Genomic DNA, 115343 nt, shown 5'->3' with positions numbered 1-115343 from the left:
GATCCTTGGAATGAAGAAATCGAAATAGAAGGTCGAAGTCTTCCTGATTCCGAATTAAAGGTATCAGGAATTTTACCCTTCCCAGGGATCTAAGATCTCCGCCTTCCAAATATTTTATTATGTTAGCTGTAGTTTCCATATCCCCAAATTTATGAACACAACATTCCACCATCTACCACATGGGTGGTGCCGGTAATGAACTTACTCTCATCCGAGGCCAAGAAAAGAGCCATCTCAGCAATTTCTTTGGATTCCGCATAACGGCCTAAAGGTACGGCCGACTCAAAGCCCTTCATAACCTCATCGGGACTACTGGGCGACATATCCACTTCTATACGCCTCATCATATTATTGTTTACCGGGCCCGGATGAATTGTATTTACCCGAATTTTACGCTTTGCATTTTCTTGGGCTGCTACCCTCATTAATCCTACCACGGCATGTTTGCTGGCCACATAGGCACCTAGTCCTGCAAAACCTTTTAAACCCGCAACCGACGAGGTAATAATTACACTACCACCATTCTTCATTTTTGGGATCACATATTTACATCCCAGCCAAACTCCTTTTAGGTTCACTCCTATGACCTTTTCGAAAATCTCGTCCGGATAATCCGTAATGGGCTTTGAAGTACCTTCAATTCCTGCATTTGCAAAGAATATGTCGATCTTTCCATGAACCTCCAGACAATTTTCCACAAACTTCTCAGTGTCCTTAACTTTTGAAACATCGGCCACACAATATGACAGGTTCTTATGATCTAACCCATAGCTCGCCTTTTCCAGAACTTCCTTACTTATGTCCACGATGACCACCTTGGCACCCTCTTCCAAAAAGAGTTTTGCTGTGGCCAGTCCAATTCCACCTGCACCTCCTGTAATTACCGCTACTTTATCTTTTAATCGTCCCATTCCTAATTATTTAAAGTTAACTTTCTGATTTCCCAACCTTGATTCTTAGCATGTACCGCAACAAGACCTTTCGACAATCTCTTTACCCCTATTGTAGGCCTCTGATATCTTTTTTTCGTCATTTGAATATTATACCTTCTATTGAAAAATTCAAGGATTTCCCCAGAAGTGTCCAGCATAACATCGTGAAATTTAAAATCGTAAATATTTAGATTAAATTCGTTTTTTCCCTTCATGGTCTTCTCAAATAGAACCGCTGTGGTATAGCCATCCTTAAAGGGATATACATTTAACAGTTGAGGTTCTAGTACTACATTGCCTTTTGTATCTATAAATCCAAAAACCGGAACACCCTCTTCTACATTTTTCGTTATTAAACACCTGCCCTCATTGAACATTGGAAATCGGACTCCAGAAATATCATCTTTTGAGGTATCGGCATCCTGGTTCCAATAAATATCGTTCCGAAAATTGATGACCATAGTCCCCTCTTCATTAATAAATCCCCATTGATTTCCTTGTCTAACAGCAGCCAATCCCTCGCTAAAGGGAGCTATTTCATCAATATTCTTAATGGTTTGGGAATAAAATACGTTGGTAAACATCAGCATTGCGAATACTGTTATAATATATATTTTCATGGCTTTGAATTTTAGTGTCCACTAATGTACCTTATAGAATAGCCATAAAAAATGACCCATGTCAGTTGCACTCAAATAAATAGTGCCAATTTATGTTTTACCAGTTCCCTTGTTGAAAATGAACAATTGAATTTTAAAATTGAAATTAAGCACTCCTATACATTATAGATTCATTTAGTGGCCGTAAACAAAAAACAGGACTAGTGACCAATATCATTTTAGTTGACCTTTATACTCTTTATTTTTGTCCCATTACTTAATAGTACAATGGGAATGGAGATCCAACGAACTAAAGTTTTGAAAAAACAACCCTTGACAACTTTATTCAACCTAAAAACCTTCTAAAAGAAAATTACCCAAACATTAAAAATAGTCTAAGATGAAACACATTTTGGTACCCGTAGATTTTTCCGCACATTCCTCCTATGCGCTGGAGGTTGCGGCCAGCATTGCAAGACAGCAGGATGCCACTATTACCGTTATTCATATGATGGGAATTTCAGAGGCGGTCATTGCCGAAGAGGAATTTTTAGAATACGAAGAAGCCAAATACTTTATGGGACTGGCCAAAAAAAGATTTGATATTTTCTTGGACAAGCCCTATTTAAAAGGTATTACAATACATAAAATAGTGCAAAACTATAAGGTGTTTAGTGAACTTAACAATGTTGCCAAGGAACAAAATATAGATTTAATTGTAATGGGCTCACACGGTAGCACGGGTTTCAACGAGATTTTTATAGGTTCCAATGCACAAAAGGTTGTGCGCACTTCCGATATCCCCGTTTTGATCATAAAGCAGCAAAATTCAAATTTTAGGATTAAGAAGATCCTATTTGGATGTAGTTTTACGGAGGAAATGGTTTTGGCCTATAAGAATGTTAGGTCCCTAGCTCAAAAATTTTCGGCCAGACTTAAATTGGTATATATCAATACCCCCTTTGAGGATTTTTTAAGTACCCCTGAAGCTGATAAACGTATGGCAGATTTTATGTTGAAGGCCCAGGAGAACCACTATAAAGTGGAAATTTACAATGATTATAGTGTTGAAAAAGGTTTACTGAATTTCACTAAGACCGAAAAATTTGATATAATGGCCCTACCTACACATGGTAGAAAAGGTCCTGCACATTTCCTGCTCGGTAGTATTGCCGAAGATATTGCCAACCATGCCAGGTTACCGGTGTTGACATTTAAGATCTGATTAGGTTTTTGAAAATTGGCCCAGGTACTCCGTAATATTACTTTAATAATAATTCCAGTTTTCCCAACAAAACCAATTCAGCTTTATTCTTTCCAGCAAAACTATTGGATATGGCATTGGCCGTATCTAAAATCAATACCTTTATGAACGGGTTAAATATGCCGGCATGGTCCTGGTAATACTCCCTAAATTCATCGAAGCATTCATCACCCGCTTTTTCATTATCCACCAACCAATCGAATACCGATTCTATCTGAAAGGCGGCGTCGGTACCGTATTCATCCTCCAATTCATCTACCTCCAACCAATATTTTCGAATAAACGTCCTTAGCTTGTCTATTTCCTGCCTATGTATTCGGGAATCTGCCACAGCTACAGCGTAGAACAATTTTCCTAAATTCTCGTAGAAATTCTTACCAACTTTCTTTGTGTTTTCCATTTTTAAATGCTTGAAGTGAATAAATTAAAAATAGAAAATGACGTAGTTATATTCTATGATAATAATCAGTTATAAAATTTTATCTTTGGATGATGCAGGCCTTTCAAAAAAACAGTGAAATATTCAATCTTCTTTCCGAAGGTGTATCCGAAGGGATTATAGTTGTCAATACCAAACAGCTAATAGTCGCCACCAATTCCTCTGCCGGGCAAATGTTTGGTTACAAAAAGGGAGAACTTCTGGGAAAACCATTGGAGACCTTGATACCGCAAAGGTACCATCATAACCATGGTCAACACGTGGACCACTTTATTGATAAAAGTCAACGCCGGCAAATGGGCCAGGGAAGAGATTTACATGGAGTACGTAAAAATGGGGAGGAATTTCCGGTAGAAGCAGGGCTTAATCCTTTTAAACTATATGACGAAACCTATGTAATGGCCTTAGTTATTGATATTACAGAACGTAAAATCAAGGAAAAGGAACTTAGCCATTGGGCCAGGATATTTGATGAATCATTGAACGAAATCTATGTGTTCAATTCTATCTCATTACATTTTGTAAATGTCAATAAAGAAGCTCAGCGCAATATGGGTTATGATCTGGAAGATTTTAAGTCCATGACTCCATTGGATATTAAACCCAATATGGATGCCCCACAATTTCAACTACTTATAGACCCCTTGCTGAAGGGAGAAAGGGATAAAGTTAAGTTTGAAACGGAACACCAAAGAAAGGACGGATCGATTTATCCCGTAGAGGTGCAAATTCAATTATCAATTCTTGGAGAAGAGCAGGTTTTTGTTGCCATTATTCTCGATATAACGGAACGAAAAAATTACACGGAAAAACTGGAGAAAACGGTTCAGGAGCGCACCAAACAACTTACGGAAGCCCTGGCGAAGGAGAAAGAACTGAACGAATTAAAAACACGTTTTCTTTCCTTGGTTTCCCATGAATTTAAGACCCCTCTGAGCAGTATTCTTACCTCTATAACCTTATTGGCCAAATACACTGAGGGCCACCAACAGGAAAAACGGGACAAACATGTAGAAACCATAAAAAACAAAGTACGTTATCTTGATACCATTCTAACGGATTTTCTTTCGGTGGAGCGTTTGGATTCCGGAAAGGTAAATTATAAGATAGAAAACTTCCCCCTAAGCAAGGTCATAAATGAAGTGGTTTATGGTGCCAATATGTTGCTTAAATCCGGACAGCAAATCACTTACCCTGAGGACATCGATGATATTTTTATCAAATTTGATGAAAAAACGTTGGAACTCGCCTTGTCCAACTTAATTCACAACGCCATAAAATATTCCCCGGAGGACACGACCATAGATCTAGTGGTGATCAATGGAGCCGACATTATTCTAATACAGGTCATCGATAGTGGTATTGGGATTCCTGCCGAGGATCAAAAACATATTTTCAATCGTTATTTCAGGGCGGAAAATGCCTTGTTGAACCAAGGTACGGGCATTGGCCTTAACATTGCCAAACAGCATTTGGAGAATCTTGGTTCCACTATTGAATTTAGCAGTGAATTAAACAAGGGATCTATTTTTACAATAGTTATCCCAATGGAAAACATAAATTAGGAGCACAATGAAGACTATTTTATTGATCGAAGACGATAGGGCATTACGCGAGAACACCGAAGAACTTTTGGAACTTTCAGGTTATTCCGTGACAACGGCGCCCAACGGAAAAATTGGCATTCAAATGGCCAAGGAAATATTACCGGATATCATAGTCTGTGACATTATGATGCCAGAGGTAGATGGCTATGGGGTTTTAAAAGATCTATCTTCCGATGAAAAGACCATGCATATTCCCTTTATATTTCTATCTGCCAAAACGGAACACAAAGAAATACGAAGGGGAATGGATCTTGGTGCGGACGACTACCTTACCAAGCCTTTTGAAGAAGAAGATTTAATAAGCGCCATCGAAAGCCGTTTGGCGAAAGTGGAACTTTTGGGGCGGATGTCTCAAGAGGGCGCATCAAATTCACAAGCTTCCAGCGATCAAATACGCACATTAAACGAGTTGAAGAATTTTTTTGACGATAATGGTGAACCTGTAAATATTGCGCAGGGCGGTACCGTATATAAGGAAGGTTCATATTGCCATAAGGTATACCTTATTCTAAAAGGAGTGGTAAAATGCCATACCATGGACGAGGATGGGAAGGAACTGATTACCTCGCTTTATAGAGCGGACGACTTTTTGGGATTAACTTCCTTTATAGATGGTATTCCGTATCAGGAATCTGCAACAGCCATTGAAGATTTGGAATTGGCTGGCATTTCCAAAGAAAATTTAAAGCAGGTATTGGAAAGGAATCACAATATATCCTTGGAACTAATGGAACTTCTCACTGGAAATATAAAGGATATAAAACAGCAATTATTATCAATGGCATATAGTTCGGTTAGAAAAAAAACGGCCCAAACCTTATTGCAATTTGCGGAAATCATGAACAATAAAACCGAGGATCCCATCAAAATTTCCCGAAATGATCTGGCCAGTGTGGCCGGTATTGCCACGGAAAGCCTTATACGTACACTATCTGGGTTTAAAAAGGAAGGCTTGATCGATATTGAAGGTAGAAATATACGTATCAAAGAATTAAAGGCCTTGCAGTTTATTAATTAGCATAAATTTTTGACCCGTATAGTCTCTTTTTTGCACAAAATGACCAATGTCATATTTCAACTATGGGTATAACCCTAATTTTGAACCTATGTTGATAATTGAATGAATGAAAAACATACTGTTCCCAACCGACTTTTCCAATAACTCTTGGAACGCCATTGAATATGCCATTAAACTGTTTAAGGACGTTCCCTATAATTTCTACGTTCTCCATGTAGACCGTTTAAGTCAATCCAGCGTGGAGAGCAATTCATTTATCATGCCCTACAAGGCTTCCAATATATCCGTTAATGATAATCTAACGAACATTTTTGCCCGTATTCAGAACACTGCATCCAACAAGGAACATCATTTTATTGCACTTCATGATTACGGAAATCTTGTAGATATTATTCGCAAGACCGTAATGGACAAAAAGATAGATCTTATTCTCATGGGAACCAAGGGGTCTTCAGGTATAAAAGAAACCATATTGGGCAGCAATACGGAGAATGTAATGACCAAGGTTCACTGTAATTTATTGGTAATACCTGAAAATGCAGAACCATCCTTGCCAAAGGAAATTGCCTTTCCTACAGATTACAATATTTTCTATTCCCACTCCATATTGGAGGCCATTTCAAAAATGATGCGTATCACCAATGCCAATTTAAAGGTGGTAAATATCACCAAACCCAATGTAAAATTAAATCTGCCACAAAAACAGAACATGATTTATTTACAGGACTATTTATCGGAACTTCATGAAAATTCGTATAGTATACACAACTTAGAACACGAAAGGTCAAAAAATGCCATCGAGGGATTTGTAATCAAAAAAAAAATAGATATGGTCATCATGGTGGCCAAGAACCTGAATTTTCTTCAACAATTGTTTCTAAACAGTACTATTAAAAAAATTAGCTTTCAAACCAGAGTTCCTTTGCTGGTGTTGCACGAGTAGACTACCTATAAAATCTTGGTCAATAGCTACTGATAAATATCATAGGTTTTATATGCCGCTACCAATAACTTTGGTAGGCATACAAAAGAAAACCTATGAAAACCGTTTTGATTCCTACCGATTTTTCAAGCAGTGCAATGCATGCTATTGATTATGCCTTGAATCTGTATAAATGCGAACGTACCAATTTTTGCTTCCTTCATGCCTATGCCGACGATGTCTATGGCCCGTTTAAGTCCAATGGAGAAACCACTTTTGAACAGCAAAAGGAAGCCGTTAAAATTTTTACGGATAAATCCTTGGAAGATCTAACCCAAAAACTTGCCGATAGGGAGCATAATCCAAAACACAGCTTTAAAACAATTTCTGCATTCGACACTTTGGTAGATGCAGTGAACGATTGTGTGAACCAAATAAATGTGGACCTGGTGGTTATGGGAACAAAGGGTCAAACGGCCGATAAAAAAATTACTTTTGGCAGCCATACGGTACAGGTTTTCAAATATGTGCAATGCCCTGTATTGGCAGTTCCCAGTGATTACAAGTACCATCAACCAAAGAAAATTCTGTTTCCCACAGACTACATGCTCCCGTACAAGCGTAGGGAATTAAAGCTATTGGACACCTTGGCATCCGAATATAAATCGGAGATATATTGCCTCTACTTTTCAGATTTTGAAGAATTGAGCCATAGACAGGTAGACAACCAGCGTTTTCTGAAGGAATCCCTGTCCAACGCCTACCTTTTTTTTGAAAGACAACCCTCTAAGAATAAGGCTGGGGCCATTATGGAATACATCAAAAAAAATAATATCGACCTATTGGTTATGGTAAACTCCCGTCATTCATTCCTAGAGGACATGCTTTACCGATCTACCGTAGATGAAATTGGGCTACGGCTGAAACTTCCTTTTTTGGTAATGCAAAATCTACCCCGATAAACTTAAAAGATGTAATGATGAAGAAAATATTATTACCCACCGATTTTTCCAAAAATGCTTGGAACGCCATTGATTATACCCTCAACTATTTTAAGAATGAAAAGTGCCTTTTCTATATATTGCACACCTATACCCCCACCTTCTATAGAGTAGATTATATGATGGGCGGTCCCGTAAACAGTGCCATTCCCGATAAGGACGTAGAGCTGGCACAAGAAGGATTGGAAAAAACATTGGCGGATATCAAAAATAACTATCCCAATAAAAACCACAAGTATAAGACGCTCTCCTCCTTTAACATTCTAACCGACGAGATTCGAGAGGTGACCGAACGGGAAGGAATAGACATTATTGCCATGGGAACCCAAGGGGCTACCGGAGCCAAAGAGATCTTTTTAGGAACCCGTACCGTCCATGTCATCAAAAAAGCAAGTATTCCGGTATTGGCCATACCTAGTGACTACACTTTTAAGGTGATAAATACCATTGTATTTCCCACGGATTATAGCACACCCTATGATGTTAAGTCCTTGGGTTTTCTCGTAAATATGTCCATGTTGTTAAAGGCCAAATTGATTGTCCTGAATGTTAAGGACGAATATTCATTGAATGAGCAACAAAATGCCAATAAAAAAACGTTGGATGTACTCCTTAAACCAATAGACCATTCCTTTCAACAAGTCAAGGGCGAATTTATGCCGAATGCTATACACGAATTTGTGGAAAAACATAGAATAGGGATTTTGGCCATAATGAATAGGAAGCATTCATTTTTGGAAAGATTGATTACAAAATCTACCGTAGACTCGATAGGCTACCACTCGAGGATTCCCTTTTTGGTAATACCAGAGACTTGGAAAGACCTCCCTAAAAAAGCCAAAACATGAAAAAGATCCTATTACCTACCGATTTTTCCGATAATGCTCGGAATGCCATTTTTACAGCATTAAAAATCTATGCCCAGGTGAAGTGTGAATTTATCATTTTACATGCTTTCGAACCAAAGGCCTTGAATATGTTAGGGCAAAAAAGTCAACAACGATTAGGTGTCATTTATGACTCCCTGGAAAAGTATTCGGCCCAGGAACTTGATAAGATATTGGACTACCTTAATAAAAACCATAAGAACCCAAACCATAGTTTTAAAACCATTTCCAAGTCGGCCATCCTAGAGGATTCCATCAAGGAATTAGTTTCAGCTGGGGATGTTGACCTAATAGTTATGGGTACCCAAGGTGCTACCGGCACCAAAGAAATATTTTTGGGCAGTAATACGGTGAAAGTGCTAAAGCAATTAAAGAATAATTCTGTATTGGTGGTTCCCAAAGACTATAACTTCCAGCAGTTGAAGACAGTGGTCTTTCCTACGGATTATACTAGAATGTACAAAAAATTTGAGCTATTGCCTATGACAGAAATGGCTAGACTTTGGAACGCTACTATAAAGGTAATACACATAGGAGTTGAATTTATACTAAGCGATGTCCAAAAAACTAACATGAAAATTTTGCAAGAACGGCTAGCGGGTTCTGAATATTCCCTACACCAGATATCTTTTGAGGCCAACGTAGAACACAGTGTGGAACAGTTTGTAACGGAAAACCATGCCGACTTACTAAGCATATTAAGGCACCAGCACAGCTTTTGGGAAAGAGTTATTGGAGAGCCTGTTATTAAAAAAATAGCTTTCCATTCAAAGGTAGCGGTTTTGTTCCTTCCAGAGCAAACCATGCCCATCTAGAACAAATGTTATTTTAAAAGATGTAGAAAGATGAAAACAGTATATATTCTATTGCCCACAGACTTTTCGGCCAATGCCCGTAACGCCATAGATTATGCCATCTACCTTTTTGAAAAAGTGGAATGCGTTTTCCATATTCTGCATGCGTTTGAGGTAGGGCCATCCAATTTGAGCAGCAACATGGGAAAAGCCAAGGATACACGCCTGTTCAGGGCAATAAAGGACGAATCGGAACGAGATGTAAAATCAATTATCAGCGAATTGGAGTCTGTCAACAATAATAAATTGCACACTTTCAAGGGATTAAGTATTGCCGATTCTTTGGTAAATGCCATAGGGAGAACTACTGTAGATAATGGAATACATTACATTTTTATGGGAACCAAAGGTTCCTCAGCGCTGAAAGAAGTTTTTATGGGCAGTAGCACGGTAAAGGTTATTCAAAAAATCCACTTCTGCCCTATTATCGCCGTCCCCGGGAATTTTGACTTTGACATTCCAGATGAAATAGCCTTTGCAACAAATTTTGAACATATTTACAGTGAGGTAGAACTGCTACCACTGATAAAATTGGCAAAATTATGGAACTCCAAAATTGCCATTGTACATGTAGATACGGGCAAGGAACTGCTGGCACATCAAAAAACAGCTCGCGATCTCCTAACGGAAAGGTTTCATGGAATTAAATACAGTTTTGAAGAAGTGAACAGACATTCCAATATTTCCGCAGCAATTAATAGCTATGCCCGTAATAATGAAAATATAGGCATGATCGCCATGGTTAATTATTGGCATAGTTTTTTTGAAAAGCTTACAAAAGAAAACGTAATCAAGCAGGTCGCCTTTAACACAGAAGTACCTTTATTGATATTTCCCCTAATTGAACCCTAGACCCAGAATAGCATTTTACCCAATTGGGACCAACATGATATTTGTCATTTGTTAAGTGCCGCAGAGAAATTATTTTTAACCAATTGTATTGAACCAACAATAAACCATCATGAAGAATATATTGATACCCACGGACTTTTCTGACAATGCGTGGAACGCCATAAAATACGGCACGGCGTTGTACCATAAAACCAGTTGCACTTTTCATATAATTCATGTCAATCCTATTTCCTACAATTCCGGAGGAGAAGCTGCCATGTACGTTTCACCAGAATTACTGGAGGAAACCATTTTAAAGGAAAGCAATGAGAAATTGGATCACTTACTTAAAGATATTGAGCGCTTGCCCCTTAACACCAAACATACGTTTCGTACAACAGCCCTCTACGGATTTTTTACGGATCATATAAAGCAGGAGGTAAAGGATAAAAATATCGACCTGATTATTATGGGAACCAAAGGAGCCACCGGCCTTAAAGCTGTTTCCTTGGGAAGCAACACAGGCAACGTGCTTACCAAGGTAAGATGTGCCGTTCTAGCTGTTCCAGAAGATGCCGAGTACAATACCCCAAGGGAAATAGGATTTCCAACAGATTTTCAATTAAGCTATGACATAAAGGTCCTTGACCATATTAAGGAACTTACCTTAATGCATAAATCCGCATTGCGGTTCCTATATGTCGCTAAAAAAGGGGAAGACCTTAGTGAAATACAGATGAATAACAAGACATTTTTAAAAAACTATTTCAGGGAAAACGAACATTCTTTTTATACCCTAACAGAAAAAAAACTGGATGATGCCGTTCAGGCCTTTGTAGAAAGTAGGGAACTGGATATGTTGGTGATGGTGGCCAAAAACCTGAACTTTCTAGAGCGTATCCTCTTTAAACCAGCGGTAGAGAAAATAAGTTACCATACCAAGATCCCATTTCTAATAGTACACCAATAAAGATAATTCTGGGAGATCCCAAAATTAAATATGTTGTCGAACAACGCTAACTATGTCGTTTTTTTGTAACACTCCAGACTGACGCCATACCTGTTTCCCGTTCTTAAAAAGCACCATGGTAGGAACTCCCTTAACCTGATAAGTACTTGCCAAGGATTGATTCTTGTCAACATCAATCTTTACGATTTTAATGGCGTTGCCCATTTCGTCCTTAACCTGTTTCAAAATAGGTGCCAGCATTTTACACGGCCCACACCAATCGGCATGAAAATCGACTAAAACTGGTGTATCAGAATTGATGATATTACTAAAACTACTCTTCATAATTTATTTTTTCACCAAGTAAAATTACCAAAACAATGAAGATATTGAACTGACCAATATCATGGTTTTCAAAATTATTCCGATCTAGTTTTACAACACTAAAATTATAAAATATAATGAAACGAATTCTGCTTCCAACCGATTTCTCAGACTATTCCTATGAGGCCATAAGTTACGCTTTAGGCATTTTCAAAAATGTAAGTTGTAAGTTTTACCTCATGCATACCTACATGCCTCCAGTGTATAACGCCGAATATTTAGTTGGTAGTCCAGGACTGATTGGTCTGGGTGATGTAATGCAGGAAACATCCATGACACAACTGGAAAAACTAAAAAATAGTTTAATAAAGAAATACAATAATCCCAAGCACAGTTTTACAGTACACACGGCCTTTAACACCCTCTTGAACGAGGTTATGGAAACCGTTGAATCCGAAAAAATAGATTTAGTGGTTATGGGAACCACAGGTGCTACAGGAGCCAAGGAAATCCTTTTTGGGACAAATACCGTACACATTATTAAAAAAGCCAATTGCCCCGTTCTCGTTATACCCCCCAATTTTAAGTACGAGAATCCTTTCGAAATTCTATTTCCAACAGATTTTGAAATAGGGTACAACAAGGAATTACTTGCACCCCTTTTAAACATCGCAGAGGAGCATGGATCACGAATTAATGTACTGCATGTATCCACGGAACATGAGCTTACTGCAGATCAACAAAAACAAAAGAAAGAACTGGAAAATGTTTTAGCGAAAAAGGCACTGTTCCACGATGTGCCCAGCAATGACATTATAAATGCCATCAATGCCTTCCAAGCCAAAGAAAAAGTCAACCTTTTGGTCATGGTACAGAACAAACATACTTTTTTTGAGCGCCTATTTATTGAACCTGTCATTAAAAAAATTGGCTTTCATGTCTCCATACCCTTTATGGTAATTCCACAATTAAAATAAAAGAGAATGAAAAATATACTTGTAGCGACCGATTTTTCCAATAATGCCTATTGTGCCTTGTTCTATGCAACAAAACTTTTAGCATCCCAGTCCTGTACATTTCACATATTAAATACCTATTCCGAGCTTACCATTTCTTCGGGTAAAACACTTCCGGTCTTGGGGATTAAAAAATATTTGAAACAACTTGAATTGGAATCTCAGGAAAAAGTTACCCATATTAAACACAAAATAGTCCTGGACAACGAAAATCCCCTTCACTCCTTTAAGACCATTTCCCTGAAAGGAAACTTGGTCGACATTATAGATCAAAAGGTCAAAGAACTAAACATTGACTTGATAACCATGGGAAATAAAGGACTAACCGAGACCGCCGATATATTTTTTGGGAGCAATACCATAAGGGTTGCCAATAATATTAAAGAATGCCCCTTACTGGCCATTCCCGGCGAAATGGATTTCCATCCACCTCAAGTAATTGCCTTTGTGACCGACTTGAGAAAGAATTGCGACCAAAAAACACTTGCCCCACTGTTGTACATTTCCTCATTGTCCAAAGCAGCCATCAGGGTTGTTCATGTTCATGAACAACATATTTTGAATACTACCCAAGAAGCGAACAGAAAGAATTTGGAAGAAGGCCTAAGCAACTTAGGTCATTCCTTTCAATGGATAAGGAACTTTGACGACAAGGCTAAGGTTATAGATATTTTTTTGGAAAAATTGAAAGTGGATATGTACGCTATGGTACACGAAAAAAGGAACCTGTTCGACAAACTTACCAGAGAACCAATAGTAAAAGACCTAAGTATGTATTCCGATATTCCTTTTTTAATCCTTCCGCCTACGGAATGATAATTGTCATAGTAACTGTGACTGTGGCCTATTATATTTAGTAAATCAATCTAAAGAAGAATTGTTATGGACAAAAGAATATTAATTCCTACCGATTTCTCAAAGAATGCACTGAATGCCACACGCTATGCTCTGGATCTTTATGCAAAGCTCAATTGTGAATTCTACTTTTTGAACGTTTTCCGCTTGGACAGTTACACTACCAATACCTTGTTAATGCCGGAGCCTGGCAGTGCTGAATTTGAAGCAGCAAAAGCCAGGTCGCATGAAGGTTTTGTCAAGCTATTGGAAATGCTGGAGCTTCATCACGACAATCCCAAACATAGCTATCACACCATTTCTTCTTTCAATTTTCTTTCAGAAGCCATAAAACAGACCATAGCCAGTAAAGATATAGACCTTGTAGTTATGGGTACCCAAGGAGCTACTGGAGCCAAAGGGATTATTTTTGGAAGCAATACGGTGAATGCGATGGAGAAAATAAGGGAATGCCCAGTAATGGCAATTCCTCAAGATCTACGGTTCTCGGCTCCCAAGGAAATTGTCTTCCCCACCAATTATAAATCCACCTTTAAGCGCAAGGAATTGAATTACTTGATAGAGATAGCAGTTATGCACCAAACATCCATAAGCGTTTTGCATTTTAAAAAGGAGACATCCTTGGACGAGAGCCAAGAAGTCAACAAACAGCTATTGGACGACATTCTCAAAAACATAGACCATAGCTTCCATACCCTAACGGATAAAGACGTAGCCAGAGGAATTACTTCTTTTGTGGAAAGCAGAAAGAGTGACATGATTGCATTCATCAACAAAAAACATTTCCTCTTTAATAGTATATTTTCAAGGCCATTGGTCAAGGAAATTGGCTATGATGCCAAGATTCCTATTTTGGCTTTGAACGAATCTTAAAACACTGAAGTATGAAAAACATTGGCATATGGATGGATAAGGAAAAAGCCCATATCATCCGTTTGGATAATAAGGACGAAAATATGGAAACCATTTTTTCGGAAATGGAATTTTTTAATCGTAAAGGAACATCGGGACCTAGGGTCAAAACGGGTGCTACCCAAGATGTTAAGCATGAACGCACCTATTTGGAAAGGGAAAAAGCTCAACTTAAAACGTATTTTAAAAAACTGGTAGATGCTATAAGTGATGCAGATGCAATTGCCCTTTTTGGCCCAGCGGACACCAATGAAAAGTTTAGAAAAGATTTATTGGAAAATCACAAAGGACTTGCGGATAAATTAAAAGCAGTCACCAAAGCGGATAGCATGACCGAAAACCAGACCAAGGCATTGGTTCGGGACTATTTCGGACAAAAGAAATAGTTGATTATTTAATAATTCAAAGACCGCTTAAACAAATATTGTTTTGGCGGTCTTATTAAAATCTATTGCCCATGAACAGTCCCTTGGACTTTATTACCGACCCCGTAGTAATGCGAATTGCAAAACTCATATTATGGGTTCTGGCCATTGTGCTGTTAATTGGTTTTTTTCGGAAGATCCTAAAAAAAAGAATAGAGAACGTCTCCGTAAGATATAAGGCGCAAAAAGGAGTGGAAGTCATTGGTTATTTACTAATAGCGCTTATAATTTTAATGGCCTTTACCATAGAAAACATTAAGGATTACACCATCATCATAGGCCTATTCACAGCAGGAATAACATTTACATTGCAGGAGTTGATATTAAGTATAGCCGGATCTTTTTATATCTTTTTTGTAAGGGTCTATAAACCCGGAGACCGTATAGAAATCAACGGTATCAAGGGAGATGTAATTGATATAGATAGCATATATACTACGCTAATGGAAATTGGTGAATGGGTCAGCAGTGACAATTATTCGGGCAGAATCGTCAAGATTAGCAATGCCTTTGTGTTCAAAGGTCCTATAAAGAACTATTCCATGGACTTCCCCTTTGTTTGGGATGAACTTAACATACTCATTACCTATGAATCGGACGTTGCACTGGCGAAAAAAATAGTTTTGGAAAAGGCAACTGCATTTCTTTCCGACTATACCGAGAAATCACTGGCAAAATGGGAGGAAATGGTAGAACACTATTATATAGAAAACGCTAAAATAGAACCTACCTTGGCCATTAGCCCAACGGACAACTGGATAGCCATAAATTTAAGATATATCACAGATTATAAATTAAGACGGGTTACAAAGCATGAATTGTTTGAGCAAATAGTGCTGGCACTTATAGCCACGGATGGTAAGGTAAATTTGGCTTCCAGCACCTTACAACTGCTTAAAATACCGGAATTGGATATACATTTAAAGCAATGATATGGAAAACGAATTGGACATTGAAATTCTAAAATCCTCCGGGGAACGAGCCAAGTTTTCTTTAGTTAAGCTTCGAAATTCCCTTAAACATAGTGGTGCCGATCATAATTTGGTTGAACAAATTGTAATTCACGTAAAAGATGAACTTTATGAAGGCATCTCTACCAATGAAATTTACAATAGGGCCTATGCCTTATTGAAAAAGAACAAATCGGTCTTTGCCTCAAAATACAAATTAAAAAAGGCCTTATACGAATTGGGACCTACAGGATTTCCTTTCGAACGTTTTGTGGCCGCCATCCTGGAATATTCGGGCTACCAAACCAGTGTAGATCAAATAATAAATGGCATCTGTGTTACCCATGAAATTGACGTAATTGCAGAGAAAAATGGAACAGTCACTGTAATAGAATGCAAATTCCACTCGGAAGAAGGGCGTAATTGCAATGTTAAGATTCCTCTCTACATCCATTCCAGATATAATGATGTAAAAGCACATTGGGCTACCAAGGAAAAAGAAAAAAGGGAACTGGCTAAAGGCTGGGTGGTAACCAATACCCGTTTTACCAGCGATGCCACAGCCTACGGAAAATGTGCTGGGTTGTATCTCTTGAGTTGGGACCTGCCACTAAATGATGGCCTTAAGGACCGTATAGATCGTTTGGGACTTTACCCCATAACAGTATCCTCCCTGCTCAGTAATAGGGAAAAACAGTTTTTATTGAGTAGGGATGTTGTCTTATGTAGACAACTTTGGAAAGATAAATTCTTTTTGGACCATTTGGGAATCTCCAATACCCGGAAAGAAAAAATTCTGAACGAAATTAAACAGCTTTGTAATCATTAGTACATGAATACTATCAAAATACATTTCTTGGGTGCTTCCGGAACCGTAACCGGCTCCAAATTTTATTTGGAAACCCCTGAATTGAATCTTCTGATCGATTGCGGAATGTTTCAAGGTCTAAAAGAACTTAGGCAACTTAATTGGTCTTCCCTGCCAATAGATGCCTCTAAAATAGATATGGTCCTATTGACCCACGGACATCTGGACCACACGGGATACCTACCAAGATTATTAAAGGAAGGTTTTAAGGGAAAAATTGTAGGTACTGCTCCTACATTGGCCATAACTAAGATTATTCTTTTGGACAGTGCCACGATACATGAAGAAGAAGCCGAACAAGCCAATAAGGAAGGATACAGCAAGCACAACCCGGCATTGCCATTTTATACGGTAAAAGAAGCGGAGCGTACCATTGATTTGTTTCAATCCAAAGAGAAGGACCAATGGATATCCCTATCGGAACACATTCGATTCAAATACAGATATAACGGCCATATTATTGGGGCAACATTTATTGAATTGGAAATTTTCGGAAAATTGTTCGTTTTTTCAGGAGACATTGGTAGACTATATGACGATCTTCTAGACGCTCCGGAACGACCAAAGTGGGCCGATTATCTCTTTGTGGAAAGCACCTACGGGAATAAATTACATCCTAAGGAAGATGTAGTAGGCATTCTTAGCAGTCTTATAAAAACAACCATTCAAGAAAGGGGAAATCTTATCATCCCTTCCTTTGCAGTGGAGCGCCTCCAATCTTTGATGTTTCTACTTTGGCAGATGTACAAAAAAAACAAAATACCCAATATTCCCATTTTTATCGATAGTCCTATGGGGAACAATGTACTATCTGTTTTTGAACAATTTCCACATTGGCATAAAATGCCAATGAACGAGTACCATGCCATGTGCAATCATTTCAGTATAATAACATCCTATGCAGATACTTGGAAGACCATTGACGACCCTAGACCTAAAATTGTAATAGCCGGTAGCGGTATGGTTACTGGTGGCAGAGTACTCACTTACCTAAAACAATTGATCGATGTGGCCTCAACATCCGTTTTATTAGTTGGTTTCCAAGCTGAAGGAACTCGTGGACGACAACTATTGGAGGGTGCCCATGAGCTTAAATTATTTGGAAAATACTACCCCGTAAAGGCAAAAATACATCATTTGGAAAGCCTATCGGCCCATGCCGATCAGAGCGAGTTGTTGGATTGGATGAAGGAGGTGGATAACATTCCGGAAATTGTTTTCCTAATCCATGGCGAACCTACTTCGTTGGATGCCTTTAGGGTAAAAATAAAGGATGTTTATGGTTGGAAGGTACACATCCCCAAACTTAAGGAAGTACAGGAAATTATAGTCTAAAACAGAGATGACAAATCTCATTGCGGGGATATTATGAAGTTACTAACTTTATTGAGCAACCAGTTATTTGTAGATTAAACAACCAATTATGGATAAAGAGAAACAAGTGGCCCAATTACATTGGAAAATTCAGCAATGGAAATTACATTTTCAATTAATGGATGATGAAATCCTTTTTATAGATCGATTATTGAATTCAAATGCATTTAGGTCCAACATCCCCAATCTCTTTGAACGCCTAATGGATTACAAAAACCGTTTGGAAAAAATAAATCGCAGAAGTGAAACCATAAGAGCTCATATTTCATCACAAGAAAACAATTTGGGCAGCATATCGGATAAGGCGATTATTTCCAATGATTTAAACATTTTTAAAAAAAATGATCAAATTCAAGTAGAAATTGATGCCTGTCTGGGTGATTTTCAAAACTTGAAATCCGAAATTTTCAATTATACTGGCGGCATTCTTATTAATAACAATCCCGAAAGGGAATAATTACTAAACTGACCAAAGTCATATTATTTCTTCAGGGCATCTGGTATCTTGACCACCGTTCCTAGCAACAATGATTATTATATAAAACCGCAGACATTAATTATATTCTTGATTTAGTGGGAGAAAATGGCCAATGTCATTTAAACTTGTTCCCCTTGGAAGAGCGCCTGAATTAAGAAAGTCTGAATTATCTTTTATGAAGAACAGTCTTAAATCCACTATTTCAATAACAATTATATCATGAAAAAAGTTTTTATTTTATTCGCAGTACTTTTAACTGGATGTACTTCCACCAGTTTGGTAGAAAACTGGAAAAATCCTGATATTGTGTTGTTTCATGCCAATAAAGTGTTGATAGTGGGCATGGCACAAAACGAAGAGGCCAGAACAGAGTTTGAGACAAGCCTTCAGAAGGAGTTCACCAAAAGAAATGTGGAAGCCATGAGAAGCCTCGATGTTTTCGACGTCTCCTTTACCGATTCCCGTAAAACGGAAAAAGAACTGGACGATGTGGAACAAAGTTTATTGGACAAGGACTTTGATGCCATACTGTTCACCAAGGTTACCGGTTCGGAGGATAGGGAAAGCTTTTTAAAATCAATTTCCAAGTGGAACAATTACCAGGGGAGATTCAATGATGATTATCTAAACAACCAGGACATTTATTACGACCAGGGATACTATGATAAGTTTACCGTTTACCACGCGGAAACCACGCTTTACTGTATTTGCGAGGGCAAGGAAAGGGCTATGATCTGGAGGGGAAGTATAGACATCGCAGATCCCAAGAACATACAAAAAACCATAAAAGATTATATAAAATTGGTTGTATTGGCCATGGAAGATCAAGATCTAATCTTTATGAAAGAAGAAAAACATGAAATTACTGGTTTATAGTGCAAAAGATTTTGAAATCCCTTTTTTAAGCAGTGCCAACAAAAACCTACACACAGTAACCTATACCAAGGATGCCCTGGATAAGGAAACTGCAATTCAAGCAGTTGGCCACAAGGCGGTTTCTATATTTTCAGGGGATGATGCTTCGTCCCTTGTTTTGGAAAAATTATGGGATTTGGGTGTTCGATATATTACCTTGCGCTCTGCAGGACATAATAATGTGCAGCTAAAAGTGGCCAAAAAATATGGCTTTAAGGTTGCCAATGTACCTGATTATTCCCCCCACTCCATTGCAGAACATGCCGTTGCACTTTTACAGACACTCAACAGAAAAATTATTTTGGCAGATAGACAGGTACACGCCTATAATTTCCTTCAAAGTAATCTTATGGGCTTCAATTTAAATGGTAAGACTGTAGGCATCATTGGAACAGGAAGAATAGGCAGTATTATGGCCAAAATTATGACCGGGTTTGGTTGTAAAATATTGGCCAATGACCTAAAACCGGATTACAATTTGGTTCAATTGTATGATCTTAAATACACTTCGTTGGACAACTTAATTCAAAAATCGGACATTATAAGTCTTCATATTCCGCTTACCCAGGAAAACCTTTATATGATCAATAAGCAGAAACTGGCCTTAATGAAACCAGGGACCCTTTTGATCAACACGGCAAGGGGAGCCTTAGTAGAAACCAAAGAATTGATAGACGCTTTGGAGAACAAGAAGCTGGGGGGATACTGCACGGATGTATATGAAAAGGAAAAAGGGACGTTCTTTATGGATAATTCCATTACTGGGATCAAAGACGAACAACTGAAAAAATTATTGTCACTTCCCAATGTCTTGCTAACACCCCATCAAGGATTTATTACCAAAGAAGCTTTAACAAATATAGCCGAGGTTACTTTTGGGAATCTAAATTGTTGGGAAGAAGGTAGGCCTTGTAAAAACGAATTAGGTCTGGAAACTATCCTATCATAACAAAGGGCTAAAAACTTTACCAAAACCTTCCTTTAGTTTTTGGGCCCATGGTCTTGTAAGGTACTCTTCGTAGGAGAGCATCCTACTAAGTTTGGCATCCTTTAGAAAATCTTCCTTCAACAATTTTGCAAATGGCCCATCGTATACAATGGCATTCACTTCATAGTTCTGTTCAAAACTCCTATCGTCCAAATTGGCAGTACCTATAGTGGTAATGGAATCATCACTAACAATAATTTTACTGTGTAAAAATCCGTCAGGAAATAAATAGATTTTTATACCAGATTTAAGCATGGGTTCAAAATAGGACCTTACACTCCAACTTACTATTTTATTATCTCCATTCTCGGACACCATTAATCGTATATCCACCCCACCAAGTGCAGCAGTCTGTAAGGCTTGCATAATGGCCTGCCCGGGTATAATATAAGGGTTGGTAATGTAAAGATAATTTTTCGCTTTATTGATAATGGTAAAATACGTCTGTTCCAAGGACGGGAAGTCATCGTCCGGACCACCAGCTACAATCTGGACAAGCTTGCCCGCGTTTTTTTCAACCTTATCCATGTCCAGCTCCAAGGGCAGCAGAGGTATGGTCTTTTGACAAACCAGGTACCAGTCCATTGCAAATACGAAATCCAAATGGCTTGCAGCTGTACCTTCGAGCCTTAAATGCATATCGTGCCAATTGCCCAATTCAACATCTCCTTTCAAGTATTTATCCGATACGTTTATTCCTCCGGTAAACGCCACTTTGCCATCTACCACAATAATCTTTCGATGATTTCGATAATTTAAGGATGAAAAAAAACGTCCAAATTTGAAAGGGAGAAATGGGTATACCTCTACCCCAATAGCCGTCAATTTCTTTAAATAGGCTTTGCTTAAGGAAAAGCTGCCAATACCATCGTATATCATTCTTACCTCAACACCTTGTTCAATTTTACGCTCAAAAAGAAGTATTAACCTATTGGTAAGTTCCCCTTCTTCAAAGATATAATATTGAAGGTTTATTCGGCATTGCGCATTTTCCAAAGCATCGAAGATAGATTCGAAGGTTGTTTTTCCGTCTTTTAACAATCCAAGTTCGTTGTACTCCGTAGGAGGAAAATGTGAATTGCGGTAAACCAAGGTCATTAGTTTTTGGTACTTCCCGCTCATGGATGCCATATGTTGCATTAATGGTTCCGGCAAGTTTAGAAACGCCTTCTTTTTTAATTTCAACAATTTATTCTTTCTTCGATTCCTTCCCAGTAAAAGATAAAGAAAGATGCCACCAACGGGGACAGTGAAAATGGCCAAAAGCCACGCTAAACTTTTAGACGGTTTGGCTCCATGCAAAAGGATACTTATTATGATGGATAATGCTATAAGAAAGTAAATACTAAAAAAAATTGCAGTCCACATGCTTGCGTTTTAGTTGACAATTTAGGATAAATTCAATTGCCAAAGTTCGGAAATCGTAATGGTTTAACTATGATTTATATCAGTTACCGGACGGCACGAAGGTATTTGTTCCATTCCAAGCAATTTTATAATAATTATAAAAGCCTCAAAACATTAGAACTTTGTTTTGAGGGTTAACTTTTGAAGTCCTTACCATTGGTTATAAAAGTTGTAAATCCATATCTGAGAAATAGGGAATTAAAGTGACTCAATTGAAACATGGAACTTCTCTATACATTTTTTGCCTTTGGGCGATAAGTAGCTAAAGTATTCTAGTTCATTTGTAATACCAAATCAAAATTAATAGTAATGGAGTCATGGACCACAATAAGCCCTAGCGCTTTTGTTGGTGCTTTGAGCTTAAAGTCGCCCAAACTTATTTTTAATGCACCTGAAACACATGTAGTTTTATTTTCGTCCATGGATACTGGAATTTTGTAGGTATTGGTTTTCCCTGCAATCTTAATTTCTACTCCCGCGTTTAATGGTGAATCTTGTAGTATGTTCCCATCAATTTCCTTTAATTTTAACAATATTTGCGGGTAATCCCCAGATTGTAAAAGTTCGTTGAAATCCCTATTTATTCCTCTACTACCACAGTCAAAACCCATGTTGTTCAATACCAAAGCAGCCTTTTTAAAAATATATTTCCCACCAATATTCTCATAATGGACAGGAATGGATTCCTTTATTCTATCAATGTCAAAATCACAATTAAATGAATTTATATTGGTAGTCCCCGAAATCGTCAAGCTACTTTCAGGTGCAATAGTAACTACCGAATCGTTAACAGGGGAGTCCTTGAAATTAAAAGCAAGTAGTAAAAAAATTGTAGTAAAGCCCAATACTTTTTTCATTATCTGTATTTAGGAGTTTGTCATTTGCCTTTTTAAAATTTGCCCGAGCCATATTACCCTCTTGTGCCCGGGCAAACTATAATATAAATTAAGTCTTAGGATAGACTCTATAATACTTAGAAACTAATTACCGCTTCTAACATCAATCCCTTAAATTCTCCGTCATTTAAGATACTTGTTGTTGGGAAATCATCATACTGTTGGTTTACATATTCTACTTTGGCGAGGATATTTTTCGTCATAAACCATCCTGCTCCCAATTGGAATCTTGAGATATCAATGTCATCCCCAGTGCTTTCCTCCGCATTTACCATATTATATCTACCTCCCAAATATAAATTTTCATCTTTCCCAAATCTATAGATCAATTCACCAGCGTATTGTGTTGCCGTTCTGTTGGAAGTTTCAATATCGGCTTTTCCACTCGTATGCTCAAAAGTTCCGAAAAACTCCAATCCCCTATATTTTACAAATGGATTGATCATAACGGCTGTTACCTGGTTCCTCATATTAGGATTATACCTTCCTGACCTGAAATTACCGCTGGTGGAAGCAGTTTCATCTTCCATCACAAAATAGTACCTAGATCCAGCACGGTCGGCACTGTACAAATATGAATTTGGTACATAACCTGTGGTATAAACAGACCCCATGATCCGATATCTTAAATCGTCATTGGCTTGTTTGTCGTATCCCAATTTTGCCAAGAAGGAGGCACCACCAGTTGATCCGTCGGTTTTGTTGACCGCCTGATTTAATTTACCATTTGCAATACCTAACATACTTATAAATCCATTTTTACGGAAATATACTTCCCCTCCTACCTCTGTGGTAAAGGCATCCATGATCAAGTTACCTACAAAAGGATTGTACATTGCCTGGGCATTATCTGTTCTCCTAAAATGGGCGTCCCCATAGTTATTCTCCATATGCCCAATCTTAATAGTTACATACTGCATAACATTTTCCATAAATCCTTCACGGATAAAATCCAGCTTGTCTATTTGGAAGTACCCTCCCTTAACATAAGGTTCAGGATGGTGTCTTGAGGACAAATATGTTCTTAAGTGCATTCTAATCCCATCAAACAAAGCAACATCAAGATCTAGGTTAGCGGTAGCCAAATTAAAATTATAACCTATATCCTTAAGGACTACAGCCCCTGAATTGCTATGATCTACGGCCTGATATTGCAGGGTGGATGCCCCCCCTATTCTTACTTTCACCCCATCGAAAACAGAAACTGTATCCTTTGGAGCTTCAAATACATTGATTCCTCTTTTATCGGGTTGTCTGAAATTATCCAGTTTACGGTCCTGTGCATTTAGACCTATTCCTGTTACTACTAGTGTTGCACAAATTACATTTTTAAGAAATGATGTCATATTCGTATATTTAATTGATAATAATTCTATTTAGTTAAGACTGTATTAAATTTTATAGTGATGTCGTCACCTGTGGTTATAGTTCCCAGTAACGCTTTTGGCGGATCAATTTTGTAATCGGTCATTTTTAATTTCTTTTCTCCTATTAGGGTTACCTTATTGCCTGTCAATGTCATATCCAGATCAAGTGAAATAGCGTTCTTTACACCGGCAATAGTTAGATTTCCAGATGCCTTTATCTTGAATTTCCCGTTACCATTCGGTTTCACTTCTTTGACTTCGGATAATTTGAAGACAATTTTTTTATGGTTCTTAGTATCCAATGCCTTATAGGTGTTTTTGTCCATAGAAGACTTTCCACTTTTTAAGCTTTCGGATTCTACCTCTAGACTTAGTTGTTCCAATTCCCCGGTCTCGGCATTTTTAAGTATCAAGACTCCCGACTGGTTTTCTGTCTTGATTTCCCAATCGTGTAAACTGGAAGTTCCAAGTACAAGCAATGAAGACTTTTCATTTACTAGGTGGTACTTTTGAGCGGTAAGGTTGCTAACAAACAGTAAAAACACAAATAAAACCCCCGCTACCATTCTGCTTAAATTGAATCTCATCATAATAGTATGCTTTAATATTAGGATGCAAATCTCTTCTTATATAAATCTAGGCAGTATGACAATTGTCACCTTTTAACAATAAGGACTATTAACCTCTTTCCTGAATTTTTATACTATTTTGGGATGTCTACTAGATTATTTAACTTAAAACCTTGTGCCCCAGAACCTTTATAGGAGCAATTGTAATTAGGGAAGATTTCGTTTGTTTTTAAAATGGACCTTTTAGGCTGTTTTTATTAGGAAAATATTAACAAATATCCATTTGGGAAGTAGTTGATACATTCCCAAATGAATAGCTTGTTATAAAATAATAAACCCTAAAAACATTAAAACTTTGTTTTGAGGGTTATCTTATGCAGACTTTAGGGACTTTGTCCTGCTATTTGTAAATTCTAAATCTGCCCAAGAAAAAAGCCTTTTTTAGGTTAGGAAACTTAAATATATTTCATTTAATGACTCATTGAGTTGACGAGCTTGCCCGCAAAAGCAGTGTGCCCTTTAAATAATTGTCCGATCAATTTGAAAAGTCCACTAGTATTAAAGGGTACAAAGTCAAATCGGAGAATGGCCTCCGGAGACTCCTCGCCTTTTATTGTAAGTCCGTCCACAATCTCAAAATCCAAGAATTTAATTCCGTCCGCGCGTTCTTCCAAGCGGTCGCTATATATAATACTGTTGCCAGATTTGCCAAGATAAAATCTGAATGCTCTATAATTACCTGGCTTCAAAGTAAGCACACTTTTAGATTTTAAAAACAGACCTGTGTGCATCCCTTTAATGGGTATTGAGGCCTGACCTGGGAAATCCGCAATAAAATGCTCCTGCCCCTTGGTATCCATAGCAGAAAACTTTGCAATGTTCAAATCCATTTCGGACACTTTCATATCTGTGGCATAGCTATTCCGCAATACCAAATCCTTTATACATTTTCCATCTGAATCCAATAGATACCTATCGGATAGCAATGGAACCACTTGCCAAGTCTTGGGATAAAATTTCATTTTTTTCATAGCGAAGTATTTTAAAGAATACACGAACAAAATTATGGGGAAGCATCCATTAATAAAACAAGAGAATTTTCCAATTTATGTGGTATTTTATCTGGATGCGAATAGGCTCAATCGTGAGTTTTTATAACTATACTGCCCTATACTTACAAAAAGATCACCACAATTTATTAAAAGACGACACTATGCCTACGTCTCTCCTTTTGGGAATTAGGTTTTGAGGATGGCCATTTAATTTGGAATGAACAAGCCCCTATTGTGGATAAATCCTATAGGACATTTAGGTAGGGAAAAGTAAAAATTGATATGACTTTGATGGGAATATTGTTAACAAGGAAACCATAAGAAGATAAAATTTGATTAACTTCAAACTTTATCGCGTCCTATAGGACTACAACCCTCTAAACCATAAACAGGTGCATCGAAGAAATTTTATTGGGAAAACGAGTATTGTGGGAGCATTGGCCTTAATGCCCCTTAGCGCTTTCAACATATGGGAGCGACCAAAATATAAAATGGGTTACCAGCTTTTCTCTGTACGTACCGACATGGCAAAAGATCCCCTTGCCACTATTAAGGCCTTAAAAAAAATGGGCTATGAAGACTTTGAATTGTACGGATTTGATGCCGAAAAGGACCTTATTTACGGATTTTCACCATCGGATTTAAAGACAATTTTGGACGAGCTGCAACTGTCTATCACAAGTGGTCATTACGGTTTTTCGCCCTATTTGGAAAAATCCGATAAAGAATTAAAACGTTATGTAGATAAATGCATTGGCGCGGCTAAGACCCTGGATAGCAAATATATAACTTGGCCCTATATTGGACCCGAACAACGGAGCTTGGATAATTTTAAATTAATGTCCCATAAACTTAACCTTATTGGAGAGCAAGTATATTCGGCTGGATTGGGCTTTGCCTATCACAATCATGGCTACGAATTTGAGGATTACGGTGGTCAGACTGGTTATGATATCATCATAAACGAAACTGATGCTTCACTTGTAAAACTTCAGATGGATATGTATTGGGTTATGCACTCCTCTAAATTTACCCCCAAGGAACTGATAAGTAAACAACCTGGCCGCTACGTAATGTGGCATATTAAGGACATGGATAAAGTTAGTCGGGATTATTCCGAATTGGGCAACGGTTCCATTGATTACACAGAAATACTTCCCGATCCAGAAGAATCTGGATTGGAATTCTACTATCTTGAGCAGGGAGGTAATTTCAAAACCAGTCCCATGACAAGTGCAGCGGACAGCGCCAAGTATTTTAAAATGCACCTTCAGGAATATTTGTAACAATGGCTTAAATACCAGATAAGCAAAATAGACCACCTAATACCCATACACCTTAAAATAACACCTAGAGCTCCACAATTGAAATGAAAAAATAGGGTATTGATTCCACACCTTTATTACATAAGCTATTGAGACCCAATTTTAAAAGTTACAGAAGACATTCAAAAAAATGATTGGCATCCTGGCCTGCGACACTTTTTATCTATATACTGCCACAACTGAACCTCAATTCTTATTTTTGTCAAATATTAAAAATAGAATTCAGGTCATGAACAATGGTTTAAGACGAATACTGTACGATTACCTAATACAATCCGGGGTGGAAACCAATACTGCCGCCTATTTAAATGCCCTTTTACTTTTCGTTGGGATAATATTGTTTGCTGTATTGTTGGATTATATCATATGGAAAGTATTGAGGTTTGCATCGGTCAGGTTCGCTAGACGCTCCTCGACCAATTTTGATGATTTCTTAGTTGTTAATAAAGTGCCTCGCTACGTGGCACATATAGTTCCCTTATTATTACTTTACGAGTTGCTTCCGCTCGCCTTTCTGGATTATGAATATGCAGAAGGCATTGTTTTAAAGGGCATAGAAATCCTAGCGGTAATATTAGTACTACTATTAATAAGAAGCCTTCTGCGGAGCATTAAGGATTATCTGAAGACCCTGCCCCATATGAAAGACAAACCCTTGGATAGCTATATTCAGGTGTTTATGATATTTGCTTGGATCGGGGGCCTCCTTACCCTCTTTGCTGTCTTGACCGACACCACCATTTGGAAATTCTTTACTGCCTTGGGCGCGGCCTCGGCGGTAATCCTATTGATATTTAAAGATACCATATTAGGCCTTGTGGCTAGCATACAGGTAAGTATCAACGACATGGTGCGCATTGGAGATTGGATTACTTTTGAAAAATTTGGGGCAGATGGAAATGTTACCGAAATTTCCCTTGCCACGGTGAAGGTCCAGAATTTTGACAAGACAATCACTACTATTCCTACCTATTCGCTTATTTCGGATTCGTTCCAAAACTGGAGGGGAATGCAAGCCTCCGGAGGTCGCAGGATCAAACGGGCACTGCTTATAAAACAGAAAAGTATCAAATTTCTAACTGCAGATAATATTGAAACCCTAAAAGGCATACAAATAATTTCCAAATATCTAGAGACAAGAAATACGATTATCGATACCTATAACAAGGAGCATGATATTGATAAGCAAATAGCCATAAACGGAAGGAACCTAACAAATCTGGGTGTTTTTAGAAAATATGCTGAAACTTACCTAAAGAACCATTCCGCTATTAACCAGACAATGACCCTTATGACTAGGCAATTACCCCCAACAAGTCAGGGAATACCTTTAGAGATTTATGCCTTTAGTAGTGATAAACGTTGGGAGAACTACGAGTATATCATGGCCGATATTTTTGATCATTTATTGGCAGCACTTCCTTATTTTGAGTTGGAGACCTTTGAACTGCCAACCACCATGGATATTAATTTGGATAAGGTTAAAAAATAAAAAGGAAGATTAAGTCTTTATCTGATTAGCACAACCTTATAATAAGCAAGAATCAACTAGTACAAGGTTTTTCCATTAAATTAAAAGTATGAAACGTATATTGATTTTGTTTGCCCATCCAAAATTTGAACAATCTAGGGCGAATAAAGCTCTTGTAGCTACAATTGAAAACATAGAGGGCGTTACCTTTCATGACCTTTATGAGCGCTATCCAGATTTCAATATCGATGTAATTGGCGAAAAAAAAATGTTGGAAGAACATGATGTCATAATATGGCACCACCCCTTTTATTGGTACAGTTGTCCACCCTTAATGAAACAATGGATGGATGTTGTTCTTGAATTTGGTTGGGCATATGGTCCCAACGCAAGTGCACTGCAAACAAAAAAATGTTTAAATGTAATTACCACAGGTGGGACTAGGGAAGTCTATTGTCCAACGGGCTCCAACAACTACTCTGTAAATGAATTTTTACGACCCTTTGAGCAAACAGCCAGACTCTGTGGTATGGAATATATGCCTCCATTCACCGTCATGGGAACCCATAACATAAGTGATCAAGAGCTGAAGAAACATACCTTCCAGTACAGGCAATTGATAGCATGCTTGCAGAAAAACCTGCCCATGGGAACGGTAAGTGATTGTGAATTCTTAAATGACACCCCCCAACTAAATAAAGTAGATTCCATATGAGTGGTAGCTTTCTTTTCGCAGCAATTGTATTTCTAGCTGGCGCCATTATTTGTGTGCCCATTGCCAAGAAATTAGGATTGAGTTCCGTTCTTGGGTATTTGCTGGCCGGTATACTAATTGGCCCCTATATTTTAGGATTTGTTGGGGATGAAGGCCAGGACATCCTTCATTTTGCCGAATTTGGTGTTGTAATGATGCTTTTCTTAATAGGCCTTGAAATAGAACCCAAGAACTTTTGGCAAATGAGAAAAACCATAGTCGGGATGGGCGGAGCCCAGGTATTGGGTACCATGATGGTATCCTTCCTTTTATTTATCTTTATTGGGTTTGATTGGAAAGTTTCTTTGATCATATCCATGGCTGTGTCCCTCTCCTCCACAGCCATTACGCTACAGACCATTAAGGAAAATGGTTTAATGAACACCACCTATGGGGCTTCATCGTTTTCCATTCTTCTTTTTCAGGACATTATAGTCATACTAATGTTGGCGGTAATCCCACTACTTACCGATACCGAAAAAATCACGGTTACCGCTGATCATGCCGATCATATCTATTTACTTGAAAACCTTCCCTTAGGATTTCAGGCTCTTGCTATTTTCCTATCGGTTGTTTTAGTAATTCTTGCCGGACGTTATATTTTTGTGCCCATGTTGCGCCTTGTAGCCAAAACTCGGCTAAGGGAATTATTGTCAGCATCCGCTTTGCTTATTGTTTTCGCCCTTGCCTACTTAATGGAATTGGTTGGACTAAGTCCGGCATTGGGTGCTTTTTTGGGAGGCGTGGTATTGGCAACCAGTGAGTTTAAACATGAATTGGAAAGCAATTTGCAACCTTTCAAAGGCCTATTGCTAGGTTTGTTCTTTATGGCGGTAGGTGCTTCTATCAATTTTATTGTCCTTGGAAACAACCCATTATTGATAAGTGGTTTAGTAGTTTCCATAATTGTATTAAAAGCTGTAATCTTATTTTTGGTGGCTGTTATTTTTAAGCTCAAGGTAGACCAAAGACTTCTCCTTACTATAGGCCTGGCACAAATTGGGGAGTTTGCTTTTGTGCTACTATCATTTGCCTTTCAACTAAATATTTTAAATAGGTTTGAACTGGATATAATGTTAGTGGTAACCGCTCTCACAATGACACTCACCCCGATACTTGGAATACTTAATGATCGACTTATCTTACCCAGATTTGGGACAAAAAAAGCTGAAACCAGGTCAGTAGACCATATAGCAAAAACCCATAAGGTTATATTAGTAGGTTTTGGCCATTTCGGAAGTACCATTGGGCGTTTCCTCAGATCTAATGGTATAGAGGCCACCATATTGGATAGCGATTCCAACAGGGTAGATCTTTTAAGAAAAATGGGGTTTGAAGTATATTATGGCGACGCCAGTAGAATGGAATTATTGGAATCGGCCGGAATAGCCGAAGCCAAGATTCTGGTATCTGCAATAGATGATCCGGATGCCGCGATTCAATTGTCGAAAATGGTAAAAGAGAAATATCCAAAAGTAAAGCTGATGGTACGTGCCAAAAATAGATATGACGCCTATGAACTATTAAACATGGGCATAGAAGATGTGTACAGGGAATCTTTGGAAACGTCTGTAAAGATGGCCGGTGACGTACTTCAACATTTAGGTTTTAGAAGGTATACCGTTCATAGACAGGCCCAAAAATTTATACAATATGATGAGGAAGGCCTGAGAAGATTGGCCGATAAACCCAAAACAAGGGACGAATATATTTTTAAGGCAAAACAAGAGATCAAACAACAAGAAAAACAGTTGGAGGAAGATCTAAAAAGAGGTATTATTGAATATGATAATCACTGGGATAGTGAACAAATGAGAGCCGCCCATAAATTGCCCAAGAATCAATAATACATTTCGGAATCATAAATGAGTCGATAATTATTCCCCTATATATTTTTTCTTCCAAAGACCAAGCGTCGGGTATTGCCTAAAACTTTTCCGGATATTGAGTTTAAATTCTTCCTGAAACTGGAATATTAGGATTCCTGGTATTGGCAAAAATATATATCCCAATTATCCTTGACAACCTAAAATTTAATGTACTCAGCACAATTTTCAGTATGACAATTCCAAAGATTGTCACCCCAGCGAAATGTCAAAACTTATTAATTGCAATTGTTAATAACAAGCTATTTACGGAAAGATCCGCCCTGTATTCGGACAATTTTCTTCATTGCCATAATGCCAGGTGGCAGACAGCACAGGATGCTTTAAATCAAAATCAAGTTTAATATTGAAGTGTTGAATGACCGCATGGGATAATACTTAAAAAATTCAAACCTAAAATCACACTAAAAAAGGGAAGACTTTAGATTTATCCCCAAGTTGCAAAATATTAAACAATTAACAATAAAATTGTAATCTTTCTTATGAAAGACCCAAAATATTTTGTTCATTCGTTAGTTTTGACGTTTTTCTAAAATTTGCCAAAAAATTAATTTACTTACATAACCAAACCATTAACCAATATGAAAATAGGCATCTTAAAAGAAACCTTGGATGGTGAAAGACGTGTTGCCATTACGCCTAACATTGCCAAACAATTAATTGCCTCAGGATTTGAAATAATTGCAGAGGAAGGTGCGGGTGAGTACTCTTCTTTTAAAGATTCAGATTATACTAATGTTCAGGTAGCTGTAGAAAAAAGAGCGGTCGTTTTCCATGAAGCCGAGGTACTCCTAAAAATTAATCCCTTTGATGAAGAAGATTTAAAATTGGTGGACGAAGGTCAAATTTTGATCAGTAAATTGTATCACAAGTCCAACCCCGAACTTATCCAAGCCATTGCCAAAAAAGGCGTATCCGCTTTTTCCATGGATGCCATCCCAAGAATATCAAGGGCCCAGGATATGGATGTGTTGAGTTCGCAAAACAATCTTGCAGGCTATAAAGCCGTGATTTTGGGAGCCTTTGAAATGACAAAAATCTTTCCATTGATGATGACATCTGCCGGGACCATTGCTCCAGCAAGGGTATTGATTTATGGTATAGGCGTTGCCGGTTTGCAGGCCATTGCAACTGCCAAAAGATTGGGAGCCATAGTAGAAGCCACAGATATAAGATCCGAAACCAAGGAGCAAGCGGAATCCCTTGGGGCCAAATTTATCTTGGTTGATAATGAGGGGGAGGAATCAGAAGGAGGTTATGCCAAGGAAGCTTCTGCAGATTACCAAAAAAGACAAAAAGAGGCTGTAAATAAATCACTGTTCCTAGCTGACTTGGTTATTACCACGGCCAATATCCCCGGTAGAAAAGCACCTATTTTAATTACGGAAGAACAGGTAATGCAAATGAAAAATGGTGCAGTAATCATAGACTTGGCTGCAGCCCAAGGAGGAAATTGTGAGGTAAGCCAGATAAATAAGACAATTATCAGAAATGGAGTAAAGGTAATAGGTACCAGTATTGATCCACGAAGCGTTTCTACAAATGCCAGTGATCTGTATGCAAAAAATATCTACAACTACATTATACATCTAACCGAAGGAGGCAATTTTAAATGGGATCTGAAGGAAGAAATTACGGATGAGACCCTGATTGTGCAAAATGGAACTATTAGAAAAAATTAAAAAAATAAACGATGAATGAGTTATTGGAATTTATAGAGAACAACCTACAGATTACCTATATCCTTATCCTTGCCATATTTGTAGGGATAGAGGTAATAAAGAGCATTCCGGCTGTTTTGCATACACCATTGATGTCTGGGGCAAATGCATTGAGTGGCGTTGTAATTGTGGGAGCTATTTTGGTGATGTTGCATGCAGACCCAACCGATTATATAGCGTTGTCTTTAGGCTTCGTTGCAGTGGTCTTGGGAGTCTTAAATGTAGTAGGTGGTTTTGCTGTTACCGATAGGATGTTACAAATGTTTAAAAGAAAAAAATAATGGGGATTTTATTGAATATTATATATCTCATCGCTACCGTTACCTTTATTGTAGGCCTAAAAATGTTGGGACATCCAGAAACGGCTAAAAAGGGGAACTTAATTGCGGCCGCCGGTATGGGATTGGCCATTGTGGGAACCGTTTTTGTTCATGAGCAACAAGTTTCACCTCTCATTTATATCCTTATTGGGGCGGCAATTCTCTTAGGTTCCATAATTGGTTGGTTGATCGCAATAAAGGTAGAAATGACGAAAATGCCAGAATTGGTCTCTTTGTTCAATGGTTTTGGGGGTGCCAGTGCAGCACTGATCGGGCTGGTGGAATACGGTAAAAATGTAAACAACGCTACACAGTCCACCACCATAGTTTCAGCCATCATAATCGGGGCCATTACTTTTTCCGGTAGTTTAATTGCATGGGGCAAATTGAACGGTTCTTTAAAAAGCGTGGTAAGGATACCCTTCTACAACATCATAAACAACATTATTATTATTGGAATTGTCATTTTTGCGACATTTATGGTTGCTACTGGCGTAGATAGTAAGTTATTATTATATGCCCTATTGGCCACCGGTCTGATCTATGGAATTTTATTTGTTCTTCCCATTGGAGGCGCCGATATGCCAGTGGTAATCTCTTTATTGAATTCATTGACAGGTATTGCTGCTGCCATTACTGGGATTTTGTACAATAATATGGTGATGCTTGTAGGAGGTATACTTGTAGGTTCTGCTGGTATTATTCTTACCGTGGCAATGTGCAAGGCCATGAATAGAACCTTGGGGTCAGTTATTTTTGGAGCTTTTGGAGGAGCTGCCGCGATTGCAGGGGAAAATAAAACCCTTGGATCAATAAAGAGCACCAACCCCAGTGATGCGGCCATAATGATGAATTACGCTAACAATGTGGTAATAGTTCCAGGCTACGGCTTGGCAGTTGCGCAGGCACAACATATAATTCATGAATTGGAAGAATTGTTGACAAAAAAAGGGGTAAATGTAAAGTATGCCATTCATCCCGTTGCAGGGCGTATGCCGGGCCATATGAATGTGCTATTGGCCGAATCGAACGTAGAATACAATATGTTGGTTGAAATGGAAGATATTAATCCCCAATTTGGCAATACAGATATAGTACTGGTTGTTGGGGCTAATGATGTTGTTAATCCAGCAGCACACAACAATCCAGCGAGTCCCATTTACGGCATGCCAATTTTGGATGTTGAAAATGCCAAACATATCATCGTAAACAAACGCAGTATGAACGCAGGTTATGCCGGGATAGAGAATGAATTGTTCTATAATTCCAAAACCTCCATGCTTTTCGGGGACGCCAAGGCAGCGTTGACAGATTTGGTGGCCGAATTAAAAAATATATAATATCCAATCGGTTAAAACAGCTGAATCTTAAAGAGCGGTTTATTGGAGGATATTTCGACCCTAGTTTTTGGCTTAAGTAATATATTATCGAGGGGAGGTTTTGGGTCGCCCCCTTGTTCTTCTTGGGTTAGATATTTTATAACCATTTAATCTCTGGCCGCGGCCCAAATCAATAAGGTAAAACCAAACAATGGGCTCCATTGATTAACCTATATTTAGCTGTAGTGGATACCCAGGGATTAGAGAAACATAAATCATTCAAAAGAAATATGACGGCTCATATTTTCCTCAACGGACATAAAAGATTCTACACCTTTTATCCCGTCTATGGTTAAAATAGTATCTTGGTATATATCCCTATAGTGCATACTATCCTTGGCATGCATTTTTAGAAATATGTCATACTTGCCAGTACTGTGGTGAATTTTAACCACCTCTGGAACCTTTTGTAGCGCTTCAATAACCTGTTTGTACATGATACTTTCTCGCAGATAAACGCCTAAAAAAATAGTCATTTTCCAACCTATCTTACTGTAGTCCAGGTTAAGGGTTGCTCCTTTTATCAACCCTAGGTTTATCATTTTTTTAGTTCTTGCATGAACAGTGCCTGGAGAAATACCTACCTTCTTAGCAACCTCGGTATAGGGCATCTGTGCATTGTCTGCCAGTAAACTTAAAATTTTGAAATCTATTTCATCTACTCTGTCTTTCATATTGCTCTATTTTAGATTATCAAGACCATTATTAATCTGTACTTACTAGAATAATTACTGCAGAATATTGTGTTTTATTCTAATAAATATTGATTTTAGTAAATTTAATTTATCATTTAAATAAAAACACTAATAATATGATAATAAAATGATGTAAAAATAATTTTATGTTATTTTTCAGATGTAGGATTTTTCATATCGTTAAAAATTATTTGTTAGTCTAAATAGTTTTAATTTTTAAAGTTAAAAAACCTATTATTTCGTCAGAAAAAAAAGTAAAACTCCATTGATTTAATAGAAAATAAGATAATCACTAGTTATAATTCAGTTTTAATAATCAAACTTTAAAAACCTAAATGTACTGCGAACATGGTGTACAATTAGACCTAATTCACCTTGTTTGCCCTGGATAGACGTAGTTAAGGCTCTATACTAAAGTTATTCAAACTACTATTATAATTCAGGTTAACGATTGCGCACCGAATTGCTCACCAAATACGGTGCTCCAAAGTATCTAGCGATGCTAATTATAAAATAAAAATGGGATTCGTGCCAGGATTACCTCACTGCGTTCGGTGAACCTGTTTAGGGGGCTGTGCTCAAGGAAATCAGACACAGGCTATCGTCTGTTGTCTTTTTTGTTTTCCGCTGCTTAAGTTCCAACGGTACAAACTATAGATAATGTTGGGATTCGTGCCAGGATTACCTCACTGCGTTCGGTGAACCTGTTTAGGGGTCGGTGCTCATGAAAATCCAGCACAGGCTGGCGCCTGTATGTCATTTTTGTTTTACACCGCTTAAGCACCGAGCGGTGCTACGCAGTGGAAAACAAAAAATCCGATCACATATGTGATCGGATTTTCTTGGTCGGGGTGGCAGGATTACCTCACTGCGTTCGGGGAACCTGTTTAGGGGTCGGTGCTCATGAAAATCCAGCACAGGCTGGCGCCTGTACGTCTTTTTTGTTTTACACCGCTTAAGCTCCTAGCGGTGCTACGCAGTGGAAAACAAAAAATCCGATCACATATGTGATCGGATTTTCTTGGTCGGGGTGGCAGGATTCGAACCTGCGACCTCCGCGTCCCAAACGCGGCGCGATAACCGGGCTACGCTACACCCCGAAATGGTCATCTATAAAACGTTTTGCTCCTCTTTTCTTTATACGTCGCTCCAAAATTAAGGCTTCAGAGCGAGATAATACTGCCAGTTGCAAAACTAATTTCCAAGGCGTCCCACTCTTAGTAGAAGGAACAACTCCTTGATTGTGTCTTTTCAATCTATTTCCAATATCCGAAGTCTGACCTACGTAATATCTAGAACGTTTCTCGCTATATAATATATAAACGAACATATACTTTCTTTATTCCGGGTGGTCACGCCTTAAAGCGTGACGACCTCCGCGTCCCAAACGCGGCACGATAATAACGCCTTGCGTTACATGCCGAGCTAGACCTGCCACGCCTCAGGCGTGGTACACCCCGAATTTTAATAGAACTGAATGTTTCAATTGGGAAATTCAATCCTATTTTTTTGTTGACAACTATTTGAGCGTAGTTTATGCCTTGCACAACACGGTACTACACCCCGAAATGGTCATCTAAAATCTTTATTTGGATTGTCATGCCTCAAAGCGTAACGACATCCGTGTCCCAAAAGCGACGAGATAATAACGCCATGCGTTATAGACCAAGCCAATTCAGGGTACACACCTTAAAATTTAAACCATACTTAAAGTGAATAAGTAAAGCTTTTTTTTGGACAGCAAAGATAGCATAATACTTCCAAATAAATAGTTATAGGGCATAAAAAAGGACACTAAAAATCTTAGTGTCCTTTTCATGGAAAAATACAGCTAATATCTCCTCTATCTATAGAGTGTAAAATGCCCGAAGAATTGTTGCTTATCCTCATCATTGGCATTGACTTCATACCAATAATCCCCCGAGGGTACGGCTTTACCGTCATAATTACCATCCCAACCACTTACCTGGTTCAAAATGGCCACTACCCTACCATAGCGATCATAGATTTTAACTTCTATATTTGGAAAATAATCCCTATTTCCAGGATACCATTGATCATTCATATTATCCCCATTGGGCGTAAAGAAATTAGGGATTTCCAACATCCCAGTAAATTTAAACGGTATGGAAATGGTAGCCTCACAACCCATTTGATCTAACACTCTTACATTAACATTGGCATCTTGATTGGATAAAAACACATTTTCCCCTCCATAGGAATCCCCTTGGAAGAAATATTCATAGCCTCCATATCCACCTGTGGCCATTGCGGTTACCTCGTTGGGACCAGTTTTAATAGCTGTCAAGGTCAAGGGCTCATATGCGTCTACTGAAAAGCTGACAGAAGTTGCACATCCGTTTTCATGGTAAATATAAACGGTGTGGTCGCCTGCGGGCAAATCACCGAATACAGTTTCGGTATTGGCCATGGTCATGTCGTCCACATCCAAAGAAAACAACAATCTTGGCATTAAACTAGCATCTGTCATACGAATAGTAACCGTACTATTGGGGAATATACCCTCACAACCGTATTCCACGATAGGCTCAGAATTTAGGTCCACACCGATCATTATCGGCACCACTACATTGGCCTCACAACCCATGGAATCCTGAATGAATACTACATAGGTTTCTCCGCCCATTAGGTTATCAAAAAACAAGGAGTCATTTCTTGCAAAAACCTCATCACCAACAGAGTTTGGTCCAATAATTTTGGTCTCATAATATTCTACTCCAGTTAAGGAATCCGTAAAAGGCGTTCCTCCCATCATAGTCAGCTGTGCCGAACCATCTGAAGCCATAATACAGGTTTCCGGACTAGTATCCACGTTGGCTACTACCAATTCTTCTGGCTCCAATATGGTCACCTCTTGTAAAATATTACATCCCAATTCGTCCTGTACTATTATCTCGTAGGTTCCAGGTGGCAAATCCGTAAAGGTGAAAAAATTTGGATTCGCAGGATCTTCCCCTTCAAAAAACTCGCTTAGGGTATCGGAAATGGAAAAACGAATTTTTCCAGTACCACCGCTGGCTTCTATAATGACCTGACCATCTACATCCCCGTAACAACTAACAGGCACCATTTCCAAACGATCCAATATTAGTGGGTCTTTGGGGGTTATCAAAATTTCTCCAGAAATTGCAGTACATCCCAGACTAGTGGCATAAACATAATACGATCCCGGTGGCAAATCTCTAAATATACCAGAACTTTGAGGTCCGCTCACAATATCGGCAGCAACAGGGAGCCTGGGAACACCAGGAGTTCCACTATCTAAAATATTGTTTACCAAGGTATAAATATAATTCCCTACCCCTCCAAAAGCTTCAGACCGCACAATACCTGTTGGTTGTCCTGCACATTTAATATTGGCATCTACCAGATCTAGGGCTATAACCAAGGGTAAAGCAGGATCAAGGTTGATTTCATTCGACTTCTGTTCTGGACAACCATTGCCATTTTGTACATCAAATTGGTAAGGCCCTGGGTTAAGATTTACATCTGGTATAATAATTTCTACCGTAATAATACCTATCCCACCGAAAGAAACGAAAGGATCTGTGGTACCGGACCTGCGATAGAAATACTCCATTCCAGGTACGGGGTTTACAATGGTAAGTTCCATTCGACCTTCGTCCCCACAACCAGGTGCCAAGGTTTCCAACAAGTCGGCATCCACGGGAAGAGGATCTTGGATAAATATGGGAAGCGTGGTAAAACTACATCCCCAACCATCATAGACCACTATAGTGTAATTTCCGGAAGGTAAGTTAGGGAACACCTCAGATTCTTGCAAACCACTTGTATTCAGTATATTACCTAAAGCATCCAACCTATTCAATTGGAACAAATATTCCTCTCCATCACCATTGGTATCCTCTCCACCTGTTACATTAAAGGCTTCAATTATTCCATCGTTCGATCCTGGGCAAAGCAGTGGCTGTACAATTCGAATATCTGCTGCAATGGGTATTGGAGGACTAATGGTAAAATTCTCCATCACCACACAACCACCCGAGTCACTTATACTTACTTGATAGGTACCACTTATTAAATCACTGAACACATTAGTAGTAGAAAAAGGTGCAATCATAAGATAGACTCCCGGAGCAGTTTCCAACTCAAGTTGATACTCATAGCCGCCCCAGCCTCCATCACCTGAAACCGTAATTTCACCCCTTCCAGGAATAAAACAGGTTACATCCGCTGTTTGAGCTGGTGTGGGATCCAATGGTCTATCCGGTCCATGTACCGTGGTTGTATTACTAACGGTATCACAAAACGGACTATCCACTGCCTCCACGCGTACCAACAGGTTGCCCGCTGGCACTCCTGTTATTATTTCAGGGCTATTAATGGGATTGGCGGTATCAAAACTACCTATTACTCCAGTACTCGTTTCTACTCCGGCGGCATCACGGGAAAATACTTCATAATTATAAACACCGGTATAATTATTGACTTCTATACTTATCTCGCCATCAGTTCCGTTAAAACAAGTTACTGGTTTCACCTCGTTAATAATCGCCTCTATTAGATTATAATCGGGTACATTATAGGTTGGAGTAACATATAAACATCCGCCATTGGCAATGTCCCTTACAGCAAATATGTAATCCCCGGGAGTATCCAAATTCCAAACAAGCCTATCAGACCCACTGGTAAGTCGCTCTGGTTGGGTTCCCAATGGCAATATTTCCACACCGTAATTTCCAGGTCCTTGATTAATAATAATTTCCACTGTACTGGCCATTACACCAGATCCCGAAGCATCACAGGTAATTGGCGTAAGTTCATTGAAACTAAAGGTTAATCCTGATGGAGGCGTTAAGTTGACCGTATCCGTAACTTCGCACCCATTATTATCCCGAATGGTAACGATTATAGTTTGAGGGCTACCATTATCAATAATCTCAAAGGTATTACTGCTCTGGAAATTGGTCCCATCGAACACGGCTGTTCCATCATTGATACTATAAGTATATGGTCCCGTTCCCGTTAGGGTACCAGTGCCATCTCCGTTGTCATCGGCATAAGCTGTAATTATTGAAGTGTTAAACGTATTGCTGGCGGGGTTACATGTAAATGGAGGGGCAGAGGCCGCTCCTATAAGTTGCGTAGGTTCGGCAATAGTAGTAGATACACGGGGGGACATACACCCTCTACTTGACACAACCTCAACCTCATAGGTATCTGCAGTTAAGTTTTCAAAAATAGCATCGGCCTGACTCACAATCAAATTGTTGCCACTATCGTAAAGGTTATATACAAAAGGTCCGTCCGTGGCCGTAGTTGGGTCCAAATCCACCGAAATACTGCCATCAGCACTGCCGAAACACGAAATATCTTCAGTTAAAATAGAATCTATATCTGGTTGAAGCACCGAAATAATTTCTACTACCGCAGTATCCTCACATAATGGAGTGGTATTGGAACTCCTATCTGTAACAGTAATAGTATAATTACCTGGAATAAGCCCTGTAAATACAGGGTTATTGGGTTGAAAAGTAACTGGATTTATTCCATCATCCAAAACATAATCAAAATCCCCACTACCACCAGATGTTACTACCGTAATGGTGCCATCGGCATTATTACAGGAAGGCTCTGCTGTGGCACTGGCGGTGATGGAAAAGAAATCGTATACCTCAAAAGTATTGGTTGCAATACACCCATTACCATCCCTAACGGTCATGGTATAAGTACCTGGATTGGGAACCGTGAAAAAAGGGCTATCCTGAAATCCACTGCCCATATCATATTGAAAAGTAGTTTCCGGGGCAGGTCCACTGTTTACCGGGCCAGTAACCTCTACATTATAGGAAGCCACCACAAAACATTGATTGGTAACATTAATTGTAGGTGCCGCAATACCTGGATCCTCTAAAATCGTCACAGTAGTGAAAGAACTACATCCGCTATTGTCCTGAACATAAACATCATAATCCCCAGGAGCCAGATCATAATCCGTAGTTGCCGAATAGGCCCCAACTGGCGTTGTGGTCGGTACTACAGAATATTGGTATGGCCCGGTTCCACCAACGCCACGTATCACTAAATGTCCGAAAGGATCGTTACAATTGGCATTGGTATTACTATCAACGTTAATTGTTGGTATATCTTGGGCAATAATTGCCTGTGCACTAGTGGTACAGCCCGAAGGTACATCCTCTACCAACACACGGTAGTTACCGGGAGGCAAGTTAGTTATCTGTCCCGTATAAGGAGTACCCGCAACGTAAGCAGGTACTGCAATGATTGTTGCAGGTGCCACAATAGCTCCAGTTGTGACATTGATTACCGTAATTTCCAGTTGGGTACCAGTGTATTCCTCAACCTCATAATTAAATATTCCGTTTCCGGATACGTCACAGGAGGCTGAAGTCGCAGAGGCTGTTGCGATAAAAGCAGGCAATGGACCACTTACAGGTGGAATTTCCTGCTGATAGGTACAAAGCGTTACCCTATCATAAACTTCAACTGTATAGGCTACTCCATATATAATTCCATTTGTTGCATAACTAAAGGTGTGGGAAGTAGCGCCAGATGCCATACTAAAAAAGCCTGATGGGTCACCCACTACCCTTATATCATACTCTGCCGAACCACCAGCAATATTTACCGTATAAGTAAATCCATCCGCACTGGGATCACAACTTACTGGTAAAGGCGGCGGAACCGGGGTAATTGTTACCCCCGTATGGCCCAAGGTAACGGCATCCCTATCTTCACAACCTGATGCATCCCTTGTAACTACCGTGTATTCCCCTTCAGGTACATTGGTAAAACTATGGGTATCACTTGCCGTATTTACAATTGGACCAACGGTGTTTCCGTTGACATCCAATAAAGTATAGGTATAGGGAGCCAAACCATTGGTATTACCAGTAACATCAATGCTTCCTGTAACCACTCCCGCGGCACAAGTAGCATCATTTGGCACCACAGTGGCATCAACTCCCGGAGCTGGAGGCCCTACCGTAAAATCGACATCTATAAAACAACCTCTACTATCCCTAACATAATAGGTATAGTTTCCAGGTGATAGATTTCCGTATACAGCCTGATTGGTGTATGTACTTCCATCAATACTATATGCGTACGGAGCCACCCCTATTGTGGTATCGGGCAATAAGCGCACTATACCGGTATTGGGATCGTTACAACGTGGGTTCGTAACAGCGGCAGTTGCAGCTATTATATCTGTAGGACTTATGGTTACCACATTGGTTTCCACCACACAACCATTGCCGTCTGTAATTTGGAACTGGTAAGTACCTGGACTAGGAGTAGTATATACAAAACTACTTCCTGCAATAGGTGTTGTTAGACCATATCCCCCTCCATTAATATTTACCGCATAATTGGCATAAGGTGGATTCCCATTTCCAATATTTACGCGAATATCTGCATCTCCCGCACCAGGCACTAAGCTACAGGTAAGTTCCTTTTGTATACTTACCGTAGAGGTAGTCTGTGGCCGAATATTCCTAACAACATCATCCATACAGTTATTGCCATCTCTAACCTGAACGGTATGGTTGCCAGGATTAAGACCGCTAAAGGTGGCACTGGCTCCTCCGGCGACCCAAGCTCCATTATCAATTCGATATTCATAATTTCCATCTCCCCCACTGGCATTAACCACCATGGTCGTGGCATTGGTACTATCAAAACAAAAGTCGGAGGCCGCAGTATCCAGTACCAAAGTTGGGGCCGTTAGAGCAGTAAACGTATAACTTGCGGAAGCGGTACAACCGCCACCGTCTTCTACCATAATGGTATATGCCCCTGTGGCATCTGTTAAACCAGTGAAATTTGGATTGGTCCTTGGTCCTACAGTACTTCCATTAGGTCTGGTTAAGGTATATTTATAACTACCCCATCCACCGGAAGCATTCCCGTTTACCGCACCTCTATTGTTGTTCTGGCAACTCATATCAGTCCATATAGGAGCTATGGCCAATGCAGATACCGGTTCGGCAATGGTCAAGGTAGCTGTATCAACGCAATTGGTATCTTCATCGGTAACCGTTATAGTATAGGAACCTGCTGTTAATCCGGCTACGGCAACAATATTGGAAGTTTGACCTGTAACTACTGGATTTGCATCAATTTGATACCTATAGGTACCACTAAATCCGTCTACAATAAATCTGCCTGCCCCATCGCTATCACCAAAACAGGTTACATTAGTGAGCAACTGACTGGCGACCCCAATGGAACTAATATCGGTTATGGCAAAACTTTCTGTAAAATTACAACCTGCCGAATCGGTAACCCTAAAGGTATAACTGCCAAGCCCTAAGCCCGTAAAAGTATTGGAACCTCCATTATTAACGCTGCTTGGAGCTATTATTTCATATGTGCTTATAGCCGATCCCCCAGTTACCGCCAAGGAAACGGATGCCGTACCGGTTGCACAATCTATGCTGGATACGGTAAAATCGATATCGGTAGGTTTGTTCAACGGAATAAAAACAATGGCCGGTAAGGTAGTAACACAGCCATTGGCATCACGTATTTGTGGGGAATAAGTTCCGGCAGAGATTCCATTAAACACAGTATTGTTCAGAATGAACCCGGATCCAATACTATACTCATATGGACCTACACCACCACTAACTCCTGAAAAAGTAATCTGGCCCCCACTTTCATTTAAACAACTTGGGGTTTGTGTGGCGTTGGCATTTCCTAAAATAGTGGATGGGGTACCTATTGATCTATTGACCGCTGGAGTGGTACAAGAAAAGGTATCTTGTTGGTACCTAATTACCACATTATAATTACCCGGTGCTAAGTTTGAAAAAACATTGCTGTTCTGAAAAGTACTACCATTATTAATACTGTATTCCAAGTTGTAACCATTACTATTGGTTACATTAACGGTAATACTTCCGTTATTGGACCCCCCACAATTAGCATCTATAGAGGTAATATTATATACTGGAGGTGGAATATTCTCAACATCAACCGCCGCATTTTTGGTACATCCATTGGCATCCCTTACCACTATATTATAAGTGCCAGGACTACCAACAGTATGCGTGGTGGAATTTGCAAAACTTCCCCCGAAGGCTCCCCCATTTACGTTATACTGATATGGACCAGTACCCCCGCTGGCATCTATGGTGATATCCACGGAAGTAGCACCGCAACCAAAACTATTTGTGGCAAATGCAGTGGCATCTACGGGAACAAGTCCAGCACCTATAGTAATGGGATTTCCATTAATGGTACTTATAGTTTGTGTACAACTACTGCCTGCCTGAACCGAAACCGAATAGGTGCCAGCCCCAAGATTATTAAACGTATGTGTATTTGATCCGTTGGGACCAAAGGTGTTCATGGTTACACCATTCCTAATTAACCTATAACTATAAAATCCCGGTACTCCAGAAATATTAATGCTAATACTACCCTTATCCCCACTACAGGTGATATCTACCTTGGAGACTGCAACGGTCATATCCACTTCGCTTATGGTTACTGTTTGCGATGGAAAAACACAGGCACTTGGGGAAGCATTCTTTAATCTAGTAAATACTTGATAATTACCTGGGGTGAATATATCAAAAAACGGATTGTCCTGATAAGGACCTGCTGCCGAATTAAGGCTGTATTCATATCCTGCAGGAACATTGGTTACCTCTACCCTACCTGGATTACCACAGATAATATTCTGGGTACTAAGCTGCGGATTCAATGGATTGGAAGAAACCCTAAAATAATAAAAGGCCCCAGACCCTACCCTAACTCGATATTCCCCCGCAACGGAGGGATTACTGGCGTCAAGAAAATAAGTTGCACTTGTTACTGCCGGTCCATAACAACTATTATCCTTCACTGGACAGGTATCGGTTCCCACAAACGGACAGCTCGCCGACAGTTTTTGCCAGGTAATTGTGCCGCTTCCGCTTACCGAAATAGTTCTATTATCTCCGGTTCCACAAAGGAAAAATTTTGCCAAAGTACTACCGTCATTGGTACAAGTTACCTCCTCGTTGGCACCATTGATAATCGTAGCGAACATCATTGGACTCGAAATGGCATCAATTTTAACCTCTTCTTGGATACTTGTTTGAGAGTTGTCCAGTAGAATATTTTCCTTTGCTTGAGGAACAAGCAAATTGGTCGAATTTATATTTTCGACCGCAGAAGTGACATCGGCTATAAGCTCATAAACTATTGAATTTGCTTTCGATACACTAAACACAATGCTTAGGGCTATCAAAAGTAGGGCATAGTATACATGCCTTGGTTTTTTTGGGAGCATAGGTTAAGTAGGTTTTACAAAATATATTCGGACTTGGGGAAATCAAAGTATATTTTTAGTGTAATAGTTTAAACTTATATTTTATATTTATCTTTAGCGTTCTTAGCTACATTATTTATTATTTAACGCTGAATTATGAAAAATAGTATCCATATTATATTCGTCGCCTTGTTGTCATTAAATTTTTCTTGTGCACAACAAACTGAAAATGAGGTAAATACATCTGATAATCCACCTTTTACTGCTGAACTAATAATCGATGAACTACAAACCCCATGGGGTTTTACCTTCCTTCCGGATGGCAGTATGCTTATCACAGAAAAGGCTGGCCAATTAATCCTTTTTAAGGATGGCAAAAAAAATATAGTAAATAATTCACCTGCAGTGTATAATAGAGGTCAAGGCGGACTTCTGGATGTTGTTTTACATCCTGATTATGCCAATAATGGGTGGATCTATATATCTTATGCCTCGGAGGACGGTGAGGATAAGGGCGGAAATACGGCAATTATAAGAGCAAAACTAAACAACAACAGCCTTACCGACACCCAATTGCTTTACAAAGCTACTCCAAACACCACTGGGGGAAATCACTTTGGATCTAGGATTGCCTTTGATAATGATGGGTATTTATACTTTTCAATTGGGGAGCGTGGAGAAAGGGACGTTAACCCACAGGACCTTAGCACGGATGGTGGAAAAATATACCGTTTAAATGCAGACGGGAGCATTCCGGCAGACAACCCTTTTGTAAACACCGAAGGTGCAAAAACTGCCATATATAGTTATGGACATAGAAATCCCCAAGGTCTGGCCAAAAATCCAATGACCGGTGAAATTTGGGATAACGAACACGGCCCACAGGGAGGTGATGAAATAAATATTATTGAAAAAGGCAAGAATTACGGCTGGCCGGTGATTACTTACGGTATCAATTACAGTGGTACCCCAATTACGGACAAGACCGAAATGGAAGGTATGGAACAACCAATACATTACTGGGTACCATCCATTGCACCAAGTGGTATGGCTTTTGTAACTTCAGACAAATACCCGGATTGGAAAGGCAATATATTGATCGGCTCTTTGAAATTCCAATATTTGGAGCGATTGGAACTTAAAGGCAATAAGGTTGTTTATAGGGAAAAGTTAATGCCCGACTTGGGACGTGTTCGCGATGTACGCCAAGCACCGGACGGTTTTATATATGTGGCCGTAGAGGGTAAAGGTATCTATAAATTGGTACCTAAGAAATAAGACTTTTTTCATTTTTCCCGAACATCCAAAAGATTAGTATATGAAATTCTTGCTACTAACTTATATCGTTTCCATTTTTTCATTGTCCATTTTCCTGTTTCAAGACAAGGAATTGGAAGAAAGTATTAATAGAGGCGGGGAAATATATTCAGACTTCTGTATAACTTGTCATATGGCCAATGGTGAAGGCGTTGAAAAAACCTTCCCTCCTTTGGCCAAGTCAGATTTTTTACTAAACAAAAGAGAGGAAAGTATAAGGGGTGTAAAATATGGTCAACAAGGTTATATATTGGTGAATGGGGTAGCCTATAACAACATAATGCCACCAATGGGCCTGGAAGATGAGGAAATTGCAGATGTAATGAACTATATCCTTAATTCTTGGGGCAATAAAAGCGACAACATTGTTACTGTAGAAGAAGTTTCTATGAACGTAAATAAATAGTTTTAGCGATTACTGGCGTCAATGGCGTTTTTAACCGAACCGTATTTCTTCAATAATTTTTCTGCCTCGGCATAATCAATTTTCAGTTCTTCAACCAAATATCGGGTTCCGCGATCTACCAATTTTTCATTGGTTAGTTGCATGTTCACCATTTTATTACCTTTTACCCTGCCAATTCTGATCATTAGGGCTGTAGATATCATATTAAGAACCAATTTTTGCGAAGTTCCACTTTTCATCCTCGTACTTCCTGTAAGAAATTCTGGACCAACATTTACCGCAATTGGAATCTCCACCGCCTGTGTTAAGGGAGAGCCAGGATTATTTGTAATACAGGCAGTTAACAATCCACGGGCGGCAGCTTCTTTTACCCCACCAATTACGTAAGGCGTTGTTCCAGATGCAGCAATACCAACTACGGTATCGTTTTTTGTTATATCAAAAACTTGCAAGTCTTTCCAGGCCTGAAGGCCATTATCCTCAGCATTTTCAACGGGATTTCTAAGTGCAGTATCCCCACCGGCAATCAATCCAATAACGCGATCATTAGGCAAGCCAAAGGTCGGCGGTATTTCCGAAGCATCCAAAACACCTAATCGTCCACTGGTTCCTGCACCAATATAAAACAACCTGCCTCCTTTATCGAACCTTTCTTTCAAACCATCGACCAATTTTGTCACTTCCGGAATAACCAAGGCTACGGCATCTGCAATCAATTGATCTTCCTTATTCATATTACTAAGGATGGTAGCGGTATCCATCAATTCCAGGTCAGTATAATTTGATGGTAATTCGGTTATCTTTTGGTATGTCGCCATTACGGTTTGTTTTTGTATTCTTAGAACAAAAATAGTTTTTTTGACATCAAAATGATCAAAAATGATTCAAACTCCACTAGAGATAATGTTTACAAACAATAATATTAGATAGTGCAGATTTCCTCTCAAATAATATTAAAAGCCTTAATTTAGTTTTCAAAATATATCAATACAATTCTCCTTTCAGCCAATGCGAAAAATATTTATTATCTCCATTCTTTGCCTTTTCGCCTCATGTTCCGTGTTCAAATCGCCCATACCAACACCTAAACATGAATTTAGAGGGGTTTGGATAGCTACCGTGGTCAATATTGACTGGCCAAAAAATAGTCTTGATAGCATTGAAAAACAAAAACAGGACTATCTAAAAATTCTGGATTTTTATGAGGAATTAAATTTTAACGCTGTAATTGTTCAAATCAGGGCAGCAGGGGATGCCTTTTATCCTTCCAAATACGCTCCATGGTCCCGTTTCCTTACAGGCAATGAGGGTGTAGCGCCAAATCCCTATTACGACCCATTACAATGGATGATAGAACAGGCGCATTCCAGAGGTATGGAATTCCACGCCTGGCTTAATCCCTACCGAGCTACCTTTGACCAAAATTTGGAAATTTTAAGTAAAGACCATGACTATAATCTGCATCCCGACTGGATGTTGAAATACGGAAAAAAGTATTATTACAACCCTGGTTTACCAGAAGTGCAAGAGCATTTGACCAATATCATAGGAGAAGTTGTTGCCAACTACGACGTAGACGCGGTCCACTTTGACGACTACTTCTATCCCTATAAAATTACAAGCGAAGTTTTTGAAGATTCCGCTGTTTATGCAAAACATGCCCTACCTCAACAATCATTGGAGGACTGGCGCAGGAGCAATATAGACAGTCTCGTAAAGAATGCACATGAAACCATAAAAAACAAAAAGCCTTGGGTACAGTTTGGTATTAGTCCCTTTGGAGTGTGGAAAAACAATTCAACCGACCCACGTGGATCGGATACCAAAGCGGGCCAGACCACTTATGAGGACTTATATGCCGACCCGTTGTTATGGATGGAAAAAGGTTGGATAGATTATTTGGTTCCCCAAGTTTATTGGAGCATGGATCTACCCGTGGCGTCACATCGGAAGATTGTGGACTGGTGGTCCAAAAATAGCGGGAACACCAACCTTTATATTGGCAATGGACCATACAAAATAAGAAACAATAGCGATAAGGCTTGGGACAATAAAAAAGAACTTCCAGAACAATTAAAATTAGCAAGGGAAGATAAAATTGTGATGGGCAATGTATTTTTTAGTGCCAAATCCCTGATGTCCGATAAGGAGGATGTACTAAAAATATTAAGAAAAAAATATTACCACAATTTAGCCTTGCCCCCTATTTCACCCCTCCAAGAAAACACTTTCGGCAACGTAAAAATAACTACCCAGTTCGAAGAAAAAAATGGGGCTTTAAAATTTAAAATATTACCCGATCAAGAAAAAAATTTAAGATATGCTTTGGTATATGTTGCAAAAAAAGAATCCAAATTGGACCTGAAAAACACCGATCAATTAGTGGCGAAAATACCACTAACGAACTCGGAAAATTTTATTTTCAACACCTCTTTACTGCAAGGCAAAAAACATATCGCTTTAACATTTATAAATACTTTTGGGCAGGAAAGTAACCCTGAAACTATCAAAATAGATTAATGGATAAATACATTTTTATTTCTCCATTTTTAAGAAAATTAAGATCAATATTTGAACGACAAAATTGAATAAAATGATTCAAAAAGACAAGGGGGCATGGGCTTGGGTTCCTGTTTTATACTTTACGCAAGGCATTCCTTACGTACTTGTAGTAACAGTTTCGGTAATAATGTATAAAAAACTGGGTATCAGTAACTCAGATATAGGTTTATACACGAGCTGGTTATACCTTCCATGGGTGCTTAAACCCTTATGGAGTCCGTTTGTGGATTTAAACGGCACCAAAAGAAATTGGTTTTTATACATGCAATTAATTATTTCGTTCGCCATTTTAGGCGTGGGTTTGACCTTGCCCACTACCATTTTTTTCACCACTACTTTGGCGTGTTTTTGGATGGCGGCATTTGCTTCCGCAACCAACGATATTGCCTCTGACGGATATTATATGTTGGGCCTTACCGAGAAGAAACAAGCCTTCTTCGTGGGTATGCGAAGTACCTTTTATAGGCTGGCCATGATTACTGGGCAGGGACTCATTGTTATCCTTGCCGGATTCTTGGAAAACTATTACGGGGACAACACCAAGGCCTGGTCCGTTACCATGATCGCAGCCGCAATTTTAATGTTGACTTTGACTATAGCGAACTTTTTTGTTGCCCCAAAATATGAAACTTCGGAAGCCATTGTTCAAGAAAAGCCAGAGGGATTTTTGGAGGTATTTATTTCATTTTTCAAGAAACCCAATATTGGAATCGCTTTGGCTTTTATTTTGAGTTACCGTTTAGGAGAATCCCAATTGGTAAAAATGGCCGCTCCCTTTTTGTTGGACAAAACCTCGGCTGGCGGATTGGAATATTCCACTGAGGCAGTGGGGACTATTTATGGCACGGTCGGAGTTATTATGTTATCCTTGGGAGGTATCCTTGGAGGGATCTTGATTTCCAAGGATGGCCTAAAAAAATGGATGTTGCCCATGGTCCTGTCATTGAATGTACCCAATGCCATGTATGCAATTCTTGCACTTACCAAAACGACCAGTATAGTAGCCGTAGTGGCGACGGTAGTTGTGGAACAATTTGGCTATGGCTTTGGATTTGCTGCCTTTTTAATCTTTCTTATTTATATTGCTGAGGGAATTTCAAAAACTTCCCACTACGCCATTGCAACAGGTTTTATGGCCCTGGGCATGATGCTGCCAGGAATGATCAGCGGCTATATTCAGGAATGGCTTGGATATGGAGGTTTTTTTGTTTGGGTGGTCATTGCCGCCCTACCAGCCCTCTTCCTTTTAAAATTTATTAAATATCCAGCCGATTATGGCAAAAAGTTGAATGCCGATGTCATTTAATATGAATCCATACAACTCAGCAACGAACAAACTATCCCTCAGGGAAAAGCTTGGCCAATTATTTATGCCCGCCGCCTTCATAAATGATACAGAAGAAGAGATTCTGGAATTGGAAAATCTCATTGAACAACAGCATGTGGGCGGACTTTGTTTTTTTCATAGCAGAGCCAGTGCCGCCACTAACTTTGAGGGCAAAAAGAAAATTGTATATAACGTGCAAAGCCTTACCACCCTTAAAAACCTTATCCGGCGCTACCAAAAGGCAGCAAAATATCCATTGCTAATCAGTATAGATGCGGAGTGGGGATTGGCCATGCGCATAGAAAATACACCCCAATATCCCTACGCCATAACTTTAGGGGCCATCCGAGATAAAGACGACTTAATTTTTCAGGTGGGCCAACAAATTGCCCGTGACTGCAGGGAAGCAGGTATACATTGGAATTTGGCGCCTGTGGTAGACATCAACAACAATCCCAATAATCCGGTAATTGGTTACCGCTCCTTTGGAGAGGATAAATTAAATGTTACCAAAAAAGCAATTGCCTTTATCAAAGGCATGGAAAGCGAAGGTATTTTAAGTTGTATCAAACATTTTCCGGGACATGGGGATACCGCTACGGATTCCCATCTTGGCTTGCCAATAATTAAGAAGTCCAAGGAGGTTCTAATGGAAAATGAACTATATCCCTTTAGAGAAATCATTAAAAATGGAGTGGATAGTGTAATGGTTGGACATTTATCCGTTCCCTCTTTGGATAACGGAGAGGGCGCTCCGGCCACCATTTCCAAAACGATAATTAAAGGACTATTGCGCCAAGAACTAAATTTTAATGGTGTGGTTATCTCCGATGCTTTAAACATGCATAGCGTTAGCAAAATGTTTCCCACAAAAGGGGAACTCGAATGGCGGGCTTTTGATGCCGGCAACGATATACTTTGTTTTGCAGAAAACACGGCAGAAGGCATAGAAACCATCTTGGGCAATGCGAATTCCCTTGACATCGAAGAGCGATTTAAACGGGTATGGAAGTTAAAGGAACAAGCCTTTGCCTCCCATTCCCTAACAAGCACAGACCTAGGGGAAACCTCTATATTAAACAAACAGTTGGCCAAGGAAAGCCTTACTTTATTTACTGGCAGCAACGACATCATCAAAGAATTTAAGCAAGAAGGCTTCACTTGTCTTTCTCTAGGTGAGTCGCCCAACAGAATATTTATAGAAAGGACCTCAAAAATAGCAGTTGAAGGATCTCAAAACAAGGATAACATTCTAATTGCGCTTTACCCCCCTAAAGTTAAGCCACACAATGATTTTGATCTTAAGTCCGAAGAATTGCAACAGCTTGAGACCTTACTAAATACAAAAAAGGTTATTCTATATGTTTTTGGAAACCCCTATGTGCTTAACCTTATAAATTATAAAGCAGCCAAAGCGATAGTATTGGGATATCAAAACTTTTCGGAATTTCAAGATATTGCCTTTGCACATTTCATGGGAAAGCAAAAAGCCAAAGGATGCTTAGCTGTTTCTATCAACCTTAAAAAGAATTAACGGATATGGCAAACAGTAAAAAAAAATGATTATGAAAATACACAAAGTCATCGGGTTAATGTCCGGTACCTCCTTGGACGGATTGGACCTCGCATATTGCCATATATGGGAGACCCCTAATGCTTGGGATTTTGAAATTAAACAGACCCATAGTATTTCATATAGCGAGGAGATGCAGGAAAAGCTAAAGAAATCCATTTTCTTGCCTGCAGACGAACTACTACAATTTCACAATTCCTATGGCACTTGGCTGGGCACACAAACAAAGGACTTTATTAAGGCCTATCAATGGGATGTCGATTTTATTGCCAGCCATGGTCATACCACCCACCACCAGCCACAAAACGGACTTACCTTTCAAATAGGTTCCGGCCAACACCTGGCCAACGAATGTGCCACTAAGGTGATATGCGACTTTCGGACCAACGATGTTGCCTTGGGAGGACAGGGAGCTCCCTTGGTCCCAATTGGGGATAAACTCTTTTTTGGGCAGTACGACTTTTGCCTCAATCTTGGCGGAATAAGCAATATATCTTTTGAGGAAAATGGAAAAAGACTGGCCTACGACATAGGACTGGCCAATATGATTCTCAACCATATCACTCAAAAGATAAAACTCAATTACGATAAGGGAGGTTCCTTGGCACGAACGGGAAAAATAAATCAATTAATGCTGGACCGACTGAACGAACTTGAATTCTATAAATTGCCATTTCCAAAATCTATAGGTTTTGAATGGTTTGTGGAGGAAGTCGTACCTATTGTAGAGACCACTTCAGATACTACTGAGAATTTACTACATACGGCCATTCACCATATTTGCGATCAGATAGCCCTGCAAGTAAAAACACAGAAGAATAAAACAAATAGAAGCATATTTGTTACCGGTGGAGGTGCTCTAAACACTTTCCTAATGGACTGCCTACGAGAAAAACTCGGTACAGAAACAAAAGTTATTTCACCTTCACAAACCTTGATAGAGTTTAAGGAAGCCCTAGTATTTGCCCTTATGGGAGTATTGCGGGAGAAACAAAAAAACAATTGCTTAAGTTCTGTCACCGGAGCCAAACGGGATTCTTATGGCGGTGTTGTTTATTTACCAAGTTAAAAGCATATCGTTTGGTATATTAAATCAAAACCTTATCTTGGTTACTTAAACTTTACTTCAATACAAAACCAAAGATATAATGAGTGAAAAGCAAAAAAAGGCCACCGCCTATTGGAAGGAAAATGTGCGTTATTTATTTATTCTTTTATCCATTTGGTTTGCCGTATCCTTTGGAGCTGGGATTCTCTTTAAAGATGCCCTGAACACCATAAAAATTGGCGGTTTCAAATTGGGATTTTGGTTTGCCCAACAGGGCTCCATATATGTCTTCGTGGTCTTGATTTTTGTTTACGTTCGTCTTATGAACAAGTTGGACAAAAAGTATGGTTACAACGAATAGCTCCCCTTATTTTTCCAAAACCACTGTTAAATACAGAAACGTATTTGGGCATACTCCCAATTGCTTCCTGATGCAATTCAATATATCAACCAAAAACCTTAAAATATGAGTGTTCAAGTCTGGACGTACCTTCTTGTCGGAATCACCTTTGCCCTTTATATAGGAATTGCCATCTGGTCCAGGGCTGGATCAACCAAAGAATTTTATGTCGCAGGTGGAGGTGTGTCGCCTTTGGCCAACGGAATGGCAACGGCAGCCGATTGGATGTCCGCTGCCAGCTTTATTTCCATGGCCGGAATTATTGCCTTTGCAGGTTATGATGGCTCCGTTTATCTAATGGGATGGACTGGTGGATATGTGCTATTGGCATTACTTCTAGCCCCCTATTTGCGAAAATTTGGAAAGTTTACCGTACCCGATTTTATTGGGGACCGCTATTATTCCAATACCGCTCGTATCGTAGCTGTCTTTTGTGCTTTAATTGTTTCCTTTACCTATGTGGCCGGACAAATGCGAGGTGTTGGGGTAGTCTTCTCCAGGTTTTTACAGGTAGATATCAATACCGGTGTAATCATAGGAATGGTCATAGTACTTTTTTATGCCGTTTTGGGTGGCATGAAAGGAATTACCTATACCCAAGTGGCACAATACTGTGTCCTGATATTTGCATTTATGGTCCCGGCCATTTTTATATCCTTGCAAATGACAGGAAACCCCATACCCCAACTTGGAATGGGATCCACCTTAAACGATGGTTCAGGAACCTTTTTAATGGACCGATTGAACGGATTGTCTACGGAGCTCGGTTTTGCCGAATATACGGATGGCTCCAAATCGGTCATCGACGTCTTCGCCATTACCTTGGCATTAATGGTGGGTACGGCAGGATTGCCCCATGTTATTGTTCGGTTCTTTACAGTTAAAAGAGTAAAGGATGCACGAAAATCTGCAGGACTGGCCCTGTTGCTTATAGCCATCTTATACACTACCGCCCCGGCCGTTTCCGTTTTTGCCAAAATCAATTTAATAGATACGGTGAGCAATGAGGAATATAGCCTTATGCCCGCCTGGTTTAAAAACTGGGAGGAAACGGGATTATTGACCTTTGACGACAAAAACAAAGATGGTATCATTCAATATGTAGCCGATAAGGATAAAAATGAATTAACGGTAGATAATGATATTATGGTTCTTGCCAATCCTGAAATCGCCAACCTTCCGGCCTGGGTAATTGCCTTGGTAGCTGCAGGAGGTTTGGCTGCTGCCTTAAGTACGGCAGCCGGATTGTTACTGGTTATTTCGGCTTCTGTATCCCATGATCTGATCAAGAAAGTGTTTAAACCCAGTATCTCGGAAAAAGGAGAGCTGTGGGCTGCAAGGGGTGCAGCTACCATAGCGGTAGTTATTGCCGGATATTTCGGCATTAACCCCCCTGGATTTGTAGCGGCTGTGGTTGCACTCGCCTTTGGACTGGCAGCAGCCTCCTTCTTCCCCGCCATTGTTTTAGGGATTTTTTACAAGAAAATGAACAAGGAAGGTGCCATAGGCGGTATGGTTGTAGGAATCAGTTTAATGTTGTTCTATATGGCCAAATTTAAATTGGGCTGGCTGGGCGAAATTCCTGATAAGTCGGAATGGTGGTTCGGAATATCACCTGAGGGCTTTGGAACAGTTGCTATGATAGTCAACTTTATAGTTGCTCTGGTTATCAATAGATTTACACCAGAACCCCCAGAGGACGTACAGGAAATAGTGGAGAATATTAGGATTCCCAGTGGTGCAGGAGATGCGGTAGACCATTAATCGCATCGTGGAAGGGGAGAAAACAAACATCGCAAAAAATTGGAACCAAATGGCGACAAATTGTTCGGATTTATACTTGAAAAATGAATCCTTAATCTTGAGCTTAACAGTTTTAACAGTTACTCAAAAAAAAAGGCCATTCACTATTAAAATCATTGAATGAAACTATCCTTTTATGGATGATTTATATAAATTTATAGAAATTTTAGAAACACGATGAGCAATTATCACATTAAACATTTAGAAGAGTACTACCAAGTTTATCGAAAATCGGTTCGCGAACCAGAAAATTTCTGGGGAGAAGTAGCCGAAGAACATTTTTTATGGAGAAAAAAATGGGACAACGTTTTAAGTTGGGATTTTGAAAAGCCAGAAGTAAAATGGTTTGAAGGTGCACAACTTAATATTACTGAAAATTGTATAGATAGGCACCTACTTACCAGAGGAGAGAAAACGGCCATTATTTTTGAGCCCAATAATCCGGAGGAGGAAGCCCAGCATATTACGTATCATCAATTACACGAACGCGTCTGCCAATTGGCAAATGTTTTAAAGGACCAAGGTATTAAAAAGGGAGATCGAGTGTGTATTTACCTTCCCATGATCCCTGAGTTGTCCATTGCCCTATTGGCCTGCGCCCGAATAGGGGCTATACATTCCGTGGTGTTCGCCGGGTTTTCAGCAACCGCCTTGTCTACGCGTATCAATGACAGTGACTGTAAATTGGTAATTACCTCAGATGGATCTTATAGAGGTTCAAAATCCATTGACCTTAAGGGTATTGTGGACGAGGGACTTCAGGATTGCCCTGGTGTTGAAACTGTTTTGGTGGTAAAGCGTACCAATGCCAAAATAAACATGAAAGAAGGTCGCGATAAATGGCTGCAACCTTTGTTGGAAAATGCTTATTTGGATTGTGTTCCAGAAATCATGGATGCCGAGGACCCACTGTTCATACTGTATACATCAGGTTCTACCGGCAAACCAAAGGGCATGGTACATACCACTGCCGGATATTTGGTATATACCGCCTATACTTTCAAGAATGTTTTTCAATACACCGAAAACGATGTTTATTGGTGTACCGCGGATATTGGCTGGATTACGGGGCACAGTTATATTGTATACGGTCCCTTGGCCAATGGCGCCACTACCCTGATGTTCGAAGGAGTACCTAGCTATCCGGATTTTAGTCGCTTTTGGCAAATAGTGGAAAAACATAAGGTAAACCAATTTTACACGGCTCCAACAGCCATCCGGGCCTTGGCAAAACAAAATATTTCCTTTGCCGAAAAACACGATCTTTCCTCGTTAAAGGTATTGGGCTCCGTTGGGGAACCCATTAACGAAGAAGCTTGGCATTGGTACAATGATATCATTGGAAAAAAGAAAAGTCCAATTGTGGACACATGGTGGCAAACAGAAACAGGCGGTATTATGATTACACCAATCCCCTTTGTTACTCCAACAAAACCTACCTATGCCACCCTACCCTTTATTGGGGTACAACCGGCATTGATGGACGAACAGGGCCAAGAACTTAAGGGTAACCAGGTGGAAGGTCGCCTGTGTATAAAATTCCCTTGGCCGGGCATGGCAAGGACTATTTGGGGCAATCACGAGAGGTATAAAGAAACTTATTTCTCCGCCTACCCCAACAAATACTTTACAGGAGATGGCGCCTTGCGCGACGAGGTGGGCTATTACAGAATTACCGGTCGAGTAGATGACGTGATCATTGTTTCTGGTCACAATTTAGGTACCGCCCCTATAGAGGATGCCATCAACGAGCACCCAGCAGTGGCAGAATCGGCCATTGTAGGCTTCCCACATGATATTAAAGGGAATGCACTATATGGCTATGTAATCCTCAAAGAAACCGGGGAATCCCGTAACCACGATAACCTTAGAAACGAAATTAATCAGATCATTACCGAACATATTGGCCCAATAGCCAAACTGGATAAGATACAGTTCACTTCTGGTCTGCCAAAGACCCGTTCTGGCAAGATCATGCGACGCATACTGCGCAAAATTGCAAGTAATGATATGAGCAATCTGGGAGATACCAGTACATTACTTAATCCTGAAGTGGTAGAAGAAATTAAGGACAACGTACTATAATTAATTGTGGGGCATTGCCACTTTATGAGAAAACATAAAGTGGCCGTGCTTTCCGCTATATCTTTTTTATGCCCAGGACATCATAAATGTTCCTAATACCTTCCCTTATCAGCATAAAAAAGGATACCGCTACAATCACTAATGCGGATTATTCACTTACTTAGTCAAAAAAAATACCCTCACTAGATAATTATCGGTAACAAATGGTGCCGTCCAAGAAAAGGTTGAACATCATCATTAAACTTTTCAGATAACCTTGAAAAGTCTCCTTTGATGGTAAACTCCAAAAATAACCCCACCGCTTTAGCTCACTATTTATTAATATAAAAGTGTTAATTTAGGTCACCCGCGTTCACCAACCTTGGGTATTAAAATCCCTTAAACCAAAATAACCAATGCAAGAAACCAATGAACATTTAAAAAGGGAGGTGGGTGTTTGGGGCCTAAGTGCCAACTTAGTCAATATTATGATCGGCGCCGGTATCTTTGCCTTACCTGCCATTGTTGCTGCCGGCCTAGGTACTTCCAGTATTTACGCCTATTTATTCTGTGGCCTGTTAATTAGCTTGGTAATGCTTTGTTTTGCTGAGATAGGCAGTAAGGTAACTACTTCAGGAGGAGCCTACACCTATATTGAATCTTCTTTTGGACCCTATTTTGGTTTTCTAACGGTAATTCTTTTTGTGCTTTCCGCCTTATCGGCAGACGGGGCCGTTGCCAATGCATTGGTAGATGTATTGGGTTCTATTTTTCCTTTTTTTAAAACCGGTTATGTTAGGACGCTTGTTTTCTTTATACTATTCGCCGGATTGGGCTATATTAACGTTAAAGGTATTAAGGAAGGAATGGTTTTGGTAAAAACAATTACCCTCACCAAACTTATTCCTCTTCTATTATTGGTGTTTTTTTCTTGGGGACATGTTTCATTTGACAACCTTATAATCGATTCCACCCCAACAATTTCAGAAGTTGGTGTTATATCCCTTATTCTGTTTTTCGCATTTCAGGGTGCCGAGACCGGATTATCTATAAGTGGCGAGGTAAAAAAACCCAATAGGACCATTCCAAGAGCAATATTTATAAGTATCATTGGTGTTTTAATTCTTTATATCCTTATACAGACAGTATCACAGGGCGTACTGGGGGCTTCCTTGTCCACTTATACGGACAATCCATTAAGCATGGTAGCCCAACAGGTTTTTGGTCCCATTGGTTTTACCATAATCACGATAGGGGCCGCCATTTCTATGTTGGGAAATTTAAGTAGTGAAATATTGAGTATGCCACGGGTACTTTTTAGAGCCGCAAAAGATAATGTACTACCCCTTGGACCACTCTCAAAAATCCATGACAGATTTTCAACTCCCTATATAGCTATAATTACATATGCCACAATTGGATTTTTATTGGCTTCCCTAGGAGGATTTAAACAATTGGCCGTTATTTCAAGTGCATCAATATTACTGGTCTATCTAGGGGTATCCCTTTCGGTAATAAGTTCAAGAAGAAAATCGGGCAAAACTACCGAACAAGAATTTAGGATACCTGGAGGTTATCTGGTGCCCATACTGTCGGTAATTATTATTGTTTGGCTACTATCCAACCTAGAACGCAAAGAGGTTATCGGATTTGGGGTTTATATTGCGGTACTGACTTTGATATATTTCCTTAAGGACAAATTTTTGAAGAGAAAGTAGGAGTGACTTCAAACCTAAAGAATTAAGAAACAAATTTTTTAGATTTAAAAAACGATTTGATTAAGCCAATTTAGCTTTGTTCAATTTAGTAGAGAAAGACAATTCTTTTTTAACCCTAGAATTTTTGAACATGTACAAACGAGCTACCTTATTTTCGTTTTTAACAGAAACTTCATTTTCGGTAGAAGTAACAATACTCATGGTAACAGTTTCAACTTTCACTTCTTGCTCAACATTGTTGGCTTGTGCAGCTACTCCGATAAAAAGAACAAAAATTAAAGTTAAAAGCGTTTTCATGTTGCGTTGTTTTGTTATGTAAATTTAACGCCACATGCAGCTTGGCATAGGTCACAAATCGTTTAAACCCCTTATTTTTCGGTATCTGACAAATCTCTCGATTAAGTGCAGAAAATGCTCGGTGAATGAAAAGGGGATCCCGAATCGCTAATCGATGATATTGGTATTTAATCGGTAATTCTTACAGGATTATCAGTCCAAAAACCAATAATCCATCAATTTTTGTAATAAAAACCTTATAAATAGTAGTTGATATAAGGTAAGTGCTGCCGATAATCTACACTATCATCGATCCAATACTCCCAGCTTCGAATTCAAGTGCAAATATTAAGTGTGATTGGCTTTCGGAATAAAACATCTCAATTGGCTAGGTGTTGGTCCATACATAGTAGAACTGGGTGCGGCCCTTTCTTTAGTCAATTCCCTCAGGGCAAGCCTGTCTGCAGGCAAAGGCAGGCCCATTAGGCATCGGATGGAAAATACTGATAACAATTCAACGCCTGCCAGAACGGAACGGGTAGGAAAGCGTCGGAGCATTCAAATCTGAGTTAGTGAGTAAAAGGAAGTAATTCCAATTATATGATTTCCATAGGGCAGACACCAAAGGCTCTTCAAACATACATTATGTACTTCCCAAATGTCAATAGATATAATAGCTGAACTTTTTTGAGTAATTAATAGTTCCTAAAAAGAATGCTATGTGATTAAGCCAATTTAGCTTTGTTCAATTTAGTAGAGAAAGACAATTCTTTTTTAACCCTAGAATTTTTGAACATGTACAAACGAGCTACCTTATTTTCGTTTTTAACAGAAACTTCATTTTCGGTAGAAGTAACAATACTCATGGTAACAGTTTCAACTTTCACTTCTTGCTCAACATTGTTGGCTTGTGCAGCTACTCCGATAAAAAGAACAAAAATTAAAGTTAAAAGCGTTTTCATGTTGCGTTGTTTTGTTATGTAAATTTAACGCCACATGCAGCTTGGCATAGGTCACAAATCGTTTAAACCCCTTATTTTTCGGTATCTGACAAATCTCTCGATTAAGTGCAGAAAATGCTCGGTGAATGAAAAGAGGGTCCCAAATCGCTAATCGATGATATTGGTATTTAATCGGTAATTCTTACAGGATTACTAATCAAAAAATCAATAACCTAGCAAAATATGTAGTAAAAAGTTTACAATATTGATTTTCTTGCGACCATAACATACCTGTGGATGAACATTGGTATATGATATAAGTAATATTGTCCTATAGGGCAGTACATTTATTCAAATACATAATAAATGATGCCAAACCCCGGGACAAGCCCTGACATCCCCCTTTAAGATACTTTGCAAGGGTAAGAGTAAATTAAACCAGGAACCCAGCCTTTGTGGAGGGGTTCGTTCTTTTATCCCATTTTAACAAGCCTGAGGCGATTGGAATATGTATCCCACGAATAAAAATGATACTTTAAACCTTTTAATGAAAAATTCCGTAAGTATTTTTAAATTACAATCACTAAAGGTTAAGACATAGAGCAACTATATTGGCAGGCTTTAACCTTTATACTAATAAAAAGGCAAGATTTTTGCAGTTTTATAATAATGAAAGAGCATTAATAAACTTATGAGTAAATAGAACATTATAACAATAAGAAATATATACTATGAGACTATTACAGATTGTACTACTAGGGATTTTAGGATTTACCACAATCAGTTGTCAATCCAAAACCAAATCCCAACAAAAGGGTGAGGTCATGGCCGAGTTAACACCGAATGAACTTCAAAAGTATGAAACCGCCTATTTTGCCAGTGGTTGTTTTTGGTGTGTTGAGGCGGTGTTTGAAAGTGTAAAGGGTGTAAAGGAAGTTGTCTCCGGCTATTCCGGTGGCAAGGAAAAAAACCCCACCTATGAGCAGGTTGGTTATGGACGAACTACACATGCCGAAGCAGTGGAAGTATATTACGATCCAAAAGTGATTTCTTTTGAAACCCTGGTAAAAGTATTTTTTGGCTCCCATGACCCCACTACTTTAAATAGACAGGGACCGGATAAAGGTGCCCAGTATAGGTCCATCGCCTTTTATAAAAGCGACACCGAAAAGAAAATTATAACCGACTATATTTCCAATTTGGAGAAGGAGAAAGTCTATTCCGCACCTATAGTAACAGAGGTAAAACCTTTTACTATCTTTTATGATGCGGAGGACTATCATCAGGATTTTGAGAAAAACAATCCTAACAATTCCTATATCTTAAACATATCGGTACCTCGATTAAAACAATTTCAGGCAAAATTTCCGGAGTTGTTAAAGGACAGGTCGCATTGATTTCAACCCCGAACCAAACCACCTTGTAAACGACTGGAAGTATGGGTTCATCTCCGCAATAGGGCGTCAATAATACCATTATAAAAAAGTATAATTACAATTTAGGCCGCCAAGCTCATAGCCGGCGGCTTTTTTTTTGCTTTATTTTAACTTGTAATTATTGGTCTTTTTAGATGATCAGGGCAATAATTAATCACTTTTTTATACCTTTCAAGTTCACATAATAAAAATTAAGATATTTGAAATGAAATTAAGATCAAAAATCCAATCAACCTTAATTGCCGCCATAATAATGGGATCCCTATTAATAAGTTGCGCAGGAACGGAAAAGGACACCACTCCGTGGGTAGATTTATTCGATGGCAAGACCTTAAACGGTTGGAACCAAAAAGGTGGGGTTGCCAAATATGAAGTCGTTGATGGCACTATAGTTGGAACCACTGTTCACAACACGCCCAACTCTTTTATGACCACCGACACAATGTATGGGGATTTTATCTTGGAATTGGACTATAAAGTAGATCCATCCATGAATTCCGGCATTCAGATTAGAAGTAATAGTATTCCAACCTATATGGACGGTAGAGTACATGGATACCAAATTGAAATAGATCCTTCTGAAAGAGCTTGGAGCGCGGGTATTTACGATGAGGGCCGACGGGGTTGGTTAAATCCTTTGGACGGTAACCCAAATGCACAAAAGGCCTTTAAACAAAATGAATGGAACCATTACAGAATTGAAGCTATAGGAGATACCCTAAAAACCTGGATTAACGAGGTGCCTGCCTCCTATTTGATAGATGATAAAACAGCGAGCGGTTTTATTGCCTTACAGGTACATGGTATAGGAAAAGACAAAACCGAAGGAACCCAAATTGTTTGGAAGAACGTTAAAATACTTACGGACAACTTGGATTCCTATTCCAGAAAATCACCTTTGACTCCAATTGTCACCAAGAACAAGCTTACAGTTGGTGAAGAAAAGGATAATTGGAAATTGTTGTGGGACGGGGAAACTACCAATGGATGGAGAGGTGCCCGTTTGGACGGCTTTCCGGAAACCGGATGGGAAATTGTCGACGGAGTGCTTACTGTATTGCCTTCAGGTGGTGAAGAATCTGCAGCTGGTGGAGACATAGTAACAACGGACCTTTATGGAGATTTTGAATTAAAATTAGACTTCAAACTTACTGAAGGTGCCAACAGTGGAATAAAATATTACGTAAATACCGATCTTAACAAAGGACCAGGTTCTTCCATTGGACTGGAATATCAAATATTGGATGATGCGCGCCACCCAGATGCAAAATTGGGCAATCACGATGGCAGTAGAACGGTAGCTTCACTTTATGATCTTATACAAGCGGACCCCAACAAGCCCATCAATCCAATTGGAGAATGGAATACGGCCCATATAAAGTCGATCAACAACCATGTTGAACATTGGTTAAACGGAACCAAAGTTTTGGAATATGAAAGAAAAAGCGATGACTATCGCAAATTGGTGTCCGAAAGTAAATACGTTAAATGGCCTAATTTTGGTGAAGGTGAACAAGGACACATTCTTCTTCAAGATCATGGAGATAGAGTATCGTTCAAAAACATCAAAATAAAAAGCATAAACAAAAGCGAATAAATGAAAACGAGAAGAGATTTTATCAAAAAAACGGCAGCGGGCGGTGCCGCACTTAGCTTGGGCGGATTGATAATGCCGAGTATGGGTTACAGTAATATACTAGGAGCCAACGGCAAAATAAATGTGGCAGTCATTGGAGTGAGAAGCAGGGCCAAGGCTCACTTTGTGGCGATTAACCAAGACCCAAATGCCAAAATACTTTACAGTTGCGACGTGGATGACCAGATTCTTGCTGAACACAATGTATGGTGCAAAGAGAACATTGGTTATGTCCCCAAAGTGGAAAAAGACTTCAGAAAAGTTTTGGAGGATAAGAAGGTGGATGCTGTATTCATAGCTACGCCCGAACATTGGCATGCCCCTATGGCGATAATGGCCCTACAGGCGGGGAAACATGTTTATGTGGAAAAACCATGTAGCCACAATCCTCATGAAAATGAGCTTTTGGTAGCTGCTCAAAAAAAATATGGCAAAAAGGTTCAAATGGGAAACCAACAGCGTTCCGCACAAAGTTCCGCATTGGCCGTTAAAGAGATCCGGGAAGGAATTATTGGGGAGGTGTATAAAGGTGAGGCCTATTATTCCAGCAATAGAGGTTCCATAGGAATTGGCAATAAAATAGAGGTTCCAAAAACTTTGGATTGGGATTTATGGCAAGGACCAGCACCTAGGGAATCATATAGGGATAATGTCCACCCATACAATTGGCATTGGTTCCGTACTTGGGGTACAGGGGAAATACATAATAATGGTACCCATGAAATTGATATTTGCCGTTGGGCGCTTGGGGTCGACCTTCCCACAAGTGTAACCTCATTTGGCGGTAAGTATACCTTTAAGGATGATTGGGAGTTTGTGGACAACCAACAGGTAACCTATAAATACGAAGGTGACAAGTTTATTACCTGGACCGGCCATAGTAGAGGCCTGATCAAACCAGAGCAACCTGGAAGGGGAGCGACCATTTATGGAAGCAAGGGTACAATTACCCTAAGCAGGAATAGTTACGAACTATATAACCTCGATGGCAGTTTGATAAAGAAAGTGGAAGAAGGAGTGGAAAGTGCTACCACCAATACCATGGGTATGGGCGGACTGGATGTAAACCACGTTCACAATTTCTTCAATGCCATTCGCAAGGACACATCCTTGAATTCTGACATCAATGATGCCAGTATTTCTACTATGTTATGTCATTTAGGAAATATTGCCCAGGATGTAGGCAGGACGATAAATATTGATGCCGCCACAGGCAAAGTCAAAGATGATGCTGAGGCCATGTCCCATTGGAAAAGGGAATACCAGAATGGATGGGAGCCCAAATTGTAGTGCTAAATTTTCAACCATATAAGACGGGGGATTTTCAATTGAAAATCCCCCGTTTATTTTTAATAATGATAAATTATCCTACTGCAAAACCACTTCCGTGAATTTAGAATTAATAATAATGGACTTGCCACTACTCTTGTTTATATGATACCCCTTCTGCAAGGTATTATAACCATTTTTTGTTTTTAGCAATTGCAGTTCCTTTGGGTAAACCAATTCGGAATTGCTCCCATTTACGGCTATATTAAATGCTGACTTGGGCAATACACATCGAAATTCGGCATTTTGCAGGTTAATATCCAAATCCGTAAAATCTGAGGAAATTGAATTTATGGACAATGGACCAAAATTATTTTTTATAAATGCCTTGTTCAATAGGTGATCAATATTTACGTTTGAAAAAGTGGCATTGAGGGTCAGGTTTTCAACTTCATTGATGTTTACCTTTTCCGAATAATCTGCCTTTAGTTGACCATAGTTCCATTTTTGCACACTAACCGGAGAATAAGAGGCATCTATATAAGTTTTATCCCCATCAATGGTGGTTGCATACAAGGTGGAATAAGATAGGGTAGCACTTATATTTTTGGTGTTGTCGGCCAAAATTACTTCCCCATGTCTTACGTTCATCTTTATTCTGGTTGATTTTGGCAATTTAATCTTAATGGTTCTCTTGACCTTTAAATTTTTATCCCCCCCCTTTTTTATGGAATAAAAAACATTGGGTGCAGTAGGATGCCGTTCATCCATAAAGATAAATTCTCTTTTCATCCCTCCAACTGTATCCAGCTCTATCGTAATAGACCTGGTTTCATTTCTTATTTCCCTTAACTTTTTACCAGATTCAATATTTTTGGCATTCTGCTCTTGAGCTTTTTCATGCATTTCCATTCTTTGTCTTTGCATTTCCTGTAGTTTCTCCGATCTCTCCTGATGGGCCCGTTCCCTGTTCTTCTCCATTTCACTCCGTCTCTTATCCATCTCTGCCCGCTTTAATTCCATACGCTTGCTCCATTCCTCCATTTTGTCCTGATAATCCTTTCCAAAACCCTTGTCAAACTCCTTTTTCCACTCCTTTAAATAAGCTTCCCCATCCTTTTTATAGGCTTCATAATCAAAAGGTTGCATATTCATGGGAGGAAGCGGTGGCATGTCCAACATTTCTGGTAGTTCGGGCAATTCCACCAATGGTGAAATAGCATGAGCTCCCCCTACTCCATTAAATTGATGGAGAAAATCAATATCAAAATCATCAGTATTATAGGTAATGAATTCTTGGTGCCCGAATGACGTGCTGACACTTACATTCTTGCTATTTCCTACAATTTTAATAGGTTCATTTTTGAAGTAATTGTTGGCCTCTTCCTCTGAGACATCTTCCAGTTCCACGACCGCCACAACATCTATCTGATTCTTGTTCCATGTTTCAAATTCTATATCTGTATAACTAGTGTTTATTTCCAAAACCACCTCATTGGTAACATTAAAATTCTCATGAAACGTTTTGGATTTTTTTTGCGCGTATACCCAACTAGTACCAGCCCATAAAACAATGGTAGCAACCAATCCCAATTTTTTGAATGTATTTTTCATCTGTACTATTTTATTTTTCTTGTTTTATTCCTTAATATCTTTTTCAAACACTGGTAATAAGGTCATTTTCACCCTCCTCTTTACTTATCCTTTTTAGTTCCTGTAACTTGTCCCTTAGTTTATGTAATAATTGTAATCTCAGTTGTAAATTTTTAATCAAGGCAGTTATTGTTTGGTCATTGGGACCAATTTCATTTAATTCGGTATTCAACTTTTTATACTCAACATTTAATTCCTCCAACCGCTCCATAAAACTATCTATCAAGGCTTTGTTGTGATCGGATATTTTTAACTGGGAGAGTTCTAAGTTTATATTAACCATATAATAGTCTTCCACCTTTTTTAAATCGGGGGAAAGATCACCAAGAGAAATACCTTTTTCCGCAGGCTGAGCGGTGTCCTTGTCAACAACCGTAGCATCCATAAGTTCCGGAGCACCCAATTTCACTAAAATTAAAGCGCCCAATCCAATGAGAATTATTAGGGAAGCCGCAATTTTAAAAAGAGGAAACGATACCGTTTTTACCCTGGGAAGTTCCTCTTCCATTCGTTTCAAAAAACGCTGTTCATGACCAACCTTCATAGGTTCCTCAGAAACCGAATCCATTCTTTTGAACATTTCTCTAAGATCCTGTGACATACTTATTCGCTTTTAATAATTCCTTTAATTGCCCTTTACCCCTTAATAACCTTGTTCTACAAGTGGAATAACTTATATCCAAGATTTCGGATATTTCGTTATGATCATACCCTTCTACCAGAAACAGCTGCACTACATTCCTATATTTTTCCGGTAATGTTGTAATGGCCTGCATTACCTCCTTAATAGTAATTGTATCCTCAACGGTCCAATCTTCATCCTCTACCACCTTCATATTGCCCTCGTTCAATTCTACTGTCCTAAGCTGCTTCGATTTTAGAAAATCGATACTCTTATTCACAACAATCTTCTTCAACCAGGCCCCAAACGTTACCTCTCCCCTATATTGGTCTATTTTTTGAAACGCCTTTATAAAGGACTCTTGTACAATGTCTTCGGCATCATCCGGATTCTTCAAAAACCGCATGGCAACATAAAACATGCCCTGACAATACTGATTGTACAGCGATAATTGTGCTTTGCGATCGTTACGTTTACATTGTTCTACAATATCAATCTGAAACATTTTGGCCAGTTTCTTTAATTTATCGGAGGGGTTTGGTAACATATTATCTACTCCCAACAAATTCCAATTACCTAAAGGACGAAGGAATCATTGTAATGTTGCAAAAAAGAGTATTTTTATCTTAACTCTTAAAAAGAAATACATTGAATCAAGTTACAATAAAAAACAATTTTATAACCTTGACGGTACTGGATTATGGGGCTATAATCCAAAAGATGATCTTGAAAAACAAAGATGGTGTGGATACCAATGTGGTGGTTGGTTTGGAGGAACCTGACAAATATTTAACGGATAACAAGTCTCTTGGAGCGTGTATTGGCAGATATGCCGGTAGAATTTCGAACAACGGTTTTCAAATCAACAACGTCAACTACCCGATATTTTCTAAGAATGGTGTGCATTTACATGGAGGTGAGAAGGGATTTGGAAAAAGGTATTGGACTATAGACCAAGTGCAAGATGGGGAAAATCCATTTGTAAAGTTGAGCTATCTTAGTCAGGATATGGAGGAGGGCTATCCAGGAAACTTAAAAACCACTGTGACCTATAAATTAGTGGATTCCTCCTTATTTATTATCCATCAGGCTACAACGGACAAAGCAACACCTGTAAACTTAACCAACCATTCCTATTTTAATTTGGATGGTGAGGACAAAATAGACCATTGCCACCTAAGACTGTCCTGTCCGGAATACCTGGAAACAGATGCCAAGCTTCTTCCTACGGGAAATATCGTTTCGGTTAAAAATTCCAAATATGACTTTTTGAGCATGAAAAAGATAGGTGAAGTCCGTTTGGATACCCCATTTGTTATGGACTCCAGTTTAAAGGATGGTACGGTACTGGCTTCTGATAAATCGGGTTTATCCATGGAAGTCATTACCAATCAACCGGGAGTGGTTGTTTATACGCCAGCAGGGTTTGCTGCTATTTGTTTTGAAACACAAAATTTTCCCGATGCTCCCAACCAACCCAACTTTCCAAATAGTATTTTAAAGCCGGGAGAAACCTATCATAATGAAACCGAGTTTAAATTTAGTTTCGTACTTTAGGTCTATACATAACAGAAAAACCAACCGATATGAAATTTCTTAAATGGCTAGTGATAGTAATAGTGGTATTGATTTTGGCCTTCTTTTTATTCGGAAAATCTTATTTGACCGAGCAGACCAAAAAGAATAGTCCTGAGAAAACCGCTACCTACGATAAAAATGGAATGGACCTAAGCGTAAAATACAGTAGTCCCTTTAAAAAAGACCGTGTTATTTTTGGCGAATTGGTGCCTTTTGATGCAGTCTGGAGAACAGGAGCCAATGAACCTACCACTTTTAGCACGGCTACCAACATTAGCGTTGGGGGTAAAAGCCTGCCGTCCGGAAGCTATTCGTTGTGGACCATACCTGGCAAAGAGACCTGGAGATTTATTTTCAACAGTGAAATTCCAGAATGGGGAGTTACCATTTTAAGTGGTGGGAAAGAAACTACAAGAAACCCTGAAATGGATGTGGTAGAAATTAGTGTCCCGGTACAGCAATTGTCACAAACAATAGAAAGTCTTAACATAGATTTTGATGAAGCGGAACAGCTGTACCTAAGTCTGGCCTGGGATAAAACAAAAGTTAGCGTTCCCATTAAAAAATAAGTTTGGCCAACAAAAAAAATACTGAAGGGAAAAATATTTCTATAGTTAAATCTTTTAGAAAAATGAGTCCGTCCGTAGCTGAATTAACCCAAGGTATTCTAAAAGGGGATATAGCCGCCTTGGCTAGGGCCATAACATTGGTGGAAAGCACCAACAGTTCGCATTTTCAGAAATCCAAAGCAATCATAGAGGAATGTCTGCCACATAGTGGTAAAAGCATTCGCATTGGGATTACGGGGGTTCCTGGAGTGGGTAAAAGCACCTTCATAGAGGCCTTTGGATCATACCTTACCGGCTTAGGGAAAAAAGTTGCCGTACTGGCGGTAGATCCTTCCAGCTCCATAAGTAAGGGTAGTATTTTGGGTGATAAGACACGAATGCAAGAATTGGTGAAAGATAAGAATGCATTTATTCGCCCCTCCCCAACCGGGCATTCCTTAGGAGGGGTTGCCCGAAAAACCCGTGAAACCATAATTCTTTGTGAAGCAGCAGGATTCGATACCATTTTAGTGGAAACGGTTGGGGTAGGCCAAAGTGAAACTGCCGTACATGGGATGGTGGATTTTTTTTTACTTTTGAAATTGGCAGGTGCTGGGGATGAGCTTCAAGGCATTAAAAGAGGTATCATGGAAATGGCAGATGCCGTTGTTATCAATAAAGCCGATGGCAACAACATTGAACAGGCCAAATTGGCCAAAGCTGAATTCACCAAGGCTTTGCATCTTTATCCTCCCAAAGAAAACGGATGGACCACAGAGGTACTTAGTTGTTCTGCCATACAAAAAACAGGAATATCAGAAATATGGGAGCTGATCCAGACCTATATTGATGCTACCTTAGCTAAGGACCAAATTAGCGCAAAAAGAAGAACCCAAAATAAATACTGGTTATTACAGACCATTGAGGACCAGCTAAAACATCAGTTTTACGGAAATAAAAAAATAAAACTCCAATTGGATATTATGATCAAGAAAGTAATTGATGGAGAAATGTCCCCATTTACTGCTGCAGAGGAGTTGTTGAATCTTGCTAAAGAACCCTAAATACAACATTTAAGCAATAAGGCTGAAATAATATATTTACAAAAGGATAAGATTATACGGGCGTAAAAATAATATTGGGCAAATCCCAATATTTCTTAATAATAAGTTGAACATTCCAATGAAGCATAGGTTAACAAAGTTGATTATCTTTGGATCTTTAAATTTTAGATCTAAAAGCACTTATCCTTGTACAAAATGAATTACGAATTCACCATAATTATTCCTGTCTACAATGAAGAAGATAATTTGGAACGTGTTGAAAAGGAGCTAAATGAGTACTTGCCAATATGCACCAAGAAAGCCAAAGTGTTGTTCGTAAACGATGGTTCAAAGGATAAGAGTCAACAATTGATAGAGGCGATTTGCCAAAGAAACGAAGCCTTTGGTTTTGTGAAATTTACCAAAAACAGAGGACTTAGTGCCGCCATAAAAGCTGGTTTTGACCATGTAGACACACCTTTAGTAGGATATATAGACTCCGATCTGCAGACCTCACCAGAAGATTTCAACCTACTCCTAGAACACATTGACCATTACGATCTTGTGACAGGGGTAAGGGCAGATAGAAAGGATTCCTTTGTTAAGAATGCCTCTTCTACCATTGCCAATGGCATACGTAAAGCTTTTACTCATGACGGAATGGATGATACGGGATGTCCCTTAAAGGTGATAAAAACGGATTTCGCCAAAAGAATCCCGATGTTTAAAGGTTTACATCGATTTTTACCCGCCATGATCTTATTGCAAAATGGTAGCATCGTACAAATACCTATTAGACACTTTCCGCGTATGGCCGGAACAGCAAAGTTTGGTCTATGGAATAGATTATTGGGTCCGCTAATGGATTGTTTTGCCTACTTATGGATGAAGAAAAAATATATTAACTACGAGGTAGAGAAAATAGGATAAATGGCAAATTGGTTGATTTATGCTATAGGCTTTCTTGCCCAAATACTATTCTCCAGTAGAATGGTGGTGCAATGGGTTATATCCGAAAAAAACAAAAAGGTACTTACTCCTCGGCTTTTTTGGCAGCTCAGTTTATTGGCCTCCTTTCTTCTGTTCGTGTACGGGTGGCTTCGTGATGATTTTGCCATAATGTTAGGGCAGGCAATTACCTATTTTATATATATACGAAACATCCAATTACAGGGCGAATGGAAAAAATTACCCAAAGCTTTTAGGGTATTCCTCTGGATTTTTCCGATAATGATCATTGTATATGGTTACAATAACAATTCCTACGACCTAAGGAATTTCTTCCAAAACGAAAATATCCCAACTTGGTTACTATTGCTGGGCAGCATAGCCCAGATAATTTTCACCTTTCGGTTTGTATATCAATGGATATATTCCGAGAAAAAGAAAACCTCAAGCCTTCCTTTCGGTTTTTGGCTCCTAAGTTTGGTTGGGGCATCCTTAATTCTCACTTATGCCATTTTCAGAAAAGATCCCGTCCTATTTGCAGGCCATACATTAGGTATGATCGTTTATTTAAGAAATTTATTTATCCTTAAAAATGAAGTTCATGATGTGGTTGAAAAATAATCCTATTACGCTGATTTTCATTGCGGGTATCTCCATTTTCCTCTTTCATTTAAATGTCATTCCCGTAACTATAATGGAGGCCAGAAATTTTATTACGGCAAGGGAAATGATTACAGAAGGCAATTGGCTATTAACCACCTTGAACGAACTGCCTAGATATGAGAAACCCCCCTTACCAAGTTGGATCACCGCCATTTTTGGATTGATATTTGGCTTGGAAAATAGTGCTGGACTAAGGCTACCGACCATGTTGATGGCTTTATTTCTGGGATATATTGGGTATATATTTTCATTGCAATTACTGAACAATAAAAGACATGCACTTATAAATGCCCTTATTCTATTAAGTTCTTTCTATATAATTGTCATTACCATTGAGGCACCTTGGGATATTTACACCCATGGATTTATGCTGACAGGTATCTATTATTTGTATAATTTTTTTGTACAGACAGTGTACAAATGGAAGAACAGTCTTCTTGCCGCAATTTTTATAGGCCTATCTTTCATGAGCAAGGGACCGGTTTCTCTTTACGGTCTCCTGTTGCCCTTTCTACTAGCCTATGGGTTTGCATTTAAATATAGAGGCTTTGGAGTTAACAAGAAGTATGTCCCTTTGGTTGTCTTGGTAGTCGTTGCCAGTATTATTGGAATTTGGTGGTTCTTGTACGTTCGCCTTGCCGATCCCAATGCCTTCTTGGCCATAACCAAAAAAGAAACTGCTAATTGGTCCAGTTACAATGTTCGGCCCTTCTATTACTATTGGAGCTTTTTTATACAGAGTGGCATTTGGACCATCCCGGCCTTGATCAGTCTTATATATCCATATCTAAAGGATAGGGTAAGTGACAAAAAATCTTACCTGTTCACCTTTTTATGGACGATTTTTTCAGTAGTTCTACTTTCCATCATTCCGGAAAAAAAAGCAAGATACCTTGTTCCCGTATTGATTCCCCTAGCTCTGAATACGGGGTTCTATATGGAATATGTCATCAGCAATTTTAATAGCACCTTTGTTCGGAAAGAAAAGATACCAGTCTATTTTCATTTTGGATTGATCGGCCTCATAGGAATTGCTTTTCCCCTTTTGGCCTACTTCATCTTGAAGGATGGCTTAGGTGAGTTTTGGGGCTATTATGCCCTATCTTCCATAGTGCTTTTTACCATAGGGATTTATCTTTTTGTCCAATTGAGAAAAAAACAACTTTATATCTGCTTTTTGCTGACCATTGCCTTGGTGGGAGCCATAAAATCCTTGGCATTGCCGCTATTTGGAGCCTTGGATAAAAATTCTCATTATAAAAGTATATCACACCTAAATTCAACCATGTTGCAAGAGGGTATTGCCACCTATTGCTTTGGTGAAATTGCACCTGAAATGATTTGGGACTACGGTACAGCAATCCCCGTACTCAAAGGGGAAGAGGAAATAATAATTCCCGACGGTGAAAAGTTTGCAGTTCTGGTAATTCCAGTCGAAGAAAATGAATTTAAACGTATCTTTGACCCCGAATATAGGCTCACACTAAAGACCGTATACGACCTAAATTACAATGCCGATCCAGGAAGCAAAGAACACAAAAACCGTTTGATAAGTAATTTATATATAGTTGAAAAACGATGATGAAAATCTTTACAAAATTTGAGAAAATAGGATATGGTATTTTAGCCATTGTAGTCCTGACAGGGCTATACCTGGGACTTTGTGACGACGAATATTTTGATGTTAATTACGCACAGGAAGATGGACCGGTCGAATGGGGCACAGCCATAATGCTTTTTGGCATATTTGTCCTTTCACTATACCACCTGATCAGCTTGTGGACCACAAAAAAAATGTTATGGAAACTGGGGACATTCCTGTTTGTAGTTTTATTCCTTTTTGCTGCAGGTGAGGAAATATCTTGGGGACAACGAATTTTTGGTGTGGAATCGAGCGAGTTTTTTATAGAAAATAACGCCCAGGGCGAAACCAACTTACACAACCTAGTTGTAGGTGAAAAGAAAATAAATAAAATTATCTTCAGCCAGTTATTGTTTCTGGTTATGTTTCTTTACCTCATAATAACCCCTATCCTCTTTAGAAAATTTAATTGGTTCAAGAATTTGGCCAATACCCTTGCTGTGCCTATTGTAAAGTGGCACCACACTATAGCTTTTTTAGTCATTACTATTTTTGTTGCCCTTAATCCGGCCAGCAGAAAATGGGAAGTGTACGAACTGGCCTTTGGGGCTATCTTTTTTTTGATTTTTCTAGGCCCTTTGAACAAAGAAATATTCGATAAGGATCAAACAGTATAAAGAGGGATCTGGACTTTATCCTCAAAGAAGGTCCAAATTAAACAAAGACAAGAATTTTCGTTCAATAATCGTATTTGGCAGTGAACTTTATAAATAGATTCAGAAATAATCTTCCTAAAAAAGTTCCAATAATTATCCCCGTTAACACATCCAACGGAAAATGCACGCCTATATAAATCCTGCTATAGGCAACAACTAGGGCCCAAACTATTAGAAACATTCCGATATATCTATATTTTGGACGTAATAGGTAGGAAAAGAAAACAGCTACCGCAAAAGAATTAGCGGCATGGGCGGAAAAATATCCGAATTTACCCCCACAGGAACTTTTTACCAAACGCATCAGCCCATTTATTGAGGGATCATGACAGGGTCTTAACCGCTGTACTCCATACTTGAAAAAATTAGCCAATTGATCTGTTACCAAAATTAGCAATGCAATGGCAACAACGGTCATTAAAAGACGCTTTAGCCCGTAGGCCCTATAGGTGAAAAATGCCAATAAGCCATAAAGGGGAACGGAGCTAAACTTATTGGTCATAAAAAGCCAAAAACTGTCCCACTGGGAAGCGCCCAAATTGTTTAGGAACAGAAACAACTCCTTGTCGTAATGCACCAATTGGTCTATCATAACTTACTCTTCGTATCGAGAAATTTCCCGGTCATAAAAAGCCGTAGCTTGTTCAATTAAATTTTCGGCCTCCTCCTCCAATTCCTTTTCATCGTCCTGGGTGAAATCTTCCAACCATTCTACCTCGTCATTTTCCAGATTGATGATGAATCTCGGGTACTCCGTGTGTACCACAAAAATGGCAGTTGGGTAATCCGTATTGTCTCCTAATAAAAATTTTGGGAAATCCATATTACAATTCTTTATCTAATTATCGCTATCCCAAAAATTTTGCTTTCCTGGGAGATCCCGAACTTTTAACTTTTTTGACTTAATGTCCTGCAAACCTTTATTTGATCAATTTTTTGGTCAAATAATTAAATCGAATATACAACATAATCGCCGATGCCGTGAGTCCGGCCAATAGGCCTATCCATATCCCCTTACTCTGTAAAGGAGTGTATAATCCAAGATAAAAACTAATAGGAAATCCGATCAACCAATAAGCGACAAAAGTAATCATGGTAGGTATCCTAACATCCTGCATGCCCCTAAGGGCCCCCAGAACCACCACTTGCAAACCATCGGAAATTTGAAATACCGCGGCTACTAAAATTAATTGTGCCGCAATTAGTACTACCTCGGTATTATCTGCCATATTGGTGGCATCTCCAAGATCTAAATATATGGTGGGTAACCAGTCCTTTAATAACACAAAGACAATGGCAAATACAATTTCCAGGATAAGGGTAAGCAGAAAAATAGATTGTGCAATGCGCCTTAAGTCTTTAAAACTCCCCAATCCCTTCTGATTTCCTACCCGTATCATGGCAGCAACACCTAGTCCCATGCCAACCATAAAGGTCATACTACTTAGATTAAGGGCTATTTGGTTGGCCGCTTGTGAATTTTTCCCCAATACACCACTTATCCAAATAGCCGCTGTAAAGATGGCCACCTCAAAGAACATTTGCAGGGCAGAGGGAAATCCCAGGTCTATGATTTTCTTCATGACCTTTTTCTCTATAGCTCTAAAATTAAAACCGGTAACATAATCGTGGAATTTCTTCTTGTTCTTTAGCAAAACCCAAAGAAAAATGACCATTATGATTCGGGAAATCAACGTGCCCCAAGCGGCCCCTACGATACCCATTTTAGGAAAGCCCCAAGAACCGAAAATAAGTAGGTAATTCAATAGGATATTTACAAAGTTGGCTATAACCGTCGCGTACATTGGGTACTTGGTCTGAGATAATCCCTCAGAAAATTGTTTAAATGCCTGAAATATTATTAACGGAACCAATGAAAATGCTACTAAATCCAGATAAGGCATGGCCAATTCCACCACCTCTGTAGGTTGCTTCATAAGAAACATCAAGGGCTTGGCCAAAAGTATAATGCCAAAAAGTGAAAACCCCAGTATAGTACATAACACCAGTCCGTGTTTTAATGCGCTCTTTCCATCTGCAACATTTCCCGCACCGTCAGCCTCTGCAACCAAAGGAGTAATGGCCGTAGAAAACCCTATGCCCAGGGACATGGCTATGAACACAAAACTGTTTCCCAAGGAGACCGCAGCCAATTCCGCCGTTCCCAATTGGCCTACCATAATATTATCGGCAAATTGTACAAACGAATGCCCCAACATTCCCAAAATAACTGGAAATGACAGGGATAAATTATATCGAAACTCCTTTGTATATTTCTGCAACAAGATTCTATAATTTGAAGGGGCAAATATAAGGGTTAGCTTTGGTTTTAGAACAATGGATTTTTTTAATTAATTCCATCCAATTCAAAACCAACTAGCAATAGATTCCGTTAAATTAGTTACTTGCCCAAAACATTATAATTAGGTATTACCAATATCACCCAACCAGCTGTTTTACATTTTAAAATTGTTACTCCACATATTTTTATGAAACCTCAATAGTGCACTAAATGTATTTTATAATGCAAAAAAAATATCCTATATTGAAAAATCATCAATGAATATGGGGCCAAGGAGCATATTGTTGGGTTTTTGTTACGATTATTGAAGGATAATTACTACCCGACTTACTCTTTTTGAGCATCGACCTATATAAAGGTGTAAAAATATCCCCCATATGGAAAGACTTGAAAAATCTACAAAAAAAAGATATCTCCTTTTTATTACCACCATTGTTCTAATTGTAATTATAGCCGTCATAGTATTTCAGAATAGAATCAACATTCTGACTTCGAATGTAGGTCTAATTAACATCTCGGGAAGACAACGCATGCTTAGTCAGCGTATCTCGAAACATGTGTTTGCTTTAAACTTGGACCAAGGCGTTATAACCGATAAGGTTTATCTAGATAGTCTAAAAACTTTAACCACGGAATGGAAAAAAAATCAGAATTTCCTTATTTCGGCCAACAGGGGCCTACCCAATTCTGATAAAATTGAGGCCTTATTCGCTGCCGCACGACCAAGTACCACTAAATTATTGAATGCCGCCCTTGAAATTCTCGAAAATCCCAATAATCCGGATATCCTGTATCACAGTATAAATACCATAAGACAAGAGGAATCACCGGTTTTGACAAGTATGAACAATATTGTATTGGAATATCAAAACACAGCGGAGAAGAATCTCACCGAACTTGACAGAATCACTTATGTTATTGCAATTATTGTTTTATTGGTAATCATTGGTCAATTTGTCATTTTCTTTTTACCTGTTATCAAGAAGTTGAATAAAAAATCCAATTCCCTACAGCTTGCCAATACTTCCTTGGAAACTTCCAATAAGGAGATACAAGAAAAGATGAAACAGGTTAATTCCATGAAGGCCGCTCTGCAGGTAAAGGAAGAATACAATAAGATTTTTATTGACCAGGCACCCAGCGCCATGGCCATGCTAGATAATGATATGAGGTTCCTAGCAGCATCAGATCGTTGGAGGAGCGACTATGATCTACATGACAAAGAAATTATAGGTAAATCCCTTTACGAGATTTTTCCGGAAATTGAAGATCAATGGAAAAAGATTCATCAAGATTGTCTCGCTGGCGCTATACATCACGAGGATGAAACCGCGTATAAATGGCCGGATGGCCACGTACAGTGGCTTTCTTGGGACATAAGGCCATGGCATGTTACCGAAAACCAAATTGGTGGATTGTTAATTTACACTTTGGACATTACCACTATAAAGGAAAAGGAAAAGGATAAACTCCGTACAGAGGAAATCTTGGACAAAACCAACCAAGTGGCAAGAATTGGCACATGGGAAGTTGATACCATTAACGGCATAATCAATTGGAGCAAAGTAACCTGCGAAATACATGAAGTGCCACATGATTATGTGCCCGAACTTAAAACAGCCATTAACTTTTTTAAAGAAGGGGAAAACAGAAAGAAGATTCAAGAAGCAGTGGAAAATGCCATTGAAAAAGGAATCCCATATGATGTGGAAGTAGAATTGATAACCGCTAAAGGAAATAGTCGTTGGGCTCGTGCCATAGGTCAGCCAGAAATGGTAAATGGTAAATGTGTAAGATTGTATGGAGTTTTCCATAATATCAATGACATTAAAGTTTCCGAAAATGCCCTTATCAAGGCCCATGGGGAACTTTCTGCCATTTTTAACGTAAGCCCTATTTCCATTATAGGAACCAACATGAATGGATTAATTACCCATTTTAATAAGGGTGCCGAGAACTTATTGCAATATTCAGCTTCCGAAATGATCGGAAAAAAGACCCCGGAAATTATACATCTGCGCGAAGAGGTAGAAAAACATGGGAAGAAGTTGTCAGAATTATTTGGAAAAACCATTAGCGGCTTCGATGTTTTTGTTGAGCATGCAAGGCGCGATAGTTTTGAATCCATTGAGTGGACCTATGTGCGTAAAGACGGATCACATTTTCCAGTACAATTAACTACCACTGCCATTAAGGGCAAGAATGGAGAGATAAACGGATTTTTAGGGGTTGCAACGGACATTTCTGAAAGGGTCAATAATCGTAAAAAATTAATTGAAGCAAACGAAAACCTTGAAGAACTCACTAAAAAACTTACGAAACAAAACCACCAATTGGCCGATTTTGCACACATAACCTCTCATAATTTAAGGTCACCAGTAGCCAACCTTCAAACCTTATCTAGCTTTTATAAAGATGCTAAAGGTGAGCAGGAACGAAGCCAATTATTTGAAAAATTTGAAATTGTAATAGACCACCTCTCCTCTACCTTAAATACTTTGGTTGAAGTAATCCAGACCACGGATCAAAGTACTAAAGTAACTCAAGAATTATCATTTAATAAAACATTGACCAAAACCTTGGAAATAATATCGAGTCAGATCACTCAGTCCGGTGCCCAAATAAAAAGTGATTTCTCAAAGGCGCCTACGGTGGTTTACAACGACATATATCTTGATAGCATTTTTCTTAATTTGATTTCCAATGCCATTAAATACAAATCCAAAGATAGAACCCCGGAAATTAACGTCGAATCCAAAATTGAAGGTGGTAAAGCAATATTAGAGGTGACCGATAACGGTCTAGGTATAAATATGGAAAAACACGGTCATAAATTATTTGGATTGAACAAGGTATTCCACAGCCACCCTGAAGCTAAGGGGGTCGGACTTTATATGACCAAAATACAGATTGAAGCAATGGGAGGTTCCATTTCGGCATCCAGTAAAGTGGGAGAAGGATCTACGTTTTCGGTGATTTTTTGATTAATTGTTATCCTTAAACACAAATAATAAGATCAGAAGGGAGGTTGATTCTATAAATTGAAAAACAGTGTCCAGGTAATAATTAAATGGTCTTGGCTTCCTCCCAAAAAATATCCATTTCCCCTAGTGTCATATCTTTTAAGGCCTTTCCACTTTCCTTGGCTTTGTTTTCCAAATATTGAAATCTTTTTATAAACTTCTTATTGGTGCGTTCAAGTGCATTTTCAGGATTAATATTCAAAAAACGCGCATAATTTACCATAGAAAACAACACATCCCCAAACTCGGCCTCCATGGCATCCAAATTCCCATCTTTAACCTCTTCTTGGAATTCCTCCAGCTCTTCCTGTACTTTTTCCCATACCTGTTCAGGTTTTTCCCAATCGAACCCTACGCCCGCTACCTTATCTTGTATACGATTGGCCTTTACAAGTGCGGGAAGTCCATTGGGTACTCCTTCCAAAACACTTTTTTTACCTTCCTTCAGTTTTATTTTTTCCCAATTCTGCTTAACCTCTTCTTCATTTTTTACCACAACATCTCCATAAATATGTGGATGCCTATTAATGAGCTTGTCACAGATATCATTGGCAACGTCGGCCATATCAAAGTTGTTGGTTTCACTTCCAATTTTAGCGTAAAATACAATGTGCAATAGTACATCGCCCAATTCCTTTTTAATTTCCTCCAAATCATTGTCCAATATAGCATCTCCCAATTCATAGGTTTCTTCAATGGTTAAATGACGAAGTGATTGCATTGTTTGCTTTTTGTCCCACGGACATTGAGCTCGCAATTCATCCATAATGGTGAGTAGACGATCAAAGGCTTGTAATTGGGATTCCCGAGAATTCATAAGGCTGACTTTTGAACAAAAATACAAAGTATGTATGGTTTCAACTATCCTGTGTTCCGAGTTTTTTAGCTAACTTTAGTTCCTTACTTATCGGACCAAACCAAAATGAACCATAAAAGAATTATATTATCACTAGTCATTATTGGATCCATACTCATGTCATGGGCAATTTATCAGGATATGGGAATATTTCAAGACCATGGTGATATTGGTGCAGTAAAACATAAGGGGTCACTGGAATTCAATCCCAATGATAGTACTTATACCATTTCTGCCAGTGGGACCAACATGTGGTTTAATAATGATCAGCTACATTATGTTTGGAAAAAAATGTCCGGGGATGTTGCCCTGGCTGCCGATATTGAATTTTTGGGCAAAGGAGTTGACCCACATAGAAAAGCTTGTTTAATTATCCGCCAAAACCTGGAACCGGGCTCGGCCTATGCCGATGTGGCCATTCATGGCGATGGCATGACCGCAATCCAATATAGGGAAGTGAATGGGGATATTACTAGGGAGCTGCAGTCGAACATCAAATCTCCCAAACGACTAAGAATTGATAAGCTAGGCGACTATCTCTATATGTCCCTTGCCAATGCGGATGGTGAATTAAAAACATCGGGGAGCGCCATAAAAGTACCGTTTAAAGCTCCTTTCTATATAGGGCTTGGCGTTTGTTCCCATAACAATGATGCAGTGGAAACCGCCAAATTCTCCAAGGTTGTACTGGAAAAATTGGAAGCAAAGCCAGACTCGCTAAAAAAATTGGAAAGCACACTGGAAATTATCCCGATAGCCACTTTGGACAGAAAAGTTGTACTACAATCTGAAAAACGCTTGGATGCACCAAATTGGACACCGGATGGTAAAGATTTGATATACAACAGTATGGGGCTACTATACCAAATTCCTATTGAAGGGGGGAATCCCAAATTAATTCCCACAGATTTTGCAAAAAGAATCAACAATGACCACGGCGTTTCACCGGATGGTAAGACGTTCGTTATAAGTGATCAGACAGAAACCGGAAAGTCATTGATCTATACACTTCCTATAGAAGGTGGGGTGCCTAAAAAAATAACCTCCAATGGCCCTTCCTATTGGCATGGATGGTCCCCTGATGGTCAAACCTTGGCCTATTGCGCAGAACGCAATGGCAATTATGACATTTACACCATTCCTGTTACAGGGGGCGAAGAAACTAGATTGACAACCGCAGAAGGGCTTGACGACGGACCGGATTACTCTCCGGATGGACAATACATCTACTTTAATTCTGCCCGAACCGGAACTATGCAGATATGGCGTATGAAGACTAACGGAAGTGAACAGGAACAACTTGGCTCAGATGAGTACCATGATTGGTTTGCCCATCCGTCCCCGGACGGAAAATGGTTGGCTTATATTTCCTTTGAACCAGAAGTTCCAGCTGACATGCATCCCCCCAACAAAGACGTAATGCTTCGATTAATGGATCTTCAGACCAGGGAAATTATAACTATCGCCAAATTATTTGGTGGACAGGGCACCATTAATGTGCCCTCTTGGTCGCCAGATAGCAGCCGTTTGGCATTCGTCAGTTATCGTTTAAAATAAAATTCACTTATTTAAACCATAGATAATTAAAAATAAAACCGAACAAATGAAACCTAAAATGACCTTAAAAAACATAATATGCACCTCTTTATTACTATTCCTTTTTGGAATGCTACCTGCTCAGAACCTGTTGCAAAAGGCCAATACTTTTATTAATAGTTTATCAGAGGAAGTAAAATCCAAAACCCTATTTGACTTGGAAGATTCCGAACGTTTTAACATGAATTATGTCCCCATTCCACGAAAGGGAGCAACCTTCCATGATTTTAATGAAGTACAAAAAATAGCGGCGCTTGACTTGCTGAGAGCCTCTTTGAGTGAGGAAGGTTTTCGCAAGTCCCAAGAAATTATGGAACTGGAAAAAGTACTAAGGATCATTGAAAATAATGATGCCGATAAAATGCCAGATGGCAGACCAAGACGTGATCCGCTAAATTATCACTTTTCTATTTTTGGCACCCCATCCATGGACAAACTATGGGGGTGGCGATTTGAAGGCCACCATCTTTCCTTAAATTTTACTTCCACCCATGGTGTCATTGGCTCCTCAACCCCAACCTTTTATGGAACTAACCCAGGCATTGTCCGTAGCACGGAATACAAGGGCAAAGAAGTACTAAAAAAAGAGGCCGAACTAGGCTTTTCACTTATAAACTCCATGACACAAGAGCAGTTAAATACTGCTTTATATTCTGATGTTGCCCCGGGCGATATTATATCCCTAACCAAAAGAAAGGCGGAACCAGTAGAGCCTATGGGAATCTCCTATTCCGATTTGTCCCAAATCCAGAAGAATACTTTGATGGAACTACTAGACCTTTATATTGAAAATTATGAAAGCGATTTCGCCTCAGGATTTAAGGACAAAATAGACAAGGCAGGAATGGAGAATTTAAATTTTGCCTGGTCCGGAAGCTTAGTGCCCGGAAAGGGACATTACTTCCGACTTCAGGGTCCTACCCTACTTATCGAATACGACAATACCCAGAACGATGCCAATCACGTGCATACCGTTGTTAGAGACCTTACCAATGATTACGGGGAAGATTTATTAAAAAAGCACTATGAAAAGGACCACAAACATTGATTTTAAAGAATTAGACCTTTATACCTCCTTATGTTCTACGCCTTATAATAAGTGGATGAAAAAAGTTATAAAATTGTTTTTAGTACTTCCTATTCTGATTTCGGTATCCTGCAAATCACTACATACATCAATAATTGCCAAGGATGCCAAAGTACAATTGGTAGCCACCGATTATACTTTTACTGAAGGTCCGGCTGTAGCTCCCAACGGAGATGTATATTTTACCGACCAGCCCAATGACCGTATCATTAAATGGTCTGCTAAAGATAAAGCGGTAGCTGTATATATGGAACCATCAGGGCGATCCAACGGACTCTACTTTGACCACCAAGGAAATCTCTTGGCCTGTGCCGATGATAAAAATCAACTGTGGCGAATAGATTCCCAAAAAAATGTCACAGTCTTGATTGATGATTTTGAAGGCAAAAAATTAAACGGCCCCAACGACCTATGGGTAGACCCCAAAGGTGGTATATATTTTACGGACCCTTTTTATAAACGTCCATATTGGACGCGAACTGAACAGGAAATAGAAAAACAACGTGTTTACTACCTTACTCCCGATCAAAAGAATATTGTTATTGTGGCCGAGGACTACGTAAAGCCCAATGGCATTATTGGCAGTAAAGACGGCACGCTTTTATACGTTGCTGACATTGGAGATAAAAAAACCTATTCCTATACCATAAATCCGGATGCCAGCTTAAGCAACAAAACCCTATTTGCCAATATGGGTTCGGATGGAATGACCATGGACAACCTAGGCAATGTATACCTTACAGGGGATGGAGTTACCGTGTTTGATCCTCTAGGGAAACAAATTTTACAAATTCCCATAGATCAGAATTGGACAGCCAATGTAACCTTTGGAGGAAAAAACCAAAAAACCCTATTTATTACCGCAATGACGGCATTGTATGCCTTGGAGATGAATGTAAAAGGAATTAGATAAAACCTCATTTAATAAAGGTGTTTACCGTAAACTTATAGCCTAGACTATAAAGACACATTTAGGCAGAAACTCTAAACAAAAAGGGGGGCTTTAGATACTAAAGAAAAAAATAATTAAAACTCATTATCATGGAAAAAGGAATGATTAAAGTTAGTGTTTTGTATCCTAACGGAGAAGGCAAAAAATTTGATATGGACTATTATTGTAACCAACATGTACGCCTGGTTGGAGAATTATTAGGGGATTCTGTTAAGGCTGCAACCGTTGAGAAAGGTCTTGGAGGAGCTAACCCTGGTTCATCGGCAACTTATGCCGCTATGGGAAATTTATACTTTGAATCTATGGATTCTTTTCAGAATTCCTTCGGTCCGAATGCGGAAAAAATTATGGGTGATCTTCCAAATTACACCAATATAGAACCTATTGTTCAAATTAGTGAGGTAATGTTATAAGTGGTGAGGATAGTACTCCGTGCTAGTTGATCAAATCGAACATGCGACTATATTTAATAATAATACTATTATTTAAGGGGTCGCCTTCGCGAACATTATAATTATAGACCACAAATAGGCCGGTATTGGCACGTTGCAACCAACCCAATCGCAAATTAACTGCCCACAGTTCATTGGCTGAATTGTTTTGAACCAAACTCTGAACGTACAGATTTGGCCTAAAGGAATAGGTTATTTGGCTTCGGAAAATATTCGCGGTAAAATCCCCGACAGGCAATTGATAATTGTTGTAGAGATAAATAAAATCTGAATTAAATTTATCCCCCAACCTGATGCTCAAAGTTCCACTTTGTTGATAACGTTTACCCCCAAAGGAGCCACCAATTACGGAACGTACATTTACCGAAACCGGATTGCTCTTATTGGTGAAGAAAACCAATTGGGATTCCGAATGCCTATAGGTTCCTGGCAGCACGGTAATTCCTTCCGAAATTTCGAAAGGATCCAAAACCCCTTCTGTGGTAAGGTTTAAGCCAGTATGGATTTCCATCCCACTTTTAAATTCCCAATGGTTGTCAATATGTGTATAGCTAGTTTCCTGAAAGCCTTCAAAATTCCAAAAACTGTTATAGGAAATATGAGGCCTTAATTCCAATATAACCGAGTTTTCATTTTTTGGCCTATAGTGATATAGGACGCGGGCCTCAGGTTTCCTGAAAGCGGAGCGCTGCAAAAATCCAACTTCGGGATTAAAGCCTTCGCCAACCTCGGTATACCCTGCTCCTACTTCCCAACTATTCCATACGTAATCTGTTTTCACCCTAAATGAATGTTCATTAATGGTATCCATTGGTCCATTGGTTTGGGCATAGAATCCTGTCATCCTAGCCTTACGTCCCAGGCCAAGTTTGCCATCAACTGCAATGGTACTGTTAAAATCATCTTCGATACCAATTCCTGAGCGATTTATAAATGCTGCGCCCAAGGCAGACCGACCCTTAAATTCATGGTTTACCCTGGCCACTGTAAAATTATTCTTATTTATCCCAGCATCTTCAACCTCATCCGTAAACATGGTCAAAAGCCCTATATTGGTGCGGTCCAATTTGCCGGATAATCTAGCTCCACCAATTATTGGTACGATATTTCCATCGTCCCCAATTCCAATTCGCCTGCTAAAGAATAGGTCTACTTCCCCAGGGCTCCCAACACTGAACAAACCCGCATTCTCCAAAAAGAATGGCCGCTTTTCCGGAAAGAACAAATTAAAACGATCCAAATTTACTTGCTGCTCATCTACCTCAACCTGGGCAAAATCGGTATTATAGGTAAGGTCCAATGTTAGGCTGGGTGTAATACTAAATTTTATATCCCCGCCCACTTCCGGGGTAAATTTTGCCTTAGGGTCATTGGACTCAAAATCTTTTGCCAACTGGCCCAAAACATAGGGAATTACCTTTAAATTTCTAGGCGTTTTTAAATCCAGCCCTGTGAGCGTGCCTGCCAAAGAGAGCCTATTTAAATTAAATCCAATAGGCATGGGCGACCAATATACAATTTCATTGGTCTTTCTGATATTTCTTCGAAAATTAATGCCCCAATCCTTCCCGGCCTGAAATCTTAAGGTGCGCAAAGGGATGGCGAATTCTGCACTCCATCCTTCGGAATGAACTGAGGTCCTGACCTTCCAAGAACCGTCCCAGTTTAGATTAAACCCACCAATAGTTCCTCCTTGTTGTCTGTTTGTATTCTGGTTGCCCTGGCCCTCATTGTCTACCTGGGCATCATATTCAACACCCAAGGAATTGGTGCCAAAAATAAAACCGTTCTGATTATCCTTATAAGTGTCCACTATGAAAAGAAATGCATCCGTATTATCCAGGGAAGCATCCCTTCTGGCATCTGATACCACCAAGCCATCTGGATCTGAATCATAGCAAACTACGGCCAAATAAAAAGTATGCTCGGTGTAAGCAATCCTTATCTCGGTACGTTCACTGGCGGCTTGCCCAAAATTAGGTTGATTTTGCAGCAAGCCACCAAACGGTTTTATTTTTTGCCAAACCTCATCCTTTAACACATTGCCGTCGATCAAGGGATCAGTTTCTATGGGAATTGCCATAGCGGTTGGCCGGTGGGAAGTATCATTATCTAAATCCGTGGTTTGGGAATATCCCTCGCTCCAAAAAAGAATAAATGAGAAAAGAACAACAACGAATTTAGGTTTGAACATCTAATTGTGGTTTGTTGGTATTGGTTTGGATGACTACACTAATATAATAACAATTAAGTAGTTATCAGAAAACTTTTAAAATCTTATCTTTAAATCAACAATCAATATGTAACATGAAAAATTTAAAACTATTACCCACATTTTTAATCCTGCTATTATTTCTAGTTGGCCCTGTCAATGGGCAATCAGCCTCCAAGGAACTCCCGAGCGTGACAATATCGGGTGTTGATAAGGAAAGATTAAAGAGATATGATGCATTTTTAGAAAATGAAATTGATGAAGGAAAAATTCCTGGGGCTGTTTCATATATTATGCGGAAGGGAGAAATTGTACACGAGGTGGCTTATGGATACAGTAGTTTGAATGCTAAAACACCTATACAACAAAATCAATTGTTCCATATCATGTCCATGACAAAGCCCATCGTAACCGCAGCGTTTATGATGTTGTATGAAGAGGGATATTTTTTCCTAACGGATCCGGTCTCCAAATATCTACCCCAGTTCAAGAACCTAAGGGTGGTCAAGGATGTTAATCAAGGTGCAAGCGGAGAAACCGAACCGGCCAATAAGGAAATTACCATTTCCCATCTTCTGACCCACACGGCGGGATTTTCACATGGTCTGGGTGGCACAAAATTGGACAACGAAATTGCCAAAGCACTTTACTCCGAACCGCATAAGGATATAGAAAGTAGGGTAAATGCCATGTTAAAACTGCCATTGGTAGGTCACCCTGGGGAACAATGGTATTACAGTGCGTCCCCTGATGTCTTGTCTTTGCTCATTGAACATTTTTCCGGTATGACCACTTCCGAATTTTTAAAGCTAAGGATATTTGACCCCTTGGAAATGAACGATACCGGCTATAATATTTCCAAAGAAGATAAGGCCCGATGGATGCCCGTCCACAATTTGGACAAACAAGGAAAGCTGGTCAATTCCGATTCCCAATTGCCAATAGACGGCAATACCATTTATGGGGGTACCCATGGGCTTTTTTCCAGTGCCCTCGACTATATGAAATTCTGCCAAATGTTACTTAACAAGGGTGAATTTAAAGGAAAACATCTACTAAGTCCCAAAACTGTGGATATTATGACCATGAACCAGGTTGGTGACCTATACGAAGCCCCGGGACAAGGTTTTGGATTGGGCTTTGGCGTAACTACCGATGTAGCCGCAAGTAAATCCCTGGGGTCTACAGGCCAATATTATTGGAGTGGTGCCTACTGCACCTATTTCTTTATAGACCCAAAGGAAGAACTCATTGTAATCCTAATGAGTCAACTCCAACCTTACAGCAATTATTATGGCGAAAAAATGAGACAGATGGTCTACCAATCCCTTATAACAGAATACTAAGCCCTTATCCATGAAAAATTTCATCCTTTTTCTTCTTGCCTTTCCAATATCCCAAATGATATTTTCGCAGGAAATTGTTATACTACCACATGAGAACAAAACCGAATTAATATGGCAAGGGGGTGAAAAATCTACTTATTCCGAACAATGGCAAACCGAATTGATTTCCAATGTTTCTACGCCAACCCTGCAAATATTTAGAGCGGCACCTTCCCTAAATACGGGAACCTCCGTTATTATAGCACCTGGTGGTGGACTTCGGGTATTGAGCATCAACAGTGAAGGTGTGGATGTAGCAAAGTGGTTGAACACCAAGGGAATTACGGCATTTGTCCTCAAATACAGATTATTGCCAGAAAATGACACGGTACTCCAGAATGAAACCAAGGATGATCAGAATGCTTCTTCGGCAATGACAAAAAAAGTAGCAAATGTCCTGGAACTGGCTACTTCGGATGGTTTAAATGCAATGGACTATGTTAGGAGCAATGCAAAGGTATTGGGAATAGACCCTGATAGAATAGGATTTATGGGCTTTTCCGCTGGTGGTGCAGTAACCATGGGCGTTACTTTTAATTACACTAAAGCCAATAGACCAGATTTTATAGTGCCTGTATATCCTTGGATGACAGTTTTAGGCACCTACAACGTTCCCCAGGACGCACCACCAATGTTGATTATTTGCGCTTCCGACGACCAATACGACCTAGCTCATGAGAGTATAGATCTATATTCGGCCTGGTCAAAGTCGGGAAAGAGTGCAGCAATACATATGTACTCCAAGGGAGGGCATGGTTTTGGTATGAAAACCCAAGGCTTACCCTCGGACAATTGGATATCGCGTTTTTACGAATGGTCCTTGGCCGAGAAAATTGTGGTAACCTCCCAGCAACCTTAAGGAGAGACCGATCAAGGTTGTTGTAACCAACAGCGAGAGCATTATGTTACCTGTCGAAAATTATTTGATGGAAGTGATAAAAATTATAAATTAACCTCCTATTTAAATGAAATTGAAAAAACGAATATTTTTAATCTTATTTTTTACGGCCATTGGTTACGGTCAGAAAGCCCCGGCATTCCAAAATGAGGTGATGGCTATACAACAAAAGTATGACACCCTTTGGGATTCTTCCAAGGAAACCATAGTGTTTACAGGGAGTTCAAGCATAAGAATGTGGAAAGACCTAGAGACGATGTTCCCGGACCGCCAAATTATCAACTCAGGCTTCGGTGGCTCCCAGTCTTCAGATCTATTACACTTTTACAACGAGCTTATTTTACGGTATAACCCAAAAAAGGTTTTTATCTACGAGGGCGATAATGATATTGCTTCCAAAAAAAAAACAAGGGAAATTATTGACAACACCCGTAAAATTATCGATAAAGTTAGGGAAAGGGATAGCATGACCCAAATTGTAATCATTGCCGCCAAACCCAGTATATCCCGATGGCATTTAAAAAGGAAATATAAAAAATTAAACAGGCACTTTAAGAAACTATGTGAAAAAGAAGGTGACCTGGAATATGCCAATGTATGGGATGTAATGATGGAGAACAAGAAAGTAAGACAGGATATATTTCTCGGTGATGGACTTCATATGAACAGTAAGGGGTATGATTTGTGGTATTCCGTCATCCAACCCTATATGAATTAATGCTAATTAACCCTAAGCCCATAAAACTCTAACACATTCAATTTCAATGAAAAAATCCATTCTTATCAAATCATTAGTTGTTCTAGCTGTATTTTCCGCTTTTATTGCTTGTCAACAGGAAAAAAAGAAGGTCATTAACTTTCCTACGACGGATTTGTCCTCAGAAAATTTAATTCCAAGACCCCTAAAGATTGTGGCAACCAATAGCGCTTTTGGGTTGGATAGAAATACTGTCATCTATACCTCTCAAAATACCGCTGGTTTTACAGAGGTTGGGGAGTTCTTGTCGGAAAAGATAAAATGGCATACTGATTTGGACCTAGCTGTTAATTCAACAACCAATACCTCGACGGAGCGTATAATCTTTATCAACCAGTCCGATAGTACCGCTATTTCTTCAAAGGAGGGTTACGATTTATATATTACCCAAGATTCAATAATCCTTAACGCAAAGACAGCTGAAGGGGCCTTTAGGGGTGTTCAGACCTTAAGACAAATTATTCCGGAAATAAGTAACGATACCCTATCAGAAAATAAAATGTGGTTGATTCCAACCGGTAAAATTACGGACAATCCCAATTTTGAATATAGGGGATCTATGTTGGATGTAGCAAGACACTTTTTTAGTGTAGAGGATGTGAAAAAGTATATTGATATATTGGCCTATTATAAAATTAATACGCTTCATTTGCATCTTACCGATGATCAGGGCTGGCGCATAGAGATTAAATCCTGGCCCAAACTTACAGAGATTGGAGGCAGTACAGAAGTAGGTGGTGGTCCTGGCGGATTTTACACCCAGGAAGACTACAAGGATATTGTTACCTATGCTGCCAAACATTTTATAACCATTGTCCCCGAGGTAGATATGCCAGGCCACACCAATGCAGCATCTGTGGCCTATCCCATTCTAAATGGGAATGGAAAAACACCCAAACTTTATACGGGAACCCAAGTGGGGTTCAGCACTTTTGATGCCAATAAAGACACTGTTTATGCCTTTATTGATGACGTAGTGAGGGAGATATCCGCGATTACCCCTGGCCCCTATTTTCATGCTGGTGGTGATGAAAGCCATGTTACCAAGAAAAAAGATTTTATTCATTTTGTTTCCAAAGTGGACAAAATAGTCAAGAAATATGGCAAAAGAATGATAGGTTGGGACGAAATCGTGCACGCTGATGTAGATACCACTGCCATTGCACAATTTTGGGCCAACGAAGAAAATGCCAAAATAGCTGTTGAAAAAGGCTTAAAAGTCATTTTATCCCCAGGTAAAAAAGCCTATTTGGATATGCAATATGACACCCTTTCCAAGTACGGTCTTCATTGGGCAGGATATATCCCAGTGGATACCGGCTATGTATGGACCCCTGAAAGATATGTCCGAGGCATTAGTAAAGAAAATATCTTGGGTGTGGAAGCGCCTTTATGGTCCGAGACAGTTAGCAATATGGATGAATTGGAGTATTTGGCTTTTCCCAGAATGATCGGTTATTCGGAACTTAGTTGGAGTACCGAAGAAAACAGAAATTGGGAAAATTATAAGGTAAGGTTAGGAAATCAGGCACCGTATTTGGATAAAATGAATGTAAAATACTATCCTTCCGAATTGATTGAATGGAAAAAAAGCAAGTATACCTACAAAACAATTCAAAAAGACTAATCCTATAAAAAGCCTTGGGATTGGAAACTTAATATTTTATATATTGTAAAGCCCTATTTATCATTTTCGACCTGTTTAGCTATTTAACGTAATATAAATACTAAACCAATGAAAACTCTTACTCTAGTTATTACCCTGCTATTGGGGCAAGTTTGCTATCCCAATATAGAAAATGATTCCATACCCAAAGCTGAGGTAGCCACTACCATGCAAAGTGTTACCATAAACGGAAACACCATCTATTTAACCGCAAAGGCTGGAACATTTGAGCTAAAGGACGAAACCAACAAACCCATTGCATTAATGGGCTTTACTTATTACGCAAGGGACTCCAAAAGAGGGTTGGCTACACAAAGGCGACCTATAGTTTTTGCCTTTAACGGAGGCCCCGGATCATCTTCCTTTTGGCTACATATGGGCATTTTAGGACCCAAGAGAATCGTAGTGGACGACCCAAAATCAACACCGGCCGCTCCCTATAAAATTGTGAACAACAACTACTCCATCCTTGATGTTGCCGATCTTGTAATGTTAGATCCCGTAGGTACTGGTCTAAGCATACCTATAGGAAAAGCCAAGTTTAAGGACTTTTGGGGGGTAGACCAGGATATCAGGAGCCTTTCCCTATTCATCACACAATTTCTAATCCACAATGACCGCATGAACAGTCCCAAATTCCTCTTGGGAGAAAGCTATGGGACCTTTAGGAACGCTGGCTTAATGAATACCCTATTGAACCAGGGTGTTGCCATGAACGGTGTTATAATGGTCTCTGCAGTGTTTGACCTTAGGACCTTACTATTCCCTCCCAATGACGACTTGCCGTATATAGTTCATTTTCCTACCTATGCCGCTACGGCATGGTATCATAATAAAATAGCCGACAAACCGGAAAATGTATTTGAGTACCTAAAGACCGTAAGATCCTTTACCGAAAATGAGTACACCCCCGCCCTGTTTAAAGGAGATCAGATTTCCGAAAATGAAAAAGCCAACATTGCCTCGAAACTGGCTTACTATACCGGCACAAATACAGATTACTGGCTAAAAGCAGATCTAAGGGTAGATGCCTCTGAATTTTTTGCTGAATTTTTACGGGAAAATGGTGAAATAGTAGGAAGATTGGATTCCAGATTTACGGGAATAAATCAAGATCTATTATCCCAGGAAGGAAGCCATGACCCTCAAAGTTTGGCTATTTCCCCTGCATATATAAGCGGGTTTTTAGATTATTTTTACGGCGACTTAAAAGTGAATAAAAATTTATTGTACTCCATCACAGCGGGCCGAAGGGATGGATTTAAATGGGATTGGACCCATAAAGGAAATGAACGGTGGGGCACTTCGGCGGCAATTAATACCGGAATTGATATGGCCACGGCACTTTCTCGAGATCCCAACATGAAAGTTCTTGTACTGAACGGCATATACGACCTGGCCACGGTTTTCTATGGAGTGGAACATAGCATCAACCACTTGGGCCTTACGAAAGAAATCAAGGATAACATTACGATGGAATATTATGAGGCGGGCCATATGATGTATACCCACAAACCTTCGATGGAAAAATTCAAGAAAGACGTTTCCCAGTTTATACTAAACGCATCAAAATAAAAGGCAAAAAGTCGTCCAAATAATAAACCCATTTAATTTTAAATGGGCTGAAGCATTATGTATTAGGACGACTATGTCCTATTTCCATTCAAAATCGCCATTTTCAATGGACCAATCATTACCAAAAAATCCTGCACACTTTACGGCAGAAGTTCCTTGGTCCAAAACAGTTTCGTCAAAAAGCATTAAATCTGGAAATGTAGTTCCGTTCACCAAATAATGGTTGGCATAGGCCGCTTTCATTCCCAGAAGTCCCGTAGCAGTTACCACACCAACACTGGCCACGTCACTATCAGCCCTAGGAACTATAAAATACAGGCCCCAATTGCCGCCACTGATACTTCTACTTCCGAAATTTAATTTATTATTGAATACTTGGACCGGACTATCCTTTAATAATTTATCCCATGCGGCATTATTATTTTTATTACCGTAGACCACAATATTTCTATTTGGGTATTCCTTGGCGGAGAAGTCAATATCAGCAACCAATTCAATATTGCCATTGGCCTTGTACCAGAAAGTATCAGCATCGAACCTAGCCTTATTATAGTACCAGTCATTCTCGGCCTGTGACCCTTTGGTAGCATAAACAAAGGCCACATCGTTTCTAAAGGCATCCTTAAACCCTCCATTCCTATGTGGACCTTTTTCTTCCATAGAGGGATTGGATACAATTTTCCATTCCCCATCCATTACCTTAAAAAATGTTTTTTCTTTGGATGAAATGCTAATTTCTTTACCGTTTAGTTCAATACCCTTGATTTCGCCCGGCAATTGGGAGAGATCTATTTCCAGTAAGGACACATTTTTGGTGTCTACCTTAAAATCGGGGTCCCATGTGAAGTCAAAGGAACTAACCTCAAAAGGAACTTGTTGTTGGTGTATGGAAATAAAATGGGAAGAAGAAGATACTCCAGGTGAACCCGTACTGAACTCCAATTTTTTAATGTCCTGGACCTCTGGAATGGTCCGTTTTTCAAAGAGGTTAAAAATTGGTTCCCAATCTACACTATGGTCCCCATACCAATGCGTTCCTCCTGGATATTCGTAATAGGTGAAATCAGGGTGAAATGTACCCAATCGCTCCCTCATATCACGGGCAATGGATGTAGGAACTACATTATCCTTTTCACCATGTAGCACGTACACTCCGTGGTGTAGATAATTTCGAATTAATTTCAAAGTCCTACTGGGCGTACCAGCTCTTTCTATAATGTTTTCGACCGCCGTAGGAACCACCTCTGCTGTCATTCGCTCGAACATTTTGGGTGTAATTCCATATCGGGTTCTTTGCTCCTCGGTAAGTTCAGCAATTCTCTCGGAACGCCCCCCTCTGTACAACAACAAATCAGGATATCCGGCACAGGGCGCTATTGCCGCAAAATGGTCGGGGTAGGTCGCACCTAAATACCATGTGCCATGCCCGCCCATGGAATGTCCGGTTAGGTAAATTTTACTATTGTCCGGTTTAAAAAGTTTTTTGCTATCTGCCAATACTTCCATTGCATCCATTCGCCCCCAATCTTCCCAAGCAAATCCAAACGGTCGCCTGTTCGTTGGAGCAACCAAGTTTCCCCAATCCTTTTGCTTATAGGCATTAGCCTGGTTCACAGCTTCCACGGATGCCCCGTGTACCGAAAGAAATAGTGCAGCACCTTCAGCCTTTCCGCTTTTGTCCGGGGCTACACTGTAATACTGTACACTGTTATCAATATTACTTATAAAGGTTCTCTTATGATGTTTAAATTTGGATTTCACATTTAAGGATAAAGTTTCATTGGAAACCAATTGTCCATTCTTTTGTTTCAACTGTAAATCGACATTCACATGTTCGTAAGTGGAATCCAAGGTTGTAGATGGAATGGAAAAAGGAATTTTATACACTGAAAAAGGTGGAATATCGGAAACCACTGTCGTAAGTTCCTTTTCATTGACCTTAGCCACTATAGCATAATCCTTTACCCAATTTTCAGTAGCATTTACAACTCTAATAGCAGCCTTATAATCCTTATTTTCCTCTATTAAGAGGTCTGGAACAGTTAAGTCGCGAGTAGTAAATTGAACTGTGGTTTTGGGCTCTAATAATCGCGCCCTTATCCTAGAAAAACGGCCAACCTTCAACACGAAAACATTATTCCCTTTTTGTAATTTTAAAGGGATAAGGTTCCAGCCAAAATCATAGTGATCGCCTTCATAAGGATATCCGTTAATGGATGCCAACGAATGTCCCGAAGCTTCAAATAAAACCGTTTTTTCGGATCCTGAACTATAGGTTAGATATACATACCCTGATCGTAGATCCCTACCCGAAAAGCTATTGGTACTGTCTACCTTTATTTCACTCCATTTTAATTCCTGTCCCAAATAATCAATATCGAATACTTCTCCATTTGAGACATTCTTTGTTGGATTCATTAGGAATTGGTCAAATACCGGGTCAACGGGAAATGTTGACGACTCAAAACCGAAACTCGGAATGGTCAAGACTAGAGCTTTGTTAAATACATGAATCACTTTTCCTTCATGAATATCCTCAACCTTTTCCTTGCCAAAATATTCTACTATATTTCCGGTACGTTGTTGACCAATAAGACAGGAAGGGATAACAAGTACCATCGCCAAAACTAAAGCACTTTTCTTACATAAATTCATCATGAAAAAATTGATTAAGGAATTAAAACATTAATTTCCATAATTAGTTTGCCCTAACACAAGAATTTAGACCAACAACAACCTACCGAAGCTAAATGAAGAGTTATTTTCATATAAAGGCTCCTCAATTCTTGAGCCTTGAACTTAAAATAAGGCAAAAAAAAACCTTCGTAAACGAAGGTCCAATATTTTGCACATATAAAATCTATTCCTTTTCCTTGGAAGCTTCTTCAGTTTCTTCCACATCGGCATACTCTGTAATACCGTGCTCATGTAGCAAATTGTACCACTGAACGATCTTTTTTATATCACTGGCATATACCCTATCCTCATCATAGTTGGGAAGTACCTCGAACAAGTATTCTTCAAGTTTTATTTTATCATCCTTATGACTGACCGCGGTTTTTCCACCCTCTTCCTTTGCCTTGATCTTTTCAAACACCTCTTTTAAAGGAACTTCCTCTTCCAAGGTATAAATTGCAATCTCAGATAAGACACTTACGTTGTTCTTAAAACTAACGGTAACTTTCTTACCATCCAACAGGGATTCGGCAACAAAACCCGAACGCGTCTGAGTTAACAACTTAAAAAGACCTGGTTTACCTGCAATTGATAATATTTTATTTAAACTCATCTGTTATTTTAATTTCAGCCGCAAATATGCTACTTTTTGTTTATAATAGAAATTGTTTTAACGTGCTTTTTTCATGTTGGGAAAACGCATTCTGTATTCCACCTTTATCTTTCCCTTGGAAATATTGGTCAACCTGCCTTTTAATAGTCTCTTTTTTAAAGAGGATAATTTATCGGTAAACAATATTCCCTCTATATGGTCATATTCATGTTGAATCACCCTTGCCAAAAGACCATCAAAAGTTTCCGTATAGGATTTAAAACTCTCGTCCATATAGGAAATGGTTATGGTATCCTTTCTGGAAACGTCTTCCCTTACATCGGGAATGCTAAGACATCCTTCATTAAAAGCCCATTCCGTACCCGTTTCTTCCTTTATTTGGGCATTAATAAAAACTTTCTTAAACCCTTTAAGTGCATTTTGTTCTTCCTCTGTAAGGTCTTCGTCATCCGAAAATGGAGTGGTATCCACTAAAAACAACCTAATGGGAAGTCCTATTTGGGGTGCAGCCAAACCTACCCCATTGGCATTATACATGGTATCCCACATGCTGGATAATAGTTCTTCCAATTTTGGATAATCCTTATCTATATTATCCGCTACTTTCCGGAGTACCGGATCTCCATATGCAACTATAGGTAATATCATACTATTGTTTTCTATTTAAATATGCCTGAAGGATTATGGTGGCACTAATTTCATCAACTAAAGCCTTATCCCTTCTTTGCTTTTTATTAAGGCCACTGTCTATCATGGTCTGAAACGCCATTTTAGAGGTAAATCGCTCGTCCTGTCGCTCTACCGGTATCTTCGGAAAAACACCTTGTAAAGTTCTCAAAAAGGGCTTAATTAATTCCTCGGATTCGGAAGGAAGATTATTCATTTGCTTTGGCTCGCCAATCACGAATCTTTCAACTTTCTCCTCTTCAACATACTTTCTAAGGAAATTCAAAAGTTGCTTTGTCTCAACAGTGGTTAGGCCAGAGGCTATTAATTGCAACTCGTCCGTTACAGCTATTCCCGTTCTCACCTTCCCATAATCCAATGCTACAATCCTTCCCACATAAATTTTTTGCAAAAATAAGAGATAAATTGTTATATGTGCAAAAACAAAAGGTTAATTACCTACTAGCACTTATATTTGCTAAAATTTGAATTATTAAAGATGAAAGAACTAAGAAAAACAATAGAAACCGCTTGGGAGAATCGAGAACTACTAAAAGAAATCCCAACCCAAAATGCAATTCGTGAAGTCATAGATCTTTTGGATAACGGAAAATTACGCTGTGCAGAACCTACCACTGAGGGTTGGCAGATAAATGAATGGGTAAAAAAAGCGGTGGTACTATATTTTCCAATACAAAAAATGGAAACCCTTGAAGCGGGGATCTTTGAATACCACGATAAAATGCCATTAAAGAGAGGGTATGCCGAAAAAGGCATTCGTGTTGTTCCCAATGCAGTTGCAAGACATGGATCATATATTTCCGCAGGTACCATCCTAATGCCAAGCTATGTAAACATTGGTGCCTATGTAGATGAGGGTACAATGGTAGATACTTGGGCAACGGTAGGTAGTTGTGCCCAAATTGGTAAAAATGTTCATCTTAGTGGTGGTGTTGGAATCGGTGGAGTGTTGGAACCATTACAAGCCGCTCCGGTGATAATAGAGGACAATGCCTTTATAGGTTCAAGATGTATTGTTGTTGAAGGTGTTCGCGTTGAAAAAGAGGCCGTTTTGGGAGCCAATGTGGTACTTACAGCCTCTACAAAAATTATAGATGTTACAGGTGACAAACCTGTAGAAAGAAAAGGTTTGGTACCTGCCAGATCGGTTGTAATTCCTGGTAGTTATACCAAGAAGTTTCCTGCTGGGGAATTTCAAGTACCCTGCGCACTGATTATTGGCACCAGAAAGGAGAGCACCAATAAAAAAACTTCCCTAAATGATGCCTTAAGGGAATATGATGTTGCCGTTTAATTATAAAAAATGAAATCGATTCTTGTAGACGCATGGAATACATTTGTTACGGAAAATGGAATAGACCAGGATTTGAAAAAACTATTGGATACTTTTCCAAATCCGAAAATCATTTTAACAAATGCCGATCCACAAGAATGTATCAGGTATGGAATTGTAAATATGCCTTATGAGGTTTTTAGTTTGGAACATAATCCCAACAAAACCGATAAGGCATATTACATAAGAATGTTGGAATTTTATAATTTGGATCCAAATGATGTTATCTATTTTGAACATAACTTAGAGGCCGTAAATTCTGCAATATCCGTGGGCATAAATACTTATCACTACAAAAAAGAGGACAGTCTTATTGAGTTGCATTCATTCCTGAAAATTAATCTAGTATAACCCCATCATGGCCTATAACATTACACTTGAAGGAAAAAACAAAGTTATAGCCGAAAGAATGCTACAAAATGTAGCCACTATTTTCAAAAATTGCAACATTGATTATTGGATTGAAGGAGGTACTTTATTGGGTATAAGAAGGGAGAACCGACTTTTGCCTTGGGATAATGACATTGATGTTTCTATAAATCAAGATCAAATAGACAAACTGGACGATTTTTATACCGAATTGAAGAAAGCGGGATATAGAGTAAGAACAAGATACTTTGATAGCACCTATGAGTTTTTCGCAAAGGATGCAATAAGAATGATAAAAATAAGGGAAAAACGATTTTTTGGTCTTTTGAAAGGAGCGGTTTGTTTGGATGTTTTTATAAAGTATCCGAAAAACGGGAATAGTTACTGGCAAATCGACAATAAAACCAAGTGTGTACCCAGCAAGTTCTACCAAACCTTTGGAAACATTAAATTTAAGGGGTTTGTTTATAACATTCCCGCACTTACGGATGAGTATCTTACCTATAGGTATGGGGATTGGCAAAAACCGGTGAAGGATTGGGACACCTCAAAGGACGATAACGCAATAGCCTAAGACACTACTTCCTGCAATTGCAATGTTTCTTTTAAAATAGTACTGCTAACATTGGCCGTATAGGTAACATATTCTACAGGGCAAGTCGTTTGTGGAAATCTGCCTTTCCAATCATCACCCACAGAAATGGCATCTATGTCATATTCATCCACTATACGTTGCTTATTTTTATCTACCTGCGGAATAACCTCATCAACATAGCTAATGGCCTTGACCAACTTCATTCTTTCCTCGAACGGAATAACTGGCAATCTACCTTTTTCCTTTAATATAAGTTCATCTGTGGAAACACCTACAATCAAATGGTCGCACATGCCTTTAGACTTTTTTAGAATATTGAGGTGCCCATAATGAAATATGTCAAAACAACCCGAAGTATACATTTTATTGTACTTTTTGGTCTTTTTGCCATACTTCACTTTTATACCTAGAGTATTTCCTTTTTTTAGTTTAATGACATAATCTTTATTGTCAAAGAAAACACTAATGTTTTTAACTATATCCAGCATTTCCATCAAGGCTCCCTCAAATTCGGACTTGCAGCTTATGGATAATTTTACATTATCATCTGGATCGCTGTTAAAATTCCAATTTGGATACTTTGAAGATAAAATATTTAGATATAACTCAGTCATTTATTTACAAACCAATTGATTAGTACAAAAAGGATCAAAGGTAGTAAACGTTTACAGTTATAATTTATTATGCCCAATTATTTATTCGTTGCCCTTATCAACACCACGATTTATGAAGTTATGATAAAAAACGGCCTAATAAATTATGAACCAGCCCAGGACATTATGCTCCAAATTCTGTGTTCTTTCCTAAAAAATCCTAATACTTCCAATAATTCCTGAAGTAACTTTAATCCTGTAGGTGAACAACCTTAGTACCGCCAGTAACATTATTGACATACTATATTGGCCTTTTATTTGTTATATAATAGGTAACCTCCTTATAGATTTTGGTGATTTCAACGCAACTATTTCCATAAACACTATCTATTAAGTGGTAAAAATTTCGATTACATGCTAGATCAAAGAGAAAAAATATCAGCCCTAATCATCACTTATAATGAAATGGGGTATATTGAAAAATGTATAGACTCCATTGAATTTGTAGATGAAATTATAGTTGTAGACTCGTATAGTACGGATGGCACATACCAATATCTGAACAACCATCCGAAGGTTAATGTGATTCAACATGAATTTGATAATTATACGGCACAAAAATCCTATGCGCTAAAACAAGCTACACATGATTGGGTTCTTTTCCTGGATGCCGATGAAGTAGTTACAGAAGAATTAAGGAAGGAAATCATTTGTAAGGCAAAGAAAGAGTCTGAACATTGTGCTTACTGGTTTTACAGAAAATTCATGTTCCAAAATAGGCCACTACGCTTTAGCGGATGGCAAACCGATAAAAATTACCGGCTTTTCAGAAAAAGTAAGGCCCAATTTGCCAAAGAGAAAATAGTTCATGAAACCCTTGTCGTCAATGGCACTTCTGGAATATTACAGCAAAAACTAGTGCACTTTTGCTACAAGAACTATGAAGATTATAAGTATAAAATGCTTAAATACGGGCGTTTAAAAGCTAAGGAAGCCCATAAAAAAGAAAAAAAATTCAATTATCTACTTCTAGTTCTTAAACCTTTTTGGAAGTTTTTCAATCATTACATTATTAGATTGGGAATACTCGATGGAAAAAAAGGAATTACGATATGCTATTTAAACGCATTGGGCGATTTTGAAAGGTACAAGGAACTACAGCGTTTGGGGAAAAAAGAAAAAATGGCCTATTTTTTGGTCAAATCATAATTGAATTTGCTTTACATCTGGCAACATCTTTCCGTAAATTACCATAAACTTTCTTCTCCGTTATATATTCGCCTTAAAGGCATTATTGCCATATTCAACGTTACGGATTTTTGAATTCACAGTACTATCTACATCAACCATTCTCCGAAATAACAAGTACTGCTATTACTCCTATGGAAGGCGTACTGTTCATCACCCTTAAAAATTATAAACCATTATTTACATATCTTTGCCCCCACCCTTATCTTTGCAAGAGGTTATGGTTAAAAAAATATAGGACCTGTCCAGATCTGGACCAGTCATTAAATTAATAATAAAATTCATGAAAATTGTCATTTTAGCAGCGGGTATTGGATCAAGACTTGGAAACCCTTTTCCTAAACCTCTAACACCTTTAAAGAATGGAAAGTGTATCATGGAGATGCAGGTAAACAACCTGGAGGTAACCTTTAATATTCATGACATAAATGTTGTTGTTGGTTTTAAAAAGGACCTGATAATGGAACGTTTTCCTGAACTCACCTATATTTATAACCCTTTTTTCGATCAGACCAATACATCCAAAAGCCTATTAAAAGCCCTTAAAAAAAACAGGGATAAATCTGTGCTTTGGCTTAATGGCGATGTTGTTTTTGACGTAAGACTATTTTCTGTTTTAAAACCATATATTGATAAAAATCAATCATTTGTTGCTGTGAACACCAGTAAAGTGGCGGATGAGGAAGTAAAGTACACTTTAAGGGAAAACTATATTGACAAGTTGTCCAAGACCGTAAAAAATGGACTTGGAGAGGCAGTGGGCATTAATTTCATTGCTTCCAAAGACATTAATAGTTTTATAGATAGGCTGGAAGAATGTGATGACAATGATTATTTTGAAAGAGGATTGGAAATTTCAATAGAAAAAGACGGATTAAAAATTAGTGCTGTCGACATTTCAGAATTCGATTGTATGGAGGTCGACTTTAAGGAGGATTTGGAAAATGCCAATACCCTATTCCAGAAATGAAGATAATTTTATTTTGCCAAAATGCCTATGCCTTTGGTATCCTTTCCCCAATTCGGGATGTACTTCTGGAACAAGACCATGACTTTCTTTGGTACATATCCGGGAAACTTCTGGATAATTTTCCCTATAAAAATGAGGCGTATACAGTAAGCACTTTAGATTTACAGCTCTATAAAAGCGATGCCATTTTTGTTCCAGGCAATGAAGTCCCCTATTATATTCGCGGACTCAAAGTCCAGGTCTTTCACGGACTGGCCGGTGAAAAGAAAGGACATTTCCGAATACGGCACTACTTTGATCTTTATCTTACACAAGGACCTTATTTCACTGATAAATTCAATGAATTAAAAAAAATACACAGAAATTTTGATGTCATAGAAACCGGCTGGCCAAAATTGGACGTGTACAGCTCAGAAAAAAATAGATACGACTTTGAAAAGAAGGCCATACTGCAGCAATACAATACGGACAAGATTGTCCTCTACGCACCTACCTTCTCTCCTAGCCTTACTTCTGCACCCTTTCTATTAAAGGAAATAAAAGATCTCGCAGAGAAAACAGGCTACATTATCTTCATTAAGTTCCATGATCTTATGGATCATAAGTGGATAAGGGCATACAGAACATTGGCCAATGAAATCCCAAACGTACTTTTCAAGGACGACAAAAATATTATTAAATCGCTCCTCCAAGCTGATATATTGATAAGTGACACCTCATCTGTTATTTACGAATTTATTCTATTAAACAAGCCTGTAATATCTTTTAGAAATATAGCGGAAAAGGTATTGTGGGACAATTCAAAATCCTATACGGGACTCACCAATAAGGTTTTGGATAATTTTCATCTGGACCCCCATGCTGCGGAAAGAGCTTATATAAACATGCAATTTCACCCTTATCAGGACGGAAAGTCAGCCCTACGTATGGTGAATGCTGCAAAAAAACAAATTGAAACCAATGGGGTGCCCGAAGAAAGAAAACTATCCTTGGCGCGGAGACTCAAAATTAATTCCATGTTTGGGAAGCCTATATTGAATCCCTTTAATGGTGAAAAAAATAATAAGATTTCTGCAATTCTTATTACGTTCAATGAAGATATACATATTAATGCAGTTTTAGAAAATGTAAAGTTTGCAGATGAAATTATCGTTGTGGATTCCTATAGCACGGATGGAACCATCGAAAAAATCAAGGAACATCCAAATGTTAAGTTAATTCAACGCCCCTTTGTTAATTATACGGACCAAAAATCATATGCCTTGGAACAGGCAACCAATGATTGGATCCTTTTTTTGGATGCGGATGAGCGCGTCCCTGATCGCTTAAGAAATGAAATCTTGGAAACCGTTAATTTAACTGAACCCACAGCAGATGCCTATTATTTTTATAGAATCTTTATGTTCAAAAATAAGGTTCTACGCTTTAGTGGGTGGCAAAGGGATAAAAATTATAGGCTCTTTAAAAAGAGTAAAGTTCATTTTACCCAAGATAGAATTGTCCACGAAACCTTGGTTGTAGATGGACAGTCCGGTGTACTCAAAAACAAACTGATACATTACTCCTATAAGAATTATGAAGACTATAAGGGCAAGATGATAAAATATGGGCAAATGAAAGCTGTAGAGGAGTTAAAAAAAGATTATTCCCCAAATTTGTACCACTTTATATTTAGACCATTTTACAAATTTTTTAATCATTATATCCTACGATTTGGTGTTCTTGATGGCAAAAAGGGTCTGATCATATGCTATCTAAATGCATTGGGGGTATACTCCCGATACAAGGAATTAAAACGATTGCGGAATTTAAGGTAACAGTCAATTATGAAAGATATTCTTTCCGAGGTAAACCAATGTTTTGATATCCTAACTAAGGGAGGCCTTATTTTATACCCCACGGATACTGTGTGGGGCATTGGTTGTGACGCTACAAATGAAGAGGCTGTAGAAAAAATTTACGCCCTAAAAAAAAGATCTAATACAAAAACTATGATCTGTTTGGTGGCGAACGATTTTATGCTGGAACAACATGTTAACAAAGTACCGGAACTGGCCTATGACATTATAGACCTATCTACCAAACCAACCACCATAGTCTATGAATCGCCTAAGGGTATAGCCAAAAATTTAATTGCACAGGACAATACTTTGGCCATTAGGGTGGCTACGGATCAGTTCTGTCAGTATCTAATAAAGAAATTTAAGAAACCCATCGTATCCACTTCTGCCAATATTGCCGGGGAACCAACTCCCAATAGTTTCAAAGAAATACACGATGAGATTTTAAAAGGTGTAGACTATATAGTAAATTTGGACCGCGATAAAATTAAAAGTACCCCATCATCCATTATTATGCTCGGTAGTGATGGTACCGTAAAAGTGATCCGAGAATAAGAATGACGAACAGAAACCACGAAGAAGCCTTAATCAACCCAATATTTTCTACCATTTCGGATGCAGCTAAGGAACTCTCATTAGATTCCTATGTTATCGGAGGCTTTGTAAGGGACTATCTATTGCGAAGGGGAACACCAAAGGATATCGATATTGTTGCCATAGGCAGTGGAATTGAATTGGCCAAATTGGTAGCTAATAAATTACCAGGAAGCTCGGAAGTAAGCGTCTTTAAGAATTTTGGAACGGCAATGATCAAATTTCAGGACATTGAAATTGAGTTTGTTGGGGCTAGAAAGGAAAGTTACCACCGTGACAGTAGAAAACCGGTAGTTGAAAATGGCAGCTTGGAAGATGACCAAAAACGAAGGGATTTCACAATTAACGCCTTGGCCATTTCCCTCAATTCTAGAGACTACGGACAGCTTCTAGATCCTTTCGACGGTATTGGGGATTTGAAAAGACAGCTGATTAGAACTCCATTGGACCCTGATATTACGTATTCCGATGACCCATTGCGAATGATGCGTGCCATAAGGTTTGCCACTCAATTAAACTTTATAATCCATCCTGAATCTTTACAAGCCATTGTGGACAATAAGGAGAGAATTAATATTATTTCCAATGAACGCATCGTTGATGAATTACATAAAATTTTGGCCAGCACCAAACCCTCTCTCGGGTTTTCCCTGCTTCATGAAACAGGTCTATTGCCCTTTATTATGCCGGAATTGGTGGCTTTGGAAGGCATAGAGGAAATTGAAGGACAACGCCACAAGGATAATTTTTGGCACACTTTGGAGGTCGTAGATAATATTTCCCTAAACACAGAAAATGTTTGGCTACGTTGGGCCGCACTTTTACATGATATAGGCAAGGCACCCACCAAAAAATTTGACAAAAAAATAGGTTGGACATTCCATGGACACGAATTTATTGGGTCTAAAATGGTCTACAAACTTTTTAAGCGCCTAAGGTTGCCCTTAAACGAAAAAATGAAATTTGTTCAGAAGATGGTGTTAATGAGTTCCAGGCCCATTGTGCTCTCTGAGGATTTTGTAACGGACTCGGCAGTAAGAAGGCTTATTTTTGACGCAGGAGAGCATGTGGAAGACCTAATGACCCTTTGTGAAGCGGATATTACTACCAAGAATCCCAAAAAGCAAAAGAGGTATAGAAATAATTTTAAAAATGTCCGTCAAAAAATCGAAGAGGTAGAAGAAAGGGATCATGTAAGAAATTTTCAACCCCCCATTAGTGGAGAGGAAATCATGAAAACTTTCAACCTTAAACCTTCCAAGGAAATAGGTATGATTAAGGAGGCTATAAAAGAAGCCATATTGGAAGGGGAAATTCCCAATGAGTACAATGCAGCTTACACCTTAATGTTGCAAAAAGGAAAAGATATGGGTCTTAAGGGGAATTAAAATTACCTTCGCATTTGAAGTTATAAAAATCACCCTATTTATCTTAAAATTAAGACTTATTCAGACTATATTTCTGATAAAAGAGTGGTAATTTTGCACTGTTCTTTCAAATATCCAAATGCAGAATAAATTTACAAAAATCGCCAAAATCTCTTTGGTTTTGGTCTACTTGGTAATTGTGGCCGGAGCTGTTGTAAGAATGACCGGTAGTGGTATGGGATGCCCGGATTGGCCCAAATGTTTCGGATATTATATCCCCCCCACGGATATTGCAGAATTGCAATGGCAGCCAAAAAAAGAATTCAAAAAAGGTCAGGTAATTATTGTTGAAGAATCCTTATGGGTAGCCAGGGAGAATTTTAGTACAACCACAGAATATAATGCCAATAATTGGGTGCCATATACGAAGCACGACTACGCAATTTTTAATCCTCTCCATACATGGACCGAATTCATTAATAGGTTATTTGGAGCACTTGCAGGACTTGGAACCTTAATGATGGCCATTGCCTCATTTACCTATTGGAAAAAACGAAGAACCATCACAATACTTTCATGGCTAGTTGTATTCGCAATGGGTTTCCAAGCATGGCTTGGGGCCACAGTCGTGTACTCTGTTTTGGCTCCGGCCAAAATAACTATTCATATGGTAATGGCTTTGGTTATAGTTGCGATGATACTGTACTTGATACACACCACCAACAATAAGATGAAGTCTTTAAAACCCGACAAAATTACAAGGAACTTTATGATATTGGTTCTTTCAACCACCTTGGTCCAAATTGTTTTGGGAACACAAGTAAGACAATTTGTTGATTTGCAAACCGACCTTTATGGTGAAAATGCACCTGGTCTATGGTTAAGTAATGCAACGCTCCCCTTTTATATACATCGCTCGTTTTCCATAATCGTAGTCCTGTTAAACCTTTTACTTGCCATAAGGATTTACAAATTAAACCTTGGTTATACCAAAATAAATTGGGTTTTGGCACTCTTACTCTTGGAAATTATTTCGGGAATGGCCATGTATTATCTCGATTTCCCTTTTACTACCCAATCCTTTCATCTTGTATTGGCGGCAGTTTTATTTGGTTTTCAGTTCTATTTGGTTTTGGAAGCTTTAAATGCTTTTAAAACCATCAAAACTTTGTAACTTTGCCACCACAAAAAAAGGACCCAATGATATATAAAATAAGGATCATTCTAGATGCCGAAGAAGATATTTTTAGGGATATAGAAATAGAGGGAATCAATACCATGGAAGACCTTCACAATGCCATTACCCAGGCTTTTGGTTTTTTAGGAAATGAAATGGCCTCTTTCTATACCTGTGATGAAGAGTGGAAACAGGACGAGGAAATTGCTTTGTTCGATATGAGCGAAAGTGGCTCCGATGTCCGCTTAATGAACGAAATTCTGTTGCAGGACATTCTTACAGAACATTCGCCCAAACTCATATATGTTTATGACTTTTTAAGCATGTGGACCTTCTTTGTGGAATTGGCCGATATTGTTGAAAAAGAAGACGGGAAGGCCTATCCCAATACACTTTTTAGTTTTGGTGAAGTACCGGACTCCCCACCGGAAAAAACGTTTGAGGCCGATGAAAACGAATTTGATTTTGACAACACTTTGGACAATTACGAAGATTTGGATTTTGATGAGAACTGGAACTAATAATTCCAATTGCGATGAACAGGGACAGTTAATGGATTTGATTGAGCCTGTACCCGGTCCACTGGAAAAAAACAACTAACTTAACTTCTTAATTGAGACTTAAGTACAAAATAACCTTTTAAATTATTTCCTAAATCTATGATTAATTTATACCCTACCCAAATTGAAACCATATCCATACATCGTGTGGGCAACAAAAATAAAAGCGAAGGTATTTTTCTCTCAGAAGAACCATTTTCCCTGAACGATGAAACCACGGGGCTTCTAAAAGAATATTTTTTTAAACCATTTAGGGAGAAGGAGGAAAATTACTATTATTTCTCCAATGAGGCAGATGTCGAATTTAATGAAGTATTCAAAATTGTTAGCGATATTTTCGATGAGCCCAGCAGCCTACATGCCAATTCAAAAAAAATAGCTACTCAGTTATTTGACCAGTCCAACCACCCACATATCAAGAGCGGGGAAGTTTACGTTGCCTATCTTACCGATCTAATGCTGGACAATGTAAAGGTGAACGCCGTGGGCATATTTAAAAGTGAGCTTAAGCACGATTTCCTTCAATTTCAGGAAAAGGGAAATAGTCTGGATATTCTGGTCCAACAAGGCATCAATATTAATAAATTGGATAAGGGGTGTTTAATTTTTAATACCAATAAGGAAGAAGGTTATAAGGTGCTTTCAGTAGACAGCAATCGTTACGACACCAAATACTGGTTGGAAAACTTTTTAGGGGTTGATGCCCTGTCGGATGATAATTTTAAAACCAAAAACTATTTAAAATTCTGTCAAAACTTTGCCAAGGATGTGGTTTTGCCAGCCGAAGACAAACAGCAGGAAGTTTTGTTTATGAACAGGGCGGTAAATCATTTTGCAAAAAATGATGCCTTTGAAGAAACCAATTTCTTGAACGAGGTCATGGAGAATCCAGATCTGATACCGGAATTTAAGCACTATAAAGTTGAAAAGGGTCCTAAATACAGTATAGAGGACGTCTCTACGTTTGACATTGCCAACAAAGCCGTTTCCGACGCCAGAAAAAAAATAAAGAACGTTATCAATTTGGATACCAATATTCAGATCAAACTGGATTTTATCAATCCTGAATCTGCCCAAAAATTTGTCGAGAAAGGTTGGGACGAAGAACGGCAAATGTATTATTACCTAGTCTATTTTAACAAGGAACAGAAAAGTTAGGCATTAAATTTGCCCACTCGTAACTAGGATAATAGGAACTGGACCCTAGTCCTTAAAAACCAGATCAGGCCTTGGATCAATATTGATCCAAGGCCTGATCTGGTTTTAATTTACAAGGAATATTACAGTCGATATTCAAACTAAGGTCACTACGGAGCAGGGAATAAAAATCCGCCTAAAATAAAAGATATCAAATATTTATCCTGTTCTCAATAATCTGCTTCATACTAACATCCTGATAGTTTCTTTTCACAAAATCCAAGGCCAGGGCCAATACTTCTCCCATGGTCTTACAGGTTTTAAAATCGATATCTCCTGTTAAGTCTTGAATATGTACGGCCAAGGCGGCTATGTTCTCCTCATTGGATATTTTATCCATCTTAACAATAGAAATCAATCGCTTGATACGGTTTCCGGAACTCAATATTCTTTTGGCCACTATGGAACGTTCTTCAATCTTGTATTGATCCACAGAATTACGCTGTAACTTTTCCTTTACCAACATGACCATTTCATAATTTTCTTTAAAAAATTGAGGCCTGTACACCTTCAATTTTCCCTCATAACACTGTTGGTCAAAATCTATAGCCCTTATTTTGTATACTACATGGTCAAAATCATGGGTGGGAACAATAACGTAATTATAAGATCGCATATCACCCAAAAGTCGGATCATGCAGCGTTCATTAAACTTTACAAACTCCTTTGCCAACTGCGATTTTTCCGATTCGGTACATTTTGGCAAAAAATCCTTTATAAATACATCACCGGGAATACCGGCGATATGTTCCTCTATCAAAGTATCACCATATACCAAGAAGTTAAGATTATATGGAGATAACATATGTTCCAATTCCAGGCCATAAATCCTGGAGGCATCCGTCTTTTTTACATAAAAATAGGTGAAATTGTCGTTCAGTATATTCCTAACCTTGATTCTAAATGGTTTGGAGTTCCCAAAGGTGCAGTAATCAACGGCATCAACATTTAAAAATGGAAAAATGCTATCACTTCCATCGGAATGAAGAATGGAATACACTTTTTTAAGACTGATATCTATCTCTATCCTATCGAACTCGCTATAATAAACACGGACCCAAAGTGTATCCTCATCATTGGAATCGTATACAACTATAGACCCGGAAAAACGCAACAGGTCCTCGTAGAAAATTGGGATTTCAATTTTTCTACTGTAGTGCTCTAAATAGGCATCCAATTTTTTGTTGACCGGAAATGCAGGCTTTTTCTTGGACATTAATCTTTCAGACATGGAAAAAACTTTAATTTGTAACAAAATAACGATTTCTTCGTCAAGTAAGTACAAACAATCAAAAAAACTATCCTATTTTGGAAACTATACTTACCGTAAACAATCTCACCAAAAAGTTTGGATACCTGACAGCCGTAAAAGATCTTTCCTTTAATATTGAAAAAGGCAATGTTTATGGTATTTTAGGTCCTAATGGCAGTGGAAAATCAACCACCCTGGGAATAGTTCTGAATGTTGTAAATAAGACAGCAGGTGACTTTGCATGGTTTGGAGGTAACGTTTCTACCCACTCCGCACTAAAAAAAGTGGGTGCCATTATTGAACGCCCCAACTTCTACCCCTATATGACGGCGATTCAAAATCTTAAATTGGTCTGTAAGATCAAGGAAGTACCCGAGGATAAAATTGAGGAAAAATTGGAAATGGTTGGACTTTTGGAACGAAAGAACAGTAAGTTCCGGACCTATTCCCTTGGAATGAAACAGAGATTGGCCATAGCTTCGGCACTTCTCAATGATCCCGAAATATTGATTCTGGACGAACCTACCAATGGATTAGACCCCCAAGGAATACATCAGATAAGGGGAATCATAAAAAAAATTGCAGCTCAGGGCACAACCATTCTTTTAGCCTCGCATTTGTTGGACGAGGTGGAAAAGGTCTGCAGCCATGTAGTAATCCTACGAAAAGGAGAAAAACTCTATTCCGGACCTGTAGATGAAATGTTGACCAGCTATGGTTTCTTTGAATTAAGGGCCACGGATGAACCTGCATTGATGAACTTCCTTGGCAATCATGGCAGTTTTGGTTCCTTAAAACAGGAAAATGGCTTGATTACCGCAATTCTGAAGGAAGAAATGGATGCAAGTAGCCTAAATAATGACCTATTTAAAAACGGTATTGTGCTTTCCCATTTGGTAAAACGTAAAGCGAGTCTAGAAGAACAATTCCTCAGCCTGACAAACCATAACAAATAACTGCCAATGCTCTTAACCCAATAAAACTATGTTACGTTTATTACAGATAGAATTTATAAAATTATGGAACAATAATGCGAGTAGGGTTCTGATCATTTCCTACTTCGTCCTTATTCTTTGCATGGCATTAATTGCAGCCATCAAGTTTGATATAGGGCCAATTCAATTCCATGTTGCCGAGCAGGGTATTTTTAATTTTCCTTACATCTGGCATTTGAACACATGGATAGCCAGTGGATTGAAACTCTTTTTTGCCATCATTATTGTCTCCATGATGGCCAACGAATACAGCAATAAGACTTTAAAACAAAATTTGATAGACGGTCTTAGTAAAAAGGAATTTATTGCCTCTAAATTTATTACCGTTTTTGCCTTTTCTGTTATTTCCACTATTTTTGTTTTTCTAGTTTCACTAGTGTTGGGCCTCTTTTATTCTGATTTTACCGAACTATCGATTATATTTTCTGAATTGGAGTACTTATTGGCCTATTTCATTAAGTTGTTAGGTTTCTTTTCCTTTTGCCTTTTCCTAGGAATATTGGTTAAACGGTCTGCCTTTGCCTTGGGTTTTTTAATTATATGGTTTGCCATTGAAAATTTGGGTATTCGATTTCTAGTGTGGTGGTTGGCCGGTAAGGAAGCCTCTGCTTCCGCGATGAAATTTCTCCCCCTCGAGTCTATGGGCAACTTGATCAAGGAACCTATCTCAAGATTTAAGGCGGTACAAAGTATGGTAGAACAAGTTGGAGAAGAATTCCATAAAGACTATTCCGTCCATTTTTATGAGATTTTAATAGTTGGGTGCTGGACCTCAATTTTCATTTATCTTTCTTTTATCCTACTCAAGAAACGGGATTTATAAGCCTCATAACTGAAAAGTACCATGGCTTTTTCCGTCTCTTTTGCCTCTATCCCACAAAGAAGCACTAAGTGGGTCATAAATAGCTCCCAAAGAACCTTGGTATTGATCTCTATTTATTAATTTTAGGCCTTTAAGCGAACATATATCCACTTGCCCATGAATTTTCTTAGGGATTAATCCTGATAGATTTATGGGAGTTCCCAAATGCAATACAAGTGTATTGTAGCATTATCACAAGAAATATTTAGTAAATGAAATTTAAAGTTGTATCCGAATTTAAACCTACAGGTGATCAGCCCCAAGCCATAAAACAATTGAAAAAGGGCTTGGAATCCGATGAGCGTTACCAAACGCTTTTAGGGGTAACCGGCTCTGGAAAAACGTTTACCGTTGCCAATGTTATTGAACAAGTTCAACGGCCAACCTTGGTATTGGCACATAATAAAACCTTGGCAGCACAATTATACTCTGAATTTAAACAGTTTTTTCCCGAGAATGCAGTGGAATATTTCGTTTCCTACTATGATTACTATCAACCTGAGGCTTATATACCTTCAAGCGGCACCTATATTGAAAAGGATCTGTCCATAAATGAGGATATAGAAAAACTGCGTTTGAGTGCAACTTCATCCCTTTTATCCGGTAGGAGGGATATTTTGGTTGTGGCCTCGGTATCCTGTCTATACGGTATTGGGAATCCAGTGGAATTTCAAAAAAATGTCATTGGAATTCATAAAGACCAAGTGATTCCTAGAACCAAATTTTTACATCAATTGGTTCAAAGTCTTTATTCAAGAACCACTGCTGATTTTAGAAATGGCAATTTTAGGGTAAAAGGAGATGTAGTGGATGTTTTTCCGAGCTATGCAGACCATGCCTTTAGGATTCATTTTTTCGGGGATGAAATTGAGGAAATAGAGGCCTTTGACCCCTACAAGAACAAAATACTTGAAAAGTATCAACAGCTTAATATTTACCCGGCCAATATGTTCGTCACCTCCCCAGATGTACTGCAGAATGCCATTCACCTTATACAGGAAGATATGGTGCATCAGGTGGCGTATTTCAAAGAAATAGGAAAACACCTGGAAGCTAAGCGTTTGAAAGAACGAACGAACTTTGATCTGGAAATGATTCGGGAATTGGGGTATTGTTCGGGTATAGAAAATTATTCCAGGTATTTGGACGGTCGTGAGCCGGGAACCAGGCCGTTCTGTTTGTTGGATTATTTCCCAAATGACTATTTAATGGTGGTAGATGAAAGTCACGTTACCATTCCACAGGTACACGCCATGTATGGGGGTGACCGTTCCAGAAAGGAGAATTTAGTGGAGTATGGTTTTAGATTGCCTGCGGCCATGGATAACCGGCCTTTAAAATTTGAGGAATTTGAAGCCCTCCAAAATCAAGTTATATATGTAAGTGCCACTCCTGCCGATTACGAATTGCAGATGAGCCAAGGAGTATATGTGGAACAAGTGATAAGGCCGACAGGACTATTGGACCCCATCATTGAGGTACGTCCCAGCCTGAATCAAATTGATGACCTTATCGAGGAAATTCATCTGAGGGTGGAAAAAGACGAAAGGACACTGGTTACGACCTTGACCAAACGAATGGCAGAAGAATTGGCCAAATATTTGGCCAGAATAAATGTGCGTTGCCGATATATACATAGTGATGTGGATACTTTAGAGAGAGTGGAAATAATGCAAGACCTGCGCAAAGGTGTTTTTGATGTACTCATAGGCGTAAACTTACTTAGGGAAGGTCTTGATTTACCTGAGGTCTCCTTAGTGGCAATACTGGATGCCGACAAGGAAGGTTTTCTAAGAAGTGCAAGATCATTGACCCAGACCGTGGGTCGCGCAGCCAGACATCTGAATGGTAAGGCCATAATGTATGCTGATAAAATTACCAACAGCATGCAAAAAACAATCGACGAAACCAACTATAGGCGTGAAAAACAAGCCACCTATAATCTTGAAAATAATATTACTCCAACTGCATTGAACAAAAGTTTGGACAGTGTCTTAGCCAAAAATTCCGTTTCTACCTATCATTTTGAAAAGGAAGAAATGAAGGCTGCAGAACCGGATTTAATGTACCTTACCATTGAACAAAAAGATAAAATGATACGGGATAAAAGAAAAGCCATGGAAAAGGCGGCCAAGGACTTGGATTTTATGCAGGCTGCGAAATTAAGGGATGAAATTAAATCATTACAGGAGCAGGAATAATATATTTTATGGCCGGCAGGCGTAGCTAAAAATTTAGTTGGAACAAAAAAGCGCTTCGATTTCTCGAAGCGCTTTCACAACCAACTAACCAAACCATCATGAATCACTACGGATTCACAATTGCTTATAAGCTTATGCTATTTCAATTAATCTTTTGGGCTTTGGCAATGCCTCCTCCTTTTTGGGCATAACAAACTTTAGGATTCCATCTTCATAGGACGCGTTGATTTTATCCAACGAAATTGTTTCAGGTAAACTAAAAACTCTTTTGAATGAAGAAAAGGCAAATTCCCTTCTGGTATATCCATCCTCCTCCTTGTTTTCTTCACTTTTAACTTCAGAAGAAATAGTTAGGATGTCGTTGTCGATTTCAACATTGAAATCCTCTTTTTTTCTTCCAGGTATGGCCAATTCCAATACGTATTCGCTTTCAGTTTCCTTTACATTGGCCGCCGGTACATTTTGTTTGAAGTTATCCACTCCGCCAAACCAATCTGGTCTTAAAAATTCGTTCATTAATGTTGGAAACAGTACATTATTTCTTTTTACTAGACTCATGACTTTTATGTTTTAAATTAAACTTTAATTTCTCATGAGCTAAAAGGCAAATCTTATACCGAGTCCAAATTTACGCCAATATGTCGCTTTTTGGAATTAATTACCGGACATTTTGTCGCTTATTGAGGATCAATCCTAAAAGTTGTGTGTGAATTAGAAAAAGATAGGATAGACTTGCCCAGAGTTTGTGTTCTGTTCATTTTTTGCATCGCCCAAAAAACGACCAGGGCTGAATAACCAAGGTACGGTGT

The 115343-nt window shown here is 38.9% G+C and carries 101 protein-coding genes and 1 tRNA gene (1 of these 102 running past the window's edge); 70 read left to right on the top strand and 32 right to left on the bottom strand.

Translation table 11 applies throughout. The features are described 5' to 3' along the window. The 3 genes in view from CWD91_RS17630 to CWD91_RS17620 are tightly spaced (at most 10 nt apart) and all read right to left on the bottom strand, a layout consistent with a single transcriptional unit that may run on beyond the window. Positions 1-139, bottom strand: partial view of a hypothetical protein gene (locus tag CWD91_RS17630; protein WP_157943826.1) — the beginning only. 380 nt of this gene lie to the left of the window's left edge; 139 of the gene's 519 nt are visible here — the first part of the coding sequence; its start codon is at positions 137-139; its stop codon lies beyond the left edge, outside the window. Between the two features lie 10 nt (positions 140-149). After that, positions 150-911 (bottom strand): SDR family NAD(P)-dependent oxidoreductase, encoded by a 762-nt coding sequence (locus tag CWD91_RS17625; protein ID WP_103442286.1) that lies wholly within the window; start codon positions 909-911, stop codon positions 150-152. A 2-nt stretch (positions 912-913) separates the two neighbouring features. Next, positions 914-1552, bottom strand: a complete 639-nt coding sequence (locus tag CWD91_RS17620; RefSeq protein WP_103442285.1) for a WG repeat-containing protein — start codon at positions 1550-1552, stop codon at positions 914-916. Between the two features lie 379 nt (positions 1553-1931). On the opposite strand from CWD91_RS17620, the gene CWD91_RS17615 reads away from it, so the two are divergent. Next, positions 1932-2756 carry a universal stress protein gene (locus CWD91_RS17615; RefSeq protein ID WP_103442284.1) on the top strand — a complete coding sequence of 275 codons (825 nt, stop codon included), beginning with the start codon at positions 1932-1934 and terminating at the stop codon, positions 2754-2756. A gap of 37 nt (positions 2757-2793) precedes the next feature. On the opposite strand, the gene CWD91_RS17610 is transcribed toward CWD91_RS17615, so the two are convergent. After that, positions 2794-3195: a hypothetical protein gene (locus CWD91_RS17610; protein ID WP_103442283.1), complete on the bottom strand. Its 402-nt coding sequence runs from the start codon at positions 3193-3195 to the stop codon at positions 2794-2796. Between the two features lie 89 nt (positions 3196-3284). On the opposite strand from CWD91_RS17610, the gene CWD91_RS17605 reads away from it, so the two are divergent. The 8 genes from CWD91_RS17605 to CWD91_RS17570 all read left to right on the top strand — a co-directional run bounded on the left by CWD91_RS17605 (position 3285) and on the right by CWD91_RS17570 (position 11324). After that, positions 3285-4799: a sensor histidine kinase gene (locus CWD91_RS17605; RefSeq protein WP_394335732.1), complete on the top strand. Its 1515-nt coding sequence runs from the start codon at positions 3285-3287 to the stop codon at positions 4797-4799. Between the two features lie 7 nt (positions 4800-4806). Next, on the top strand, positions 4807-5859 hold the full coding sequence (locus tag CWD91_RS17600) for a response regulator (protein WP_103442281.1): 1053 nt from the start codon (positions 4807-4809) through the stop codon (positions 5857-5859). Between the two features lie 106 nt (positions 5860-5965). After that, complete coding sequence (locus CWD91_RS17595) at positions 5966-6802, top strand: universal stress protein (RefSeq protein ID WP_103442280.1); 837 nt, start codon at positions 5966-5968, stop codon at positions 6800-6802. A 95-nt stretch (positions 6803-6897) separates the two neighbouring features. Then, entirely contained in the window at positions 6898-7743 is an 846-nt protein-coding gene (locus CWD91_RS17590) for a universal stress protein (protein WP_103442279.1), read from the top strand. Between the two features lie 17 nt (positions 7744-7760). Further along, positions 7761-8630 carry a universal stress protein gene (locus tag CWD91_RS17585; protein ID WP_103442278.1) on the top strand — a complete coding sequence of 290 codons (870 nt, stop codon included), beginning with the start codon at positions 7761-7763 and terminating at the stop codon, positions 8628-8630. Next, positions 8627-9484 (top strand): universal stress protein, encoded by an 858-nt coding sequence (locus CWD91_RS17580; RefSeq protein WP_103442277.1) that lies wholly within the window; start codon positions 8627-8629, stop codon positions 9482-9484. The genes CWD91_RS17585 and CWD91_RS17580 overlap by 4 nt, the downstream gene beginning before the upstream one ends. 30 nt (positions 9485-9514) lie before the next feature. Continuing rightward, complete coding sequence (locus tag CWD91_RS17575) at positions 9515-10375, top strand: universal stress protein (RefSeq protein ID WP_103442276.1); 861 nt, start codon at positions 9515-9517, stop codon at positions 10373-10375. Between the two features lie 109 nt (positions 10376-10484). Then, entirely contained in the window at positions 10485-11324 is an 840-nt protein-coding gene (locus tag CWD91_RS17570) for a universal stress protein (RefSeq protein WP_103442275.1), read from the top strand. Between the two features lie 24 nt (positions 11325-11348). Here the strand turns inward: CWD91_RS17570 and trxA are convergent, their stop codons facing one another. Further along, positions 11349-11648, bottom strand: coding sequence for a thioredoxin (trxA, locus tag CWD91_RS17565; RefSeq protein WP_103442274.1), 300 nt, complete (start codon positions 11646-11648; stop codon positions 11349-11351). Positions 11649-11764: 116 nt separating this feature from the next. On the opposite strand from trxA, the gene CWD91_RS17560 reads away from it, so the two are divergent. The 10 genes from CWD91_RS17560 (at position 11765) to CWD91_RS17515 (ending at position 20369) form a co-directional block, all read left to right on the top strand. Then, positions 11765-12604: a universal stress protein gene (locus tag CWD91_RS17560; protein WP_103442273.1), complete on the top strand. Its 840-nt coding sequence runs from the start codon at positions 11765-11767 to the stop codon at positions 12602-12604. A 6-nt stretch (positions 12605-12610) separates the two neighbouring features. After that, complete coding sequence (locus CWD91_RS17555; protein ID WP_103442272.1) at positions 12611-13459, top strand: universal stress protein; 849 nt, start codon at positions 12611-12613, stop codon at positions 13457-13459. Between the two features lie 66 nt (positions 13460-13525). Further along, the gene (locus tag CWD91_RS17550) at positions 13526-14371 is read left to right on the top strand and encodes a universal stress protein (protein WP_103442271.1); all 846 of its coding nucleotides are present in this window, start codon (positions 13526-13528) and stop codon (positions 14369-14371) included. Positions 14372-14382: 11 nt separating this feature from the next. Then, positions 14383-14796, top strand: coding sequence for a hypothetical protein (locus tag CWD91_RS17545; protein WP_103442270.1), 414 nt, complete (start codon positions 14383-14385; stop codon positions 14794-14796). A gap of 71 nt (positions 14797-14867) precedes the next feature. Then, entirely contained in the window at positions 14868-15767 is a 900-nt protein-coding gene (locus CWD91_RS17540) for a mechanosensitive ion channel family protein (protein WP_103442269.1), read from the top strand. Position 15768: 1 nt separating this feature from the next. Next, positions 15769-16614: a restriction endonuclease gene (locus tag CWD91_RS17535; protein ID WP_103442268.1), complete on the top strand. Its 846-nt coding sequence runs from the start codon at positions 15769-15771 to the stop codon at positions 16612-16614. A 3-nt stretch (positions 16615-16617) separates the two neighbouring features. Further along, positions 16618-17988, top strand: coding sequence for an MBL fold metallo-hydrolase RNA specificity domain-containing protein (locus CWD91_RS17530; RefSeq protein ID WP_103442267.1), 1371 nt, complete (start codon positions 16618-16620; stop codon positions 17986-17988). Positions 17989-18076: 88 nt separating this feature from the next. Then, positions 18077-18484, top strand: a complete 408-nt coding sequence (locus CWD91_RS17525; protein ID WP_103442266.1) for a hypothetical protein — start codon at positions 18077-18079, stop codon at positions 18482-18484. Positions 18485-18724: 240 nt separating this feature from the next. Continuing rightward, complete coding sequence (locus CWD91_RS17520; protein ID WP_103442265.1) at positions 18725-19381, top strand: hypothetical protein; 657 nt, start codon at positions 18725-18727, stop codon at positions 19379-19381. Next, positions 19362-20369 carry a 2-hydroxyacid dehydrogenase gene (locus tag CWD91_RS17515; protein WP_103442264.1) on the top strand — a complete coding sequence of 336 codons (1008 nt, stop codon included), beginning with the start codon at positions 19362-19364 and terminating at the stop codon, positions 20367-20369. Before CWD91_RS17520 ends, CWD91_RS17515 begins: the two co-directional genes overlap by 20 nt. On the opposite strand, the gene cls is transcribed toward CWD91_RS17515, so the two are convergent. The 5 genes from cls to CWD91_RS17490 form a co-directional block, all read right to left on the bottom strand. Then, entirely contained in the window at positions 20364-21776 is a 1413-nt protein-coding gene (cls, locus tag CWD91_RS17510) for a cardiolipin synthase (RefSeq protein WP_103442263.1), read from the bottom strand. The two genes, CWD91_RS17515 and cls, sit on opposite strands and share 6 nt — an antisense overlap. Positions 21777-22087: 311 nt before the next feature. Next, the gene (locus CWD91_RS17505) at positions 22088-22672 is read right to left on the bottom strand and encodes a YceI family protein (protein ID WP_103442262.1); all 585 of its coding nucleotides are present in this window, start codon (positions 22670-22672) and stop codon (positions 22088-22090) included. Between the two features lie 116 nt (positions 22673-22788). Then, complete coding sequence (locus CWD91_RS17500) at positions 22789-24057, bottom strand: hypothetical protein (protein WP_103442261.1); 1269 nt, start codon at positions 24055-24057, stop codon at positions 22789-22791. A 26-nt stretch (positions 24058-24083) separates the two neighbouring features. Next, entirely contained in the window at positions 24084-24668 is a 585-nt protein-coding gene (locus CWD91_RS17495; RefSeq protein WP_239985841.1) for a YceI family protein, read from the bottom strand. Between the two features lie 449 nt (positions 24669-25117). Continuing rightward, on the bottom strand, positions 25118-25678 hold the full coding sequence (locus CWD91_RS17490; RefSeq protein WP_103442259.1) for a hypothetical protein: 561 nt from the start codon (positions 25676-25678) through the stop codon (positions 25118-25120). A gap of 413 nt (positions 25679-26091) precedes the next feature. Between CWD91_RS17490 and CWD91_RS17485 the strand changes: the two genes are divergently transcribed. From CWD91_RS17485 to CWD91_RS17455, 7 genes are all read left to right on the top strand, one after another. Then, entirely contained in the window at positions 26092-26985 is an 894-nt protein-coding gene (locus tag CWD91_RS17485; RefSeq protein ID WP_205164659.1) for a sugar phosphate isomerase/epimerase family protein, read from the top strand. A 268-nt stretch (positions 26986-27253) separates the two neighbouring features. Beyond that, the gene (locus tag CWD91_RS17480) at positions 27254-28516 is read left to right on the top strand and encodes a mechanosensitive ion channel family protein (protein ID WP_103442368.1); all 1263 of its coding nucleotides are present in this window, start codon (positions 27254-27256) and stop codon (positions 28514-28516) included. An 88-nt stretch (positions 28517-28604) separates the two neighbouring features. After that, positions 28605-29210 carry a glutathione-regulated potassium-efflux system oxidoreductase KefF gene (kefF, locus tag CWD91_RS17475; RefSeq protein WP_103442258.1) on the top strand — a complete coding sequence of 202 codons (606 nt, stop codon included), beginning with the start codon at positions 28605-28607 and terminating at the stop codon, positions 29208-29210. After that, a complete protein-coding gene (locus CWD91_RS17470) occupies positions 29207-31096 on the top strand; it encodes a monovalent cation:proton antiporter-2 (CPA2) family protein (protein WP_103442257.1) in 1890 nt (629 codons plus the stop codon). The genes kefF and CWD91_RS17470 overlap by 4 nt, the downstream gene beginning before the upstream one ends. A 620-nt stretch (positions 31097-31716) precedes the next feature. Beyond that, positions 31717-32817 carry a Re/Si-specific NAD(P)(+) transhydrogenase subunit alpha gene (locus CWD91_RS17465; protein ID WP_103442256.1) on the top strand — a complete coding sequence of 367 codons (1101 nt, stop codon included), beginning with the start codon at positions 31717-31719 and terminating at the stop codon, positions 32815-32817. An 11-nt stretch (positions 32818-32828) separates the two neighbouring features. Then, positions 32829-33137, top strand: a complete 309-nt coding sequence (locus CWD91_RS17460) for an NAD(P) transhydrogenase subunit alpha (RefSeq protein WP_072861921.1) — start codon at positions 32829-32831, stop codon at positions 33135-33137. Then, positions 33137-34516, top strand: a complete 1380-nt coding sequence (locus tag CWD91_RS17455) for an NAD(P)(+) transhydrogenase (Re/Si-specific) subunit beta (RefSeq protein ID WP_103442255.1) — start codon at positions 33137-33139, stop codon at positions 34514-34516. Before CWD91_RS17460 ends, CWD91_RS17455 begins: the two co-directional genes overlap by 1 nt. 254 nt (positions 34517-34770) lie before the next feature. Here CWD91_RS17455 and CWD91_RS17450 read toward each other — a convergent pair whose 3' ends face one another. The 4 genes from CWD91_RS17450 to CWD91_RS17435 all read right to left on the bottom strand — a co-directional run bounded on the left by CWD91_RS17450 (position 34771) and on the right by CWD91_RS17435 (position 45535). Continuing rightward, complete coding sequence (locus tag CWD91_RS17450; RefSeq protein ID WP_103442254.1) at positions 34771-35229, bottom strand: Lrp/AsnC family transcriptional regulator; 459 nt, start codon at positions 35227-35229, stop codon at positions 34771-34773. A 1043-nt stretch (positions 35230-36272) separates the two neighbouring features. Then, a tRNA-Pro gene (locus CWD91_RS17445) sits at positions 36273-36350 on the bottom strand. Continuing rightward, the gene (locus tag CWD91_RS17440; RefSeq protein WP_103442253.1) at positions 36341-36580 is read right to left on the bottom strand and encodes a GIY-YIG nuclease family protein; all 240 of its coding nucleotides are present in this window, start codon (positions 36578-36580) and stop codon (positions 36341-36343) included. The genes CWD91_RS17445 and CWD91_RS17440 overlap by 10 nt, the downstream gene beginning before the upstream one ends. Positions 36581-37093: 513 nt before the next feature. Continuing rightward, positions 37094-45535, bottom strand: coding sequence for a T9SS type B sorting domain-containing protein (locus CWD91_RS17435; RefSeq protein ID WP_103442252.1), 8442 nt, complete (start codon positions 45533-45535; stop codon positions 37094-37096). A 135-nt stretch (positions 45536-45670) separates the two neighbouring features. Between CWD91_RS17435 and CWD91_RS17430 the strand changes: the two genes are divergently transcribed. Both CWD91_RS17430 and CWD91_RS17425 read left to right on the top strand, forming a co-directional pair. Beyond that, positions 45671-46792, top strand: a complete 1122-nt coding sequence (locus CWD91_RS17430; RefSeq protein ID WP_103442251.1) for a PQQ-dependent sugar dehydrogenase — start codon at positions 45671-45673, stop codon at positions 46790-46792. Between the two features lie 40 nt (positions 46793-46832). Next, positions 46833-47237, top strand: coding sequence for a c-type cytochrome (locus CWD91_RS17425; protein ID WP_103442250.1), 405 nt, complete (start codon positions 46833-46835; stop codon positions 47235-47237). Positions 47238-47239: 2 nt separating this feature from the next. Here the strand turns inward: CWD91_RS17425 and CWD91_RS17420 are convergent, their stop codons facing one another. After that, positions 47240-48055, bottom strand: coding sequence for an N-acetylmuramic acid 6-phosphate etherase (locus CWD91_RS17420; RefSeq protein ID WP_103442249.1), 816 nt, complete (start codon positions 48053-48055; stop codon positions 47240-47242). 190 nt (positions 48056-48245) lie between these two features. On the opposite strand from CWD91_RS17420, the gene CWD91_RS17415 reads away from it, so the two are divergent. The 8 genes from CWD91_RS17415 (at position 48246) to CWD91_RS17380 (ending at position 59732) form a co-directional block, all read left to right on the top strand. Further along, on the top strand, positions 48246-49757 hold the full coding sequence (locus tag CWD91_RS17415; RefSeq protein ID WP_103442248.1) for a glycoside hydrolase family 10 protein: 1512 nt from the start codon (positions 48246-48248) through the stop codon (positions 49755-49757). A 73-nt stretch (positions 49758-49830) separates the two neighbouring features. Then, entirely contained in the window at positions 49831-51105 is a 1275-nt protein-coding gene (locus tag CWD91_RS17410; protein ID WP_192877691.1) for an MFS transporter, read from the top strand. After that, a complete protein-coding gene (locus CWD91_RS17405; RefSeq protein WP_239985840.1) occupies positions 51095-52660 on the top strand; it encodes a glycoside hydrolase family 3 protein in 1566 nt (521 codons plus the stop codon). Before CWD91_RS17410 ends, CWD91_RS17405 begins: the two co-directional genes overlap by 11 nt. A gap of 31 nt (positions 52661-52691) precedes the next feature. Next, positions 52692-53768, top strand: coding sequence for an anhydro-N-acetylmuramic acid kinase (locus CWD91_RS17400; RefSeq protein ID WP_103442367.1), 1077 nt, complete (start codon positions 52692-52694; stop codon positions 53766-53768). Positions 53769-53847: 79 nt separating this feature from the next. Continuing rightward, positions 53848-54108 (top strand): DUF4212 domain-containing protein, encoded by a 261-nt coding sequence (locus tag CWD91_RS17395; protein ID WP_103442245.1) that lies wholly within the window; start codon positions 53848-53850, stop codon positions 54106-54108. A 105-nt stretch (positions 54109-54213) separates the two neighbouring features. Further along, the gene (locus CWD91_RS17390; RefSeq protein WP_103442244.1) at positions 54214-55911 is read left to right on the top strand and encodes a sodium:solute symporter family protein; all 1698 of its coding nucleotides are present in this window, start codon (positions 54214-54216) and stop codon (positions 55909-55911) included. 216 nt (positions 55912-56127) lie between these two features. Next, entirely contained in the window at positions 56128-58035 is a 1908-nt protein-coding gene (gene acs, locus CWD91_RS17385) for an acetate--CoA ligase (protein ID WP_103442243.1), read from the top strand. 395 nt (positions 58036-58430) lie between these two features. Next, a complete protein-coding gene (locus CWD91_RS17380; RefSeq protein WP_103442242.1) occupies positions 58431-59732 on the top strand; it encodes an APC family permease in 1302 nt (433 codons plus the stop codon). A 60-nt stretch (positions 59733-59792) separates the two neighbouring features. On the opposite strand, the gene CWD91_RS17375 is transcribed toward CWD91_RS17380, so the two are convergent. Beyond that, entirely contained in the window at positions 59793-60029 is a 237-nt protein-coding gene (locus tag CWD91_RS17375) for a hypothetical protein (RefSeq protein ID WP_103442241.1), read from the bottom strand. A gap of 704 nt (positions 60030-60733) precedes the next feature. Beyond that, the gene (locus tag CWD91_RS17370) at positions 60734-60970 is read right to left on the bottom strand and encodes a hypothetical protein (protein WP_103442241.1); all 237 of its coding nucleotides are present in this window, start codon (positions 60968-60970) and stop codon (positions 60734-60736) included. A gap of 710 nt (positions 60971-61680) precedes the next feature. Between CWD91_RS17370 and msrA the strand changes: the two genes are divergently transcribed. From msrA to CWD91_RS17355, 3 genes are all read left to right on the top strand, one after another. Continuing rightward, positions 61681-62346: a peptide-methionine (S)-S-oxide reductase MsrA gene (gene msrA / locus CWD91_RS17365; protein ID WP_103442240.1), complete on the top strand. Its 666-nt coding sequence runs from the start codon at positions 61681-61683 to the stop codon at positions 62344-62346. Positions 62347-62590: 244 nt separating this feature from the next. After that, positions 62591-63982, top strand: coding sequence for a 3-keto-disaccharide hydrolase (locus tag CWD91_RS17360; RefSeq protein ID WP_103442239.1), 1392 nt, complete (start codon positions 62591-62593; stop codon positions 63980-63982). Continuing rightward, the gene (locus CWD91_RS17355; protein ID WP_103442238.1) at positions 63983-65311 is read left to right on the top strand and encodes a Gfo/Idh/MocA family oxidoreductase; all 1329 of its coding nucleotides are present in this window, start codon (positions 63983-63985) and stop codon (positions 65309-65311) included. A 78-nt stretch (positions 65312-65389) separates the two neighbouring features. Here the strand turns inward: CWD91_RS17355 and CWD91_RS17350 are convergent, their stop codons facing one another. Genes CWD91_RS17350 through CWD91_RS17340 form a run of 3 tightly spaced genes read right to left on the bottom strand, consistent with a single transcriptional unit; the run spans position 65390 to position 68070 of the window. Then, complete coding sequence (locus tag CWD91_RS17350) at positions 65390-66904, bottom strand: hypothetical protein (protein ID WP_103442237.1); 1515 nt, start codon at positions 66902-66904, stop codon at positions 65390-65392. 43 nt (positions 66905-66947) lie between these two features. Then, positions 66948-67544 carry a hypothetical protein gene (locus CWD91_RS17345; protein WP_103442236.1) on the bottom strand — a complete coding sequence of 199 codons (597 nt, stop codon included), beginning with the start codon at positions 67542-67544 and terminating at the stop codon, positions 66948-66950. Continuing rightward, positions 67528-68070, bottom strand: a complete 543-nt coding sequence (locus CWD91_RS17340; RefSeq protein ID WP_103442366.1) for an RNA polymerase sigma factor — start codon at positions 68068-68070, stop codon at positions 67528-67530. Before CWD91_RS17340 ends, CWD91_RS17345 begins: the two co-directional genes overlap by 17 nt. Positions 68071-68213: 143 nt before the next feature. Here CWD91_RS17340 and CWD91_RS17335 point away from each other — a divergent pair, with 143 nt between their 5' ends. The 7 genes from CWD91_RS17335 to CWD91_RS17305 all read left to right on the top strand — a co-directional run bounded on the left by CWD91_RS17335 (position 68214) and on the right by CWD91_RS17305 (position 74604). Beyond that, the gene (locus CWD91_RS17335) at positions 68214-69122 is read left to right on the top strand and encodes an aldose epimerase family protein (RefSeq protein WP_103442235.1); all 909 of its coding nucleotides are present in this window, start codon (positions 68214-68216) and stop codon (positions 69120-69122) included. 29 nt (positions 69123-69151) lie between these two features. Beyond that, the gene (locus tag CWD91_RS17330) at positions 69152-69712 is read left to right on the top strand and encodes a DUF2911 domain-containing protein (RefSeq protein ID WP_103442234.1); all 561 of its coding nucleotides are present in this window, start codon (positions 69152-69154) and stop codon (positions 69710-69712) included. Between the two features lie 2 nt (positions 69713-69714). Then, entirely contained in the window at positions 69715-70755 is a 1041-nt protein-coding gene (gene meaB, locus CWD91_RS17325; RefSeq protein ID WP_394335729.1) for a methylmalonyl Co-A mutase-associated GTPase MeaB, read from the top strand. Positions 70756-70950: 195 nt separating this feature from the next. Continuing rightward, positions 70951-71664, top strand: a complete 714-nt coding sequence (locus CWD91_RS17320) for a glycosyltransferase family 2 protein (protein ID WP_103442233.1) — start codon at positions 70951-70953, stop codon at positions 71662-71664. Continuing rightward, entirely contained in the window at positions 71665-72303 is a 639-nt protein-coding gene (locus CWD91_RS17315) for a lipid-A-disaccharide synthase N-terminal domain-containing protein (RefSeq protein ID WP_103442232.1), read from the top strand. Then, a complete protein-coding gene (locus tag CWD91_RS17310) occupies positions 72284-73927 on the top strand; it encodes an ArnT family glycosyltransferase (protein WP_239985839.1) in 1644 nt (547 codons plus the stop codon). Before CWD91_RS17315 ends, CWD91_RS17310 begins: the two co-directional genes overlap by 20 nt. Beyond that, a complete protein-coding gene (locus CWD91_RS17305) occupies positions 73924-74604 on the top strand; it encodes a hypothetical protein (protein WP_239985837.1) in 681 nt (226 codons plus the stop codon). The genes CWD91_RS17310 and CWD91_RS17305 overlap by 4 nt, the downstream gene beginning before the upstream one ends. A 61-nt stretch (positions 74605-74665) precedes the next feature. Here CWD91_RS17305 and CWD91_RS17300 read toward each other — a convergent pair whose 3' ends face one another. The 3 genes from CWD91_RS17300 to CWD91_RS17290 form a co-directional block, all read right to left on the bottom strand. Next, positions 74666-75235 carry a phosphatase PAP2 family protein gene (locus CWD91_RS17300; RefSeq protein WP_103442230.1) on the bottom strand — a complete coding sequence of 190 codons (570 nt, stop codon included), beginning with the start codon at positions 75233-75235 and terminating at the stop codon, positions 74666-74668. A gap of 3 nt (positions 75236-75238) precedes the next feature. Then, complete coding sequence (locus CWD91_RS17295) at positions 75239-75466, bottom strand: hypothetical protein (protein ID WP_103442229.1); 228 nt, start codon at positions 75464-75466, stop codon at positions 75239-75241. A 97-nt stretch (positions 75467-75563) separates the two neighbouring features. Beyond that, positions 75564-76928: an MATE family efflux transporter gene (locus tag CWD91_RS17290; RefSeq protein WP_103442228.1), complete on the bottom strand. Its 1365-nt coding sequence runs from the start codon at positions 76926-76928 to the stop codon at positions 75564-75566. Positions 76929-77322: 394 nt separating this feature from the next. Here CWD91_RS17290 and CWD91_RS17285 point away from each other — a divergent pair, with 394 nt between their 5' ends. Further along, entirely contained in the window at positions 77323-79929 is a 2607-nt protein-coding gene (locus tag CWD91_RS17285; protein ID WP_103442227.1) for a PAS domain S-box protein, read from the top strand. An 82-nt stretch (positions 79930-80011) separates the two neighbouring features. Here the strand turns inward: CWD91_RS17285 and mazG are convergent, their stop codons facing one another. Further along, complete coding sequence (mazG, locus tag CWD91_RS17280) at positions 80012-80785, bottom strand: nucleoside triphosphate pyrophosphohydrolase (protein WP_103442226.1); 774 nt, start codon at positions 80783-80785, stop codon at positions 80012-80014. Between the two features lie 105 nt (positions 80786-80890). On the opposite strand from mazG, the gene CWD91_RS17275 reads away from it, so the two are divergent. The 4 genes from CWD91_RS17275 to CWD91_RS17260 all read left to right on the top strand — a co-directional run bounded on the left by CWD91_RS17275 (position 80891) and on the right by CWD91_RS17260 (position 84872). After that, entirely contained in the window at positions 80891-82381 is a 1491-nt protein-coding gene (locus tag CWD91_RS17275) for a TolB family protein (protein ID WP_103442225.1), read from the top strand. 46 nt (positions 82382-82427) lie between these two features. Beyond that, positions 82428-83468, top strand: a complete 1041-nt coding sequence (locus CWD91_RS17270) for a DUF3500 domain-containing protein (RefSeq protein ID WP_103442224.1) — start codon at positions 82428-82430, stop codon at positions 83466-83468. Then, a complete protein-coding gene (locus CWD91_RS17265) occupies positions 83446-84420 on the top strand; it encodes an SMP-30/gluconolactonase/LRE family protein (RefSeq protein ID WP_239985836.1) in 975 nt (324 codons plus the stop codon). The genes CWD91_RS17270 and CWD91_RS17265 overlap by 23 nt, the downstream gene beginning before the upstream one ends. A 128-nt stretch (positions 84421-84548) precedes the next feature. Further along, a complete protein-coding gene (locus CWD91_RS17260; protein WP_239985835.1) occupies positions 84549-84872 on the top strand; it encodes an EthD family reductase in 324 nt (107 codons plus the stop codon). Positions 84873-84894: 22 nt separating this feature from the next. Here CWD91_RS17260 and CWD91_RS17255 read toward each other — a convergent pair whose 3' ends face one another. After that, complete coding sequence (locus tag CWD91_RS17255; RefSeq protein WP_103442223.1) at positions 84895-87105, bottom strand: DUF5916 domain-containing protein; 2211 nt, start codon at positions 87103-87105, stop codon at positions 84895-84897. Positions 87106-87218: 113 nt separating this feature from the next. On the opposite strand from CWD91_RS17255, the gene CWD91_RS17250 reads away from it, so the two are divergent. The 5 genes from CWD91_RS17250 to CWD91_RS17230 all read left to right on the top strand — a co-directional run bounded on the left by CWD91_RS17250 (position 87219) and on the right by CWD91_RS17230 (position 93404). Then, complete coding sequence (locus CWD91_RS17250) at positions 87219-88469, top strand: serine hydrolase domain-containing protein (RefSeq protein WP_103442222.1); 1251 nt, start codon at positions 87219-87221, stop codon at positions 88467-88469. A gap of 10 nt (positions 88470-88479) precedes the next feature. Continuing rightward, complete coding sequence (locus CWD91_RS17245; RefSeq protein WP_239985833.1) at positions 88480-89367, top strand: alpha/beta hydrolase; 888 nt, start codon at positions 88480-88482, stop codon at positions 89365-89367. Between the two features lie 106 nt (positions 89368-89473). After that, on the top strand, positions 89474-90124 hold the full coding sequence (locus CWD91_RS17240) for a GDSL-type esterase/lipase family protein (RefSeq protein WP_103442221.1): 651 nt from the start codon (positions 89474-89476) through the stop codon (positions 90122-90124). Between the two features lie 46 nt (positions 90125-90170). Further along, on the top strand, positions 90171-91790 hold the full coding sequence (locus tag CWD91_RS17235; RefSeq protein WP_103442220.1) for a family 20 glycosylhydrolase: 1620 nt from the start codon (positions 90171-90173) through the stop codon (positions 91788-91790). Positions 91791-91898: 108 nt separating this feature from the next. Further along, positions 91899-93404, top strand: coding sequence for a S10 family peptidase (locus CWD91_RS17230; protein WP_103442219.1), 1506 nt, complete (start codon positions 91899-91901; stop codon positions 93402-93404). Positions 93405-93482: 78 nt separating this feature from the next. Here CWD91_RS17230 and CWD91_RS17225 read toward each other — a convergent pair whose 3' ends face one another. The 4 genes from CWD91_RS17225 to ruvX all read right to left on the bottom strand — a co-directional run bounded on the left by CWD91_RS17225 (position 93483) and on the right by ruvX (position 97756). After that, positions 93483-96062 carry a carboxylesterase family protein gene (locus CWD91_RS17225; protein ID WP_239985830.1) on the bottom strand — a complete coding sequence of 860 codons (2580 nt, stop codon included), beginning with the start codon at positions 96060-96062 and terminating at the stop codon, positions 93483-93485. Positions 96063-96264: 202 nt separating this feature from the next. Next, positions 96265-96693, bottom strand: a complete 429-nt coding sequence (locus tag CWD91_RS17220; RefSeq protein WP_103442217.1) for a DUF5606 family protein — start codon at positions 96691-96693, stop codon at positions 96265-96267. A gap of 57 nt (positions 96694-96750) precedes the next feature. Further along, positions 96751-97341 (bottom strand): peptide deformylase, encoded by a 591-nt coding sequence (gene def / locus CWD91_RS17215; protein WP_103442216.1) that lies wholly within the window; start codon positions 97339-97341, stop codon positions 96751-96753. Between the two features lies 1 nt (position 97342). Next, positions 97343-97756, bottom strand: coding sequence for a Holliday junction resolvase RuvX (ruvX, locus tag CWD91_RS17210; RefSeq protein ID WP_103442360.1), 414 nt, complete (start codon positions 97754-97756; stop codon positions 97343-97345). 102 nt (positions 97757-97858) lie between these two features. On the opposite strand from ruvX, the gene CWD91_RS17205 reads away from it, so the two are divergent. The 3 genes from CWD91_RS17205 to CWD91_RS17195 are packed head-to-tail and all read left to right on the top strand — an operon-like array spanning position 97859 to position 99656. Next, a complete protein-coding gene (locus CWD91_RS17205) occupies positions 97859-98674 on the top strand; it encodes a 2,3,4,5-tetrahydropyridine-2,6-dicarboxylate N-succinyltransferase (protein WP_103442215.1) in 816 nt (271 codons plus the stop codon). A gap of 9 nt (positions 98675-98683) precedes the next feature. Further along, positions 98684-99064, top strand: coding sequence for an HAD family hydrolase (locus CWD91_RS17200; RefSeq protein WP_103442214.1), 381 nt, complete (start codon positions 98684-98686; stop codon positions 99062-99064). Between the two features lie 7 nt (positions 99065-99071). Then, complete coding sequence (locus tag CWD91_RS17195) at positions 99072-99656, top strand: LicD family protein (RefSeq protein ID WP_103442213.1); 585 nt, start codon at positions 99072-99074, stop codon at positions 99654-99656. Here the strand turns inward: CWD91_RS17195 and CWD91_RS22905 are convergent. Then, on the bottom strand, positions 99653-100291 hold the full coding sequence (locus CWD91_RS22905) for an adenylyltransferase/cytidyltransferase family protein (RefSeq protein WP_205164658.1): 639 nt from the start codon (positions 100289-100291) through the stop codon (positions 99653-99655). The two genes, CWD91_RS17195 and CWD91_RS22905, sit on opposite strands and share 4 nt — an antisense overlap. A gap of 393 nt (positions 100292-100684) precedes the next feature. On the opposite strand from CWD91_RS22905, the gene CWD91_RS17185 reads away from it, so the two are divergent. From CWD91_RS17185 to CWD91_RS17150, 8 genes are all read left to right on the top strand, one after another. After that, complete coding sequence (locus CWD91_RS17185) at positions 100685-101479, top strand: glycosyltransferase family 2 protein (protein WP_103442212.1); 795 nt, start codon at positions 100685-100687, stop codon at positions 101477-101479. Between the two features lie 322 nt (positions 101480-101801). Beyond that, positions 101802-102488: a phosphocholine cytidylyltransferase family protein gene (locus CWD91_RS17180; protein WP_103442211.1), complete on the top strand. Its 687-nt coding sequence runs from the start codon at positions 101802-101804 to the stop codon at positions 102486-102488. Further along, positions 102485-104305 carry a CDP-glycerol glycerophosphotransferase family protein gene (locus tag CWD91_RS23145; RefSeq protein WP_103442210.1) on the top strand — a complete coding sequence of 607 codons (1821 nt, stop codon included), beginning with the start codon at positions 102485-102487 and terminating at the stop codon, positions 104303-104305. The genes CWD91_RS17180 and CWD91_RS23145 overlap by 4 nt, the downstream gene beginning before the upstream one ends. A gap of 9 nt (positions 104306-104314) precedes the next feature. Next, positions 104315-104884 carry an L-threonylcarbamoyladenylate synthase gene (locus CWD91_RS17170; protein WP_103442209.1) on the top strand — a complete coding sequence of 190 codons (570 nt, stop codon included), beginning with the start codon at positions 104315-104317 and terminating at the stop codon, positions 104882-104884. A 2-nt stretch (positions 104885-104886) separates the two neighbouring features. Next, complete coding sequence (locus tag CWD91_RS17165) at positions 104887-106311, top strand: CCA tRNA nucleotidyltransferase (protein WP_103442208.1); 1425 nt, start codon at positions 104887-104889, stop codon at positions 106309-106311. 118 nt (positions 106312-106429) lie between these two features. Next, positions 106430-107464: a COX15/CtaA family protein gene (locus CWD91_RS17160; RefSeq protein WP_103442207.1), complete on the top strand. Its 1035-nt coding sequence runs from the start codon at positions 106430-106432 to the stop codon at positions 107462-107464. Between the two features lie 26 nt (positions 107465-107490). Further along, positions 107491-107988: an IS1096 element passenger TnpR family protein gene (locus tag CWD91_RS17155; RefSeq protein WP_103442358.1), complete on the top strand. Its 498-nt coding sequence runs from the start codon at positions 107491-107493 to the stop codon at positions 107986-107988. Positions 107989-108126: 138 nt separating this feature from the next. Then, positions 108127-109185 carry a nucleoid-associated protein gene (locus CWD91_RS17150; protein ID WP_103442206.1) on the top strand — a complete coding sequence of 353 codons (1059 nt, stop codon included), beginning with the start codon at positions 108127-108129 and terminating at the stop codon, positions 109183-109185. Positions 109186-109375: 190 nt separating this feature from the next. Here the strand turns inward: CWD91_RS17150 and CWD91_RS17145 are convergent, their stop codons facing one another. Beyond that, entirely contained in the window at positions 109376-110455 is a 1080-nt protein-coding gene (locus CWD91_RS17145; protein ID WP_103442205.1) for a hypothetical protein, read from the bottom strand. Positions 110456-110532: 77 nt separating this feature from the next. Here CWD91_RS17145 and CWD91_RS17140 point away from each other — a divergent pair, with 77 nt between their 5' ends. The 3 genes from CWD91_RS17140 to uvrB all read left to right on the top strand — a co-directional run bounded on the left by CWD91_RS17140 (position 110533) and on the right by uvrB (position 114534). Beyond that, positions 110533-111432 carry an ABC transporter ATP-binding protein gene (locus CWD91_RS17140; protein ID WP_103442204.1) on the top strand — a complete coding sequence of 300 codons (900 nt, stop codon included), beginning with the start codon at positions 110533-110535 and terminating at the stop codon, positions 111430-111432. Between the two features lie 28 nt (positions 111433-111460). Continuing rightward, entirely contained in the window at positions 111461-112294 is an 834-nt protein-coding gene (locus CWD91_RS17135; protein ID WP_103442203.1) for an ABC transporter permease, read from the top strand. A 251-nt stretch (positions 112295-112545) separates the two neighbouring features. After that, positions 112546-114534 carry an excinuclease ABC subunit UvrB gene (uvrB, locus tag CWD91_RS17125; protein WP_103442201.1) on the top strand — a complete coding sequence of 663 codons (1989 nt, stop codon included), beginning with the start codon at positions 112546-112548 and terminating at the stop codon, positions 114532-114534. A 132-nt stretch (positions 114535-114666) separates the two neighbouring features. Here uvrB and CWD91_RS17120 read toward each other — a convergent pair whose 3' ends face one another. Further along, positions 114667-115092, bottom strand: a complete 426-nt coding sequence (locus CWD91_RS17120; protein WP_103442200.1) for an Hsp20/alpha crystallin family protein — start codon at positions 115090-115092, stop codon at positions 114667-114669. Between the last annotated feature and the right edge of the window lie 251 nt (positions 115093-115343).

The organism is Arenibacter hampyeongensis, from assembly GCF_002909255.1.
GTDB lineage: Bacteria > Bacteroidota > Bacteroidia > Flavobacteriales > Flavobacteriaceae > Arenibacter > Arenibacter hampyeongensis.
The sequence above is the reverse complement of the archived record's forward strand: the minus strand, read 5'-3'. Positions and strand labels throughout refer to the sequence as shown.

Excerpts from the sequence above, each read along its gene's own strand:
- CWD91_RS17515 (WP_103442264.1), top strand. The coding sequence starts at position 19,362 with ATGAAATTACTGGTTTATAGTGCAAAAGATTTTGAAATCCCTTTTTTA.
- CWD91_RS17155 (WP_103442358.1), top strand. The coding sequence starts at position 107,491 with ATGATATATAAAATAAGGATCATTCTAGATGCCGAAGAAGATATTTTT.
- CWD91_RS17470 (WP_103442257.1), top strand. The coding sequence starts at position 29,207 with ATGAGTGGTAGCTTTCTTTTCGCAGCAATTGTATTTCTAGCTGGCGCC.
- CWD91_RS17200 (WP_103442214.1), top strand. The coding sequence starts at position 98,684 with ATGAAATCGATTCTTGTAGACGCATGGAATACATTTGTTACGGAAAAT.
- CWD91_RS17350 (WP_103442237.1), bottom strand. The coding sequence starts at position 66,904 with ATGAAAAATACATTCAAAAAATTGGGATTGGTTGCTACCATTGTTTTA.
- CWD91_RS17380 (WP_103442242.1), top strand. The coding sequence starts at position 58,431 with ATGCAAGAAACCAATGAACATTTAAAAAGGGAGGTGGGTGTTTGGGGC.
- msrA (WP_103442240.1), top strand. The coding sequence starts at position 61,681 with ATGAGACTATTACAGATTGTACTACTAGGGATTTTAGGATTTACCACA.
- CWD91_RS17340 (WP_103442366.1), bottom strand. The coding sequence starts at position 68,070 with ATGTTTCAGATTGATATTGTAGAACAATGTAAACGTAACGATCGCAAA.
- CWD91_RS17235 (WP_103442220.1), top strand. The coding sequence starts at position 90,171 with ATGAAAAAATCCATTCTTATCAAATCATTAGTTGTTCTAGCTGTATTT.
- CWD91_RS17315 (WP_103442232.1), top strand. The coding sequence starts at position 71,665 with ATGGCAAATTGGTTGATTTATGCTATAGGCTTTCTTGCCCAAATACTA.
- CWD91_RS17520 (WP_103442265.1), top strand. The coding sequence starts at position 18,725 with ATGAAAAAAGTTTTTATTTTATTCGCAGTACTTTTAACTGGATGTACT.
- CWD91_RS17345 (WP_103442236.1), bottom strand. The coding sequence starts at position 67,544 with ATGTCACAGGATCTTAGAGAAATGTTCAAAAGAATGGATTCGGTTTCT.
- CWD91_RS17160 (WP_103442207.1), top strand. The coding sequence starts at position 106,430 with ATGCAGAATAAATTTACAAAAATCGCCAAAATCTCTTTGGTTTTGGTC.
- CWD91_RS17435 (WP_103442252.1), bottom strand. The coding sequence starts at position 45,535 with ATGCTCCCAAAAAAACCAAGGCATGTATACTATGCCCTACTTTTGATA.
- CWD91_RS17605 (WP_394335732.1), top strand. The coding sequence starts at position 3,285 with ATGATGCAGGCCTTTCAAAAAAACAGTGAAATATTCAATCTTCTTTCC.
- CWD91_RS17530 (WP_103442267.1), top strand. The coding sequence starts at position 16,618 with ATGAATACTATCAAAATACATTTCTTGGGTGCTTCCGGAACCGTAACC.
- CWD91_RS17555 (WP_103442272.1), top strand. The coding sequence starts at position 12,611 with ATGAAAAATATACTTGTAGCGACCGATTTTTCCAATAATGCCTATTGT.
- CWD91_RS17545 (WP_103442270.1), top strand. The coding sequence starts at position 14,383 with ATGAAAAACATTGGCATATGGATGGATAAGGAAAAAGCCCATATCATC.
- CWD91_RS17595 (WP_103442280.1), top strand. The coding sequence starts at position 5,966 with ATGAAAAACATACTGTTCCCAACCGACTTTTCCAATAACTCTTGGAAC.
- CWD91_RS17370 (WP_103442241.1), bottom strand. The coding sequence starts at position 60,970 with ATGAAAACGCTTTTAACTTTAATTTTTGTTCTTTTTATCGGAGTAGCT.
- CWD91_RS17575 (WP_103442276.1), top strand. The coding sequence starts at position 9,515 with ATGAAAACAGTATATATTCTATTGCCCACAGACTTTTCGGCCAATGCC.
- CWD91_RS17145 (WP_103442205.1), bottom strand. The coding sequence starts at position 110,455 with ATGTCTGAAAGATTAATGTCCAAGAAAAAGCCTGCATTTCCGGTCAAC.
- CWD91_RS17400 (WP_103442367.1), top strand. The coding sequence starts at position 52,692 with ATGAAAATACACAAAGTCATCGGGTTAATGTCCGGTACCTCCTTGGAC.
- CWD91_RS17355 (WP_103442238.1), top strand. The coding sequence starts at position 63,983 with ATGAAAACGAGAAGAGATTTTATCAAAAAAACGGCAGCGGGCGGTGCC.
- CWD91_RS17220 (WP_103442217.1), bottom strand. The coding sequence starts at position 96,693 with ATGAGTTTAAATAAAATATTATCAATTGCAGGTAAACCAGGTCTTTTT.
- CWD91_RS17415 (WP_103442248.1), top strand. The coding sequence starts at position 48,246 with ATGCGAAAAATATTTATTATCTCCATTCTTTGCCTTTTCGCCTCATGT.
- CWD91_RS17570 (WP_103442275.1), top strand. The coding sequence starts at position 10,485 with ATGAAGAATATATTGATACCCACGGACTTTTCTGACAATGCGTGGAAC.
- cls (WP_103442263.1), bottom strand. The coding sequence starts at position 21,776 with ATGTGGACTGCAATTTTTTTTAGTATTTACTTTCTTATAGCATTATCC.
- mazG (WP_103442226.1), bottom strand. The coding sequence starts at position 80,785 with ATGAATTCTCGGGAATCCCAATTACAAGCCTTTGATCGTCTACTCACC.
- CWD91_RS17540 (WP_103442269.1), top strand. The coding sequence starts at position 14,868 with ATGAACAGTCCCTTGGACTTTATTACCGACCCCGTAGTAATGCGAATT.
- CWD91_RS17430 (WP_103442251.1), top strand. The coding sequence starts at position 45,671 with ATGAAAAATAGTATCCATATTATATTCGTCGCCTTGTTGTCATTAAAT.
- uvrB (WP_103442201.1), top strand. The coding sequence starts at position 112,546 with ATGAAATTTAAAGTTGTATCCGAATTTAAACCTACAGGTGATCAGCCC.
- CWD91_RS17560 (WP_103442273.1), top strand. The coding sequence starts at position 11,765 with ATGAAACGAATTCTGCTTCCAACCGATTTCTCAGACTATTCCTATGAG.
- CWD91_RS17490 (WP_103442259.1), bottom strand. The coding sequence starts at position 25,678 with ATGAAAAAAATGAAATTTTATCCCAAGACTTGGCAAGTGGTTCCATTG.
- CWD91_RS17450 (WP_103442254.1), bottom strand. The coding sequence starts at position 35,229 with ATGAAAGACAGAGTAGATGAAATAGATTTCAAAATTTTAAGTTTACTG.
- CWD91_RS23145 (WP_103442210.1), top strand. The coding sequence starts at position 102,485 with ATGAAGATAATTTTATTTTGCCAAAATGCCTATGCCTTTGGTATCCTT.
- CWD91_RS17625 (WP_103442286.1), bottom strand. The coding sequence starts at position 911 with ATGGGACGATTAAAAGATAAAGTAGCGGTAATTACAGGAGGTGCAGGT.
- CWD91_RS17250 (WP_103442222.1), top strand. The coding sequence starts at position 87,219 with ATGAAAAATTTAAAACTATTACCCACATTTTTAATCCTGCTATTATTT.
- CWD91_RS17610 (WP_103442283.1), bottom strand. The coding sequence starts at position 3,195 with ATGGAAAACACAAAGAAAGTTGGTAAGAATTTCTACGAGAATTTAGGA.
- CWD91_RS22905 (WP_205164658.1), bottom strand. The coding sequence starts at position 100,291 with ATGACTGAGTTATATCTAAATATTTTATCTTCAAAGTATCCAAATTGG.
- CWD91_RS17410 (WP_192877691.1), top strand. The coding sequence starts at position 49,831 with ATGATTCAAAAAGACAAGGGGGCATGGGCTTGGGTTCCTGTTTTATAC.
- trxA (WP_103442274.1), bottom strand. The coding sequence starts at position 11,648 with ATGAAGAGTAGTTTTAGTAATATCATCAATTCTGATACACCAGTTTTA.
- CWD91_RS17120 (WP_103442200.1), bottom strand. The coding sequence starts at position 115,092 with ATGAGTCTAGTAAAAAGAAATAATGTACTGTTTCCAACATTAATGAAC.
- CWD91_RS17240 (WP_103442221.1), top strand. The coding sequence starts at position 89,474 with ATGAAATTGAAAAAACGAATATTTTTAATCTTATTTTTTACGGCCATT.
- CWD91_RS17265 (WP_239985836.1), top strand. The coding sequence starts at position 83,446 with ATGAAAAGGACCACAAACATTGATTTTAAAGAATTAGACCTTTATACC.
- CWD91_RS17300 (WP_103442230.1), bottom strand. The coding sequence starts at position 75,235 with ATGATAGACCAATTGGTGCATTACGACAAGGAGTTGTTTCTGTTCCTA.
- CWD91_RS17550 (WP_103442271.1), top strand. The coding sequence starts at position 13,526 with ATGGACAAAAGAATATTAATTCCTACCGATTTCTCAAAGAATGCACTG.
- CWD91_RS17480 (WP_103442368.1), top strand. The coding sequence starts at position 27,254 with ATGAACAATGGTTTAAGACGAATACTGTACGATTACCTAATACAATCC.
- CWD91_RS17500 (WP_103442261.1), bottom strand. The coding sequence starts at position 24,057 with ATGACATCATTTCTTAAAAATGTAATTTGTGCAACACTAGTAGTAACA.
- CWD91_RS17255 (WP_103442223.1), bottom strand. The coding sequence starts at position 87,105 with ATGTTCAAACCTAAATTCGTTGTTGTTCTTTTCTCATTTATTCTTTTT.
- CWD91_RS17460 (WP_072861921.1), top strand. The coding sequence starts at position 32,829 with ATGAATGAGTTATTGGAATTTATAGAGAACAACCTACAGATTACCTAT.
- CWD91_RS17135 (WP_103442203.1), top strand. The coding sequence starts at position 111,461 with ATGTTACGTTTATTACAGATAGAATTTATAAAATTATGGAACAATAAT.
- CWD91_RS17225 (WP_239985830.1), bottom strand. The coding sequence starts at position 96,062 with ATGATGAATTTATGTAAGAAAAGTGCTTTAGTTTTGGCGATGGTACTT.
- CWD91_RS17310 (WP_239985839.1), top strand. The coding sequence starts at position 72,284 with ATGATGTGGTTGAAAAATAATCCTATTACGCTGATTTTCATTGCGGGT.
- CWD91_RS17195 (WP_103442213.1), top strand. The coding sequence starts at position 99,072 with ATGGCCTATAACATTACACTTGAAGGAAAAAACAAAGTTATAGCCGAA.
- CWD91_RS17375 (WP_103442241.1), bottom strand. The coding sequence starts at position 60,029 with ATGAAAACGCTTTTAACTTTAATTTTTGTTCTTTTTATCGGAGTAGCT.
- CWD91_RS17275 (WP_103442225.1), top strand. The coding sequence starts at position 80,891 with ATGAACCATAAAAGAATTATATTATCACTAGTCATTATTGGATCCATA.
- CWD91_RS17170 (WP_103442209.1), top strand. The coding sequence starts at position 104,315 with ATGAAAGATATTCTTTCCGAGGTAAACCAATGTTTTGATATCCTAACT.
- CWD91_RS17285 (WP_103442227.1), top strand. The coding sequence starts at position 77,323 with ATGGAAAGACTTGAAAAATCTACAAAAAAAAGATATCTCCTTTTTATT.
- CWD91_RS17150 (WP_103442206.1), top strand. The coding sequence starts at position 108,127 with ATGATTAATTTATACCCTACCCAAATTGAAACCATATCCATACATCGT.
- acs (WP_103442243.1), top strand. The coding sequence starts at position 56,128 with ATGAGCAATTATCACATTAAACATTTAGAAGAGTACTACCAAGTTTAT.
- CWD91_RS17590 (WP_103442279.1), top strand. The coding sequence starts at position 6,898 with ATGAAAACCGTTTTGATTCCTACCGATTTTTCAAGCAGTGCAATGCAT.
- CWD91_RS17320 (WP_103442233.1), top strand. The coding sequence starts at position 70,951 with ATGAATTACGAATTCACCATAATTATTCCTGTCTACAATGAAGAAGAT.
- CWD91_RS17495 (WP_239985841.1), bottom strand. The coding sequence starts at position 24,668 with ATGATGAGATTCAATTTAAGCAGAATGGTAGCGGGGGTTTTATTTGTG.
- CWD91_RS17330 (WP_103442234.1), top strand. The coding sequence starts at position 69,152 with ATGAAATTTCTTAAATGGCTAGTGATAGTAATAGTGGTATTGATTTTG.
- CWD91_RS17245 (WP_239985833.1), top strand. The coding sequence starts at position 88,480 with ATGAAAAATTTCATCCTTTTTCTTCTTGCCTTTCCAATATCCCAAATG.
- CWD91_RS17620 (WP_103442285.1), bottom strand. The coding sequence starts at position 1,552 with ATGAAAATATATATTATAACAGTATTCGCAATGCTGATGTTTACCAAC.
- CWD91_RS17360 (WP_103442239.1), top strand. The coding sequence starts at position 62,591 with ATGAAATTAAGATCAAAAATCCAATCAACCTTAATTGCCGCCATAATA.
- CWD91_RS17505 (WP_103442262.1), bottom strand. The coding sequence starts at position 22,672 with ATGAAAAAAGTATTGGGCTTTACTACAATTTTTTTACTACTTGCTTTT.
- CWD91_RS17395 (WP_103442245.1), top strand. The coding sequence starts at position 53,848 with ATGAGTGAAAAGCAAAAAAAGGCCACCGCCTATTGGAAGGAAAATGTG.
- CWD91_RS17455 (WP_103442255.1), top strand. The coding sequence starts at position 33,137 with ATGGGGATTTTATTGAATATTATATATCTCATCGCTACCGTTACCTTT.
- CWD91_RS17525 (WP_103442266.1), top strand. The coding sequence starts at position 18,077 with ATGGATAAAGAGAAACAAGTGGCCCAATTACATTGGAAAATTCAGCAA.
- CWD91_RS17260 (WP_239985835.1), top strand. The coding sequence starts at position 84,549 with ATGGAAAAAGGAATGATTAAAGTTAGTGTTTTGTATCCTAACGGAGAA.
- CWD91_RS17405 (WP_239985840.1), top strand. The coding sequence starts at position 51,095 with ATGTCATTTAATATGAATCCATACAACTCAGCAACGAACAAACTATCC.
- CWD91_RS17390 (WP_103442244.1), top strand. The coding sequence starts at position 54,214 with ATGAGTGTTCAAGTCTGGACGTACCTTCTTGTCGGAATCACCTTTGCC.
- CWD91_RS17295 (WP_103442229.1), bottom strand. The coding sequence starts at position 75,466 with ATGGATTTCCCAAAATTTTTATTAGGAGACAATACGGATTACCCAACT.
- CWD91_RS17205 (WP_103442215.1), top strand. The coding sequence starts at position 97,859 with ATGAAAGAACTAAGAAAAACAATAGAAACCGCTTGGGAGAATCGAGAA.
- kefF (WP_103442258.1), top strand. The coding sequence starts at position 28,605 with ATGAAACGTATATTGATTTTGTTTGCCCATCCAAAATTTGAACAATCT.
- CWD91_RS17535 (WP_103442268.1), top strand. The coding sequence starts at position 15,769 with ATGGAAAACGAATTGGACATTGAAATTCTAAAATCCTCCGGGGAACGA.
- CWD91_RS17185 (WP_103442212.1), top strand. The coding sequence starts at position 100,685 with ATGCTAGATCAAAGAGAAAAAATATCAGCCCTAATCATCACTTATAAT.
- CWD91_RS17465 (WP_103442256.1), top strand. The coding sequence starts at position 31,717 with ATGAAAATAGGCATCTTAAAAGAAACCTTGGATGGTGAAAGACGTGTT.
- CWD91_RS17180 (WP_103442211.1), top strand. The coding sequence starts at position 101,802 with ATGAAAATTGTCATTTTAGCAGCGGGTATTGGATCAAGACTTGGAAAC.
- CWD91_RS17270 (WP_103442224.1), top strand. The coding sequence starts at position 82,428 with ATGAAACCTAAAATGACCTTAAAAAACATAATATGCACCTCTTTATTA.
- CWD91_RS17425 (WP_103442250.1), top strand. The coding sequence starts at position 46,833 with ATGAAATTCTTGCTACTAACTTATATCGTTTCCATTTTTTCATTGTCC.
- CWD91_RS17615 (WP_103442284.1), top strand. The coding sequence starts at position 1,932 with ATGAAACACATTTTGGTACCCGTAGATTTTTCCGCACATTCCTCCTAT.
- CWD91_RS17305 (WP_239985837.1), top strand. The coding sequence starts at position 73,924 with ATGATGAAAATCTTTACAAAATTTGAGAAAATAGGATATGGTATTTTA.
- def (WP_103442216.1), bottom strand. The coding sequence starts at position 97,341 with ATGATATTACCTATAGTTGCATATGGAGATCCGGTACTCCGGAAAGTA.
- CWD91_RS17600 (WP_103442281.1), top strand. The coding sequence starts at position 4,807 with ATGAAGACTATTTTATTGATCGAAGACGATAGGGCATTACGCGAGAAC.
- CWD91_RS17440 (WP_103442253.1), bottom strand. The coding sequence starts at position 36,580 with ATGTTCGTTTATATATTATATAGCGAGAAACGTTCTAGATATTACGTA.
- CWD91_RS17420 (WP_103442249.1), bottom strand. The coding sequence starts at position 48,055 with ATGGCGACATACCAAAAGATAACCGAATTACCATCAAATTATACTGAC.
- CWD91_RS17230 (WP_103442219.1), top strand. The coding sequence starts at position 91,899 with ATGAAAACTCTTACTCTAGTTATTACCCTGCTATTGGGGCAAGTTTGC.
- CWD91_RS17585 (WP_103442278.1), top strand. The coding sequence starts at position 7,761 with ATGAAGAAAATATTATTACCCACCGATTTTTCCAAAAATGCTTGGAAC.
- CWD91_RS17165 (WP_103442208.1), top strand. The coding sequence starts at position 104,887 with ATGACGAACAGAAACCACGAAGAAGCCTTAATCAACCCAATATTTTCT.
- CWD91_RS17580 (WP_103442277.1), top strand. The coding sequence starts at position 8,627 with ATGAAAAAGATCCTATTACCTACCGATTTTTCCGATAATGCTCGGAAT.